Here is a 90,119-nt window from a genome sequence, read left to right as displayed (position 1 = left end):
GCCTACCCGCAGCAGGACAAAAAGACCCCGTGGAGCTTTACTGCATCCTGGCATTGAGTTTGGGCATCGTCTGTGTAGGATAGGTGGGAGTCTGAGAAGCTGGGGCGCCAGCCTCGGTGGAGACGCCGGTGAAATACCACCCTGATGATGTTTAGACCCTAACCCCACACCGTGATCCGGGTGGGGGACCGTGCCAGGTGGGCAGTTTGACTGGGGCGGTCGCCTCCTAAAAGGTAACGGAGGCGCCCAAAGGTTCCCTCAGGGTGAATGGAAACCACCCAAAGAGTGCAAAGGCATAAGGGAGCTTGACTGCAAGACCAACGCGTCGAGCAGAGTCGAAAGACGGGCTTAGTGATCCCACGGTACTGAGTGGAAGGGCCGTGGCTTACCGGATAAAAGCTACCCCGGGGATAACAGGCTGGTGAAGTCCAAGAGTTCACATCGACGACTTCGCTCGGCACCTCGATGTCGGCTCATCGCATCCTGGGGCTGGACAAGGTCCCAAGGGTCGGGCTGTTCGCCCGTTAAAGCGGTACGCGAGCTGGGTTCAGACCGTCGTGAGACAGGTCGGTCTCTATCCGCTGTGGGCGTAAGGGACTTGAGAGGAGCTGCCCCTAGTACGAGAGGACCGGGGTGGACAGACCTCTGGTGTGCCAGTTGTCGTGCCAACGGCATCGCTGGGTAGCCATGTCTGGCAGGGATAACCGCTGAAAGCATCTAAGCGGGAAGCTCGCCTCAAGATTAGGTCCCTGTGTTCCCGTAAAGGGAGTAAGGTCGCAGGTAGACTACCTGCTTGATAGGCGGCGTGTGTAAGCGCAGTAATGCGTTGAGCTAAGCCGTACTAATGACCGAGGGCTTTGCACGTGGTGCGGAGAACTCAGCACTCATTTCCGAAATAAACACCTGCATACTATTCCGTTGAAACTTAACAGTGTAAAAAAAGTCTCTTGGTGATTTGAGCGACAGTGGTACACCCGGTCACATCCCGAACCCGGTCGTTAAGGCTGTCAGCGCCGATGGTACTTGGGGGGCGACCCCCTGGGAGAGTAGGTCATTGCCAAGAGACTTTTTTGATTTAAAGGCGATTTATTTGCGTGTTATAATCTCAACTTGGTGATCCCCGAAATAACTGGAGTTTTTCCATGGATGATGTAATTGAGATTGATTTGCGAAAAATTTTTCTGACCCTCTTTCAATTTCGGTTCTGGATTATTGGGTTTGGGTTGTTGGCGGGTTTGGCTACTTTTTTCTTCTTTATCTTGCAACCTCGTATGTACGAAGCAACCGCTGTGGTGGCTTTGACCAAACCTCGCTATCTTCCCAATTTTGACCCCCGCTATCAGACGGTTTCTACTACAACCCTTACCAATAAAGTGGCAATGGATATCGCCAAAAGTGATGAAATTGCCATTTATATTTTTGATTCCTGGAATGATCCCGATAAAAAGTTAGACCAGCGCCGCGCTTTTCGCGAAAAGAATATGCTGGTTAAAGCAGGCGGGGATAGTTCTGTAATAACCCTCACAATTCGCCTGGAATCACCCGAGGAGGCGGCCCGGCTGGCAAACCTTTGGGCACAGCGTGTGGTAGAACGACTCAATACGGTGTACAGCGGTCAGGATCAAACCCAGTTGACTTTTTTCGAAACTCAGATTGCTGTTGCTCAACAAAACCTGCGCAAATCCGAATCCGCACTGGCCGAATTTGAAAACCGCAACCCTGTCAGAGCATTACAAAACCAACTGGATGCTTTGATCCTGCACCAGCAGGAACTGCTTTGGAGAAAACAGCAAATTGAGCTCCTTCAACGGGAGGGTCAGGCTTTGTTGGCTGAAGTTGATAATCAGTCTGGTACTGTGGCCGCAGAATTACAAACCCGTCTACTGGTGCTTCAGTTACGTCAATATGATTATCCGACGTTTGCTGAAAATAATGCTGCTTCACCCTCGTATCAACTGGCATTACCGATTGCATCTTCTTCCCAAACTGTGGGTGAATTTCGCAGTCTAGTGCAAGAATGGTTGAGAACGCTCGAAAATCAGGTTAACGATATTAATATCCTTTTAGCGGAATATCCGCAAAATCTAACCCAATTACAGACACAAATCGAGGCTCTCAATCAGGAAAGGCAGCGGCTTGAACTGGAACGGCAGGTAGCCGCAGACACCTATACCACCCTGAACCGCAAGTACCAGGAAGTTCGCATCACAATGGACGATAGTGCGGGTGATGCGAAGATCGCTTCACGGGCTTTGCCGCCTATTCGCCCTGCCCCGCGCGGCACGGTGACCTATACACTGGTAGCGGCGGTGGCAGGAGTTGTGCTTGCGGCTGCTTTCGTACTCATTCGGGATTGGTGGCTGCAAGGGGCTTCTTCGGGAGAGGTTTCCTGAATCCTGAGGGGGGAATGGTGAATCTCACCCAATTACCGCGCAAATGGTTGGTTATCGGTTTGATTTTGTTGGCCGTGGAGGTAGGCTTGATGCTGGGTTTTCGTCCGCTTTCGGCTTTCTGGCTGCAACAGCAGGGCGGCGCCGCCGTAGTTGATTTGAGTCGCAATTTGCCTGCTGATAGCGGCGGTTTTGCCTGTCTTGCCGAACCGTTGCAGAATGCTGAGGTACAAGCCCGGCTGGGTAAAGCCATAAACCAGTTGGAACAAGCCAGCCGCTTGCTGCCCAAACAGGCCCACCTGTATTACCTGCTTGGCAGAGCATATTGCATGGCAGGCAAGTACGATCTGGCAGTGCAAGTCCTGCCCATCTTCAGCGAGTTGCGCCCAAAAAACCCGCAGGCCGATTTGGAGCTGGGCTTTGCGCTGGAAAAACTTTGCCCGCCAAGAGGTGAGTGCGAGAAGATTACCACGAAGCAGGTGTGGCAGCGGGCAGGCGTTCTGCCGGAGCATTTGATTGCCAACGGCGAAGCGGCGAGGAAAAAGGAAGATTTTTCCCAGGCTATTGATTGGTACCGGCGCGCCGAAGCGATGGGCGCCGACCTGCGGAGTACGATTGCTTTTGTGCGCTATCAGGCTGCGCTGAAAGAAGGGCGAGAAGAAGAAGCCTACACTGCGCTCGAAGAAGCGGTTAGAACGGATACCGGCTGGGCAAATGCCGACCTGCGCTTTTTTGGGTGGTACCGGTACGGGCAGTGGTGGTATGAAAAACTTGGAAACTTTGAGATTTCATCAGAGATAATGCATCAAGTGATTAGGATGTTTCCTGAAACTCCGTCTTCTAAGTTTATATTATCAGAAGCCTATCGTTACATTGGTTATTCTAATTATTACAAAGGCAATTTTTATGATGCAATATTTTACTTCAATAGAGCTTTAGAAATTGAATCAAAAAATGGATGGGCAAAAATTGGATTGGGAAAAGCTTTATACGAAAAGGGTAATCCGAATGTTAATGAAATTGAAAGAATTTTTTTAGAAGCTTTAGAGTTCCACTCCCAAAATTTATCCCTTTGGAGAGATGTTATTTATTTTTGGAAACAAAAAAATCAAAATGATTTCTTCGAATTAACATGTGAAAAGGCAGCTCAAAAAGAAATAGTAATTGATTTATGCAACGGATGACTCAATTATGAAAAAAGTAATAAGGCGTATTAATTTAATTAGAAAACGATTTCTTTCGGTGGGAAAAATCTTATCTTTATTGAGATTTAGATTAACTAATTATTTACTTCAGGGTCTCTTAAGGTTAGTCGATTTACTTAAGACAAGTTATTCATCTGCAGATATTGAGAATATAAATCATCATACTTCTGGTCTTCGAAATAGAAATATTAATTTACCTGATTTAGGAATTGATGCCTTAGCGCAGATATCAAATTATTACCTAAAGCATTGTTTTGATATTCTAGGTTCAGGTTGGGCTCGGGTTTATTATGGTGCAAGGGGGCGAGCCTGGGAAAAAAAGGTTTATTCAATGAGCCAAACATTGAAACATGATTTACAAGGGAATTGGTTAAGAGGTCGTATAAATGCAAGTAACTTATCAGAAAGTAACAAAATTTGGCGACTGATACAAGATGAAAACTATACTCCGATTGACTGGCAATTGGATTTTAAGTCAGGCTATAGATGGAGTGAACGGACTTGGTATAAAGATATTAGGTATGGAAATTTACCCGGCGTTGATATTAAAGTGCCGTGGGAATTGGCACGAATGCAACATTTGCCTCAACTGGCAATAGCTTATTTTATGGCGATTAACCATATAACTGGTTTTATGTCTCCCGAAATTTACAGACTGGAGTTTCGAAACCAAGTATTAGATTTTATCGCTACTAATCCGCCGCGATGGGGTGTCAATTGGTCGTGCTCTATGGAAGTTGCAATTAGAGTCTGTAATTGGCTTATTGCATTTGACCTGTTTCACGAATTTGGGGCTAAGTTTGATAAAGACTTTGAAAAAGTGTTTTTCCGAAGTATTTACGAACATGGTTTACATATTCTGAATAATCTGGAATGGTCACCTTTTTTTCGAAATAATCATTACTTGGCAAATATCGTTGGCTTAGTTTTTTCAGCGGCATACTTACCATCAAAGCCGGAAATAAATCGTATGCTTGTATTTGCAATTCGTGAACTTATACATGAGGTAAAAAATCAATTCAATGATGATGGAACTCACTTTGAAGCGTCTACGTGTTATCATCATCTCACAGCCGAGATGGTTATTTATGCCACAGCGTTAATATTGGGTTTGACTTCAGAAAAAATAGAAAGCATAAAAAATTCTTCTCGTGGCATAACATTTTACACACCATTATCATCAGGCCACGACAATCCATTTCCAAAATGGTACTTTCCCTTGTTGAAAAAAATGATAAATTTTTCAATTTGCATAAAGAGATCAGATGGAACATTTCCCCAGATTGGTGATAATGACAGCGGAAGATTTTTTAAGATATTTCCAAAATACAGGAAAGTTAGTAATCACATGGCAGGAAAATTATTTCTAAATTTGAAGGAATTCGATGAGTATTGTGATTGTGAAGATCTTTGGTTTGAGTACTTTCTGGATAACGGTCATATTATTACCGCTTTTCAGGGATTACTTAATTTTCAAGATTTTCCACAGGAGAATAATTTAGTATTAAACGAGGCTGCCCTTGTTAAAGCATTAAGTAACCTTGCAATAATCAATACTAATTATCATAACCTTCTAAGTTCTGTTTCAAATGAGATTGGTGATGTTGAAGAATGGGTAAATTTTCAAAAAAGAATTGAAAATTCACCTTTCGACCCTGTGATTTTTTGTTTTCATTCTTCTAGAAATTTAAGGCAGAAAATGACTTGTTATGCTTTTCCGGATTTTGGGCTATTTATCATAAAGTCACCCTGTCTTTATATGGCCATTCGATGTGGTTCAAAAGGACAAAATGGTTTAGGGGGACATGCTCACAATGATCAATTATCTGTTGAATTGACGATTGGTGATGTAGATATATACCGAGATCCTGGTTCTTATCTTTATACACCTTTTCCCGAAATTCGAAATCGTTATCGCTCAGTTAAAGCTCACTTTGCCCCACGCTACGGTGATGCTGAGCCAGGTGATTTGTATTCTGATTTGTTTAGTATTGGTGGTGACCCCCAATCAAAGGTTCTATATTTTGGAAGGTATGGATTTTTAGGCAGACATGACGGTTTTGGGTTCCCAGTATTTCGCCATATAGAGATTTTAGAAACTCAAGTGGTTATAACGGATTTTTCTCCTCATGTTCAGCTTAGTAAAATTTTTCCAGAGAAAGTTCCTTTTTCTCCGGCTTATGGGGTGATCCTAAACCCATCTATCTCCATTATGGAAAATCAAAATGTCATTACGTAATCAAATTATTCGAGGAGGTACTACCCTTATATTCAGGCAAGGCGCTGGCACTTTTTTGAGTGTAGTTAGTGTGCTATTTGTTACTCGAATCATTGGCCCTGGCAATTATGGTGTTTTTTCTGCTGCATTAGGTATTGAAAATTTACTTTACAGCATTGGTCAGTTAGGGATTGGTGTCTATCTTATTCGCAGTGAAAATGACTTGAAAGAAAATTTTGACCAAGCATTTTCACTACTGGTTATTCTTGCTACTATTGGCTTGCTCATCTCGGTAAGTTTTCTCCCTTTATTAGACCGGTGGTTAAGAATGGAGGGTTTCAAGGAAGCCGCTGTAGTGTTATTTTTTGGCGTTCCTTTCCGATTGTTAACACTAGTCCCTTTAGCCAGACTGGAAAAGTCCCTTGCTTATGGTAAAGTTGCCAGCATTGAATTAATTGGCCAGGTTATGTATATTCTAGTTGCAACCACATTAGCGCTATTGAAACTTGGCGTGTTGGCCCCTGTTATAGGATGGATATCACAAAATACTGTTGTATGTGTTTTATCTTTTGTGCGATGTGGTTATACACCGAAATTCATTTGGAGAGCCTATATTATTCGATCAATCCTAAATTACAGCCTTGGTTATTCTCTTTCAACATGGATTTGGCAACTACGCACCTTGGTCAATCCGCTTGTGGTTGGGCGTTTTGTTGGTGCAGAAGGTGTCGGTATTGTAGCTTTATCCATTCGTCTTGTTGAAGTGTTAAGTTTTGCAAAAAATGCAACCTACCGCCTATCTCTTTCAGCTCTGGCAAAGTTGCAAAATGACAAAAAACTGCTTCTAAAAGCAATAGAAGAAGGTATTCAAATCCAAGTTCTTCTTGTTGGGCCGTTCTTACTCGGTATGGCAGTAATCGGTTCCTTCTTATTACCGCAAATACTAGGGGAAAGATGGAGCAATGTTGTCCATATCTTTCCATTTATCGCGTTTAGTTATACAGTCAATAGCCTATTCAATTTGTATTCCTCTGCGTTGTATGTCCTAAGGCATAATTGGATAGTTGCGCTATTTCACTTAATTCATATAATTCTTTTTTTTGGTGCATCTTTCGTGTTTGTGCCATATTTTGGGGTTTATGGTTATGGCTGGGCAGAGGTGGTTGGCTTTATCGCTTACTTTTATCTCCACTGGTATTTTGTAAGGCGGATGGGAAAGCTAAAAATCGGTCTCGGCGTTCTGCTGGGAATGTCTTTTGGGGTATCCTACTTCTGGGCTCAACTAGGGTGGATTGCTGCACTTCCTTTATTGCTTGTGTTCATGTTGCCAATGACCCGGCAAATGTTGCAACAAAACTGGAGAATTCTGAAAGCTGCAGGTTTATGGAAAATCCATTAGTGAGTATCATAATTAATAATTACAACTATGGGGCTTATTTACGCTCCTCGATTGAGAGTGTTCTCAATCAAACCTATCAGAATATAGAGCTGATCATTGTCGATGATGGCTCAACTGATAATTCACGAGAAATCTTGCCTGATTATGCTAATCACGCCCGAATCAAAGTAATTCTCAAGGACAACAATGGCCAAGCTTCCGCGTTGAACGCTGGTTTCTTTGCCTCGACAGGTGATTTAGTATGTTTTTTAGATAGTGATGATTATTTTTATCACCAAAAAACCAATCGGATAGTTCAATTGTTTTCGGAATTTTCTCAAGCAGGTTGGCTTACTCATCCGCTTGAATGGATGTTTCCTGATGGAATGAGCTGTCCAAATTTTCAATACATAAATTCAATTGAGTTGAAGGACTTACGTAAAAATTTCAAAGTTGGCAGGATTGATATCCCACTATCAGCAACCTCTGCATTATGTTTTCGCAGAAAATTACTTGAAAGAATTTTTCCACTCCCTGAAGAAATTCGAATAACTGTGGATAATTACATAAAATATTTTGCGGCCGGATTAGAGCCGGTTATCCTATTAAATGAGAATCTCGCTGTTCAACGTATCCATATCTCAAATGCCTATACAATGAACCCCGCAAGATTTGAGCAAGCAGTAGAAATTCACTTTGCCATTGCTAAAAATATTAAGAAAAGAATGCCCGAAGCAAGGATGTTAAGTTTTCGCCTGGGAGGGCATTACCTTGGACTCGTATTGCAAAAATTTGGTTGGAGGAAAGCTTTTCAATACGCGCATCGTCTAGCCACTGATTTAGACTTGCCAATGAGTTTACCATTGACCTGGGCTATATTGGGTGTGCTTAAGCGTAAAATTTTCTCAGATTAAAAATCCGATAAACTAGAAGATGGTCAATAATCCCGATGAAAGTAAAAATCCAGTATAAACGCAATAAAATCCCAAAGCTGATTGAATACGTATTTCATTTTGTTCTAATATCGTTCCTGTCCGGAGCATTTTATGCTTTATGGAGAGAAAAACAAGGCTTCTTAATTGATCCAATCGAGGGGGATCCATACTCAAGAATTGTGCTTGCAATTGGTTATATTCTTTCTTTTCTTTATCTAATATTTTTTCCCAAGAGATCTTTAAGATATGCAATTAAAGCGCCATTGCTATGGTTATTAATCTTATGGGGTGTAATTTCCGTATTCTGGTCAGATTTGCCATCGTTAACACTACGCCGATCGATAGCCATAATTCTCACAACATTGTATGGTTTGGTTTTGGTAGTCCGATTTGACCTTAAAGAGATGCTTCACTTATTGGGATATAGTGTGTGGTTTTTTTTGATGATAAGTTTTTTATTGGTTGTGTTATTCCCCGATTGGGGAACCACAACGTACGGTCATGAGGTCGCTTGGCGAGGAGTGTTTCAGCACAAAAATAGACTTGGAAACATATCCGCCCTTGGTTTATTGTTATTTCTTTTCTTATGGAGGGAGGATCAAAAAATTGGGCGAGCCATTTGGTCAATTGGCATTGGATTAGCGATCTTGATGGTTATCGGTTCTCAGTCGTTTACCGGAATTGTTCTGGCACTTCTGATGTTTGTTGGTTTCCTAATTTTAACATTACTTTTGAAATCTCATCGTGATTGGCAATTGTTGTATCCATTGTTTCTGGTGGTTGGTGGTTTTGGATTGTACTTAATTGGATTTTATTTTGAGGAAGTTTTACTTGCTTTTGGGAGAGATATAACTTTCACGGGACGTCTTCCACTTTGGAAGGCACTCATTCAAGCTGGAATGCAGAATTTTTGGATAGGTTTTGGATATCGCTCCTTTTGGAGGGGCTGGGATTGGCCTTCGGCAGAGATTTGGGAGCAAATTACATGGTTGCCCAATCAGGCACATAATGGTTATATTGAAATCTGGTTAGATTTAGGTGTGATCGGCTTGGTATTAATGCTCTTAATTCTTATTGGGTTATTCATTCGTTCAATAATTTATTTTAATAAAACCAGATATGAGTCAATATTATGGGTGCTATTATCTTTATTCCTGATTTTCTTGAGTTTTTCGGAAAGTGTCTTAATGCGGCCAAATGATGTGTATTGGGTATTGATGGTTTATTTGTCCTTGAACAGATACAACCAATATGACCAATCTCGATTAGAAAGGAGTGCAAGTTTTTAATGAACGTATGTCATATAGGTTGTGGTTTTCATGGTTGGGGTGGGATCGCTCGTATGGTTATGGATTTCTTTAATCACCCACAAAATGCTCCTTTTGTATACCACCTTGTCACAACCTCAAGTAGCGAAAACTTCAAAAGATGGGCCAAGAATGCTGGCACCAAGTGGTTTGAACCCGAACGCGATCAATTCATCTTAAGCAGGGTACGGAACATTTCAAATTACATTAAGCAAAATAATATTCAAATTATTCATTCTTACAATGCAGAGGCTGGGATTTGGGCATTGTTTTCTGAGTTATTGATAAAAAAGCCCTTGCTTTTAATAGCCCATGAGCACGGCAGCATGTGGTATCTACGACCAAATCTTAGATGGCTAGACTTTATTGCAAAGAAACGAAGCAAATATATTATTGCCAATTCAAGAGCATCCGTCTTTTTACTTCAGAAGCTTTATAATCTTCCTCCCCAAAAAATTAAACTGGTTTACAATTTCATTACTGTAACAAAAAAATATTCGAGAGAAGAAGCACGTCAACGGCTGGGATTAACTGCAGAGGCCGAAGTGGTTGGAAGTGTGGGGCGATTGGATACTCCTAAAGATTACTGGACATTGATTGATGCAGCTCGATTGGTTATTCCACACAGAAAAAAAGTTAACTTTGTACTTATAGGGGGGGGGCCTCAAGAAATGTTTTTGAAAGGTTTAATTCAAGACTATGGATTGACAGAGCAGTTTCATCTCTTGGGCAGCAGAGATGATGCGCCTGAACTTATTGCTGGCTTTGATCTTTTTGTAAGCACCTCTTTTCGTGAATCATTTGGAAATGTTCTAATCGAAGCTGCTTTACAGGAAAAGGCTGTGATTGCCCCCGCGGTGGATGGTATTCCCGAAGCAGTTGAGGATGGAGTAACGGGAGTGCTTTTGCAGCCATCCCTTAGGGCGCGTAGAGTTCGTGTCAAGGGGGCAACACCAATGCCAAAATGGGTGGTGCTGGAAAGTTCCTTACATTCTCCTCGCTCGCTTGATCCAAAGTTATTAGCAGAAACGATAATACAACTATTGGATGATCCTGACAAACGAAACTGGATGGGAGTGCAGGGGCGTGCCCGTGCGGAAAAGGTTTTCAATATTCATCGATATATTTCTGATTTGGAAAAGATTTATCTGGAATCATTCGAGTAATGAACTATCTAACAAAGGATTAGTTTTACCAAATGGATAAAAAAACTCTAGCCTATCTCTCTGGAGCTCCGCGGGTTTCCACACATCCTGATGCAGCAACTTCCGGCCCACGTGCCCATATTCTTGGTGTTATGCGGGGTTTTGAGGAAAACGGATGGAAGGTAGAGTCCTTTATTGCCGGTAATTATGTTCCAGAAAAATGGGTGATTGGTGAAGAGAGTGAACGCGCGTTGCGATCCAGCCCGATCAAACGGCTAGCCGCAGACCTCGTTCGGTTATGGTTGGGATTTTACAATCGGCCAAGAGTCGTTCGGCGGTTTTTCGATGTAGACTGGGCTTATGAACGCTATGGAGTTTTTCAGGCTTTGGGCAGAGGGTTGCAAAGAAGAGGTGTTCCCTGGATCATTGAAAGTAATGGCTTAATGTATATCGAATCGGTTAAGGATCGCTCTTCAGTTGCTTTGCAATCACTGGCTGAAGTATGGGAAAAAAAGGTCTATCAACAATGCGATGTACTGGTGTGCATCAGCAAGGCGTTAGGGGATTTGGTGGCGGAAAAACTTGAAGTAGATCGTCAGAAAACAATCGTTGTCCCGGTAGCCGTAGATACGCAAAGATTTAACCCCCAAAAGGTTCAAGCAAAAAATATATGGCGATCCCCTACAATTGGTTTTGTGGGTACGTTTGTTGGTTGGCAGGCTGTTGATACACTGATAGAAGCTGTTGCGGAATTACTTGAAGAAGGCATCGAATATTCTGTTGTGTTGGTTGGTGATGGGGCGTTTCGTTCAACCTGGGAAGGGCTGGCAGAAAAACTGGGGGTTTCAGGTCGCGTTTCTTTTACCGGCAGAGTTCCGTTTTCTGAAGTTCCTTCGTATATTCAGGGATTTGACCTGACTTTTTCAGGTCAGAAGCCGCTGGGTGCAGGCGTGATGTATGGCTCACCCTCCAAGATTTACGAATATATGGCCATGGCAAAACCTGTAATTGCCTCGGATTCTTTTGAGGACTCTGCTTTTTTGATTCGAGATGGTGAAACAGGATTTCTTTTTGAGTCTGGAAACAAAGAAAGCCTCAAAAACGCCTTAAGAAGCGCTTATCAAGTGAGAGAAAACTGGCAGAAAATAGGCGAAACGGCGCGGGAACTTGTTGTATCTCATCATAGCTGGCAGTCGCGAATTAAGGATATACTTCCAAAGATTGAAGAAATACTGCGGAGAAAATATGGAACGGCTTACCCTGCTCGGCGTAAAAGTTGATACATTAAGCATCGGAGAATTGAATCATCTGGTGAGTGGGGCAATAAATAATGGGGAGAATATTTTGGTTGCGAATCATAATCTCCACAGTATTTATCTTTATCATCGTGATGATAAGATGAAGGTTTTTTATCAAAAAGCCGATTACATTCATATAGATGGAATGCCGTTGGTGATATGGGGTAGATTGTTGGGTCACCCGTTGAAACCTGATCAGCGGGTGACCTATGTGGATTGGATTCACCCGTTGATGGCCCTTGCGGAAAGCAAGAGCTTTCGTGTTTTTTACTTGGGCGGTAAACCGGGCGTGGCAGAACAGGCTGTCGTAATTCTTCGATCTCATTACCCCAATTTGCAAATCCAAACCCACCATGGGTATTTTATGGAAGAAGAAGAAAACAAGGCCGTGTTGAATAAAATTCGTGACTTCCAGCCAAATATTCTCATGGTGGGGATGGGGATGCCAAAGCAGGAACACTGGGTGGTGGATAATTTGGAAAAGGTTTCTGCCAATGTTATTCTAACTGCGGGAGCTTGTTTTGATTACATTGCCGGGGTTGTACCTACACCGCCGCGTTGGATGGGGCGAGTAGGTTTGGAGTGGTTGTACCGGCTGCTCAGCGAACCGCGCCGGCTAGCCAAACGCTATCTGGTCGAACCGTGGGCGCTGTTGCCATTAGCTATAAATGATATATCTAAAAAGTTAAGATTGTAAAACCAAAAAAGAATGGTATAAGAGATAAAACCGAAAATAAACATAATTTTTCGTTTGAGGTAATCAATGAACATTAGCAAGAATCTTGCAAAAAAAATTTCTAATTATGACAATCCTAATTCTATAGGTTCCAGATTCAGGAAAAGACGCAGTGAAATCCTTAAAAATTTAATTGCGAATAATTTGAAAACAGCCTCACACATCACTATTTTAGATGTGGGTGGAAGAAGGAGTTATTGGAATATAATCCCGTTAGAATGGCTTAGAGAGAAATGTGTAAAGATTACCTTACTAAATATAGAAGCATCAAATGAAAAATTAGAGAGTGATGTATTTGTGCAGGTTCGAGGTGATGGCCGTTTTCTCCAATTTCCAGATAAAACCTTTGATATTTGTCATTCTAATAGTGTGATTGAGCATGTCGGTGATTTTGAGGACATGAAACTTTTTGCACGAGAAATTGCAAGGGTAGGGCAGAAATATTTTGTCCAGACCCCTAGCTTTTATTTTCCAATAGAACCACATGCAATGTTCCCATTTTTTCATTGGTTTCCTATTTGGCTTCGAGTTAGAATTATCATGAGCTATTCAATTGGTCATTGGAGAAAGGCTACAAATAGGAAAGAGGCACTAGAAATTGTTAAGAGTGCTCAATTATTGAAAAAGTCCGATTTATATAAGCTTTTTCCAGATGCAACACGAATATATACGGAGCGCTTTATTTTTCCAAAGTCATATATTGTTGTCAAGGAGTAGTAAAGTATGCTGCGCCGATTTTCAGTGGACTTTGCCATCTTTTCCATGCTGGTGGATGCTGGCCTGGTCATGCTGGCATTGCGGCTGGCTGTCATCCTGCGCCCCTTCATGGACGAGTGGTTTTCATTTGCGCGTCCCCTGCCCCGGGCTCCACAAATCGAGGTTCTTCTTTACCCCGTTTTTGCCGTGGTGTGGGTTTTGATGCTGCTGTTGTTCTCCGTATATGACGGACGGCGCAACTTTCGGGTAGTGGATGAACTCACCAGCCTGACCAGCGCTTCCGTACTGGCGACGGTTGCGTTAGCCGGCTTTTTGTATCTCAGTTTCCGTGAGTATTCGCGGGTGCTGTTTCTCACATTTGCGGTGGTTTCTTTTGGGTTGCTGGTGGGTGTGCGCCTTTTCTACCGGCTCTTGTTTCGTCTGCGGGCTCATGAAAATGGTGCTGCTCGCCGGCGGGTACTGATTCTGGGAGCAGGGCCGGTAGGGCGAAAAATTGCCGAACAAATCCGCAAGTTTGAAGAAAATGGTCTCGAATTGGCTGGTTTTTTGGATGATGATCCCCTTAAACTGAAATTGCCGTTGGTGTTGGACAAAATTGATCAGGCAGTTTCGGTGATTCGGCGAGAAAACATTGAGGATGTAATCATTGCCTTGCCGTCGCGGGTGTGGAGTCGAATCAATGCTCTGGTGAGTCAGCTGCACGAGCTGCCGGTGCGGGTGTGGGTAGCGCCGGATTACTACACCCTTGCATTGCACCGCGCCCGGGTTGAGGAAATGGCCGGGATTCCCCTGATTGATTTACGCGCGCCGGCGCTGGATGATTATCAACGTTTAGTTAAGCGCATTTTCGATCTGACGGTAACTTTTTTGCTTTTACCGTTTGTACTGCCTGTGATGGGGGTTATTGCCATTGCCATTAAACTGGACAGTCCCGGCCCGGTTATTTTTCATCAAACGCGGGTTGGAGAAAATGGCAAACTGTTTCAAATGCTCAAGTTCCGCAGCATGGTGCAAAATGCAGATCAGATGCGGCATGTGATTGAAACAGTGGATGAAAAGGGACGAATTATCCAGGATAAACGAAAACCGGACCCGCGAGTGACGAAGGTTGGGCGCTTTCTGCGGCGCACCAGCCTGGATGAATTGCCGCAATTATTCAATGTTCTCAAGGGCGAGATGAGCCTGGTCGGTCCTCGACCCGAATTACCGCATTTGGTCGAGCAATATGAATTATGGCAGCGACGGCGGTTTGCTGTACCGCAGGGCATTACCGGCTGGTGGCAGGTCAACGGGCGCAGCGACAAACCCATGCATCAGCACACCGAAGATGATTTATACTATGTCCAAAATTACTCGCTTTGGCTGGATATACTAATTCTGTTTAAAACCTTACTGGCGGTCCTTCGGCGTAAGGGAGCGTATTGAAAAGTGAACCAAATTGAGCAAGATGTAAAAAAGAACGTATTTACAATTGAGCGGTTTTTGGTTTTAACTCTTTTAGTTGGGTTGGTTTATCTTTTTTTACTGCCCCCGTGGCAGCAAAATGATGAGCCCACGCAATTTGAATATGTTTGGCTGGGGGCAAATCTTGAACACTGGCCGGAAAAGGGGGATTTTAATCCGGAAATTCGTAGAGAAATTTTGGCTTCAATGGTTGAATCCCGTTTTTTTATATCTTCCGGCATTTTGCCGGATTTAATGACGATTTCGCCCCCGGCGGACATCGGAGTTTCTCAACTGGGGGCACCGCCATTATATTATTTTTGGGCGTCCTTGCCTTTGCGCCTGTTGAAAGGGACTGATCTTCTTACGCAATTTTATATTGCTCGCTTTATGTCCTTATTGTTGTTGGTTGGAACTGTTTATTTCACTTACCGGGCAAGTCAACTTCTTTTTGGGAAACATCTCCTCACCTGGATGTTAACAGCCTTCGTCGCACTCCTTCCTCAACTTGTTTATCGAATGACAGCCATCAATGATGACTCGGCAGCGGTAGTATCAATGACTTTTTTTATCTGGATGGCAATCAGAGGTATTATTAGGGGTGCCGATTGGAAAAACTGGTTAGGCTTGCCTTTTGCAATAGTCTTGTGTGTGTTGTCGAAAACAACTGCCTGGCTGGCATTACCTTTTGGAATTCTTGCGCTATTTTTGAGCACATTTCACCGTCGTCAAAAATGGGTATGGGGAGGATTGCTCATCGTTTTGGCTGCGAGTATTTTTTTTGTTTTTGATGTTTCCAAATCTATCCCTGCCTTTTACTATCAGAAAAGAAGGGATGTTCAACATGCTTTAATGGAAAAGGCGGTGGATGGAAATTATGTCTTGGTAACTGACAGAGAAAATCGGGGATTCTATCAGGTTATTGATAAAAATCAATTGCTTGAGGAGACCCATTTGGCTACACAGAAAATTACAGCAGGAGTATGGATATGGGCCAATGAAATTACAGAGATTCCATTTTTCCGCCTCGAATTTAATGGCGAGAATTTACTGCCTGTAGAAAAAGTTACAATTTCCCAGAAGCCCGTTTTCCTGGCTGTTTCAACATCCGCTCCACAAGATTTCAGAACCGCAGTTTTGAGAGTGGATATAGGCGATGTAAATGACAACATCAAGATATATTGGGACTGTTTTGTCCTAATTCCGGGGGATCATCGTGTCTCCAATCCACCCAGCACTAAGGATAACTGTCAGCGGGTCAATTGGGATGGTTTTGAATCGGAAAACCTCATTCGTAATCCGTCTGGAGAAGAAAAGTGGTTTCCATTTCGATATTGGTTCCAAAAACTACTTTCTCAAACTTTTCGCTTCACTTCAGCAGATATCTTTGCAATAGTTGATCCTCCGACAAGCTACGTTTATTTTCGAGATGCTATGTTCTATTTGTATCGAACTTTCTGGGGGCGATTCAATTGGGGAACACTGCCATTGGCTGGCGAAAGACCTTATCGGATTTTTGTCGTTCCTGTTTTTCTAGCATTTTTGGGTAATGGGATTGCACTTTTTACTTATTGGCATCGGAAAAATTGGAGTGCAGTCCTTTACTTGTTAATGCTTATCATTGCAGGGCTTTTGTATACTCTGTATCGTTTTGCGGGAGACTGGCACAATTATTATTTGCTCTTACCCCAAGCAAGGTATTTTTTTCCAAATATCTTCACGGCTGGTTTTTTCCTTTGCACAGGTTGGGCGGTTTTAATGGAGAGGATACTTAAACGTTCAAAAAACAGTGGGTATTTGTTAGTGGGGTTTGTTGCGGTTTTTCTTGGTTATAATTTTTGGGCTTGGTTTACTATTTGGAAATATTGGTATCGTTAACCCGAGATAAGGAGGTCTTAAAAAATGAACAAATTGCGATCTCTAATTTGGATTTTTGTGATCACCTTAACCTTAACTACTTGTTCGGCGACCATTGGAAGTAATGCTACCTCTCAATTTTCTACACCCACTCTCTATTTACCTGTTGTAACCAACAATTATCCTGATAGGTCCATTATTGGAGTTGATGGCAATTCTTATCTACAGCAAATTGCGAACACGGGAGTTAGATTTCTCCGTCTCAATACACAATTATGGTGGTCTGATATTGAATCAACTAAGGGTCGCTATGATTGGGATAAAGCAGCAAGAGTCGAAGAATTGATTATGGAGGCATCCGCCAATAGATTAGATGTGATTTTATTGATGCAGACTGCTCCAGTTTGGGCTAGAGAGTATCCGGGCTCACTTTGTGGTCCAATCAAAGATGAGGAACTTGATGCATTTGCAGCATTTGTCGGTGAGGCTGTGCGCCGTTATAGTGTTCCACCATTTAATGTGAAGTATTACCAAATTTGGAATGAACCAGATCAATTTGTTAAGGAAACAGATAGCGGAAATAATAATGGCTGTTGGGCAGAGAGCACCAACGATTATTCGGGGAACCGTTATGGCGAGATGTTAACCAAAGTTTATCCCATACTAAAGAATATCAATCCAAATGCTCAATTGTTGATTGGTTCTTTGATGATGACCTGTGATCCTCGCGATCCAAACCCTCAGGATTACTGTGCCGAAACAAATTGGAGATCATCCGCCAATTTCTTTGAAGGAATCTTGCAAGAGGCAAAAGAATCTTTTGATATAGTAATGTTTAATTCTGGCCCATCCTTCGTAGCCGGGCAGAACCCTGTCTGGACTGAAATGAATAATTGGCGTTGGAAAGTCGAGCGGGGTGGATTGGTAAATGGCAAAATTAACTATCTTCGAGACTTAATGCTGAAATACGGAGTTAATAAACCCATTATTCATTCTGAAGCATATTTGTTGGATCGCCCTGAAGCCCCAGATGATTATGAAAGTTTTGAGGACTATAAAGCAGATTATCTGGTATGGGTATATGCGAATGGATGGTCTCAAGATCTGAAAGCAGTTACCTGGTATTCAATTGAGGGCTGGAAAGGTTCTGAATTAATTCGCCGTGATGGAAGTGAAACGAAGGCACTCCAGGCACTTAAGACAATGACAGGATTCCTGCATCAAGCACAATTCCTTTCCCGAGATGATAACATTGGTTACACGAGGTTCATCTTTCGCAAAGGTAACGAACTAACCTGGCTGCTTATACCGACTGGTCAACAATACGGAATGGAATATTCGATACCAATTCCGTCAAAGTTTAAGAAAGCAATTGACTTGTTCGGTAATGAGCAAGCGGTTACAGATACGATAAGATTCAGCCGACCGACTTATGTTTTTTTGAACCAATAGTTGTTTTTAGATAAGAAATAAGAGCTGGAAATTAAGAGTACAATCCAGCTCTTATTTCTTGATATACTATTGATGTGAACATACTCCATGTCCTCCGAGAATGGTTTCTTCGAATAATTTCTCCACCTTCTTTGCCAGTTCCTCCTCAACCGCAAGGCGTTTTACCCCAACCAATTACTCGCAGAGTGATGCTGATCGGTTTCGATCCACTTGTACCGGACGTTGGCAACCAACGTTTGAGCCGCTTTTTGAACTGGTATGATTGGGATGCGCTGACCAATCAGTATATCCAGGACCTGCAAACCTGTTCTCATGGTTATCTCTCTTATCAGATCGTTGAAAAAATCCTGGTAGATGGTTTTCCGAACAAGAAAGATGGTTTTGTATATTCGCTAAATGATTACTTGCAAGCCTGGCAGACCCAATCGGGTTTCCATCAGCCAGACCTTGCCGATTACACGAAAATTATCATTGATTTCAATATTGCTGGCAAAATTAACACCGGCGTTATAGATGAAGTGTGGCTATTCGGTATGCCCTATGCCGGCTTTTACGAGTCGGTCATGGTTGGACCGGCTGCTTTCTTTGTCAATGCGCCGCCCTTGCCGATGACCGGCATCCAGCGTTCGTTCATCATCATGGGTTTTAATTATCAGCGCGGGGTAGGTGAAATGCTGGAAGCCTTTGGTCACCGGGCGGAGTTTGTGCTTGGCCGTGTTTTTCGATACACCAGCGGTAATGCCAATTTATGGGAGCGGTTTACCCGCTATGACAAACTTTATCCCGGTCAGGCCGAGTGCGGTACGGTTCACTTTGCACCCAATTCTCAGACCGATTACGACTGGGGAAATACGGCTTTTGTCCCTTGTCGCTGCCGAAACTGGCTCAAATTCCCCGACCTTTCCGATCCGCCGGTAATGATCAACTGTGCCGAGTGGGGCAACGGGGAGATTCGCCAGCACCATATCTGGTGGCTGAGCCTGTTTCCCCATCTCAGCGGCCAGTCCAATGGCATTTCGTGGAACTGGTGGGAGTATGTGGCTGATCCGAGCCGCGTGCAATAGCCATAATCAGACCATTTTGGAGAGTTGCTATGAGCAATCGTCTGGATGAATTTCAAGCCTATCGTCAGCGGATGAATGAGCGTATTTTGAGTATAGATCATTTAGGCATCAAGCGGTTTTTTAATCTGGATACGGCGGCGTATCATGATGGTGCGCTGGATGGTAAAACCAAAGAATTACTCGGTTTGGTGGCTTCGATGGTACTGCGTTGCAACGATTGCATTGATTATCACATCCTGCAATGCGTTCGGGCTGGGTGGAAGGATGAAGAATTATATGAGGCTTTCAATGTTGCCCTGATTGTCGGGGGCAGTATTGTCATCCCACATCTGCGTCATGCAGTTGAAACGCTGGACCTGGCGAGAGATGAAAATTCCATTCGTTGATATCAAGGTTTAGGTGTTCCAACTATCTTGTTTCTCGAGAAAAATGCTTTCAAAAGACTGAATATTAACTTTCCACCCATGGCGAGATACATAAACCAATTAATCAGAAAGAAATAATCTTTTGCAAGATGTTTTCTGTAATACAAAAAGTAACTTCGATGCCATTCATAGATAGCGCGGTAGGGTTGAGTTTTTGATCCCCCATGTCCGCCAAAATGGGTAATTTCTGCAGTTGGGACGTAATAGATTTTCCATCCAGCTCGGCGAGCCCTGAAACAAAAGTCGGCATCTTCTTGATAAGCAAAAAATTGTTCATCCAAGTATCCGATTTGATCAATAACTTCTCTCCGAATGAACATGCAAGAGCCGGATACGGCTTCAACTTCGGCTATCTTATCATCGGCCAGATAGGTCATCAGGTATTTGGAAAAGAAAGGGCTTTTCGGGAAAAGGCGTGATAAACCGCTAAAGTAGGTAATGGTGTCCCATGGACGGGCAGCGCTGCGACGGCATTGATATTGAAGGCTTCCATCTCGATTGAGTACTTTGGGAGTACAAATTCCCGCTTGTAGGTTATTCTCCATAAAATTGAAAAGGTGTAAAAAAGCGCCTGGTTTAGGAATCGTGTCTGGATTAAGTTGTACCAGGTATCTACCTCTCGCGCTCTGCAAGGCTTGATTCATTGGACGAGTGTATCCTAAGTTCTCGGGATTGGCGATTAACAAAATATGCGGAAATTCTTGACGAATCATCAAGACCGAACCATCAGTTGAGCCGTTATCAACTACGATGGTTTCCCAAGTTAATCTTTCAGCAGCCTGGGGAATGTTCTTAAGGCAGTTTCTCAGGTAATCCTTTGCATTAAGATTGACGATACAAATTGAGATATCTGGGACACTCATCAAAAAGTTTTACCTGAATGGAAAAATTGGTGATAATAAGCGCCTGAAGAAAACCCACATTTCTTGTGCCAACACAAGAACTCCTTTAACTCGAATTGAATAAAGACCTCTCTCAAACAGGGTGGGGTGTTTTTCAAGATTGGAGGGAACAAAAAATCTGGTTGGGTTTTTTGTAACCTCCTCAGAGATGTTGGAGGAGAAGAAACCGATATCGGGATTAAGTTGTTGGACACAGGAATTTAGAATTGCCACAATTTGCACAGCCCGTTTTGTGGGTGAATAATTTTCTAACACATAGTTTCTTGCTGATTGACCAATGACATTGCGAGTTTCAGCATTATTGATCAGATTTTCGAGGATTTCTTCCCATTCCTCTAAAGAACTGGCGAGAAAACCATTTAATCCAGATGTGATGGCATGTTGATATGCCTGCGTAGGGCTTGCAATAGTGGGAACTCCTAAAAGGGCGGCTTCGATGAACTTGATTTCGCTTTTAGATTGAGAGAATGGGTTATCCAATCGAAGAGGAGCAAGGTTGATCGAAAAAGTAGAAAGTACTTCGGGTAATTTTTGCCATGGAACAAAAGGAATTCGTTGAACTTGTTCAGCGGTATCATCCCAATCGTACTGATTGTTCAGATATCCGGCAAGGTGCAGGCGAACTGTAGGATGACGTTTAAGGAGTTTGCGCAAAATTGGTTGAATGATTGCAAAATCCTGGTCGTGTGTGGGCGTTCCACTAGCATAACCGAGAATTATCCGTTTATCAATGGTCTTTGTTCCTATCCGAGCCTTATCGGAAAAGTGTGCCATTTCAAGACTAAAACCATTGCGATGTACCCAAACAGGTTTTTGAATTTGTCTAACTTGCTCTGCAAGAAATTCGGTGGATGTCAGCACGCCATCACAATGTTCAAGTGTAATTCGATTTCTGGACAGAGTCTGCTGGTATAACCGCAAGCGGATGGAATCTGAAAAATCGGGTGAGTCAATCCACCGGTAAGAATCTGGCAGAAAGACTAGGTCATCAACATCAGCAAGTACGAGGATTTTTCTTTGTTTTGCTGTTTTTATTATTTTTTCTACAAAAGAGTCCCAGCTTACTCGCTGTAAAATCAAAATGTTTGATTGTTCGAAAATTGAGATAGCCGTCTCTAAATTCAGGTGCGATATGGTTGCGTTTAACCCCGCAATTCTTAATTGCTGCCATAGATGAAAGGCGCGATATCGTCGTGTATCACCCTGGACACCGGATATTATTCCAATGAGAGGTTGGAAGCTCATGGTGATTAATTGATGTGTTGGTTTTCGCGATAGGACTTTACTACTTCACTGGCAGTGCCGATGGCTTGAAGTTGACCATGGGCTAACCATGCTGCCCTCTGGCACATTTGCTCAATTTGATGGGTGTTATGGGATACAAGAACAATGGTTGCCCCTTGTTTTCGAAATTCTTCAATTCGAGCCAAGCATTTGCGCTGGAAGGCTTCATCTCCCACGGAAAGAATTTCATCCAGGATTAATATATCCGGTTCGGCATCAATTGCAACCGCAAAACCTAACCTTGCCCACATCCCGGAGGAGTAGGTGCGCAATGGAGCTTCTATGAATTCATGAAGTTCAGAGAATTCCACAATGCGCTGAAATTTTGCTTCCATCTCTTTTCTGGTAAACCCTAAAATTGACCCATTCAGGAAAATGTTTTCCCTTCCGGTCAATTCCGGGTGAAAACCTGCTCCTAATTCCAGCAGAGGAACGACACGCCCAATAACAATTACCCTTCCCTCGGTCGGTCGCATGACTCGCGAAACAAGTTTTAATAATGTACTTTTTCCGGCACCATTTTGACCAATGATCCCAAAAACTTCTCCTTTATGGATCTCAAATGAAACATTTCGCAATGCCCAAAATGAATTGCTGCGAACTTTGCCCTGAAGCCAGCGGATGGCGAACTCTTTAAATGTGCTGTACCGTTCGGCAGGGGTACGGTAACGAACTGAAACATGTTCTAACTTAATAACTGGTAAATCATTGTTCATAGTACAGAAAGGAAACTCATATTCGGTAAGAAAATTCATCTGATTTATTGGTAAAAACTATCCAGCCAACCAGTAGAGTAACTAAAGCAATAATTATCGCTGGGATCAAAAGGTCTAGAGTTGGAAGTCTCCCATAGTATATTGGTGCTCGGTAAATTTCTAAAAAATAATACATCGGATTGAGAAGAGTAATCCAGAATCGGATTGATTCGGGCAGAATATTTACGGGGTAAATCACGGGAGTCAGGTACATCCATCCATACAAAGCAATGCCATACATCTCTGCAACGTCTGGATAATAAACGGCAAAAGTTGAGATCAATAATCCAACTCCCAATGCGAAAGCAGCAATCAATAACATGGGAATTGGTAAGAATAAAATAGCTGCTCGAATTGGGACACCGGTTATCAAATTAATGAATACAAGCGGAATGAGAGCTAATGTCAAATTGACCAGGCCCGTTGCAATGGCTGCAAGTGCAAATGAGGTGCGCGGGATGTAAATTCGATGGAGTAGTCCACCTCCCCAAACCAGATTAACCATCGCGGCCGTAGTGGTTTGTGAGAAAAAGTTCCAGGCGAGTAAACCACTCAATACATAAGCGGGGTAGCCATATTCGGTTTCAAAGCGAAAAATGTGCGAAAAAGCAATCGTCAGAACAACCATCATGCCCAAAGGATTGAGCATTGTCCATGCTATGCCCAACACCGAGCGTTTATAACGTGTCATTACATCGCGACGGGTAAGTTGTAATATAAGGTTTCGATAATGAATTACTTCGCGCAGTTCTTCCAACGGTGGAGAACCGCGAGAGGCACTGTCGTAGTATAATTCGAGTGCACTTGTGGCTTTCATAAACCTAAAAAAATATTATAAACGATAAATGACGAAAGTCATTAATTCCCGAGCGCAATTTTGGAGGATATCATATAATGTTGTCTAAATATTTTGATCAATATTATTATCAACATGATTGTGGAATACCCTACGAACGTAATGATCATTGGTTGAATTTTTTTGGAAAAATTGCTCAAATAATCAAGACAGATTTAAATCCATCCTCTGTCTTAGATGCGGGTTGTGCAATGGGATTTTTGGTGGAAAAGCTCAGAGGGTACGGGATTGAAGCATATGGAATCGACATTTCTGAATTTGCTATTTCTCAGGTTCACGAAAGTATAAGACCTTATTGTTGGGTTGGGTCTGTTTCTGAGGAATTCAACCGTGATTACGACCTAATTGCATGCATTGAGGTGTTAGAACATTTACCTAAAAATGAAGCTTTAAGAGCTATTGAAAATTTTTGTAGACATACTCAAATGGTTTTGTTTTCATCCAGTCCATTTGATTATTCAGAATCTACTCATTTGAACGTAAATCCAGTTGATTATTGGTCCGAACAATTTGCAAAACATGGTTTTGTTCGTGACTGGGATTTTGACGCAACTATTATTACTCCTTGGGCAGTGTTATACCGCAAAAACGACCTGACACTTCCATATATTGTAAAAAATTATGAAAAAAAGTATTTCTTATATTTACAGGAAAACATTGCCCAACGTGAACAATTATTGAAATATAAAGAAGAATTGTCTCGTTTGTCAAATCAATTGTTTGATCTTAATTCGCAAATTGAGAAGTTAGAAACGATATTAAGAGAAAGGGATAATGCTTATAACAACATTGTTAATAGTACCTCTTGGAAAGTGTTGATGCTTCTGGGACGCATCAGGTTAAGATTATTTCCAAATAATAGCAAGATGGGTCGCTTGTACGATAAAATCATTAAGAGATAAAAGATTTTTCTATAAAGAGTTGCTCTGTTGCAAAGATTGAAAAAACCTGGCACAGTTAGAGATGGATATTGTAGACCAACCCTTTGATGATCGGCTCCCGCCGCTGCAGGCTGCGCTTCCGAAAACGGATGGTGTCACCAAACTTGCGTTTGATCACCGAGTTGACCGTTTCGGTCTTCCAACGTTGACCAAACAGACCATCCAAGCGGGCTTGAGAAACCAGATCGGCGCGCGCCTTGCGCTCAGGGTTCAGCAGGTTACCGCCACGTCGAACGGGCGGGATCAAATCGTCATCTCGAACGGTTTGGCCATCAAAGCCCGCATCCGCCATCATCACCCAGGCTTTGCGCTTGCCTTGACAACGTCCATACCGGCGGGCATCTCGCCGCAACCCAGTCAGATACGCCGCGTCGCTACCTGGCCCCCAGCCCGAACGCCAGGCAAGGATGAACTGAGAAGCCGTGCCGACCGCATACACCCCTTTGACCCATCGCTGATAGAGGCGTCCCATGCGGGTTTGGTAATACAGGCTGGCCTGTCCCGGCGAAAAGCCAGTACTGTCCGCAGCCACACTATCTTCATTCACCCCGTTTTCATCCAGCAACCGGTTCTTCATCTTCTCAAAGTCCAGCATGTGCAGCTTCTTGTAGGTACGCTGCAAGGTAGTGTGATCGGAGACTCGCGGCAGCTCCAGCACCTGGCAGATTTGATCACTGGCCAACAACCACTCTTCCATGTCCCGGTAGCTCAAGTCCAGGTAGTACATCAGCAACACACAGGCTGCCAATTGAGGGAATGTAAAATGATGTGGGCTTTTCGGGTGCGAGTACCGAGGCAGCACCTCTTGGGTCAAGTGATAAGCAATCCGGGCAACCTTGACGTAACGGCTTTCTCGAGTTTTCATGACCTATGTTTACCACATTCAATCAATCTTTGCAACTGAGCAGAAGAAAAAGGATACACTGCACCAGAAGTTGTTGACGAACTGAGACAAAGAGGGATAGAATTCGCTTATATCGGTCAAAAACGTGGAAGGGTTAATTACCCCGGAAATGTTGTGATGAACCCTTCAGAAATGATAGCAAGTGGGCTTTACGAGCCTGTTTATCACCAAGATGGTGTGTGGGTGTTGAAAATAAAAAATTATTTTGAGGAGGAATCCTAAATTGAAAGTAGGATTTTTTACTGCTGATAAATGGGAGCATGTATGTCCAACCATTCGGGTTGAGGCACCCTTACAAAAAATTGGTATTGAAGTTTTGCGAGGCAATCATTGGGCGGCGGATAAAATTGTAGTAAAGGATGAGATAATTGAACAAGTTGATTTAGTGGTCATTCAAAGAGATTTCCCGGCTCATTATAAAGATTATTGTAAGGTTTTTGAGAAGGCAAAAAAATTTAATAAACCTGTAATTTATGAAATTGATGATCTATTGCTGGATTTACCCGAATTTCATCCTGATTTAAAACGTTATAAACCAGCTAGATATCGAATTCTTGAGGCTATTATTAATTCTGATGCCATTATTTGTAGTAATCCTATGCTGAAATCCTATCTTCAAGGATTCTCGGAAAATATTTTTATTTTGCCAAATTATATAATTCCAGAAATTTGGGAATTTAGATTTCCCCCGCAAATTATAAAAAATGAATATCCTGTAAAAATAACATTTATGGGATCTGCTTCTCATTTTGCAGATCTAGAAATGATAAAACCAGTTCTATACAAGATTAGCCAAAAATATGCATCTAAGGTAGAGCTTTCTTTTTGGGGATGTAGACCACCCGGAGATTTAGAAAAAGCTCGTAATTCAATCTATATTGACGTCGCGCTCTCCGACTATAAATTGTTTGTTAAGTGGTTCTTGTCTCAATCTACTGATTTGTTTATTGCCCCACTTGTTGATTGTGACTTTAACCGATCTAAAAGTTCTCTAAAATATCTTGAATATAGTACTCTAGGTGTGCCTGGTGTTTATACCAACTTGCCACCTTACTCTTGCGTAACAAATGAGGTAAATGGATTTTTAGCGAGCTCCTTGGATGAATGGGAATATTACATCAGAAAGTTAATTGAAAACCCGATTATTCGGTATGAGATTGGAATAAATGCATTAAGGTTTGTTAAGGATAATTATGTGCTTACTGAAGAGCGAGCTAAAGCATGGGAAGATGCCTTTGAGAAGATTTTACAAAACAAAAAAAGCGATCAGCTAGAGAAAAAAATTTTAGAAGTTATAAAGATTACAGAGTTTTGGTATAAAAAAGATGAACAATCTCTTGAGAACGAAAAAAGGAAAAAATCAGAATTAATCAAGTTGATTGAAAATAAAGACCTATTGATTAAAGAAAAAGAATCACAAATACAATCGATAAAGAACTCAATCACTTGGAGGATCCTGGAAAGATTGTCAATTATGCGCTTTAAGATATTTCCTCAAGGGAGTATTTTTGATAAAATCTTTGCTAAAACTAAAAGTTTCTTGCTTAAGAAAAGGAGACAGATATTGTTTTCTGGAAAAAAAGAGCAAAATGTATCGGTTCAAATAATTCCAAAAATAAAAGATGACGAAAATTTTGTTACCATTCTTGTTCCTGCAAATGATAAAATTCCTTTTCCTAATATTGAGCAGGTAAAAGAGTGGTTATCTAGGCAAACCGTTGTTGCAGATGTTGTTCTGTGGGATAAAAAACTCGCAATTTTAGAATACTTTGGATCAAATAATATTCTAATCGAGAATGTTAATTCTTGGAAAGATGTTCTGAAATCTATAAAGACAAAATATGTAGTGATAGGTTATTTTGATCTTCTTTCAATGCCTCCAACTTTTTTAGAAACTAATTTGATCGCGTTAGAGGTTGAGAATTTACCCTATACGATTAATCAATTGGGTTATACAAGTTTATTTTCAGAAAAACTTGAGAGGGGTTTATTTCCAGGTAGTCCTGAATTGCCATACTTTCGTATGGTTCTTAATAAAGAGGTAATTGAAGAAATAACAAAAACTCAAGACCAAAATTTAACAATGACGTTTCAAGGAGTAGGAAAATTAATTATTCAACCAGTGAATATACCTGATACAGAGGCGAATGTTCCATTTGATGTAATAGTAAATGAGGCAAGCATTCATTATGAACCTATCACGAAGTATATTATTGGGCAGTTCAATAATCTTGAGAGACTCAAAAAAGTTCGTGATAAAAATACTGTCTACATCTCATCTTCAATAAATAATAGTGAAAAACCTGTTGTATTAATGATTCAACCTTTTCTTGCAGTAGGAGGGGTTGAAAGAATTTCCCTTGAGATGATGAGTCATCTTAAGGACGATTTTATTTTTGTTATTGCAACCCAAGAGTTTCACAAAGCTGAGTTGGGAACAACAATAGATGAATTTCGTCAAATTACACCATTTATTTATACCTTTCCAGATTTTATTGATCAATCCTTGTATCTCCAGGTTTTAAATTACCTTATTGAGAAATTTCATGTTAATATACTTTATATAGCAAATGGTAGTATTTGGATTTATGAAAACATCATATCGATTTCAAAAAAACATCCAAAATTAAGAATCATAAATCAAGTTTATGATCATGAGGCTGGTTGGATAAATTGGTATTCTAAGGAGATAGTTAGGGCACTTGATTCACACATTGCAATTAATAAAAAAATCGTTGATGCGTATATAGAGAAGGGTGTTCTACCTCACTCAATTTACTATATTGAGAATGGAGTAAATACTGATTTTTATAATCCAGCCTATTACAATAAAGAAAAGTTAAAGGAAATAAAAACACGATTAGGCATTCCTTTAGATTTGAAAGTGGTAACTTTTATCGGGAGGATTCATCCTCAAAAACGGCCGCTGGATTTTGTCGAATTATCAAGAAGAGCTAATCTAAAGGGACTCAATTATTATTTTCTAATGGTTGGGGATGGTGTTTTATCTGAATCAGTTAATGGGGAAATCATAATGAAAGGGTTAAAAAATATCCATCATAGAACTTTCTATTCGCCCAGTCGGGACATTTTTGCTATATCTGATGTAATTGTCTTGACATCAGAGTATGAGGGAATGCCAATGGTTGTTCTAGAATCGCTATCTATGGGTGTTCCCGTTGTGTCTACAGATGTTGGGAATATAAAAGAGGTGCTGTTAGCAACTGGTGGGGGGATTGCAGAAGCTGAACCCGGGCAAATAGATAAATTACTAGAAGGGATTCAGCGAGTAATAGATAATCCACCTAATAAAGAAAAACTCAGGGAAGCGGTTAAGCAGAATTACTCGATAAAATTAATGGCTGAAAAGTATAAAAAAGCGTTTTTGGGAGAGAAATGACTGAGTTTTCTGTCATTATTCCCTCTTACAATCATTCAAGTTATATTATTGAGGCTGTGAATAGTGTATTATTTGGTCAAGATGTTGACCTTGAGTTAATTGTTGTCGATGACGGCTCAACAGATAACTCTGTTGAATTGTTAAGAAAAATAAACGATAAGCGAATGACTTTATACACACAACAAAATAAAGGGGCTCATGCGGCGCTTAATATTGGTCTAAGTTTAGCTAAAGGAAAATATATTGCTATCTTAAACTCGGATGATTTATATTGTTCAGGAAGGTTAAACGTAGCTAAAGAAGTATTCTTGCAAGATAAAAGCATTGGGTTATTTTGTAGCTACATTGAGGTTATTGATAAAAAGGGAAAAACATTAGGCATTAAGGAGGGACACCACAACTTAGAACCATGGTCTCTTGAACATCCTGAGTATTCATTTCGTGCACAAGATAACATTTACCTGCCGTTGTTGACAGAAAATTATGTAAGTACTACCTCAAATTTTATTTTCACCAGATCTGTTCTTGAAAAAGTCGGTTTCTTTACTAATCTGAAATTCACCCACGATTGGGATTATTTACTCCGGACTATAAAATATTTTGACTTATTTTTATATCCACATCCATTACTAAAATATCGGATACATTCGTCAAATACTATTCGCACGAATATAGCTGAGATGTATTATGAGATATGTTGGACTCTTGCCCGTCATTTACCCAGTTTATCTCATCTAGAAAAAACTAACCTGATTGAGGGTTCAAGAATTAATAATCTTATTCATTCAATTTATGTGGGTGGGGCAGATAAAGCACTAATTGCACTATTGAGTTTGGGAATCTCAACAAATGATAATTTAGCTGAGCTCTTGTTGCACCCTGAAAATGATGTGAGAAAAACAATTATCAAATATATTACTAAAACAATTGTAGATGAGGAAAAGCAGAGTAAGGTAACTGACGGAAAAAGGCTATTTCAATCCTTAATCAATAAGATTCTCCAAAAATCAAGAATTAATAACGATGAATAAAATTAGTGTAATTATGCCCTGCTATAACAGAGCGCATGATCTTAATCGAGTTCTATCCGCTTATGATAATCAGGAATTTAATTCCAGGTTTGAAGTTATAGCCATAGATGATGCCTCGTCTGATAATACATTTGATTTGTTAATGAGCTACAAACCGAAAAATTATGACCTAAAGGTTTTTAGACATCAATCCAATATGGGCCCTGCTGCAGCTCGAAATACTGGAATAAGCATGGCCGACTCGCCAATTTTGATCTTTGTGGGAGACGATATATTACCTTTGAGAAACTTTGTAAGTGGCCACTATATCGCTCATCAGAAGTATAGAAACGAAACAACAGCTGTTCTTGGTAAAGTTACTTGGCCGCCTGATATGCCCTCAAATAACCTAATGAGACATATTGATGGAAATGGAGCTCAACAATTCAGTTATTATTACATGAAAGAGGGTGATACTTATGATTTTAGACACTTTTATACCTGTAATATTTCCGTTAAGCGGGATTTTTTGTTTTATGAAACAAAATGGTTTGATACAGACTTTATTTATGCAGCCTTTGAAGATGTAGAGCTTGGATACCGTTTATCTAAGAAAGGGCTAGAGATTGTCTATCAACCACAAATTTTGGGTTATCATTATCATTATCATACTTCATGGAGCTTTTCAAAACGACAATATAAAAGTGGAGTAATGTCATATTTATTGATCAAAAAACATCCCGGTACAATTTGTGTCTTGAATGCCCAAGTAAAAAGATTGTTTAATTTACTGTTGCATTTACCGTTTGCTCAAAAATCCTATTCTGTGGATTTTGAAGAACGAATGTGGAAAAACGCTATTCGCCTGATTAGTTATTTTGAATCTTACCCTAACAAAACTGTAGATTATCTATTCTTGAAAGTGTTAGATTATTCTTATTATAATGGTTTTATTGATGCGCTATTCAAAGAAAAATCGATTCATTCAAAAATTAGATACATTCATTACAAACAATACTTAAGACCAGCCATAAAGTATTTTTATCGGGAAATAGCAAATGAAGATGATAAAAAAATTCTTTTACAACATGGTTTCGGGGATGCGATCGTTTAGTATCGTATTTTCATTATCTTTGTTATTTGCAAATATAAGTTCTATTCCAGGATTTTCCAATAAAAACTTAAGAATGGAAGACCAAAATTCCTTGGTAGTGATGGTGCCAGGTCCCCAAAATATTACTATCAATCAAGCCATTCAACAAGTAGTGGATGGGGGTATTATTGAAATCTCGGATGGAGTTTATCGTGAATTTATTGAGATAAAGAATTCCACAAAACACTTTATAATTAAGTCTTCAAGCGGAAATGTGTTGATTGAGCCACCTATAGGGGGCAATAAAGGAATTCTTTATATACATAATAATTCGGGATTGGTGATTTTTGAAGGACTGACTTTCCAAAATAGTTATTCCATGATTGATGGTTATGGTGGTGCAGGTACAGTTGATGGTGCAAAAGTTACTTTCGTTAATTGTGCTTTTATTAACAATCGGGGAGAACAACCCTCTGCAGGTGGAGGGGCTTTGTTTATTACCAATAACTCAAAAGTTTATATCTTAAACTCGCGTTTTACAAATAATATAGACAAAAACTATGGCGGAGCAATCGCAATTGTAAGTGGTTCGAAGGGGTGGATTGTCAACTCAGAATTTAATGGGAATAGGACAAATATTGCCGGCCATCGAAATATAGCATCTGGAGGAGCTATTCATGTGGGGGACGCGAAGATCCGTGTTGCTGATTCGGTATTTCTTTCGAATGAATCGGGTTTTGCAGGAGGGGCGATTTATTCGATTGGTAGATGGGATTATCCATTAACGGATGTTATAGTTGTAAATTCAAGGTTTGAATTAAATAAAGCCAAGAAAGCAACAAACATAAACACGCCGTCACCTAATGAAGGGGGAGCAATTCACACAGAAGACAATGCGAAAACAAGCATTTATTATTCTGTATTTACAAATAATCAAGCAGAAATAGGCGGCGCAATATCATTATATAGATCAGAAACAGAAGTGTATACTTCTGTCTTTGAGTCAAATCAAGCAAGCTTAAGTTACTTTGGAGGCTCTATTTCAGCAACATCGAATGATACTTCACTCGATGCCCAGATTAACCGTCCGTCGGCAAGACTGATTATCAAAGATAGTATCTTTAAGGGGGATAATAAAAGTTTTTTTGCAAAGGACGCAGGTGGAGTTTATGTGGCTGGTGATGCGAATAGATTGTTTGGGAATAACAATGTCTCTAGAATGGGAACATCCGATGAAAATCGGGCCCACGTAGTTATTGAGAATACTGCCTTTTTAGGTTTGTTTTCACGAGATGATGGTGGGCATGGGGGGGCGGTGATGTTAGATTTGGCGAATTTTCAAATAAACGACAGTCTATTTTTTGGAAACTCATCTGCAAATGGAGGGGCAATATCAGTTATTCAAAATTCATATGGAACAATAACTTTCTCGAAATTCATTAAGAACAAATCAAAATTTGGGGGAGCGATTTATGGCTCGGGTTCTGTTATTGACATTCTTGACAATATTTTTAGCAGTAATGAGCTATTTACTATTGGTGCTGACCCTAACGTGTCGTATGGGGCAGCATTATTTATGGCAGTTATGGATGAACGTTTTTTGGATGCGAAGGGTGAGGTGAGATCGAATATTTTTAGTGAGAATAAGGGTTTACCAATTTACGACAGAGATAATAAAAGTTATCCAATCAATCATGTAATATATTACAATAATCAGTTTTACACAAATACCTTCCAAAATTTATCAGTTTACACAAATAGCAATCCTAATTATTGCTGTAATGATGTTTCAAAACTAAACACTATAACAATTTATAGAAATGTTGGGGTGGAGTACACGAAAAAGGGATTCTCGAATACATCTCTTGCGTCCCCTCATGTATATGGACTGATAAGGCAATTTCCGCCTGTAGTTCGCATTGATCGGTCATCTATAGTTCCGTATATTCTGTATGGTTCAGGGGGTAGTAATGCATTTCTAAATAATCAAACTGTAGGAGAATGGGGTTTTATTTATGATCCTTCTCAACAAAATTACACATTAAGGATAGGTGAGCATTCTTATTCGGTAACTCAACAAACGATCAATTCTCCCTTTATTAAATTTAATAAATTTTCTAATCCAGCCAGAGTGGAATGGTCAATTTCGAATATCCAATCTTCGGATTTGATAGATTTGGATATTGACATGGTTGATTATATTTCGATTAGTCTGTTTGGAGAGGTGAGTTTGGCAAATTTATATGACAAATTAGAATATAGATTATTTGTAATTACAAAGTATGGGGGATATGTGATCGAAAATGAAAAGTCTCCACTATTGGAGGCACCAAGCAATTTCCTTGCATTATTTGATGTCAATGATCAGGATAAAGTAGGATTTATTACTATTTATAATGCTGGTGGAGGAGTCTTGAATTGTCAAATTTCTTCAAAAAATAGTCAAAATGTTTTAGTTGAGACACCTGAATTAAATTTTGAAAGGGTTGCGAATATTAAGTTTGTTGTTCAACAATTTCTTAACAGAAATTTTGAGGCTACACTCAGCGTTAATTGCGGGATAGGGGGGGATAAGAATATATTATTGCGTGTTCTCATTGTTGATCAACTATTCAAGGAATTTTTACCTATCATAAGCAGATAAAAGATGTTAAATTATCTTTTTTGGCTGTTTCGTATTTTTATTGAAAAATTAATAATAAGTTGCAAAATACGCCCTTTTTTCTCCGAAATCATTGAGGAAAACATTTATACTAATTATACAAATTCAAATTCAGAAAACTTGACGATAACCTTTGTTTTAATTTATGAGCCAAAACAAGAATATACACAATCAACTGTTGATTCAATAGTTTTCCAGACTTCTCAAAAATGGATTTGCTTATTTGACAAAAGGTTGCATCAGATAGTCGAATCCGAAAAATTTATTCCATTTGACTTAAGAGACCTAAATATTTATAGCAAAGATTTCTTCAGTAAAATATCTACTAGTCACATAATGTATCTTCGGCCGGGGGATCGTCTCTCTAAATGTTTTATTGAAACTCTAGAAAATCACGTATGCTCGGATGTTTTGTATTTTGACTTGATAATTTCTTCCTTTGGAAATAAGTATTTTTTGAAGCCGGAATGGTCACCGGAGTTATGTCTCTCAATAAATATCCTTGAAAAAGCGGTTTATCGGGTTGAATTTCTGAAACAATTAAATTTATTTGACCACAATGAATTACTTAGTAAAGTAATGGAATGTTCAAAAGACGTTACTCATGTTCAAAATTCAATAATTGAAGTAGAAGAATCATCATGGCAAAATGATATTTTAATAAACCAGCACATTCAATCTGTTTCGTGTATTATGAAAAATTGGGGTATAAACGCCATTTTTCACATGAGGGAAAACGGTAGTGTTTCTATTAAATTTTCTGATATAGGAACGAAGATTTCTATAATTATTCCTTCTCGTAATAATTATAAGTTTATTAGTAAAAGTCTTGGTTCATTGTTCACCTTGACTAATTATTCTAATTATGAAGTAATTATCGTTGATAATCAAAGCGAAAAATTAGACGTTGTGAATCTATACTCGTTTTATGAGTCGAGATATGAGAATTTCCTTGTGATAAAAGAAAACCTTCCCTTCAACTTTTCTCGCGCATGTAATCAGGGAGCTGCAATAGCGACGGGAGATCTGTTACTGTTTCTAAATAACGACACAGAAATTATTGATCCGGACTGGCTAACCAATTTAGCTGGTGTGTTACAAATCCCGGGTGTTGGAGCGGTAGGTCCTAAATTGCTCTATCCTGATGGTTCGGTCCAACATGCAGGCATTGTAATTGGGCTTGAAGGACACGCTTCACATGTGTTTATGGGAGTGAAATCGGATATTTACACACCTTACGGATATGTTGATTGGATGCGCAATGTGTCAGCAGTCACGGGAGCTTGCATGATGGTCCGACGAGATGTTTTTGAACAAGTGGGTGGTTTTGATGAATCCCTCACGCTTGCTTTTGGAGATGTTGATCTATGCCTTAGAATCATAGATGCTGGTTATAGAATCGTTTATACTCCAGATGTTCAGTTGATCCATTATGAGGGAAAAACAAGAGGAAAATATATTCCGAAACAAGACTTTTTAGCTAAAAGGGAGTATTTTCGAGAGAAAATAAAAAAAGGGGATCCTTATTATAATCCCAATCTCTCCAGGGCCTGGCGAATTCCAACAATTCGTCAACCCTGGGAAATGGATCCTGTATACCGTTACGATAAAATTATTGAGTATAAGACCAGATAACTCTATCCCCCTTACCTCCCCAACACCTGTTCCCTGACGTTCAGTACCTGCCGGCGGAGGCGGTCGTCGCGTTCGATCTGGTCGGCAATTTTTTCGCAGGCATACAGCACGGTGGTGTGGTCGCGTCCGCCCAGGGCCTCTCCAATCTGCGGCAGGGAAAGTCCGCCAATTTCGCGCATCAGGTACATGGCTACCTGACGCGGCAGAGCCACTTCGCGGGAGCGATCCCGCCCGACTAACTTTTCACGGCTAACGCCAAATACCCGCCCCACCGCGGTAATAATCGCTCCCGGTTCCACTGTGCTTTGTTGAGGCAACAGATCGGCCAGCGCAATTTCGACCAGTTTAGCGGTGATGGGCTGGTTGCTCAGGTCGGAATACGCCAGAATGCGGGTAAGCGCGCCTTCCAATTCGCGAATGTTGGATTGAATCTGCCTCGCAATCAGCGTCAAGATGTCCATCGGGACTTCACGCCCGGCCCGCATGGCTTTGGAACGTAAAATGGCGATGCGCGTTTCCAGGTCGGGCGGTTGAATGTCCACGGTCAAGCCCCACTCAAAGCGCGAGCGCAGCCGCTCTTCCAACGTGACCATCGCCTTGGGCGGTCGGTCGGAGGAGAGCACAATCTGCTTTTCCTGATTATGAAGGGTGTTGAAGGTGTGGAAAAATTCTTCCTGGGTAGATTCTTTGCCGGCAATGAATTGAATATCGTCTATCAGCAGCACATCCATCGAGCGGTAGCGTTCACGGAAAGCCAGCGTGTTTTGCGTGCGGATGGCGTTGATCAGCTCATTGGTGAAATCTTCCGACGAGACATACAACACCTGCAATCCCTTTTCGGTGGCTGCGTTGCCAATCGCGTGCAGCAGATGGGTTTTCCCCAACCCCACCCCGCCATAAAGGAACAATGGGTTATAGGCATGAGCCGGTTTTTCAGCCACGGCCACACAAGCCGCGTGCGCCATACGGTTGCTGGCGCCCACCACAAAATTATCAAAACGATAGCGGTCAATCAAGCAGCGATTGCCATTGCCGTTCCCGTTCCCATTGGAATGGGAGACGATTTCGGAAGGTGCAGCGGATTCGTGTTCGGCATCGCGGTGCCAGACAACGAACTCCACCTCTACCGGTGAGTCGAGGTATCCGGTCAACAAGCGGGCAAATGTGCCGGCCAGGCGGCTTTCCAGCCAGTCTCGGGCATAGGCATTTTGGACACCAATGCGGGCTTTGTTGTTTTCCACGCGGATCAATTCAGCATTACGAACCCAGGTATCGAAAGAGGCTTTGGGCATTTCCATTTGCAGTTGTCCGAGGGCTGCCTGCCAGGCTTGTTGAGCATTCATACGTCGTCCTCCGCATACAGGATTGGGTGCAAAGCCAAAGAACAGGCGGGATAGGAACGACAATCCCACCGTCGGGTGTGGCTTAATGAATGATGATTTTGCCCGTGCTTTGCACAGGGTTTAGCGGGTGGTAGAGAAGACCCGCTGACAATCGGGCTGTCCCCGTATTGCTGATTGCTTGTTCATTCTAACAGAAGCAGGCCTGCCCGACAAGACGCTTACCCTACGCTACTCTAAAAAACCGTTAATCTTTAAGGATTCTCATGTTAAGGACATTTCCAAAATTTCTTGGGTTAATTCGCGATAGTTTAGTTGAACGGTAACACCATAAACGGGGGTTAGCTTCACCAATAAACCCCCATATATGGGGGTATTGTGACTGTTGTTGATCTGATGTTCTATCTATGGTGCTTAATTGCAAAAACGCCATAAAAATTTTAACCCCTAAAAAAATTCCACAAGACACCCAGACGAGAGTCTTCTCAAGGTATAAATTTTTAACATTCAATTTCTTTTGGTAAGGTCTTCCAGCATCATTTTTGCCGCACGGCGGGCAATTTGTACGGCAAAATTTGTACCGCGATCCCACGGGTACACCTGACTCATGCTGGCAAAGTACAGACCCGGCAGCGGGGTGCGGATGGCCGGGATATTCTGGGAGTGGTTGACGAGCGGCACCGGTTGTGCGTAGGTGGTGCGGAACAGCCAGGTCTTACGCACCCAGCCCGGCTCGAAACGCGGGTTAAAACGCGGCAGCACCGGCAGAAACCGCTCCAGCAATTCTTCTTTACTCAAACGGAAGTGCTCGTGATCGGCATCGAGATAATCGCCAATATACACAATGTGATCGCCACCAAAGTAGCGGCTGGGCAGGAAGTTAGTGTGTTCCACCAACGCCAGAAACGGATAACCGGCGCTTTTAGGGATGTTGAACCAGTAATAACCCTCTTCCGAGAGCGGATGGCGTAAGGCCAGCACCATCACCACCGCTCCCATGCTTTTCAAGGTTAATAGACCGCGCAGGTAATCCTCCGGCAGCCCTGGAGCCAGTTTCGCCAGCAACCCCGGCCCAACTGTGACCAGACACTGGTCAAAAGAGACCTGCTCACCTTCTTTCAGCAGGATATTTACCTGCCCGTTTGTACCGCTTTCGATCCGCTCAACAGGTGTGTTGAGATGAATTTCAACCCCGCGTTTGCGCAGAATTTCGGCAAAGGTATCCGAAAAAGCCTGAAAGCCTCCCTGAAAAGTGCCCAACCGGGTGGTGCGCACCTTAAAGCGCGCCCAAAACCACGCCATGTTGACCGATTTGTAATGCTGGCCAAACTTGCCTTGCAGCAGCGGCTCAAACAGCACACTGTACAACCGCTCACCATAGGCTTTGCGCATCCACTCATCGGCGGTGACTTTCTCCAGCGGTTTCCAATCGGCCAGGTAGCGCAGGTAAGCCGTCACCAGCCCAAAGCGAATCATATCCGGCAGGGTAAAGCCGGGAAAAGTCAGCGCCGCCAGCGGCGAATCCAGCGGGTAGAACTTCTCTTTATAGTACACCACCGTCTTGGGACGGGGAAAAACAACTTTGTCCTGCAAGCCCAGCTCGCGAATCAGGCCAAGCATATCGCGGTCGGATTGAAACCAGTGATGATAAAAATGCTCCACCGACCACTCCCAGCCTTCGTCCTTAAAACCGGCCGCCAGACCGCCGACATACGGGGCGGATTCATAAATCACTACCTGATGACCGGCGTTGATGAAATCGAAGGCGGCGCTCATTCCGCCGATTCCTGCTCCAATGACAGCGATACGCATAGTCAATCCTCTGTGTTAGTCTGTTGCAGCGCTTTCTGTCTGACGGATTTGCTGCAAATCTTTTCCCCAGCGCAGTGGCTGTTTGAAGTAATAAAACGCGCCCAGGGCGGTAATCGGCAGCCAGAGCGCGGCATGTAAAACCAGAGTGTAGGCAGCCGCGGTTGCCTGCGGAACGCCGTAAGCCACCAGCACGGCGATACCCGGAGCGTCGAACGTCCCCACGTAACCCGGTGCGGAGGGCAGGGTGGTGGCAATGTTGACGATGCCGTTCATCAGCATCAGCGCAAAGAAACTCACTTCAAAGCCAAAACCGTGCATGATGAACCAGTACTTGCCGGTTTCCAGCAGCCAGATGATCACCGTGGTCAAAAAGACCATCAAGGCTTCGCGCGGCGAACGCAGGGACTCCAGACCGGTTAAGAAGCGCAGGACAACCCCGCTGATTTTGGGGCGAAAGCGAGCCGGCACCACCTTTTTCAAAATCCCCATCGTCAACCGTTCGGTAACGCGCGGGAACATGGCCGCCAGCAGGAAGACAATTAACGCGCCGATGAAAATCAGGGCGCTCCAAATGGAAAGCTGTTGAATGTTGCCCACAAACCCCGAATCGTGGGTCAGGCGGCTCAACTCGCCAAGGTTGAAGAAAACAAATCCCAGCATTACCACCGCATCGAAGATGCGTTCCACAACCACCGTTGCCAGTGAAGCGGAAATGGCCACCCCCTCACGATCTTTAAGAATGGCAGCGCGGAGCACCTCTCCGGCGCGGGCCGGGTAAATGTTGTTGCCCATGTAGCCGATGGTCACAATCGGGAACATGGTGCGGGTGGAAATTTTCTTCAGCGGGCGCAGCAGGTAGTGCCAGCGCCACGCTCGTGCCCAAACCCCGATAAAATACACCGCCACGCCCGGCAGTAGCCACCAGAACTGAGCCGATTGTAAGGAGTTCCAGACTTCCCCCAAATGCAGCCCGCGCAGGGCAAGGTAGAGAAAAAAGGCACTGATTGCAATGCCAACCCAGAATTGCCAGCGTTTCAGCATAGGTGCAATTGTAACATGCTGCACAAATTAAGGGGACGGTAACTCAATGATAAAGGTTGTGCCTTTCCCCGGCTGGCTTTCCACATTAATCCTGCCGCGATGTGCTTCGACGATCGAGCGGGCAATTGCCAGACCCAATCCCGATTCCTGAGTGGAATGACGCGCTTTATCGGCACGGTAGAAACGCTCGAAGATGTACGGCAAGTCCTCGGCGGCAATACCGCTGCCGTTATCCTGCACTTTCAGGCGTAACCCGCCAGAAGGCAGCCATTCGGCGCTCAGCCGAATCCAGCCGCCCGCCGGTGTGTATCGGAAAGCATTCAGAATCAGGTTATCCAGTACCTGAGCAATCCGGTCGGGGTCGAGGGGATATCTGGGCAGGCCAGGTGGGATAGCAGCCTGTAAGTCAATTTGCTTTTGCTGAGCCGTGACCTGGTGGCGGGTGATGACCTGATTCAACAGGCCGCTAATGTCGGTGGGTTGTATCAGCAAACTCAATTCGCCGGCATCCGCCAGCGAGAGGAGGCGCAGGTCGTCCACCAGCCGGCTCAGCTGGCGCGTTTCCTGATGAAGAACATTGAAAATTTCGGGACTTCCTTTAAGCTTACCGTCACTGAGCGCTTCGGCATAACCGGAAAGCACGGTCAGCGGTGAGCGCAGTTCGTGGGCAATATCGGCGGTCATCTGACGGCGCAGTCGAACGGCATTGGCCAGTTCCCGGCTCATTTTGTTGAATGCCTGAGCCAGCGTCCCCAGTTCATCTTTGGAACGAACGGCAACCTCTTTGCCGTAATTTCCGCGCGCAATTTCCTCGGTTGCGTGGGTCAACTCCCGCAGTGAGCGGGTCAGCCCATATGCCAGAAAACCGCCCAAGGTTAGCGCCAGCAGCGAGGCAATCGCTGCGCTAATCAAGGCAGCTTGATTGACCCCCCGTAAAAAGACCGCTTCGGGGGTGTCGGCAAGCAGAGCGCGGCGCTTGGCGTTCAGAATCACCCAGCCGATGGTCTGGTTATCCACCTTGAGCTCGACAGCCCGGTTCAATTCACTGTCGGGGATCAAGGTGCCGCTCGGTTCAGCTGCCGAGATACTGAACAAAACCCGCCGGTTGGCATCTACCAGCGTCAGGCGTGCCCAGGTTGCTTCCAGGGTGCGCATCATTCCGCCCATCCCCTGCATCATCATGCGCGGCCGGCGCAGCAAGGCATTGTCAATCCCTTCCCATGAACCGTTGATTTGGTAATACTCCAATAAGGCCGAGATCATGGTTTGCTCTTCGCGGGTCAACAGAAAGCGGTCAAAAGCCGACTGAATGCGCCGGTTGATGAAGACCGCTACCAGCAAAGCGCCGGTCACACCCACAATCAGAAAGGCCAGAGTAAGTTTGAGGGTTAAAGAACGCATGGGTTATCTACACAAGCATGTCTCAGTCCCGCACGGTAAACCGATAGCCGGCCCCGTAGACGGTTTCAATGTAATGGGGGTTGGCCGGGTCAGGTTCGATTTTGAGGCGCAAATTACGGATGTGCACATCAATCGTCCGCTCGTAGCCTTCATAGGCATCCCCCTGAATGCGCTCCAGCAGTTCCAGTCGCGAAAAGACCTTACCGGGCGTTTCCAGGAAGGCTGCCAGAATTTCAAATTCTGAGGGGGTCAGTTCCACTTCCTGACCGTTGACCCAGACCAGCCGGCTGGTGCGGTCCAGCTCAATGTTACCGCGGCGCAGCCGCTCCGGCGCTGCAACGGCTTTATCCATCCGGCGCAGAACAGCGCGGATACGAGCGGTCAGTTCGCGCATGCTGAAGGGTTTGGTGACATAGTCATCTGCACCCAATTCCAGCCCTACCACTTTGTCGTTTTCCTCCAGCCGGGCGGTTAACACAATCACCGGCGTTTCGGATTCGCGCCGGAAAGCGCGTAAAAATTCAAAACCACTCATTTCCGGCATCATCAGGTCCAGGATAATCAAATCGGGCTTGTGTTGGCGGGCAGTAAACAGGGCTTCCTGACCGTTGCTGGCGGTGAACACCTCAAAGCCTTCCTCGACAAGGTAGGAACGCAGCAGTTGACGCAGCTCCAGTTTGTCATCTACGATGAGCAGTTTTTTTGCCATACCTATCCATTATACTCCGGTCAGAATCAAAGGGTGAGGATGCCGGGGATCTTACGCTGCATCCTCACCCGTAAAGCGGTATTTTTGAAGGAGGAGAAAAGTTACCGTACCGCCAGCCGGTTAGATGGATTACCAGCCCCGGCCAAAGCCGCCGCGTCCACCACCCTGGCAGCCGCCAAATCCCATGAAGCCACCGCGCATTCCAAATCCGCCTTGCTGGAGGATGAGATCCGCCTGTGCCTGGGTGATGACTCCATTGGTCACGGCTTCTTTTACGGCGTTTTCAAAAGCGGCCTGCATGGAGTTCTGGAAGGTTTCGTTGTTGAACAACGCATGGCGGGCGCGGAGCAGGTTGGCTTCTTCTTCGGTGATGCGTCCGTCAGCCACGGCCTGTTCCAGCCGAATCTCGGCAGCCTTGGTGTAAGCCGCCTGTAACTCATCCACCGAAATGCCCAGCGCTTTGGCAAGATGTGCTTCGAAATCTACCCCGTTTTGGAATAGCCAGCCGAGCATGCCTCTGCCGCCAAAGCGGCCGGTTCCGTTGAGGATAGCGTCGGCTTGCGCCTGGGTGATCAAGCCCTTGTCCAGCCCTTCCTGCACAGCGGATTGGACGGCTTGCTGATAGGCGTTGTTCAGATCATCGGTGGTAATACCCAGGGCCTGCGCCAGGGCTTCACCCGCGTTTGGCCCCATCATGCCCCGTCCGCCGCCAAACGGGCCACCAATTTGCGGCAGTGCGGACGCGCTGACACTCTGAACGGCCTGGGTTGCTAAGCCGATAGCCAGCATCAGGGCAAGAGCGCCTATTGAGATCCCAATCCATACTTTTTTGTTCTTCATAACCTTACTCCTTTCTGTCAAAATAAATTCGGGAATTTCCCGTTTGTTGCTGTGCTTAAGATAACAAACGATTGTTCAGAAATTATTAAGAGCCGATTGGGAAATTATTGGATTTGGGAGGGCGGTGCGCTATGGTAAAATCGTTGGCATTCCGACAAGATTAAGGATGTGCATGCTATGCCGTACGAAACGGTCATCGGATTAGAGGTTCACGCCGAGCTGCAAACCCGCTCGAAGATGTTTTGTGCCTGTCCGGTGGTGGATTCCACCCGTGCTGAACCGAACACGGCCGTATGTCCGGTGTGTGCCGGCATGCCGGGCACGCTTCCGGTGGTCAACCGCAAGGCGGTGGAACTGGCTTTGCGGGTGGCGCTGGCGCTGGAATGTGAAATTGCGCCGTTGAGTTTGTTCGCCCGCAAGAATTATTTTTATCCCGATTTACCCAAAGGCTACCAGATCTCGCAGTATGAATACCCCCTGGCGCAGCGCGGGGTACTGCGCATTGAAACCGCACGGGGGGAAAAGACGGTGCGCATCCGCCGGGTTCATCTGGAAGAAGATACCGGAAAACTGATCCACATGCAGGATCCAGACGGGCAATCCTTCTCGCTGGTTGATCTAAACCGCGCCGGTGTGCCTTTGCTTGAAATTGTCAGCGAACCGGATATGCACTCGTTAGAAGAAGTGCGCGCCTATGCCACCACTTTGCGGGCAATTTTGAGGCGGGTTGGTGCGAATAGCGGTGATATGGAAAAGGGCGTGATCCGCTTTGAAGCCAATGTTTCCCTGCGCCCCTCAGGCAGCCAGACCCTCGGCACGCGGGTAGAAATTAAGAACCTGAACAGCTTCCGGGCAATGGAGCGGGCAATTGCCTACGAAATTGAACGCCAGACGGATTTGCTGCAAAACGGTCAGGCTGTCCAGCAGGAAACGTTGGGATGGGATGAGGCCGCTCAGGTAACCGTAAGCCAGCGCAGCAAAGAAGAGGCGCATGATTACCGTTACTTTCCCGAACCGGATTTGCCACCGCTGGTGATTGAGCCGGAGTGGATTGAGCAGGTGCGCGCCAATTTGCCGGAGCTACCGCAGGCGATGAAGAAGCGTTTTATCCACAACTACGGACTGAGCGCAGGCGAAGCGGTTTTACTGAGCGAGGAAGAGGCGGTTGCCCGTTATTTTGAGGCCTGCCTCGAACAGGCCGGCGATTCGATAGCCCCGCGCACGATAGCCCTGTGGATCACCGGAGAAATTTTTGGGTGGCTCAACCAGAGCGGAGAAAAGTTTGAAAATTTACGCGTGCCGCCCGCCGGGCTGGTTGACCTGTTGCGCCTGACGGCCAAAGGGATCATCAACCTGAACACGGCCAAGCTGGTTCTGAATGAAATGCTTGCCAGCGGTAAGCCGGCACATGCAATCATCGAAGAGCGCGGTTTAATCCAGTTGGACGATGCCGGCCAGATTGCCGACATTGTTGCGAAGGTGCTGGCCGAATTCCCGCGCGAGGTAGCTTCTTACCATCAGGGGAAAACGACCGTGTTCAACTGGCTGCTGGGGCAGGTGATGCGCCAGACGGCCGGGCGTGCCAGCCCCGCTGTGGCGCGCGCCGAGCTGGAGCGCCAGCTGGCCGGATCGAAAGGTAATTGAAACGATACTGGAATGTGACGAATTGCGCCGAACGATGCCGGGAATCACCGGAGAGAGGCGATTTTCATCATATTGACGAACGGCTTCAGGTTTGCTACCCTATATCAGGATCATCATCACCTTCCGCGAGGTCAATTGAACTGATGAGCTGCCAGCAGCAATTCCAAACCCAGTCCTGAGCGGGCACAGCGCCGTTGTGCCCGTTTATTTTTTAATTGTCGGCTGAATTGACCAAATCTTTCATTCACAGGAGAAAAAAACAATGGCAGAAACCACCAATGCGTTTGAAATGGCACAACGCCAATTCGATCATGTGGCAGAACTGCTCAAACTTGACCCACAGGTACGCGAGATTCTGCGCTGGCCGCTGCGCGAATTCCACTTCCGCATCCCGGTGCGAATGGATGACGGCACGATCAAGGTCTTTCAGGGTTTCCGCGTTCAGCATAACGATGCCCGTGGCCCCAGCAAAGGCGGCATTCGGTTTCACCCGGCCGAAACGATTGACACCGTGCGCGCGCTGGCCACCTGGATGACCTGGAAATGCGCGGTTGTGGATATTCCGCTGGGTGGCGGCAAGGGCGGTGTAGTTGTTGATCCGGCTACCCTCTCCACCAGCGAAAAAGAACGCCTGGCACGCGGCTGGGTGCAGCAAATGTGGAAGAACATCGGCCCGCGTCAGGATGTGCCGGCCCCGGATGTCGGTACCACTCCGCAAATGATGGGCTGGATGATGGACGAGTACTCCAAACTGGTTGGTGAATATACTCCCGGCGTGATCACGGGTAAACCGGTTGGGGGCGGCGGCTCGCTCGGCCGCACCGAAGCCACCGGCTTTGGCGTGATTTACACCGTGCGCGAAGCAATGAAGCATCTCAAAATGGATCCCACCCAGTGTCTGGCAGCCATTCAGGGCTTTGGCAATGTGGCGCAATACGCGGCGATTGGCTTCACCGAGTTACTGGGCGGCAAGGTGGTGTGTGTTTCTTACTGGGACCGCGAAGACCGCACTCCCTACACGGTCAGCAAGGCGGATGGGATTGACCCGCGCTTCCTGATGAGCATCACCGATCAATACGGCACGATTGACAAAAACAAAGCCAGAGAAGCCGGTTATGCCATTGAACCGGCGGATGCCTGGTTGAGCAAAGAGGTGGATGTGCTGATTCCGGCAGCATTGGAAGGTCAGATCAATGCCGAATCGGTGCACAAGATTTCGCCGCGCGTGAAAATTATTGCCGAAGGCGCAAACGGCCCCACGACCCCCGAAGCCGACGAGGTTATCCGCCAGCGGGGTATCTTCCTCATCCCGGACTTCCTGTGCAACGCTGGGGGTGTGACGGTTTCTTACTTTGAAAGCGTCCAGAACGATATGAATTTCTACTGGCCAAAAGAGGAAGTCCTTTCCAAACTTGACCAAAAGATGACCGCGGCTTTTGAAGCCGTGTTGGAACTGGCAGAAAAAGAGAAGGTGTATATGCGGGACGCGGCTTACATGGTAGCGATTAACCGCGTCGTGAAGGCGATGGAACTGCGCGGCTGGATTTAATCTCAGGGAACCAGCCAATCAACAGCCGCCTCTCCCGGCCGGGAGAGGCGGCTGCATGTTGAAGTCATAGGGTCGGATCAATACCGTGCGAGGGTGGTAATGGCGGGTGTCTGGTCAAACATCCAGAAGGCAAGCGGTAACCCCAGTCCAAGACTGACACCGGTCAACAGCCAGGCCAGCGCCAGCCACAACGCGCTGAACCACCAGCCAACCAGCACAAAATACAGGGCGCGCAGCAGGAAAGGCGGCTGCGGCAGGCTGGACTCGCGATAGATCACCTTCCCGTCCACGACCATCACCCGCGCCTGCCGTTTGACCGGTTTGAGGGTCATGATTTGGGGCAGCCGATTGAGCAGCCAGAGACCCAGCGGCAGCCCGATGATGGTCACGTTCAGCACCCAGGCAACGACCGTGACGATGCCGCCCAGCCAGAGGCCGACCAGCAAAAAGTACAGGATGCGAATCAGGCAGCCGGGACCTTGTTCCTGCGGTTGGACGATAACGGGAGTGGGGGTGGATTGTGTCATTTGTTTTACCTCTTTCGCGGTTGTGTAATTGAATTACGGATTACATGCAACACTATTTACGCAAAAGAGGAAAGAAAGTTGCACAAAACCGACTCAGCACTCAATGCAGTGACCAATATCCTCGTACCACAGATCGGGTTTTTCGGCGATAAAATCCTTCATCATCTGAATCAATTGCGGGTCATTCAAAACAACCAGTTCCACCCCGCGTGATTTGAGCAATTCTTCTGCCCCCAGAAAGGTCTGATTTTCACCGATCACCACACGCGGAATTTTGTAAAGCAAAATAGCGCCGCTGCACATATCACAGGGAGAGAGCGTGGTATAGATGGTTGCCCGGCGGTATTCTTCCGGAGCCAGCCGGCCGGCATTTTCAAGCGCATCCATTTCGGCGTGCAGCACCGGGCTGCCGCGCTGCACCCGGCGGTTGTGTCCCCGTCCGATGATTTTTCCATCCAAGACCAGCACCGAACCAATCGGAATACCCCCTTCGCGGTAGCCTTGCATGGCTTCCTCATAGGCGGCTTGCATGAATTCATCCATAAATGACTTCCTCCTCAGTGGTTAAGGTGGAATAATTTGGATGTATCTTATCACAAATGGGCGTAGATTCAAGCCGTCTGACTATCTTCTTCAAAGGGCTGTTGACCCGGTGAGGTTTTTTGGGGCATCGTTTTAGTTTGCCAGAAGGTGATGGTCACCCCGGCTGTCACCAGCATTAACAACACCCAGCGCAGCCAGAAGGGAGGCTGGATGAAAGTGAGGATAAACAGGACGATGATGACTTCTATACCCACACCAAGGGCATGATAGCCGCGCGGAAGACGGATAAAATTAACCGCTGCAATCACGCCGCCAAGAAAGACCAGCAGCCAGATGAGCGCCCCGACGGATTCGGTGAGCGGGGAGGGAATGCGTCCTTCAGCCCGTTCGCGGATACCCAGCATCATTCCTCTTTCCATCACATACCCGCTGTTCATGATCAGGTTGAAGATCCCCATCGGGACATCTTGCGGTGTATCAATACGATGGCGGACTACCAAACGGGATGTATTCTCGCCAATGGGATAGACATACCACAACCATGTCCATTGTAACGGCAGGGCGGTGGAGTTTCTCGCCAGCACAAATTCATCCGGTTGATAATCCTGAATCACCAGATAATTGATAATAATGCCCTGTTCGCCGCGGGTGGGGTTTTGCCATTCCTCGTGAATTCGATCGGCGTTTTTATAATGGCATTCCCCGGTGGTCATGCAAAACAGATTCTCGATGAATGTGATTGAATAGAAGGCGGCGCGTGAATCGCCGATTTGAACCAGCCACGGGTATATCTGTTGCGGGAGCGCCTGAACGGTGATGGCGTGATTCCAGATCAGTTCTGGCGAGGGGATCAGTTCATCACCCGGCAGGGCAAGGTTGATCTCTTGGGCGGAGCTTCCCCAAGTTGGAATTTGACGACTCGCCCAGTAAAAGCCGGCGCTCAGGAAAATCACCACCGTGACCACGCCGATCAAGATGCGCTTTCGTTTGTTGGATTGATTCATTGCTTACTCCCCCTACCGATTTGTAACCGGATTGGGAAAAGAAAATTAAGTGGTTTTCTTCCATTCTAGCACGAGAATGGAATGCGGAAATGTGTGGATGAGGTAAATCGAAGGTGTCGAATGTCATGCTGGAAAGATGAGTACGGCATGTTGCCGAACGGAAAATCCGGTTGTATAATACTCATCGAGTGAGTTTATGAAGCTTTCCGAGAAAACTGCTCCCCAATCTCGTTCAGCCACGCCCGAAAATCTGCTGCTGTCCCTCTTGCTGGAAGGGGCGCGGGACGGTTATCAGCTAAACCGCACCCTTCAGCAGGATTTGAACCAGATCTGGCGGTTGAGTCAGAGCCAGTTATATGCCACTCTCAAGCGGTTAGAGGCGCGCGGGTGGGTTGCTGGCACACAAACGCCTTCCAGACGGGGCCTGCCACGCCGGGTATTTGAACTGACCGAAGCCGGCCGCAAACAGGCTGAGGAGTGGCTGATCCAGCCATCTCCGTGCAGTGTTCAGGTGGTGCGTTTGGACCTGCCTGCCCGCCTGTATGTGTTGAGACGAATCCGGCCCGAAGCCATCGAGCCGATTCTCGCCGATCAGCGGCGGGTTCTGATGGAAGGATTGCAGCGTTTACAAAATCAACTCGATCGCATCCCTGAAAGTCAACCGTTCAACCGGATGGCCTGTGAAATTCGTGTCAATCAGGTGCAGGCTTTATTGAAATGGTTTGACCAAAAATTCTTGAATTTGGAGATATAGTGTTATGATGAAACGAACGATTTGGGTATTGTGGATGATCATTCTCATGATCCTTCTGGCTGCCTGTCAGCCGCAGGCTGCTACCGAAAATCCTGAGACCCAGCCAACTCCCACTTCTTCTCCGTCTGAACCGAGCCCAACGCCACAGCGGGCTACCGAGACGGCTACACCCACTTCAACACCGGTTGATTCATCCCTTACGGTAACGGATGCGCTGGGGCGAAGGGTTACATTGCAGAATTTACCGCAGCGGATTGTCGTGGCGGGGCGGGGGGTTGCCTTGCTGGCCGATGCCGTTTATGTCTTCCCCGAATCCTTCGAGCGGGTGGTCGCCGTTTCACGCACGTCCCAATCGCCGGATGGGGATTTTCTGGCCCTGGTAGATGAGCGTTTACCGGAGAAAATTGCCTTTGAGACCAATGTGGGCGCCGAGCAGGTGGTTACAGCCCGCCCGGATGTGGTCATCCTCAAACCCTATATGCAGGAAACGCTGGGTAATCCGTTAGAGGCGTTGGGCATACCGGTTGTTTACCTTTCGATGGAAAACCCGGCAGAATATCAGCGCGATTTACAAACGTTGGGCGTTCTTTTCGGCAATCCCCAGCGGGCAGAAGAGGTGTGGGGGTTCTATCAGCAGCATCTCGAGGAGGTCAGTAGTGCCCTGGCCGGTTTAACCGATGAACAAAAACCCCGCACGCTGCTGTTGTACTACTCCGACCGGGATGGGCAGGTGGCTTTCAATGTGGCTCCAAAAAACTGGCTGCAAACCATCATAACCGAATTGGCCGGGGGTGTGCCGGTCTGGACGGATATTGAACTGGGCAGCGGCTGGACCAAGGTCAACTTTGAACAAATAGCCCAGTGGGATGCCGATCGCATCTTTATCATCGCCTACACCGCAAACCCGGAACAGGTGGTTGAAAACCTGAAACAGGACGGCCAGTGGCAGGCGCTGCGCGCTGTACAGGAAGGTCATTTGTATCCTTTTCCCAAAGATTTTTACTCGTGGGACCAGCCGGATACGCGCTGGATTCTTGGCCTGCGTTTTCTGGCGGCTCAGTTACACCCGCAGGCCTTTCCTGAACTGGATATGATTGGAGAAACCCGGCAGTTTTTCGCCCAATTGTACGGGCTGGATGCGGTTGAATTTGAAGGGAAAATTTTACCGATTTTGAAGGGTATTCAACCGTGAATCTGGCTCGCCCGGTCAGCAGTCAGCCCGTTGTTTCGAAGGCAGCTTTGAAGTCCGCCAGCCGTTCTCAGAGCCGCCGCCGGTTACTGGGCATGTTGATCTTGCTGCTGGTTGTGTTTGGACTTTCCCTGTTCCTTGGACGTTACCCGCACGTGGGTTTGATCTCCCCCGCGCAACTGACGGAAGATCCGCTGGCGCAACGTTTGATTCTCAACCTGCGCCTGCCGCGCCTGATTGCTTCTGTGTTAATTGGCATGAGCCTGGCAGGCGCCGGTATGGTGATGCAGATGGTATTTGCCAACCCGCTGGTAGAGCCGGGTTTTTTGGGCGTTTCACAGGCGGCTGCCTTTGGAGCAGCCCTGACGATTCTTGCCTCAGGCGGGGTGGGCTGGCAGGTGCAGTTCAGCGCCGTGATTTTTGGGCTGGCTGGCTTGTTCCTTTCTTATCTGCTGGCACGGCGGGTGCGCTACGGCGGCTGGGTACTGCGTTTGTTGCTGGCGGGGATTGCCGTTTCGGCTCTGTTTGCTTCGGGGGTCGGGTTGATCAAGTATCTGGCCGACCCCTTGCGCCAACTGCCGGATATTACCTTCTGGCTGTTGGGCGGCTTGTGGAGTATTACCTGGCGGTCGGTACTTTCAGTGCTGCCGTTGATCAGCCTGGGGCTGCTGGTGCTGTGGTTGATGCGCTGGCGGTTGAACCTGCTGGCGCTGGATGATGAGGTGGTTTTTTCACTGGGGGTGGCTGCCAACCGTGAACGCCTGCTGGTGTTGCTGGCGGCGGTGGCGGTAACGGCTGCTTCCATCTCGATTAGCGGATTGATTGGCTGGGTGGGTCTGCTGGTGCCGCAGCTGGCCCGCCGGCTGAGCGGTGCCGACGCGCGGGATGGATTGCCGACCGCTTTTCTGTCGGGCGGCATTTTCATGATGATTTGCGACAATCTGGCGCGCACAATCAGCGCTGGCGAGATCCCCTTGGGCATCTTGACCTCCCTGCTGGGCGCGCTGGGCTTTGTGATCTTGATGACCCGTCGTACCTACAAGGTTTGAGTATGAACGAAGCCGTTTTGCGTTTTGAGCAAGTGGTTTACCGTGACCCGGATGCAGCCGAAAGAGCCTTGCAGGGCCTTTCACTGGATGTACCGCGCGGCCGGGTGACGGCTATTCTGGGGCCAAACGGGGCCGGTAAAACCACCCTGCTGCGACTGGCTTACGGCCGTTTTCAACCTCAGGCCGGGCGTATCTGGTTGGAGGGCCGTCTGCTGAGTTCCTATACCCGTCAGGAATTGGGGCGCAAGGTGGCTCTGTGCCGCAACGCGAAACCAATCCATTTTCTTATTCGCTTCTGGAATATGTATTGCTGGGCAGAGCGCCGCACCTCTCGCCGTTGCAAATGCCGACGGCTGAGGATGTGGAAATTGCCCTGTATGCTCTGGAAACCACCGGCTTGCTGCCAATGACCCGGCGGACAGTCCAATCCCTGAGCGGCGGGGAGTTTCAGCTGCTGCTGGTGGCGCGGGCACTGGCTCAACAGGCCGACCTGCTTTTACTGGACGAACCGACCTCCCATCTCGATTTGGGCAACAAGAAACGGCTGGTGACCTGCTTGCAGAATCTGGTTGCCGGTGGTACGACGATTTTATTCACCTCTCATGAGCCGGAAGTTGTCGCCGCCCTCGCCGATCAAGTAGTGTTGATGCGCGGCGGGCAGGTGCTTTCCAGCGGGGCGCTGGAGGACATCTGGCAAGCCGATCGGCTCAGCGAAGTCTACGGTATTCCGGTCCAGGTGCATCGTTTTGACGGTCACCGTTATTTGACCTGGGTGTGAGGCAGATTGTGGCGGGTGACTTATGGATTATCACCGGGGAAATCGGTACGGGTAAAACCCGCTGGTGCCAGCAGTTTTTGGATCTGGCGCGGCAAGCCGGGTGGGATGTGGCCGGCTTGATCAGTCCGGCGGTGTTTGAGAACGGGCAAAAAACAGCGATTGATGCGGTGGATGTGCGCAGCGGTGAGCGCCGCCGGCTGGCTACCCGCCGTTCAGTGAAAGACGCCGCCCTTATTCACACCCGTGAATGGCTTTTTGAGACGGATACGGTTGGGTGGGGCAATGCGGTTTTTCGGCGTGCGCTGCCGTGCGATTTATTGATCGTGGATGAAATGGGTCCCTTAGAGTTGTTGCAGGGCCAGGGCTGGGTAAATGCGCTGGAAGCGATTGCCACGCGGGCTTACCGGCTGGCGGTGGTGGTGGTGCGCCCTTCTTTGCTGTCCATCGCTGAGCAGTGGCAGCCCCAAGCGGTGATTACGCTGCGGAATGCGATACAATAACTGATATAAACAACGCCTTTACGCACAAGGAGAGCCGTGAAACTGGCAAAAATCGAAGCGGCCTTGCGGGTGGTGCTGGCTTTTAATGAGGCCTTCAACCGGCATGACGTGCCGGCAATGATGCAGTGGATGAGCGAGGATTGCCTGTTTGAAAACACCTATCCACCTCCGGATGGTACTCCCTACAGGGGGAAAGAAGTGCTGCACCGCTTTTGGGAACAATTCTTCAAACAGTCTCCACAAGCGCGGATTGAGGTGGAAGAAGTCTTCGGGATGGGCGAGCGCTGCGTGATGCGATGGAAATACTCTTGGGTGGACGAGGAGGGAAACAGCGGTCACGTGCGCGGGGTGGATGTGTACCGTGTGAGGGACGGCTTGATTTGTGAGAAACTTTCTTATGTTAAGGGGTGAGAGAAACAAGAGCTATGGAACTGTTTTATCATTTCTTTCGTATATACGTTAACCAAGTTTTCACCTTTTCCCATTCTTCTTTTGGCGAAACTCATGCTCAAAAGCCGGCTGATATGGGTGATTTTGCAGGTGTTCTGGATGGCAAGTTGCCAATCCTTACCTGATGCGACCCCCACTCCGAAAGTCGTCGTTGTGGACTATCCGCCGTTTGACTGGTCAGTCAATGTTGAAAGACTCACAGAAACGGGATGTAGTGGTGTGCTGGGGGAAAATTGTACCGAACTGATTCGGCTGGGTTGTGACGAGATCAGGCCGCCACACTTTTATACAGGCGGTTTAGAACCGCCTTTTCCGGTTGGGGAATGTATCCACCAGGGGGATAATCCACCCAACAAGGCTTATTTTCGCCAACCAAATGGCCTTGATTCAAGATACCGCAGTTTTGTGGTCTTTCTTGATGACGAAACCCGCTTGATGATCAAGCAATCTGAATTCCGCGAGGTTTTTGCGCCAGTCGAATCAGCCGAAGAGGCTTTAAGTTACGCCATGGCGATGACCTCTTTATCGGCTGAGTATTCTTTTGATCCAAACGGCAAGGTAAAGTATTTAGTGGATAAGATAGAGGAAACTCATGTGGAGGAAACCCCGCAGGGGTATGTGGTCTTCTTGTTCGACTCGGATCACCGTATGGGTTGTGAACCCCATGAGTTCTTCGCAGTTAATGTGCTGGTTACACCAGCAGGGGAGGTTATTGAACAGAGCCGCCGGGTAATTTACGAGACGTACGCATGTTTTGATTTTGATGAGTTAAGGCTGGATGATCACTAAGGCTGAAGAATCTCATCTGACCGGTGTGCAACTCCAATTGCCTGAGATGGAATTAAACCAGGTTTTTTTCTCTTTCGGGTTGTTCCAAATAAACATTCAACCTGTAAATTGGATTTACAGAGATATCTTTGGAGGTCAGAATGAATGGCGAGGGGTCTCAATTAACGACGTGGATTGCTTTGCTCGTGATTGGTGCAGGGGTCGTTTTGTTTCTGGTGTTTTCCAGAAGGTTTATCAAAAATAGGCAGGAAGGACAGGCACTCCTTAAAGGTCTTGGATTTGTACCCGCATCTCCTGACCGCGCTCTTGAAGAGCGGTTTAGTAATTTGTATCGTAATCGGTATGCTTTTTTTCGCGAACTTTACCAGCGGAGATTGCCGGACGGCATCCTGTATATTTTTAGCCTGTATAATCCCGACGGGGTTATCGTGTCAAGAGGCATTGCAATCATTTCCGGGAATCTATCTTTGCCCTCACTCAAAATCTTTCCGAAAATTGACCCAAACCAGTTTGGACTGGGCAGCCTGGCCAATCAAATTATCGAGCGGGTAGTTTCCACAGTGGATGAAAAAGTTGAACTTCCGGAATTCCCGGAATTTAACAAAAAGTACCAGCTCTTTTCCGGTGATCAGGAGGGTGTCCGCCGATTTTTCAATGATCGAATAGCGGATTATTTTTCCAGAACCGCGTTTTTCACCATTCTGGCAGAGGGAGATATGTTCGTCATTGAGGATTACAGTCCCTCCTCCGATAAGAACGATCTTTCATTGCTAAGCCAGAACATTCGCCAGGCTATAGAAATTCTTAATTTATTCCAGAGGAAATGAAATTGCTTTGCTGAGTATTTCAACATTATCTCCTCTGGGAAGAGGGGCTTTGACAGTACCCTTTTGGTTACAAGGAATTTTAATCGTCCGAAGGGGTGTAAAATCAGGGGTGTTAGCAATCCGAACCATCTGAAAGAGGTGAAGCATGAGAAAAATCAAATTGGGTTCGAGCAATCTGGAAGTACCGGTGGTGGCGGTTGGCTGTATGCGGATCAATCAATTACAGCCTGAGCAAGCCGAGAAGTTCATCCAAACCGCTCTGGAGCTCGGCGCAAATTTTTTTGATCACGCCGATATTTACGGAGGTGGCGCCTGCGAGGAGATTTTCGCTCAGGCCATTCACATGAATGATAATGTGCGCGAAAAGGTCATCTTACAATCCAAGTGCGGCATCCGTGAGGGGCGGTACGATTTCTCGAAGGAACATATCCTGAATTCGGTGGACGGCATCCTCAGGCGTTTGCGTACCGATTACCTGGATGTTTTATTGCTGCACCGTCCGGATGCACTGGTAGAACCGGAAGAAGTGGCCGAAGCATTTGACATTTTGCAATCCACCGGAAAAGTCAGGCATTTCGGCGTTTCCAATCACAAACCGATGCAGATCGAGCTGTTGAAAAAATATGTCAGGCAGCCGATTCTGGCCAATCAGCTGCAGTTGAGCATCATGCACGCCTTCATGATTTCCCAGGGGATAAATGTCAATATGGATGTGCCAGCAGCTTATGATCGGGATGGCAGTGTGCTGGACTACTGCCGGCTGCACGACATTACCATCCAGCCTTGGTCGCCATTCCTGTATGGTTTCTTCGAGGGTGTTTTTGTGGGAAACGAAAAATTCCCGGCTCTAAACGCTAAAATGAATGAAATTGCCGCACGCTACGGTGTCTCGAACACTACGATTGCAATTGCGTGGCTGCTGCGTCACCCGGCTAAAATGCAGCCGGTCATCGGAACGACCAACCTCCAGCGTTTGGAGGACAGCCTGAAAGCCGCCGAGGTGAATCTCACCCGTGAAGAGTGGTATGAGATTTATCTGGCAGCCGGAAACGCCTTACCATAAAAAAGCACAGGGAAGATACAACTTTGCGCCTGACTTTTATCAGCCGCTGGATGCGCAGCGGTGGAAGATTTGGGGGGCTGCCTGGATCAGGCATTAAAATTTGGCGGAGCTTTTCCCGTTCCTGAACCTTACCTCATTGGTTTCAGGAACACAATTTGATTGCCGGATGGGTCTCGCAGGGCAAGGCCGTCTGCCCGCAGATCGAAGGAGACAGCCTGGGTGGTCAGGTGTTGATGTAATCGCTCGAATTCGGCTGGTTCGGGCAATTCAAAGGCGAAGTGCAGCATTCCCAGGGCATCGGGCGGGGCAGGGGGCGCGCCTTCACCCTGCCAGGTGTTGAAACCAATGTGATGATGATAGCCGCCGGCTGAAACCATTCCCATGCGAAAGGAACGGGCGATTCCCATATTATCAAAACCGAGTAAATCATGGTAAAAAGCCAGGCTGTCTTTCAGGCTGCCGACGTAAAGGTGAAAGTGCCCAAGACGGGTTTCCTCCGGCAACGGCTCGTCCAGCCGGTCATCCGGCGAGAGGTGGGCAAACAACGCTTCCAGGTCGAGCGGCTCTCTCCCGTCGCTGGGAGTGCCGTCCTGGCGGATGGCGATGAATTCTCCATTGACCATTCCAAACAGGCCGTCCTCGGGCGATTCGCAATAGAGTTCAATGTGATTACCCTCCGGATCGTCCAGATAAGTGGTTTTGGTCATAATGTGATCGGTGGGATAATTGATCCATTTGTAGGCGAACAGACGCGCAATCGCGCGGGCCAGTTCGCGGCGATTGGGGAAGAGGATGGCAAAATGGTATAGTCCGCTCACCCCGCGGTAACGCTTGCCGTTGGTAATTTGAGACAGCCGGACGATATCGCGCCCGCCGATACCAAGCCCGGCGCTTTGCTGGTTTTTCCAATTGAGACGCAAGCCGATCAGACGTTCGTAAAAGTCAATCTCTCGGCTTAAATTGGCCACTTTGAGATGTACGTAAGCCGGCCGGGTTTGCGGATGGATGCGGTGGGGGACAATTGCCACCGGCTCAAGGACTGGGATCATACGGTTTTCCTCTCAATTGAACGATTGGGTTCTGGCAAAATCCCTTTCAGCGGTTGTAACTTTGATGACGGATTAAGCAAGTATTATCGTTGACTTACTTTACCAGAATAATCCAATTACTTCTTTGTGTCAATGCTTTAAAAGCGTCCGAGGGTGTGCATCATCCCCTGGCATCTTAAAGCGGTATGCCGAACGATCGCCCGCCGGTTGGTCTGTGATGGGTGGTAAGTTCAACTGCTGATGCTCGATGGGGTCGGCGACCTTATAAATACAGAGTGCCCCCGGCAGGGCTCGAATTTGCAACCTTCTGCTCCGCAAGCAAACGCAGAAATCCACCGGGGGCTTCAATGAAGTAGGTGCCTTTTTAGTGCGAGGCAAACGATATAACATTCAGGTTTAACCGATCAACGGGGCTTGCATTTTTTGTGCATTCTGAAGGTCGTCACTTAATAACTGAATGTATCTGCGGGTTGTCTCTATGCTGGCATGCCCCATCAGCATTTGAAGGCTGACCATGTCCATTCCAAATTTCAAAGATAATGTTGCAAATGACCGTCGTAGCATGTGAGGAGTAACTTTGATTCCCGATTGTTTTGAAAGACGGAGAAACATTTTTTGCATACGGTCTCCGTTGAAAGGCTTGCCGTTTTTGGTTTTGAAAAGGGGACTTTCTTTGTCCCGATAATTGAAATCGGGTAAATAATCTAAAATTGCATTGATCGTAGCCTGACCAATAAACACTATCCTGTCCTTATTTCCCTTGCTCAGAACAACACGAATCATTCCGTTTTCAATTTGTACATCTCCGATTTTCAAGTTGCAAACTTCTTGTCGCCTTGAACCGCTATCCACGATCAAGAGAACAATCGTTTTTTCTTGGACATCACAAACTTCCAATAATTGTGTGATTTGAGAGGAATTCAAAAAAGGAAGGTTTTACCTGGGCGATGGTGGGACTTTTATATAGATTTTATGATCAACCAGTTCTTCTTGACTCAGGAAATTTATGAAAGTCCTAATAGCACGGCCATAACCATTTAAAGCCATTGAGTACCCGAAATTTGAGACATAAATCTGCGAACATGCCGGGAAGTCATTTGGTTTGCCGTTTGAACCCCCTCTTTTTCTAACCATTGGGTAAATCGTCCCAAGATGCTTTGGTATGTTCGAAGGGTTTTTGAGGAACAGCGCATCGCCTGACGTGAAAGGAGGAATTCCTCGAGGGCATCTTTGATACAGATGGTGTTTTGTGGGCTCATTCCAACCTCCTTTTAGAGTAAGATTTTGGTAATAAGTTTGTGAGATTGGATTCTGCCACCTCAAAACGGTATTGGAAACGAAAACTTTGCTATACTATTGAGAAAGACAAATTCAGCCCCACCGCTGGTATCGGCGAGGCTGAGACGGCAACGCGGTGAAGGCGCGTTGCGGCAAAAACAAGCATAGCAAACTTTTGCCGCCCGCGCAAGCGCCCCGAATGGGGTGCAAGTGAACCGCAATGCGTGGGCGGTTTGATTTATGGATCTCGGGGTAAGCGCTATGGCAAAAAAGAGAAATGTACATATTGTTCCAAATGACAATCAAGGGGTAGTGAAAAAAAGAAGAAAACCAACGTCCAACATCTATCCATTATCAAAAGGATGAGGCTATTAAACGCAGACGTCAATTGGCTGAAAAAAAAGGTTCAGAGTTGATTATTCACAAGAAGGACGGCATAATTCAAGATAAAGAAAGTGATGGTCACGATCCTAATCCACCCAAGGATAAAAAGCGGTAAGTATGCCCCTTAACGAATCCGACACGCGAGCACAACTGATTGACCCCCAACTCAACCGCGCTGGCTGGACTCAAAGCCAGGTTACTCGTGAATTTTATTACCGTAAGGATTGGGAGTATGCGCCCGGACGAATTATCCTGCGCGGGGGAAAAGTTGAGCGGGAAAAACCCCGCCGGGTAGATTATCTTCTGCGCTATACCGACGCCTTCCCCATTGCAGTGGTGGAAGCCAAAGCTGAAGCCGAACCCGCTGCGCTTGGCTTAGAGCAGGCCAAACAATACGCCCGCGATAATCACTTGATGTTTGCCTATGCCACCAACGGGCATCAAATCATCGAATGGGACGGTTTTACCAATACCACCCGCGAAATCGCGGAGTTCCCCTCGCCGGATGAACTGTGGAATCGCTGGAAACTCAACACCGGCTTGAACATTGAGGAAGAGGTTCACCAGACGAGGGAATTGCGCCCGGTTTACAACGCCGCACTGGCGCGTGCCCGTGCCCACAACCCCATTCTTCACCCCTACGCACCGCCCGAAGCCACGCGCGGGAGCATGCCCCGCTACTTTCAGGAAGTCGCCATTCGCGAGGTTCTGGTTCGCATCATGCGCGGGCAAAAGCGGATTCTACTGACCATGGCAACTGGAACGGGCAAAACCTTCACTGCCATGCAAATTGTCTGGAAGCTGATCAAATCGGAGTGGCTGTTTCAAAATCGAGGCCGCACCGGACGCGTGCTTTTTCTGGCTGACCGGGTTGTGTTACGCAATCAGGCTTACAATGCTTTCAGTCCTTTTGCTGGCAGCCATGGCGATCCGCGCCACATGATTGACAACCCCAACCGTCTGAGCCTGCAGCATGATCTCTACTTCGGGATTTACCAGACCCTGTGGAGCCAGGACGAAAAGGGGAAGCGGTTGTTTGAAAAGTTTCCTCGGGATTTCTTTGATGTCGTGATTATTGATGAGGCGCACCGTTCGGGATTTGGCACGTGGAAAGAAATTCTTGACCACTTCGAATCCGCCATCCACCTGGGTATGACGGCTACCCCCAAACAAGATGAAAATGTGGATACCTACGCCTACTTTTGCTCCGAAGAACCGGCCATTCCGCTTGATCCTCACCACCCGGAAAAGGGCAGCATTCATCCGCCCGCTTACTCATACAGTCTTGCACAGGGCATCGAAGACGGCTTTCTGGCAACCTACAAAGTTCATCGTGTCCGCACCAACATAGACCGCGATGGACTGCACATTTCCGAAGTCATCGAACAGGGCGCCGAAGTCATCGCGCCCGAAGATGCTGACGTTCGGGAGGAGTATTTCACTCCCCAATTCGAGCGTGAAATCCGCTTGCCCGACCGTACACAAACTTTAGTGCGCCATCTGGCAAGGCTGCTGCGTGAGTTCGGCCCCACCCACAAGACAATGGTCTTTTGTGTGGATATGGATCACGCGCAGGAAGTTGCCCGCCTGTTGAACAACGAATTTGCCGACCTCGGTTATGACGAAGATTATGCCGTCCCCATCGTCAGCGAAGAGGGCGAACAAGCCCACCGCTGGCTGGCGAATTTTCAGGATAGTGACCGCAAGTTCCCGGTGGTTGCGGTGACCGCTGAACTGCTCTCCACGGGAGTGGATGTACCATCCTGCCGTAACATTGTCTTCATGAAAACCATCCAATCCCCCATCCTCTTCAAGCAGATCATCGGGCGCGGCAGCCGTGTTGACCCGGTTACCGGCAAGTACTGGTTCCGCATCATTGACTACACCAATGCCACCCGCCTGCTGGATAAAACCTGGGACTGTCCGCCCACACCCATTGACCAGCCCGTTCCCCTCCGGGAGCAGACCGCGAGTATTTCCGGCACGGTGCGTCTGGCCGAAAGCGGAGAGGTCATTGTCGGCGCCAGCGTGGCAGTGATGGCCGCCCCGAACGACCAGCGCGGGCCGATCCTCACGGATCAAAACGGCGCTTTCCGATTCGACTATCTGCCTGCCGGTGAAGTGACCCTGATTGCCTATGGGCTCAGACTCAATCGCCGCCAAATCAAGGTGCAAACGCAGGCTTATCAAACCGTCACGGTGGACATCGAATTAAAACCTGTCCGCGAGGACGAAGTCAAAGTAATTACGGTTCGCAACCTCGAAGTGACCATCGCTGAGGAAGCCACCTTTGTTGTCGCCGGGCTGGACGAACCGCTTACCCTTGAACAGTACATTGACTACTCCCGCCAGCGCATTATGGCCATTGCGCCAGACTGGCAAGCCATGCTGGCAAAATGGCAGGAGCAAACCAGCCGCGATGAGGTACAACAGCAGTTGGAACGTGAAAATGTTCACGCCGATGTGCTGGCTGAGGTGCTGAAAGTCCAGGATGCCGACCCGCTGGATGTGATCGGTTATGTGGCTTTCCAGCGGCAACCCATCCCCACCCGCCGCCAGCGCGTGCAGCAGTTTTTGCGAAAACAAAACGGCTGGCTGGCCGCCTTTCCCCCAGAGCGCCGTGTGGTGATTGAAACGCTGCTGGAAAAATACGGCGAGGGAGGCCTGCGCCAGTTGACCGATCCGCTCGTCTATCGTTTGCCGCCATTCCGATCCATGGGGGAGTTAAGAGGCGTTGCCAAACGCTTTGGCAGCGTTGAGGCTTTGCGCGAAACCATCAGTGAACTGCAACGGAGACTGTATTTAGAATGAACATCGCCACTCGACCCATCAACGAAAACCTGAGTAATGAGATGTGGCGTGCCTGCGATATTCTGCGGCGCGACAACAATGTGGGCGGGGTAATGGCCTACACCGAGCACATTGCCTGGCTGCTCTTCCTCAAATTTCTCGACCTGGAAGAAAAGAAACGCGCCGAAGAAGCCGCATTCCGCGGCCAATCCTACACCCCGGTTTTGCAGGGCGACCTGGCCTGGGACGCCTGGGCAAGCCCGGAAGCGCTCGAAAAGTGGAATTCCAGCCGCGGTGAACTGGTGGCTTTTGTGCGCGGACGTTTACTGCCCGGACTGGCTTCGCTTTCCGGCTCGCCGCTGGCGAACACGGTTGCCAAACTCTTTTCGGATGAGAGTGTCGGCGATCAAACGGTGGTGCGCAATGTGCCGGTCTGCGCTTCGGATTACAACCTCAAAGAGGTTATTGACATTATTAACCGGATTGATTTTCAACGCGAGGATGATTTCTTCACCATTACCCGCTTTTATGAAGACCTGCTGGCGCGCATGGGGCAGGAAAACCAGATCGCCGGCGAGTTCCACACTCCCCGCCCGGTGATTCGCTTCATGGTTGAGGTGATTGACCCCCAAATCGGCGAGACAGTTTATGACCCGGCTTGCGGTTCGGCGGGTTTTCTGGCGCAGGCTTACCTGCACATGGAAAAACAGGTGCGCACGGTGGAACAGGAGGAAACCCTCCAGCAGAGCACCTTTTACGGGCAGGAGAAGAAGGGCCTGGCTGCCTTGCTGGGTACGATGAATCTGGTGCTGCACGGCGTAACCGCCCCCAACATTTACCGGCGCAACACGCTGGAAGAAGATGTCAAAACCAGCGTCAGCGAGCGCTTCGATATCATCCTCACCAACCCGCCTTTTGGCGGCAAGGAAGGCGCCCACATTCAAAACAATTTTAACATCCAGAGCAATGCCACCGAACTGCTTTTTTTACAGCACGTTCTGAAGAAACTCAAAAACACCCCCAACGCCCGCGCCGCAATGGTTGTGCCGGAAGGCACGCTCTTCCGCGGCGGGGCGTTTGCCGAGGTCAAGAAAATTCTTCTGGACGATTTTCACCTTTTTGCGGTGGTGAGTTTGCCGCCGGGCGTCTTTTCGCCTTATTCGGACGTCAAGACCGCTCTGCTCTTCTTCCAGCGGGTGGATCGCATTCTGGAAAAGAATCCGCTGGCGCGCGATGAAGTGTGGTACTACGAACTGCCCCTGCCCGAAGGGCTGAAGAAGTTCAGCAAGGGCAGCCCGATTGCCGACCAGCATTTTGACGAAGCCCGCGCCCTCTGGCAGGAATGGAAAGCCTACCTTCAGGGTAAGCGCGAGCGCCCCTTTGCCTTTGCCGGTGAGATTCGCGATCAGTGGCAGGCTCATTGGGACTGGCAGGCTTACCGCGAGAAACTGGAAAGAGGGGAACAAGCCGATCCCCCGCTTTGCCCACCCGATGCCAGCCCGGATTACCGGCGCGCCTTCGAGGCGCAGGGCCCGCGCCCAGCCCCGCCATATACCTGCTGGGTGGAACGCCTGGACGATCTGCGCGCCCGCGGTTACGACCTGAGCGCCCGCAACCCGCACCAGAGCGAACGGGTTGCCCTGCCCCGCCCGGCGGAGATCACCGCCAGTTTGCTGGAGCGCCAGCGCGAACTGGCTGCCCTGCTGGAGCGCCTGCACCAGATGGTCAGCAACGGGGAGGAGTAGTGATGGAACAGCGTTTACCGCGAGAAAAATGGAATTCCGAATGGGAGATAACTTCATTAGGATCTATTTGTAACATTCAAATTGGCAGTACTCCCCCTACTAAAAGGTCAGAGTATTGGGGGGGGACTCACACTTGGATTTCAATATCAGATATGAATTCTCGAGTTGTAACAGAGTCTCAACGAACTGTGACTGATAAAGCTATAGCCGATGGTAAAGTACGTTTAGTAAGAAAAGGAACATTACTCATGAGTTTTAAACTTACCATCGGGAAATTAGCCTTTGCAGGAAAAGACTTGTTTACAAACGAGGCTATTGCATCTCTTGAAATCAAGGAGGAATATCGTAACAATGTTATTCCAGAATATCTTTTTTGGGTACTACAGGTTGTTCCGCTCGAAACAGAAGCTTCACAGGCGGTAAAAGGTAAAACGATCAATCAAAAAACGATAAAAAAAATTACATTACCATTACCCCCACCGGAAGAGCAGCGGCGCATAGTGGCGCGGCTGGAAGCCCTGCTGGGGGAAGTCAAAGCCATGCGCCAGCAGGTCGAGACCATGCAGCAAGACATCAACCGCCTGATGGAATCAGCCCTGGCGGAGGTGTTCCCCTCTCAGGAACAGCCAATGCCGGAGGGGTGGCAGTGGAAAAGATTAGGGGATGAATGTAAAACAACAAGTGGCGGAACTCCCAGAAGAAGTACCTCTGATTATTTTGGTGGCTCGATACCCTGGGTGAAATCTGGCGAATTGAATGACGGCATAATTACGTCAAGTGAAGAAACGATAACAGAGCAGGGATTAGAAAATTCTAACGCTAAAATCTTCCCTGAAGGCACTCTTTTGATGGCTATGTATGGCGCAACCGTTGGAAAACTAGGTATTTTGGGTATCAAAGCCGCAACTAATCAGGCTATTTGTGCTATTTTTACACCAGAACATATACTAAACAAATTTTTATTTTGGTATTTACGATTTGCCCGCAACTTGATAATTGTGCAAAGTTTTGGGGGAGCACAACCCAACATCAGCCAGGTAGTAATAAAAAACTTGTTTGTCCCTTTACCTTACCTACATGATCATGACCGTTCACTGGCTGAGCAGCGGCGCATCGTCGCTTATCTGGAGAGCATCCAGCAAGAGGTGCAGGAAGCGCAGAAGTTGATCGAAGCTGACCTGCACGCCATCGAGCAGTTGGAGCAGTCCATCTTAGCGGCGGCGTTCCGGGGGGAGTTGTAGGACACGCGAGGTCAAAAATGTACTTATCAAAAGTTTGCATCAAAAACTTCCGCAATCTGGAAGATGTTACCGTTGAATTCGGCGAAAAAATTGTGCTGTTAGGCGAAAACGGTGCCGGTAAGAGCAACTTCATTGAAGCCTTGCGAATCCTGCTGGACTCGAACTATCGCCCATCGTTGGGAGAAAGTGATTTCTCACGGGGCAGCGGCAAAAAGCCATTTGGGGGACGAACAATCGAAATTCATGCCTGGTTTTCAGGGCTCGACTGGGAAAATGAACAGGATTTACTGCCGTCTTTCCATGATTGTCATGGAAAAGACAACGGTACGTATCAAATATCTGCCATTTACCGCCCCAAGAAGGATACGAATCCCCAAAATGCAATAACCGAAGATGATTACGAATTTATTCGATACTGTGGTGGTAACGAGAACAATACAGAGGGAGCAAAACGGCTTCGCCAATATGTGCGCCTGGTCGTGATACCGGCAGTGCGTGACATGGAACGCGATATGCAAAGCTGGCGTACTTCGCCGCTGCGCCGTTTGGTTGAAATGATTTCCCTGACCAATGACGCGAACTTCAAATTGGTCGCCCAGAGCGTTCAAAACGCATCCAAAAAACTGGGGCAAATCCCATACATTCAAGATTTACAAAAAGACATTAGCGATTTTCTAGGGACTCTGGTCGAAGGGCAATCTATTCAACCAACCATCAACATTGCCGGTTCGAATCCCGAAGATTTATTGCGACTGCTCAACATTTTTGCAGAGTCGGATTTACCGCTTGAGCGCAGCAGTCTGGGCATCTCAAATATTCTATACCTGATAACCTGGCTGATTTATGCCAAACGTCTGCGCACTATGCCTGTCAAAGGTGACCAAAAGCCCGAATACGTCTTGCTCGCTATCGAAGAGCCTGAATCTCACCTGCACCCGCATTTTCAACGGCTGGTTTTTGAAAACGTATTCAAGCAAGAGCATCTTTTGCTCACCTCAACCCATTCTCCGACCATCGTCAGTATCGCCGACCCGCGTCATTTTGTTGTGTTGAAACGCACTTCTAATGGCACAGCAGCTCGCTCAACGGCGAATTTCGCTCAAAAAGATGAAAAGATGCGCCAGGATATCAGCCGCTATCTGGATGCTACACGCGGAGAAATGGTCTTTGCGCGCGGCGTCTTACTGGTTGAGGGCGACGCCGAGATGTTCTTAATCCCTGCGTTTGCAAGGAAAATGAAAGAGGCTGGAAAAATATCTCACACCCTGGACGGGGCAGGAATCAGCGTGTGCAATGTGTATGGCACGGATTTCCGACCTTATGTTGAGTTTCTATCAGGGTTAGATATTCCATTTGCAGTTTTGACCGATGGAGATCCTGACACTCAAAACCCTGGGCTAAAACGTGGACTGGAATTGGTGCAAAAAATAAACGCGCCAAAGCACGCAGAAATAGAAGTTCGTTTTAACAAAAAAGAATGGGGTGCTGTTAAAACCGGTTTGGAAGAAGTTGGTATTTTCGTTAATCAGCGCACGCTTGAGGGGGAATTGATACAGGCAGGGTATGGAGATGAATTGTGCGAGGTTTACCAAGAACTCGGCGCCAGCGACAGGCAAGTGAAAAACTTGGAAGAAGAAATTGCCAATAATGATTTTAAAGCGATTATTGATCGTATTCAGACAACCGGCATGGGCAAAGGGCGTTTTGCCCAACGCCTGGCAGAAAAAGTAGATGCTGACCGCGTGCCTCCTTACATCGAGAAAGCCATCAAATACCTTTTGGCGAAAATGCCCCAACCTTCCACCGACCTGCAATTACCGCCGGAATCGGTAGAAAGGCCCCAAAACCCTAAAGACGAGATTTCCTTCTAACCTATGTCTGAATACCTGAAACGACTTGGCAAAATAGAGCAAGACAACAACCAGCGCGCCGCTTTCTATTCGGAAGGCAGCCAAGTTGTCATTGCAGGACCGGGGTCAGGCAAGACGTATTTGCTAACGATGAAAATGGCGAAGGCGCTTTTGGAAGAGAAAGTGCGCTATCCGCAGAAAATTGCCTGTATTACGTTTTCGCGGCAGTTGGCCGAAAAGTTGGTCAAAGAGTTGCGCGAGTTGGGCGTGTATGACTCTGAGCGCATGTATGTTGGCACGATTCACGCTTTTTGCATTGCAGAAATCATTCTGCCAGCAGTTAACTTGCTACCACCGGGGAGCATTCCAGAACCGTTTCGGATTGCTTCCGAAAAAGAAAGAAAAGATGCCTTATCCCAGGCATTACAAAAACAGGGGAAATCACTTCCCAAAAAAGACGGGGCAATAAGAGACATAGAGAGCGATTTGGACAAGTTCCGACGCAGGTGTTTTCAACCAGAGAAGAAGGATTTTTCCAGCAACTCTCTCGCAAAAGTAAGTGACTACAGCCAAAGAGCTTTACAGGGTTTAGACTGGTCGCAATTAGCGGGCGATTATCATGCTTACCTTGAGCGACAAGTCCATGGCATGGATTTCGTTCAAATCGAAATGCTTGCTTTACACATCCTCAAAACGAAGCCTGCACTGGCAAGAACGCTTACGGCGCGCTACCCCTGGTGGTTCGTGGATGAATTCCAGGACCTCAGCCCGTTGTTTCACCAGATGGTCATGCACCTTGTAGAGCAACAACTTATATCCGTCTTTGCGATTGGCGACCCCAATCAATGTATTTACGAAGACTTGCAGGGTAGCAAACCGGAAACTATCCACGAATTATCTGATACAGTAGAACGACTTTGTCAAAATCATCCAATTACCTTGCAGAAAAATTATCGTTCTTCGCAGAATTTGATTGAGTTCAGCAATCTGGTATTGGATAGCCCAACCCCATATCAATCTAATCAAAAGCACCTTGCCGAAATTCATTACATTCAAATCAAAGACTGTCCATACCCCCAATCAGTCTCCCAAATCTTAATGGAGCAGGGAAATGATAAGCATATAGCAGTACTGATGTCACAAAGAAGAAAATCACAAAAAGTAAAAAGTATTGAGGATTTGTTGCCAGAATTAGAGCGTCTTGGTATGGATTTGAGACCTGACAAAGATCCTGATTATGGCTCGAATACCGAGTTAATCGAATGGCTCGAAAAAGTGGCACAATGGTGTTCGGGTGATGAAGTCTATTTCTACGACTTACTGCCGTTTTGGAATAGCTTTTGTCAATTAGAGGGAGAAAGCGATAACGCGAAACGGCTTGAAATAGAACGGGAACTGTTTCATGCACTCTGGACACTTCGAAACGGCGAAATGCTGCTCAAAGATTGGTTAGAACAACTCTGTCAGGCAGTATTGACAAGTTCTAGGTTAGAGGAATACAGAAGACTTCGCCCTGATGACGTTGAAGAATTTGAAAAATTGATGGCAGCGGTTTCTACAAAGGAACGATTACAAAACAAGGCTCTACACTCGTTCGGCAAACAAAAATCCCAAATTTTGCTGACTACCTTTTACAGCAGCAAAGGACTAGAGTTTGATACCGCGATTGTGATTGACTTGGATAGTATTCGAAAAAGTCAATCTGCGCCTGACCTGCACAAGCGCCTGGCTTATGTTGCCCTTTCGCGGGCTAAATCGAAACTGTATGTTTTAGATTCAAAGCAAGGCAACTTGCAAGGCGACTTTGCAAAAATATTACAAGGTGCATCTGTGGAGCAATTAGAATTCTGGACTTGCGACAGCCAGGGCAAATCTACCCGACGTAATGAGTAAAAATAGCCCACCTTCCGCCCTTGATGACCGCTTCCGCCCATTGTGGCTGTCCTTCCTTGCCACCTACGGCAGCCTGCGCCTGTTCAGCGAGCAACTCCCTGCACGCGCTGACCGGCTGGACGAGCAAATCATCACCAACGACCGCGTCCATCAGATTCTTGGCAATAGTGTGCCGCAGGACGTGGGCTGAGAGACCGGACAACCCTACCTGATCCCCCGGCGTGGCCAGCCGCCGGTGCATCGCGGAAACGGTCAACGCCCCACCGCAGCGGGACGTGAAAAGCATCTCTACGTTTGCTGCGGTCGCTCTGGGCAGAGCTTTGCCGTCCCAACGCGCTACGCAGGATAAAGAACGAGCCGGACTGGGTAGTCCGGCTCTGTTCCCGCAGGGGTTAGCCCGCATAGGCGGATTGCAGGCTGAGGAATGCCCGCGCCATGCGCTGCAAGTGGATGCCTTCGGGCTTGCCTTGTGGGTCATAGCCCTTGCCATCCGTGCTTGCAGCCCAGCGCACCCATCCCTGACCGGCAGGGCCGGTCTTCCAGACCTCAGCAATCTTTTTGTCTTTCATCTTGCCAAAGTGGATGACCGTCTGACCCGGATCGGCCAGTTCCGCTTCCCGTACACATCCCTCAGGATAGAGGGACGCCTGTTCATACTGCCCTGCCAAAACCGCCCTGCCGGAGTTGCACCGGCGGGACTGCGAGGGCGGTTTGGCAAAGATTTGTTTTTGAAGGTACTGCGCCCCTTCGGGCAGGTCAGTCCTGCGGGATTTGCACCCAGAAGGCGGCTTATCCGCCAGCCGATAACCAAGAACCCGTTGGCAAATGCTTTCGCATTCGTCCAACGGGCTTTGTAAGCCGCTCCTGACCGTATTCTAGCAAACTTCAATGCAAAGCGCATGCGACTTTGCCAAATTGTAATCTTGTTTGGCGCTTGACGCCATGTGAGATACGCTATACAATAAGATCGTGATCAAGAGCTTCAACGACGAAGAAACGCGCAAGGTTTATCACCGCGAGCCTTCCCGTAAGCTGCCTGCGGAGATCCAACAAGTTGCGCTGCGAAAATTGCGTATGCTGAACAATGCCACTTCTTTGAATGATTTGCGCGTGCCTCCCGGCAACCGTCTGGAAAAACTCAGTGGTGATCGCGATGGGCAATGGAGCATTCGCATCAACGATCAGTGGCGCATTTGTTTTGTCTGGCAGGAAGATCACGCTTATCAGGTTGAAATCGTGGATTATCACCGATAGAGAGGACGACCATGACCGAAAAATTACCCCCCATTCATCCCGGCGAGGTTCTTCTGGAAGAGTTCCTCAAGCCAATGAATTTGAGCCAGCACCGTTTGGCCATTGAGATCGGTGTGGACCCGCGCCGCATCAATGAAATCGTGCTGGGAGAACGCAGCATCACTGCCGATACCGCTCTGCGGCTGGGGCGTTACTTTGGTGTCTCACCCCAATTCTGGATGGGGCTGCAAGCCGAATACGACCTGGACGTGGCTTTGGATCATTTGGGAGAACGTCTGGAGCGAGAGGTCAGGCCACGCCGCAGCGCCCCTACTGCCGTTTGAACCGAAAAATTCATATTCCCTCCACCGCCTCCTGTATTCGCTCGGCGGTCGGGTGCAGATAGCGCCCGGTCGTCTCCAACCGGGAATGTCCCAAAATCGCCGCAAGAGTGGCCACATCCACACCCTTCTCGATGGCACGGGTGGCAAAGGTGTGGCGCAAGGTGTGCGGAGTGGCTTCGACAGCGGCGATTCGGGCATACTCCGCCACCATGCGCTGGACATCCCGCTCCGATAGCGGCTTACCCGTGCGGGAGAGGAACAGGTCATCGCCTGCTCCCTGGGGGCGTTCGTCCAGCCAGGCTTTCAACGCCTGACGCACCTCGCCGTTCAGCGGTACATGGCGGGTCTTGTTGCCCTTGCCGCCTCTTACCGTCAGCCACCCTGATCGCCCGTTCATTTCGACATCACCCACCCGCAGGTGGACTACCTCACCCACCCGCAAGCCTGTCCGTGCCAGCAGGTTGAGGATGGCGGTATCCCGTGTACTGCCTTCGGCGGCAGCCAACAGCCTGCCCAACTCACGGTCAGAGAGAGCCTTGACCGGCGGGGTGACCTGCTTGGGGCCTTTCACCTTCAAGGTGCGCCCCAGGTGGCGCAGGAACGAACGGAGGGCTGCCAACCGCAGATTGACGCTCGCCGGTGAGAGCCTGCGGACGGTTTGCAAGTAGGCGGTGTAGTCCTTGACCTCAACGGTGGTGAGCAGGTTCCAGTCCACGCTTGCGCCGGTGGTTTGGGTGTACCAGTCGGCAAATTCGCTCAGTGCCGCCCGGTAACGCTCTGCCGTGCGGGGACTGGTGAGGGTTGCAAGATACTCGTCTATGGGGTTTATCCTTCCTCCCACGGATTGAACACTCGGACACCGGCAGGCTCAAAATCCACCGTGTTTCGGGTGACAATCGCCAGGTCGTGAGCCAGCGCTGTGGCGGCAATCAACCCATCGAAAGCAGGCAGTTTTCGTCCTTCCCGCTCCAGCTTGCCAATCAGTTCTCCCCACACCAAGAGGGTAGGGACGTCCAACGGCAATATGCGTTTATCGAAACGCAGGATCAAATCATTTTCCAGCCAGTGACGCAAATCTTCTTTGCGTGGTGAATTTTCCAACCGCTCAATCCCATGTTGAATCTCACCAATCGAAAGGACACTCAGATAAAGTGTGTCTTCATCGGCTTCGGACAACCAGCGCACCACTCGCTCGTTCGGCTGGCGGCGGGTGAACTCCGAAATGACGCAGGTATCCAGCAGGTAAGTCATGGCTGTAAATCCACCTCACGCGGCAGGCTTTGATCCCGCTCAATTTTGAGTTCCGATCCTGCCAGTGGCGATTGGAGCAGAAATTGCGCCAGGTTGCGCTGGGGGTTAGTCAGGCGGCGGTATTCCTCGTAAGACAGCACCACTACAACCTTCTTTCCTCGCCGGGTGACGATCTGCGCGCCGTTGCGCAGAGTTCGCTCAACCAGTTCACTGAAGCGGCTTTTCGCTTCCTGCAACTGCCAGAGATTCATCGCGCACCTCCACAAATAACTAGTCTGACCAGTTATATTATAACCGTCTCCCCTCCCAAAAAACAATCCCTTATCAATCAGAAAGCATCCTTTGTGGCGCGTAAAAAAATTGTGCGACGCAGTTCAGGGCGGTTTTAAGCCCGAAAAACGGGGGTTTTGGATCTGTTTTTGGGTGTTTTACATCTTTAATGACCATTGTAAGACTGTGTTGTACGATACGCAAACACAACCGAAAACTGCCTGCAGGAGTTAGGTTGGTATTTTTCGGCTTACCTACAGCGAGTATTTTTTCCCATTGAGCGAAAGATTACTCCTGGCTGAAAGAAGGCTTAGCCGTGAAGACCCTCAAACAAGTGGGGGAGCATCAGTACGCTATTGAACCTGGGCTGATTTGATGTGGAAACTGGCAACTTCAAATGGACAGCCAAGCGGAACTGATAGCGCAGATCAGATTTGATTCGAAAACCTGTTTAGCCCGTGTGGTTCGTACTTACCTCTCAAAGACCGGAACCACTGGTCGAAGTTTGGTTATAGCACTTGAAGTTCACTCCCAGCCACTTCAGATGACATAAGATAGGTAGCAGAAATTCACCTTGAAGTATCTTTCCAGCGAATGGAGCTGGATAGAGTGCTCACCTTTCCAGGCCATTCGCAGCAGTGATTTCTGTCGCGCTTGGCATGCAAGTCAAACAAAGAAGCACTTGTAAATGAGCAATTAGGATGGAAGCGAACCTTGAACGGATAAGCAGGTGGTTCAAGGAGATTCCGCTATCTTCAATTCTCCCTTCTTGTTTTACATTCCCCTGCTCTCCGTTTGAGGTTTGCCATCAGTAGAGAACTCACGATATTTTTCTGACAATCTAAACATCTCCGCTAAGTACTATCATTCCGCTGCTCACTCTCTACCGGCAATCTCCGGTTGGTCTGCCAAACTGGGTAAGTTCAATGAATATGGCTGATTGATTGCCATAGCCTTAATATTTGTATCTTTTTAGTTCTTGCCTTTGTCTTACAAGGCTCCACGAGGCAAGTTGGCCAGTTCGGCCAATTGCTGCCCAATCTGTCTGCATCGGTGAGCGTCCAGCCAAGCTTCGCGAGAGGTAACATAAGTCAACGCATCTGGAAACGTAAAAACCTTAACCTCTTCGTGAACAGGTTGGTAGTGTTTGGTATGGCGGCTGAATGCCAAAATGGGTTTAACTGGCACTCCAAGCCGCTTTTCCAGCATCTGACTGCCCGTTAAGAGCGGAACGGCCGGATCGCGAAAATCCTTGGAGCGGGGGTCTTGATAATTAACCCGCAGGGCAAACACCCCGCCAGGCCCGAGCAGGACCATCGGCAGTACCTGCGTGGGATCATCCGCAAAAATGTCCGGAAAAAGCCACCAGTCATCGCTCAAACTTCCGAAAGCCGCTGCTATCTGCTTGCGGCTGGCCTTGAACTCGTCCGGCGGAGTTTCAACTTCATTGCGCAGAATAGACATTAGTTTGGGGTAGGTCAATCCGCGTGTACTGATACCCAGGTGGCGGCAAGCCAGCGTAAAAATTACCCATGCGATAAACACAACCAGTATAGCGGTGGCCTGAGCCTGCCGGTAGGGCAGCCCTATCCGATTAAGCACCGTCTGGTAGAAGAAAGCCAGAAAGAAACCTATTACTCCTACTACACCCAGTACAAAAGAAAAGCGCACCAGCCGGAAAGGCAAACTGGCTTCTTTGTCGCGAGAGATGAGTTTTTTGCGTTCCTGTTCGGGGCGTTCAAAAGCACGCATGGTTTTGCTGTTTGCAATGGGTGTGTCAGATGTAGTTTTCAATAAACGGAAAGGCTGATTTAACCAAGGCGATCACTTCTTCGGGAGTTTCCAGTTCCAGTGCCTGCTGGCTAACAAGGCGGGCATCCTTCAGCGAAATCTGGCGGATGATTTGTTTGGCGGCCGGAATTTCACCTGCGTTCATGCTCAACTCGTCCATTCCCATACCCACAAGCAGTGGAATGGCTAACGGGTCACCGCCCAATTCGCCACAGATGCCAGTTTTTTTGCCCTGAGTATGCGCTCCATTAATCACCGCCTGAATCAAGTTCAGCACAGCCGGGTCAAAGCCGCTTGCCAGATCGGTGAGAGCAGAATTGGTGCGGTCAACTGCAAGGGTATACTGGGTCAAATCGTTGGTACCGATCGAGAAGAAGTCCACTTCACGCGCCAGATGACGAGCCATCAGGGCAGCGGCGGGAATCTCAATCATTATGCCAATCGGAATACGGGGAGGAATACTACACCCTTCGGCTTCCAGCTCAGCCCGGCATTCGGCAATCACGGCTTTGGCAGCCTGAATCTCGGCGCCTTTGGTGACCATTGGGAACATCAGATACAGATTCCCGTAAGAGGCGGCGCGTAATGCGGCTCGAATCTGAGCTTTGAAGAGCGCTAAATTCCGCAGACACAATCGCAGTCCGCGCACACCTAGAAATGGATTCAGTTCATATGGCAGGTCAAGGTAGGGTAGCTGCTTGTCGCCGCCAATATCCAGCGTACGCAGGATAACCGGCCGGTTGCCAAAAGCCTCCAGCACGGATTTATATTTATAAAATTGAACTTCTTCGTCTGGTAGGGTTTCGCAGTCCAGATAGATGAATTCTGTCCGCAGCAAACCAACCCCTTCGGCTCCGTTTTGAACGGCTTCTTTCAGGTCTTGGGGATTATCGTTGGCAATATTTGCAAATACTTCAACCACGTGCCCATCCAGCGTCAGAGCCGGGCGGTGGGTTTCGCGCAAAGCGGTCTCGAAAATTTGCTGCCTGCGAGACTGCATTCCTTGATAATGCTGGATCGTCTCTTGATCGGGTTTCAGGATAATTTTGCCTTCATAACCATCCAAGATCGCCAGCATCCCATCTGGGACGCTTAGAAGGCGTTCGGGAATGCCAACCACAGCGGGGATGCCCAAACTGCGCGAGAGAATGGCTGTATGAGAAGTGGTGCCACCTTCAATGGTGCAAAAGCCACGTACCAACCGGCGGTCCAACAAAAGACACTCTGAGGGGGTCAGTTCACGAGCAACTACAATCGCCGGTGAAGTGAGTTTAATATGATGACCATCTACATGCAGTAAAATGCGCAACACGCCATCACGCACATCGCGCAGGTCGGTGGTACGGGCGCGGATGTACTCATCGTTGATCTCTTCCAACATGCGGCAATACTCTTCACTGACCTCATATAGCGCACTTTCGGCATTGATCTTTTCGCCGTAGATACGGTCTTTTACGCTGTCATTCAGGTCTGGGTCTTGCAAAATGGAAATGTGGGCGTGAAAAATGCCCGCTTCATCCGTCCCGACCTCAGCAACCGCCTGGTGGTAAATCTGTTCCAGGCGATTCAAGCTTTCCTGCACGGCCTGACGATAGCGTTCCCACTCTACCAAGGGATTTTCAATCAGGCGGCGTTCGTAGACCAGCGGCGTGTTGCGAAATTGGAAGATGGGTGCAATGCTGATGCCGCGTGAAACCGAAATAACCGGTAAACTCTCCATGGCTGCCGCCTTATTCCTGAAAATTTGATCGGATCAAGTCGGTTAGAGCCTCGATGGCCTGTGCGCCATCTTCCCCCTCAGCAACAATCTTGATCAAATCCCCTTTACGCACTCCCAGAGAAAGTACCCCCAAAATTCCCTTGGCGTTGGCTTTCTTATCACTGTTGCGGGTCAGGTTGTACAGATAAATTGAAGCGGAAAATTGATTGGAACACCTCACAAACAAGTCCGCAGGACGAGCATGCAAACCGTGTTCGTGTTCAACCTCTATGATTTGTTCAAACACCTGTTGTTCCACCATTTCCATGTTTCTTTCCTTCCCGTTGAATTATGATTGACTTTGTGAAAAACCGAACGTTACAGAACTACCCTGCATTGATTATAGATAGTTGCGAGTTCAATCGTTTGTTGGGTTTTGTTCAACAATGGTTGTGACAAATTTAAATTAATTGGGACTGGCAGGGTTTTCCTCCTGGTTGAGATTCATCAGAGAGGACCAGAAAATTCGAATGACCTCGGCAGACGATTTTGCCTGCCCCAGTTTTTCGCGGAAGTTTTGCTGGTGAAGCAGTTGATTGAGCGCCAGCAGAGCTTTGAGGTGGGCATGATCATCCACTGCCCCCAGCACCAGACAAATTCGCGCCTGTTGTTCGGTTCCCTGTCCAAAAGCGACTGGCTGTCTTAGGATAAGAATACTCAGGCACAGCCGCAGAACACCATCCACTGGCCGGGCATGCAGGATCAGGACTTCCGGGGCGAGCCACATATAAGCGCCATGCTGCTTGATGATCGACGTCATTGCCTGCACATAATCTGGCAGGATATAGCCGTTTGCCAGCAACGGCTGGCTGGCCTTTTGAACGGCCGTATGCCAGTCAAGTTTTTCCTCGCAAATCAATATGTGATCTGGACGCAGTAAGTCAATTAATTCCGGTTTTTCGGCATCGCTAAGCACATACCGCTGTGCCTGACCCTCGCGTTCCACCAGCCAGTTTTGAATCATCTTTTTTTCTGCCGGATGGAGGAAGGGGCTGACATTTAGGATGGGATAGTCGGGCATTTCAATCGGGTCGGTGGAAAGAATAAGATCGGCCTGGTTGAGTATCTCATTTTCACTACTGAAACCGTTGACGATTCCAATTACTTTCAGAGCCGGAAATTCACGTTCAAGACGGGCGCGCAGCAAAGATACTTTTGCCCGGATGCCATCCCCTACCAGGGCTACGGTGGTTTTACTGCGGTCTTTGATGTTGAGACGGTTCAACGCCGAGAGGAGGTACATGGCAATATAGGCAATTTCTTCAGGCGGAAAGGTCAAATAGAGGTCTTCTTCAATTTCCCGCAGGCTTTGCTGGGCAGTCTGATAAATTTCCGGGTACAAGCGGCGTATTTCCGGCAGGTTTTCGTTTAAGATGGGCAGCTGGTAGCGAATGCGATAAATCACTGGTTCAAGGTGGCGTGCGAGTTCGGCAAATAATTCCTCATCCAGCAAAAGTAGCGGATGAAGCTGACGGGCACAGACTGAGGTGATCTGGCTGGCATAGGCCGTTCCACTGGGGTAAAGCGTTTCCAATTCGGCACGGCTGGCCTGATCTCTCAAATCCAGCGAGGGGGATTCCCACTTTGCACCGCACAGGGTAGCCGCCAGTAAGGCTGTTTCGGCGGGTGTAACGGGAAGATGGTAACGAGTGCGCAAATCACCAAACACTGCGACAGCCACCTCGTAATACAAATTGTGCTCAACAATAATAGTTTGATCGGGTGGGATGGCTTTGCCCCCTTGCAGACATTCAATGCTGATTGCCAGGTAAACCAGCGTTTCCACCCTGGAATATAACGACATTGTCCGTCCAATCATGTTTTCGATGCGGACAACCTCCATGTGGGCAATCTTCAACGGCAGGCCGCGAAGGAATTTTTCCAGTCTTGGCGGGATGGACTTGTCACCCGCAAAACCGACTCCCGGTTGTTTCCAAAGCAGGTACCATTTGCGATCGCCGAGTTCTTCGCGAATCAGATTCAATAGGGCGAAGCGACGATTCGCCTCACCAGATTGGACAAATACACCCCGGTTTGGTAACCGCTTGAGCCGGATAGAAAACAGCGCCAGCCACTTTTCCATTTCTTCAATGTCATTGATGACGGTTGAACGGGAAACTCCCCCGATTTCGGCCAGTTGTTTATAGGTTAGTGGCAGCTGTGAAGAAAGTAATTCAAATAGTAAAAGGTGATGGCGTTGGGTCCTGGAAAAGACCAGATGATCTTCTTCGGGTTGGTCAATGAGCGCAAGCAGGCGTTTGCGCTGCACCCGGCTGGCTTCAATCTCCATCCCAAAGCCCGGGCGGATACGCAAGGGAACGCCTTCATTGCGTAGCCAGGCGCGCACCGTATCGAGATTGTAGCGGATGACCCGCCCGGTGACTCCGCAGCGTTTGGCCAGTTGCTCAATCGTCAATCGGCCATCGCTTTCTAATAGGGCAAAAATGATTGTTCGCTGACGGGGGTTGATGTTGATTTTTAGACCGGGCATGGCTGGTTGGAATAATTAAAACAATTTTGTATTAACTGGCTTTTTGCGAATTTCAGCGCATTATAGCCCACACCGCCCCCGCTGGCAAGCAAAGGCCATGACTTGCTTTTTGTTTTCATATTACCGATAGGCCTTCGGGAAAAGTTCAAAGGATCGCAAAACTATAATCCGTAAATCTCCTTACGTTTGAGGAAATTATTGTCCTGTTACCTCAAACGTTGTTGCGCTAGATAAAGTGTCATGCTCGCGATTTATATACCCGATTTACTTGTCGAAATGATCTAATTTTGTCATAAGTTGTATTTGCAAAAACCAATGAAACAAACCAAACCGCTTTTTTCTATAATCAAAAACAGCAATTCCAGAAAGTCCGAACGCTCTCGGAACTGATACCCCACTTTTCCTGTATTTTCACAAAATTGAAACCTTGAGGTGAACGATTGTTATCTGTCTTGAATTCCCTGCAAATCATCCGTTTTGAGCAAGTTCTCGACCGCCGCGAGTTACTCACCAAACTGGCGGATACTGCCCTTCAGAATGGCTGGGTTAAGGAAGGTTTTACTCAAGTATTGCTGGAACGCGAAGAAAAGTATCCCACAGGTATCCATGCCCCCGGCAGTGGAATTGCAATTCCCCATGCAGATGCCGAGTGGACACTGGTACCAGGAATGATTGTAGCGATCCTGCAACAGCCGGTGGCGTTTGAACCGATGGGCGGTCAGGGAGGCGAGGTGCAGGCACATCTGGTGTTCTTGCTATTGATCTCCGATCCGGATGATCATGTCGCCTTTTTATCGGCACTGGCAGATTTTATTTCGGATGCGGAGAAGATTCATCAACTCCGTCAGGACAATGAGGTGAGTTTGCTTCTGAATCACCTGAAGCAGGCTGGCGCCTAATCTTTTCATTCTAACTTTGATTTTCATTTGCAAAGGATCGAACAACATGGAACTCTCAAGATTTTTCAGTAAAGCCGCTAAAGTTGGAGAAATTTACAACCTGCATCACTTTCGGCTGGGTTGGCAAAAGCCTGAATACCGCCGGCTGATGGGCAATGAACTGGTTTACCCACCGTCGCCGAAGGTGGTTGAGGCAGTGCGCCAGATTGCCGACCGACTCAATTACTACCCAGAAGACCCCTATACTGATGTGGAACTGCGTGCCAAGCTGGCCGAATATGTTGGTCTGCCTGGCAGGGCGGATTGGATCACCTGCGGCAATGGCTCTATGGAAGTGATTGACCTTTTGTACAAAGCATTTTTGGATGAAGGTGATGAGATCCTCATTTCTACACCGGATTATTCCCCATACACTCGACGGGTACCCCTCTATGGCGGAACCGTAGTCAGCGTTTTACCGGTGGATGCAGACTTCAACTATACCCTGGAAAGCTTTACATCGAAAATCACCTCAAAGACCAAAATGGCGCTGGTCTCCCGTCCCAACAACCCGGATGGTCATCAAATCAGCCGAGACCTGGTGCGTGGATTATGCGATACAGGCATTTTGGTGGCAATTGACGAAGCTTATTTCGAATTCGGTGACAGTCCGGTGGAAGATTTGCTGGATGAATATCCCAATCTGATCATCAGCCATACTTTTTCCAAGGCGATGGGGCTTGCGGGGATTCGGCTTGGCTGGATTATTGCCCGGCCCGAATTGATTGAAGCAATCAACCGTGTACGCACACCGCTGAACATTGGGTTGGTAACCAAAGTGGCGGCAATGGCAGCTATTGATGATGCCGACTACATTCGCGAAAATGTGCGGCGCGTCAAAGAAGATCGTGAATTTCTTTATAACGAGCTTACAAAATTCCCCGGCTTCTATCCAATTCCCTCACAGGCCAATTTTGTGATGATTCGGGTCGAAAACGGCTTGAAAGCCAGTCAAATTTATGAGTACCTGCTCGGCAAGGGTTATATCACCCGCAGTTTTGTCAACGCACGCGGCTTGCCCGGTGATCAATATTTCCGCATAACAATTGGCACGCATGAGGATGTGCTGGGTGTGCTAAAAGAGTTGCGGAATTACTTTGAAGAAAATTCACTGCCACTTCAATCTACCTCTGTTTCAGAAAGGATGTAATCAAGAATGAATCGAGCAGCTGTCATTTTAGTGATGTGCGGATCTTCGATTGCCACTTCTACCCTGGCGGCAGTCAAAATCGAAGAAGAAGCCAAGCGGCGCAATGTGTCGGTTGTAGTCAAAAAAGGCAAGGTTGCTGATGCTGATGTCCTTCTGCAATCCACCAAGGCCGATATCATCGTAGCAACCGCTGTCCTTCCGCCGCGTGATGATGTGCCGGTGTTCAATGGCGTACCGCTGCTGACGGGCATTGGCCAGAAGGAATTGTTTGATCAGATTTTTGAGGCAATTGCCAAGATCAAAGATTAACCGCATCCCCGTAAAAGATTCGGAAGGAGGAGGAACTGACCCACAAAATAACAAAATAATGGAATTTTTCCTGTGCGGCCTATAAGTCATAATACCAATTTCCAAAAACAAAGGAAGGATTCAAGATGGACGGATTTTTTAATACCATTCAGGCTTTGCTAGAGCCGGTCGTTAATCTTGGCGCGTTGTTTATGATTTTTGTGGTCTTCACCCTGATCGGCTTGATTGTGCGGCTGGGGCCGGTACGTGCCATTCGTAACGGCTTGATGATCGCAGTGGGTTTCCAGGGTGTATATATCATCGTGGACTTTTTCCTTGCCGGGGTTGGTCCCGCAGCCACCGCGCTAACCGAGCGATTTGGAGGTGTCTTCACATATACAGACATCGGCTGGGGAGCTTATGCGGCGTTTGCCTTTGGCCACCCAATTGCCTATGCGGTCATCGCCATCAGTCTGGCTGTCAACCTGCTGTTGATCGTCACCAACCTGACCGACACCCTCAACCTGAACATCTGGGATACATGGGAAGCCACCATCTGTGCATTGATTATGCTGGCGTTGACCAACAATGTGCTGGCATCCCTGATTGTGGCAGCGGGTTGGTGCTGGGTTAACCTGATGGTGACCGACTGGTATGCCAACAAGGGCTACCCGGAAAAGTTCTACGGTTTTAAGAACATTGCCTTTTATCAGGGCTTCAATGTGTGGTGGGGCATGTTCGCCCATGCAGTTTCATCCCTTCTGGATAAACTGCCTTTCACATCTTCCGCCAAATTCACGCCGGAATATGTGCAAAAGCGGTTTGGGGCAATCGGTGAACCGGCTGTACTGGGTGGTATCATCGGCCTGTTGATGGGAATTGGAGCCGGTTTCTGGTGGGGTGATATCGTCATGCTGATGATCAAACTGGCTACCGCTCTTGTGTTGCTGCCCATGATGTCGGGAATTGTCATGCAGGCTCTGGTACCGGTTTCCGAAGCAGCGGCTGCCTTTATGCAGGCCCGAACCAAGGGCAAGCAGCTATTCATCGGTGTTGACCCGGCAATTGCAGTGGGGCATACATCGGTGCTGGCAACAACCGCGCTGATGGTACCGGTGATGATTCTGTGGGCTTTCATCATCCCGGGCACCTTGAGCGTACCGTTGGCTGACCTACCGGCTCTGTTGTTCTTCTGGGTATTTGCAGCAGCACCCAATAAGGGTGATATGCTGCGTACTTTCATCACCACCATTCTGATGGGTGGTTTGGCAACTGTAACCGGTATTTTTGTGGCGCCTTGGGCTGATGCGGTTGCTAAACTGCAGGGTGTAGAGGGCGTTACCGGTGCAACCTCCACCTTCCTGTATTTCTGTCAAGATATGCTGGTTACTGGCTTCCTGGGTGAAAACTTCCAGACCATTGGAATTGGCGGTGTTTTGGCAGCAATGGTCGTGATTGCAGCCATCGGAACAGCTTTCCGTCTTCGCTACAATGTACAAAAGCGTCGCAGCGCGGCGTTGGCGGCAACGGCTGATTAAGACCCGTGTCTACTTGATTATCGGTTGCCAGAATCGGGTCTCTCCTTTCCTGACAGGCTCACCCACTTGTGTGGGTGAGCCTGTGGGATTTTATAGCCTTTCTAGCCTTTATCATCGCCACTCCGAATACTCTGTTGTCTGAATATCATTCAGCCGTGAGCTCGCCCGTGCCATCAGGTTCAGGATGGCGGTGTCCCGTGTACTGCCTTCGGCGGCGGCAAACAGCCTGCCCAACTCACGGGCAGAGAGAGCCTTGACCGGCGGCGTGACCTGCTTGGGGCCTTTTACCTTCAAGGTACGCCCCAGGTGGCGCAGGAACGAACGGATGGCTGCCAAACGCAGATTGACGCTCGCCGGTGAGAGCCTGCGGACGGTTTGCAGGTAGGCGGTGTAGTCCTTGACCTCAACGGTGGTGAGCAGGTTCCAGTCCACGCTTGCGCCGGTGGTTTGGGTGTACCAGTCGGCAAATTCGCTCAGTGCCGCCCGGTAACGCTCTGCGGTGCGGGGACTGGTGAGGGTTGCAAGATACTCGTCCATGGGGTTCATGGGTGCGTTTTCCTCCCGCTAAAAACATTGTGCGACGCAGTTTAGGGCGGTTTTAAGCCCGAAAAATGGGGGTTTTGGGGCTATTTTTAGGATTTCTGCGTCTCACAATGTGTATTGTACGACTGTATTGTGCGATGCGCGAATCTGTAAAAAATTGACCGGCGGCGGGAGGAGAGCAGGCATTCTTCGGTACATATTGATATACCTCATAATGGTCATTTTATCCATGATCTGAGTCTTCGGTCAACAACGTACTTCCCGCTGCCGACATCTACTGCTATCCCTACCAAATTTATAGAGAACACTGATACGGCCGGGACTTTTTTCGAGGGTCGGTCTACTTCACAAAGCGCTGAATGTGTTTATAAGTGCCATTACTGCTAACGGGTACTATTCCACAATTTCCGAAAAATGCAACGAGTGAACTATCAGGATTGCTAAACCACCTTCTACGGCTTTGTCGGCGATCCTTTGATCATTTCGTAGAAGCACACATAGACGAACAAAAGTGAAATTTTTACGATGGAAACTTCTGTTTGTTTGAGTATTTATAAATTCAGATTATTGGTTTCGAATCTCCTTTTTTATTGTGGAGTCCCCAACTCATTTCTAAAGATTGAATGATTGCTTGTTGACAAACAATCAAAAATTTTGTATTATTTGAAAGTAATCGAAACAATTTAATTTTCCCCGATATATGAATTCCCACAAGAGACATCAAATAATCCTAGAATTAATCAACCAAAATGAATCGGTTCAGGTAACCGAACTGGTTTCGATGTTTGGTGTGTCTGAAGTAACCATCCGTAGAGACCTCGATATTTTGGAGCGGAAAGGGTTGTTGCGGAGGGTGCATGGCGGGGCCATCAGTGGAAGTGGCAGAAGTTATGAACCGCCGTTTTTATCGCGAAGCGTCAAATGCAGCGAAGAAAAGCAGAGAATTGGCAAGGCAGCTGCAGAAATGATCCAGAATGGCGATTCGATCATGCTTGATGTGGGCACAACTACCCTTGAAATTGCCAAGAACATATACGATCGCCAAAATCTCACTGTCATCACTCCCTCATTTCATATTGCACTGGCTTTAGTGGATCATCCAGGCATCCGTTTGATTTTGACTGGTGGAATTCTCCGGCGAGGCGAATTATCGTTGGTAGGTCATCTGGCTGAAAGAACCATCGAAGGTTTCAATGTTGACAAGTTATTCATGGGGGCAGGTGGAATTGACCCGGAAATTGGCTTTACCGAATTTAACTTAGAGGATGCTCTCGTAAAACAAGCGATGTTGAAGAGAGCCAAAGAAATCATAGTCGTTGCTGATTCCTCAAAGTTTGGACAAATCGCTTTGAACTCAATCGCGCCTGTGATGGTTGCTGATCGCATTCTAACGGATACCAAAGCCCCGCTGGAGATTGTTGAACAAATCGAAAAAATGGGCGTTGAGGTTCTACGCGTATAGTTCAATTTCAATTTTTTGGAGGAGGTGAAGAGGAAGAAGGTGAGGAAGTTTGTCGTATATCGCTGACTATAAAGCCAATTGATCGTATCCCTTTTCTCAGAAACTATGGAGTAAAAAAATGAAAAAGAGTCTGTTTGTTCTGTCTGTGCTGTTAATCATTGCCTTGGTGGCTGCTTGTGCACCACAGCAGGCCACTAACACCCAACCGCCAGGGGGTACAGAGCCAACCAAAGCCCCGCCTGCTTCAGAACCAACCAAAGTTGTTGAACAGGAAGAATTGGTCTTTGCGACTGTGGTAAAGTCTATCGCTTTCAACTGGTTCCTGAGGATGGAAACCGGCGTCAAGGACTTTGGAAAGGACTATGGCGTCAAGGCGTTTATGGAAGGCCCCTCTCAAGTTGACTCCGCGGCTCAGGTAGCGATTATTGAATCGTTGATAGCTCAGGGGGTTGATGCAATTTGCAATGTGCCGTATGGTGTTCCCGAAAATGAACCTGTCCAGAAGAAAGCCATTGATAGCGGGATTATTGTAGTCGGCCATGAAGCTGCTACGGCTAAAGAAGGCACATTGCACTATGACGTTGAAGCCTTCGATAATTGCTCCTACGGCGAAGAAATGATGAAGGAAATGGCGACCCGCATGGGCGAAGAAGGAAAATACATCCAGTTTGTGGGCTCCTTGACCAATGCATCTCATAATGAGTGGATGGATTGTGCCAAGGCTTACGCTGAGAAAAACTATCCCAAACTGGAATTCATCGCCAAATATGAGTCAAAAGAAGACCAAGAGGTTGCCTACAACACGATGAAGGATGTTTTGAAAACATACCCGGACGTAAAGGGCGTGCTTGGAGCGGCGGCAGGTGATGTTGTTGGTGCCGGCCGTGCAATTGAGGAAGCAAAACTTCAAGATCAAATTGCCGTGGTTGGAACAAGCATCCCATCCTATGCGGGCGAATTGCTCAAAACCGGCGCGGTAGATCTTGCCATGGCCTGGGATCCGGCGACAGCAGGTTATGCCTGTAACGTAGTTGCTTACAAAGTATTGAAGGGTGAGGAAATCACAGACGGTATGGACCTGGGTGTGCCGGGTTACGAAAAGATCAAATTAGTCAAAGGCGTAAATGGCGTGCCTGTAATTTATGGTGCAGCTTGGATCAAGATTGACGCCAACAACATGGATGATTATCCATTCTAAATAGAAAAGTTCATTGTATAGTTGGGGCGGTGTAAATACCGCCCCAACTTACCAAAGGCTTGCATATGTCTGAACCGATTATCCGCGTCGAAAATATCAGTAAGCGATTTGGTGGTGTAATTGCGCTAAATGAAGTTAGCCTTTCGATTTTCCCCGGTGAAATCTGTTGTTTAGTGGGTGAAAATGGCTCTGGTAAGTCAACCTTAATCAAAATCATTTCTGGTGTTTATGCTCCCGATGAAGGCGATATCTACTTAAACAATAAGCTTTACAAGAAATTAACCCCAATTGATTCGATCCGAGAAGGTATCCAGGTCATTTATCAGGACTTTTCTTTGTTTCCGAATTTGACGGTTGCTGAAAATATTGCAATAAATCATCAACTCGCTCATCGCAAAAACCTTGTCAACTGGCAAGAAGTAGAAAAAATTGCACGAGAGGGTTTGCAACGAATCAATATCGAGTTGCCCCTAGATGAGTTGGTTGAAAATCTATCCACTGCAGATAGACAATTGATCGCTATTGCCAAAGCAATCCTGGCGGATGCCCGTCTCATTATCATGGATGAGCCAACCACAGCCTTGACTCAAAAAGAGGTGATTGCACTTTTTAAGGTAATTATTGACCTGAAAGAAAGGGGAATTTCAACCTTATTTGTCAGTCACAAATTGAATGAGGTTAGAGAGATTGCGGAAAGAACTGTGATCATTCGAAATGGAAAAAAGGTATTAGATCAAGACGCGAGAGGTATTGATATCGCCACGATGGAATATCACATGACCGGTCGTAGACTTGACAGCAGCAACATTGCCTTTTCTCCTCCCGGCGATATGCATACTCCGCTTCTGAAAGTGGAGAATCTGAGCTTACGACACGGTTTTGTAGATGTTTCTTTTGCTTTAAGAAAAAATGAGGTACTCGGCATTACTGGTCTTCTGGGTTCTGGGCGCACAGAATTGGCATTGGCGCTATTTGGTGAGCTGCCAGCGGACTCTGGGCGAATTTTTGTTCAAGGGAAGGAAGTCCATATCAATAGTATTCAACAGGCGGTAAAGAATCAAATTGGATATGTGCCTGATGACCGTATTCAACAAGGACTATTTTTAGATCAATCTATTAACGACAATATCATTATTAGCGTAATCGACCGATTGGTCACAAGAATCGGTTTAATCAAGTCGAAAACGAAAAATGAAGTATCCAATCAATGGATTCAAAGGATGGCAATCAAAACACCCTCCGGTAAGTTGCCCGTAAAAACCCTCTCCGGTGGGAATCAACAGAGAGTGGTTTTAGCCAAATGGCTGGCAACCATGCCAAAAATCTTAATTCTTAATGGTCCAACTGTCGGAGTTGATGTGGGTTCAAAAGCAGAAATCCATGAGCTGATCAGACAACTGGCTAATGAGGGAATCGGGATTATCTTAATTTCGGATGATATTCCGGAGTTGTTTCAAACCTGCCATCGTATTTTATTAATGCGAACGGGCAGAATTGTTGAAGAATATCAACGGAATGATATAGATGAACAATATTTATATCAACGCTTGATCTTTTCGGAGAATCAAGCAAAGGCAGTGAGTGAGGATTAACAAATGTTTGGTCGATTCCGAGTTAAAAAATTAATTCGCTCAAATGAGTTTGTAATATTTTTAATTCTGCTTTTTCTTTCGTTGACAATAGGCGCCATCAATCCGGCCTTTTTCACAATATCCACCTTGTTTGACACTTTGCGATCTTCGATCGTATTCTTGATCCTCGCGTATGGATTACTGCCAATCGTAATAGCCGGTGGTATTGACATCTCTTTTGTAGCCATTGCAGCAACCACCTCATACGCGACTCACATGTTCCTCTTGAAGCAGGGTTATGATGGGGGCATACTGTTGTATTATCTAATTGCAGGAGGAGCGGGCATTCTAGCCGGACTTTTAAACGCATTTTTAGTTACGCAGTTTAAGTTGCCAATCTTTGATGTTTCATTGGCAATGTTTACAATGTGGTATGGTTTTAATCTGTTTTTTGTTGGGGCAACGGCAAATTTCTCGCTCCCCAAAGGCACAGTTGGTTTTTACAATATTTTTGTCTTCACAGCTCAAGACCCTAATGTGGGTGAAACAGGGCTGCACATAACCGTTTTACTGGCGTTGGGTTTAGGTTTAATTATCTGGTGGTTTCTGAAATATACAACCTTAGGGAGAGGGGTTTATGCAATTGGAGGGAATCGCGAAGTAGCCGTCCGCTCTGGTTTCAATGTGCGCTTAATTTTCTTCGTAATTTTCGGCATCATGGGATTGTTCTCGGCAATTGCCGGTGTTACACAGGCATTTCTAAGCCGATACTTTAACCCGGTGATTTTCATTACCCAACCACTGGATGTTTTAGCAGCGATCATATTGGGAGGAGCAGCAATAACCGGCGGTAGCGGCTCTATTATTGGAACCACGCTGGGGGTGCTGGTTATTCAAGTTATCAACCGGGCGTTGATTCTCACCGGTATTCCGGTTGAGTGGCAGAGATTCGTTGTTGGTGTAATCTTGATTTTATTCACCTCTATTCCTGCTTTGAGGAATTTGAGGGCTAAACGTATGGGGCATACCAGTCAATTAACTCAATCAGATTAATTATTTATTCGAGAGAAAAAATGACAGAAGAATCGACACCCAAAGTAACAAAAAATTCACAAGTAACCATCTTTTTGAAACATCTTCATATTGATGGTCAGACTCTTCTTCTTACCGGTGTTTTCATCACTTTGACATTGTTTTTTACTTTTACTGTTCAAAAATTCTTTACACCAAGAAGTATCACTTCAATGGCTTTTCAATTGCCAGAGCTGGGCATACTATCGCTGGCAATGATGATCACCATTTTATGTGGTGGTATTAACTTATCCGTCAATGCTACTTCAAATTTAGCTGCTGTGGTTGCTGGTTTGTTTTTGACCCGCATGATTCCTACTGAGGTAGATCCGAATCTGTTGGGATGGTACGTGATTGGGGCTTTTATCATTGCAATTTTAGTTGGATTTTTATGCGGCGTACTGAATGGGGTAATGATCGGCTATATCGGTGTTCCTCCCATTCTCGCAACCCTGGCTACCTTCACATTTTTTACGGGCATTTCTACCGGCTTGACCAAAGGAGTTACTGTAACCGGTTTCCCTGAGAGCGTTTCAATCATTGGAAGCAAAACTATTGCTGGAATTCCTATTCCGTTCATTATCTTTGTTGTTTTCACCCTCCTGACTTATATCATTCTCAACGGCACACCCTTTGGATTCAAGACCCGCATGATCGGTACCAATCCCACTGCTGCCGAATTTTCTGCTGTAGAAAATCGGAAAGTGTTGCTTGGAGTATATGTTTTGAGTGGGATTCTCTCTGCAGTTACTGGTATTTTAGTGATGAGCCGAACAATGTCTGCTGCTTATGAATATGGAACCACTACTTATGTACTATTAACTATCCTAATTTCTGTGCTGGCGGGGGTAATTCCTGGTTTTGGTAAAGTGATTGATATTTTTATCGCAGTGTTGATATTACAGGTTCTCTCAACGGGTTTTCATATGTTGCTGACGGGGGTACGTGGGAGTTCATTTTTCAGGGATTTTGCGTGGGGGATCCTCCTCATAATAATATTCATTGTGAATTACTTTGTTCGGGGCCGAACACAAAACGACTGAGTTAAGTTAAAGGAGCATGATTATGGATAAACGATGGCAACAATTAGGGGATTTATTGGTCAATTATTCTACCCGCGTTCAAACCGGCGAACGAGTTATGATTGCCTTTATCGAGCTGGAGACATATCCTTTAGTCGAGGCGGTGTATCGGGCTTGTATTAAGGCGGGGGCTTATCCGCAGGTTCAATTCTTGTCGGATGGGTTGAACCGCCAACTTTTAAAATACGGATCGGTAGAACAAATTGGCTGGGTCCCGGAAATTGAATCTTTTGGAATGGAATGGGCTGATGTATATTTTGGTTTGAGGGGGGCCTATAATTTGGAGGTGTTCTGGGATATCCCTTCTGATAAACTTGCTCTCCTGCGAAAATCAATGGGGGCAATTTCGACCTTACGATGGCAAAAGACACGCTGGTGTCTGGTCAGAGTGCCCAACGCTTCTCTTGCTCAACAAGCCGGAATGGATGAGGAAACCCTTACAGATATGTTCTTCAACGCTTGTTTTCTGGATTGGGAGAAAGTTGGAGAACAGTGGAGACAGTGGGCAGGGAAATTGAGTCGGGGTAAACATGTCCGACTGGTCGGTAATGAAACCGACCTGAGCTTCTCGATTGAAGGCAGAACCTGGGAAGCTGCGCTTGGCATGAGCAATATGCCCGATGGAGAAATTGCAACTTCACCAGTAGAGTCAAGTGTGGATGGATATATTTATTTTGAATTTCCGGGTGTGTTGGGGGGGCGCTTAATGAACGACATTCGTCTCCGGTGGGAAAAAGGCCACTTAATAGAAGCAACCTCATCCAGTAATCAGGATTTCCTTCATTCGATTATTAACACTGATGCGGGGGCTAGTAAGATTGGTGAATTTGCAATTGGAACAAACCCAGAAGTAAAGTACTTTTCAAAGGACATATTGTTAGACGAAAAAATTGGAGGAACAATCCATATCGCGTTAGGCCGAGCTTATCCCCAAACAGGCGGGACAAATCAATCTGCAATTCACTGGGATATTGTGAAAGATACCCGGCAATTTGGGGAAATTTATTTAGATGGTCAATTGATATTCAAAAATGGTCAGTTCTTGTTTTAAAGACGCAAAAAGGGGTGAATGATGACCAATCTCTACTTGTTGGGCGTGGATATTGGAACATACTCTTCAAAAGGAGTCTTGGTTAAGCCTGATGGCAGCCTAGTAGCCACCCATGTGGTACCCCATGGAATGGCAAATCCCAAACCGGGCTACTTTGAGCATGATGCTGAACAAGTCTGGTGGCGTGATTTTGTAGAAATCGTCAAGGAATTACTGAATAAATCCGGGATCAAACCCGGTGAAATTGTGGGAATTGGCATCAGTGCTATTGGTTCCTGTGTGCTGCCTATTGACGAAGAAGGCAAACCGTTGCGTCCCGCTATTTTGTACGGGATTGACACCCGGGCGACGAAGGAAATTCGGCAATTAGAACGAAAACTCCGCAAAGATTTTATTTTTCAAACCAGTGGTGCTCATCTTACCTCTCAAGCTTCTGGTCCAAAGATTTTGTGGATACGGAATAATGAACCGGGTGTTTTTCAAAGAGCGCGCTGGTTTCTGACCAGTCAGGCTTACCTTGTTTATAAATTAACCGGCCAACCCTCGATTGATATTTATACCGCCAGTGGTTATGCACCCTTATTCGGTACTCAAGAACAACGTTGGTTAGTAGAACTCGGTGATGTGATAACTTCCTTTGACCGGCTTCCCCCCCTGTATTGGAGCCATGAAGTGGTTGGCAAAGTGACCAGAGAAGCAGCTCAGATTACGGGGCTGGCAGAAGGAACTCCGGTGGTGTGTGGAACTACCGATGCAGCTGCGGAAGCGATTGCGGCAGGGGTTGCGGCGTTTGGTGACATGATGTTGATGTTCGGAAGCAGTGTCTTTTTTATAATGAAAACGGAACAATTGATAAGGACTCAACATTTTTGGAGTGCCAATTTTTTGGAAAGCGGATCTTTTGCATTTCTGGGCGGAATGTCAACTGCAGGAAGCCTGACTACCTGGTTTCGAGATCAATTCGCTCAGCAGGAAGTAGCAAATGCTGGGACAGATGGTGCTTATGCGTTGCTGGCGGCTATGGCTGCAAACTCACCGCTTGGAGCTAATGGCTTAATTTGTCTCCCTTATTTTGAAGGGGAACGAACTCCTATACATGACCCGAACGCACGCGGAGTTCTGTTCGGTCTGCGGTTAGCACACACCAAAGCTGATGTGTATCGAGCGATTTTAGAAGGGGTGGCTTATGGAATTCGACACAATTTTGAAGAAATGAGCCATGAAGGGGTTTCTCCGATAAATTTGTTTGCTATTGGCGGTGGAAGTAAGAATCCTTTATGGATGCAAATTGTCTCGGATATTTGTGGCTTACAGATTTCAATTCCTGAACAACAAATTGGGGCAAGTTATGGAGATGCTTTCTTAGCAGCAGTTGGAATAGGTCTTTACAAAAATCTGGCTGAAATTAAGCAGTGGGTAAAGGTAAAGGATGTAATTGAGCCAGATTTCGATAACCACAAGAGATACGAAGAACCATATTGGATATTCAGAGAGATTTATCCTCGCACAAAATCTTTAATGCATCAGCTGGCAAGGTACATCGAAATACACTAAGAATAGAAATTAAACCAGAAAAACGACAAGGATAATGATTATGAACAATTGGATTGAAGAAACTTTTGGAGTAAGAAAGCCGATTATTGCTATGTGTCACCTTTTACCCCTGCCGGGCGATCCCTATTACGATGAAGAAAAAGGGATGAAAGAAGTGATCGCTTGGGCGCGAAAAGATCTACTCGCTTTACAAGAGGGCGGTGTTGATGCTGTCATGTTTTCCAATGAATTCAGTATGCCTTATCTGACCAAGGTCCATGCTATAACAGTTGCCAGCATGGCCCGGGTGATTGGTGAAATTATGCATGAAATCAAAGTGCCGTTTGGGGTTAATGTCCTTTGGGACCCTGAAGCATCACTTGATTTAGCCGCAGCAACGGGAGCCGCATTCGTTCGAGAAATCTTTTCTGGTGTTTACGCGAGTGATTTTGGTCTTTGGAATCCGAACGCGGGTGAGGCTGTCCGTCACCGCCAAATGATAAG

The 90,119-nt window shown here is 46.9% G+C and carries 80 protein-coding genes, 2 rRNA genes and 1 pseudogene (2 of these 83 only partly in view); 56 read left to right on the top strand and 27 right to left on the bottom strand.

Translation table 11 applies throughout. The features are described from left to right. The 3 genes from AC812_RS03565 to AC812_RS03555 form a co-directional block, all read left to right on the top strand. A 23S ribosomal RNA gene (locus AC812_RS03565) occupies window positions 1-864 on the top strand; it begins 2,748 nt to the left of the window's first position. 82 nt (window positions 865-946) lie between these two features. Further along, a 5S ribosomal RNA gene (gene rrf / locus AC812_RS03560) occupies window positions 947-1,063 on the top strand. Between the two features lie 79 nt (window positions 1,064-1,142). Beyond that, window positions 1,143-2,393, top strand: a complete 1,251-nt coding sequence (locus AC812_RS03555) for a GumC family protein (RefSeq protein WP_061913566.1) — start codon at window positions 1,143-1,145, stop codon at window positions 2,391-2,393. Window positions 2,394-2,425: 32 nt separating this feature from the next. Here AC812_RS03555 and AC812_RS17770 read toward each other — a convergent pair whose 3' ends face one another. Further along, complete coding sequence (locus AC812_RS17770) at window positions 2,426-2,689, bottom strand: hypothetical protein (protein WP_169787253.1); 264 nt, start codon at window positions 2,687-2,689, stop codon at window positions 2,426-2,428. On the opposite strand from AC812_RS17770, the gene AC812_RS03550 reads away from it, so the two are divergent. The 14 genes from AC812_RS03550 to AC812_RS03485 all read left to right on the top strand — a co-directional run bounded on the left by AC812_RS03550 (window position 2,603) and on the right by AC812_RS03485 (window position 19,531). Beyond that, window positions 2,603-3,574: a tetratricopeptide repeat protein gene (locus AC812_RS03550; protein WP_428839428.1), complete on the top strand. Its 972-nt coding sequence runs from the start codon at window positions 2,603-2,605 to the stop codon at window positions 3,572-3,574. The two genes, AC812_RS17770 and AC812_RS03550, sit on opposite strands and share 87 nt — an antisense overlap. 7 nt (window positions 3,575-3,581) lie before the next feature. Further along, window positions 3,582-5,834 carry a heparinase II/III family protein gene (locus AC812_RS03545; RefSeq protein WP_082148922.1) on the top strand — a complete coding sequence of 751 codons (2,253 nt, stop codon included), beginning with the start codon at window positions 3,582-3,584 and terminating at the stop codon, window positions 5,832-5,834. Beyond that, on the top strand, window positions 5,821-7,212 hold the full coding sequence (locus tag AC812_RS03540; RefSeq protein ID WP_061913572.1) for an oligosaccharide flippase family protein: 1,392 nt from the start codon (window positions 5,821-5,823) through the stop codon (window positions 7,210-7,212). Before AC812_RS03545 ends, AC812_RS03540 begins: the two co-directional genes overlap by 14 nt. Next, entirely contained in the window at window positions 7,197-8,105 is a 909-nt protein-coding gene (locus AC812_RS03535) for a glycosyltransferase (RefSeq protein WP_061913574.1), read from the top strand. Before AC812_RS03540 ends, AC812_RS03535 begins: the two co-directional genes overlap by 16 nt. A gap of 35 nt (window positions 8,106-8,140) precedes the next feature. Beyond that, complete coding sequence (locus AC812_RS03530) at window positions 8,141-9,415, top strand: O-antigen ligase family protein (RefSeq protein ID WP_062158790.1); 1,275 nt, start codon at window positions 8,141-8,143, stop codon at window positions 9,413-9,415. After that, window positions 9,415-10,599 carry a glycosyltransferase family 4 protein gene (locus AC812_RS03525; protein WP_061913578.1) on the top strand — a complete coding sequence of 395 codons (1,185 nt, stop codon included), beginning with the start codon at window positions 9,415-9,417 and terminating at the stop codon, window positions 10,597-10,599. The genes AC812_RS03530 and AC812_RS03525 overlap by 1 nt, the downstream gene beginning before the upstream one ends. Window positions 10,600-10,631: 32 nt before the next feature. After that, window positions 10,632-11,858 carry a glycosyltransferase gene (locus tag AC812_RS03520; protein ID WP_061913580.1) on the top strand — a complete coding sequence of 409 codons (1,227 nt, stop codon included), beginning with the start codon at window positions 10,632-10,634 and terminating at the stop codon, window positions 11,856-11,858. Then, complete coding sequence (locus tag AC812_RS03515; RefSeq protein WP_061913582.1) at window positions 11,824-12,573, top strand: WecB/TagA/CpsF family glycosyltransferase; 750 nt, start codon at window positions 11,824-11,826, stop codon at window positions 12,571-12,573. Before AC812_RS03520 ends, AC812_RS03515 begins: the two co-directional genes overlap by 35 nt. Window positions 12,574-12,639: 66 nt before the next feature. Continuing rightward, entirely contained in the window at window positions 12,640-13,329 is a 690-nt protein-coding gene (locus AC812_RS03510; RefSeq protein ID WP_061913584.1) for a class I SAM-dependent methyltransferase, read from the top strand. Window positions 13,330-13,335: 6 nt separating this feature from the next. Beyond that, window positions 13,336-14,754 (top strand): sugar transferase, encoded by a 1,419-nt coding sequence (locus AC812_RS03505; protein WP_061913586.1) that lies wholly within the window; start codon window positions 13,336-13,338, stop codon window positions 14,752-14,754. Window positions 14,755-14,757: 3 nt separating this feature from the next. After that, window positions 14,758-16,650 (top strand): ArnT family glycosyltransferase, encoded by a 1,893-nt coding sequence (locus tag AC812_RS03500; RefSeq protein WP_061913588.1) that lies wholly within the window; start codon window positions 14,758-14,760, stop codon window positions 16,648-16,650. Window positions 16,651-16,674: 24 nt separating this feature from the next. Continuing rightward, window positions 16,675-18,081 carry a glycoside hydrolase family protein gene (locus tag AC812_RS03495; RefSeq protein ID WP_061913590.1) on the top strand — a complete coding sequence of 469 codons (1,407 nt, stop codon included), beginning with the start codon at window positions 16,675-16,677 and terminating at the stop codon, window positions 18,079-18,081. 188 nt (window positions 18,082-18,269) lie between these two features. Continuing rightward, complete coding sequence (locus AC812_RS03490; RefSeq protein ID WP_061913592.1) at window positions 18,270-19,145, top strand: hypothetical protein; 876 nt, start codon at window positions 18,270-18,272, stop codon at window positions 19,143-19,145. A 29-nt stretch (window positions 19,146-19,174) separates the two neighbouring features. After that, window positions 19,175-19,531 (top strand): carboxymuconolactone decarboxylase family protein, encoded by a 357-nt coding sequence (locus AC812_RS03485; RefSeq protein WP_061913594.1) that lies wholly within the window; start codon window positions 19,175-19,177, stop codon window positions 19,529-19,531. 2 nt (window positions 19,532-19,533) lie between these two features. On the opposite strand, the gene AC812_RS03480 is transcribed toward AC812_RS03485, so the two are convergent. From AC812_RS03480 to AC812_RS03465, 4 genes are read right to left on the bottom strand one after another with little or no spacing between them, the layout of a single operon-like run. After that, window positions 19,534-20,433 carry a glycosyltransferase family 2 protein gene (locus AC812_RS03480; RefSeq protein ID WP_061913596.1) on the bottom strand — a complete coding sequence of 300 codons (900 nt, stop codon included), beginning with the start codon at window positions 20,431-20,433 and terminating at the stop codon, window positions 19,534-19,536. A gap of 9 nt (window positions 20,434-20,442) precedes the next feature. Then, entirely contained in the window at window positions 20,443-21,717 is a 1,275-nt protein-coding gene (locus AC812_RS03475; protein ID WP_082148923.1) for a glycosyltransferase family 4 protein, read from the bottom strand. A gap of 5 nt (window positions 21,718-21,722) precedes the next feature. Further along, window positions 21,723-22,472, bottom strand: coding sequence for an ABC transporter ATP-binding protein (locus AC812_RS03470; RefSeq protein WP_061913600.1), 750 nt, complete (start codon window positions 22,470-22,472; stop codon window positions 21,723-21,725). A 16-nt stretch (window positions 22,473-22,488) separates the two neighbouring features. After that, entirely contained in the window at window positions 22,489-23,328 is an 840-nt protein-coding gene (locus AC812_RS03465; protein WP_082148924.1) for an ABC transporter permease, read from the bottom strand. A gap of 77 nt (window positions 23,329-23,405) precedes the next feature. Between AC812_RS03465 and AC812_RS03460 the strand changes: the two genes are divergently transcribed. Then, window positions 23,406-24,269: a class I SAM-dependent methyltransferase gene (locus tag AC812_RS03460; protein ID WP_061913604.1), complete on the top strand. Its 864-nt coding sequence runs from the start codon at window positions 23,406-23,408 to the stop codon at window positions 24,267-24,269. 55 nt (window positions 24,270-24,324) lie between these two features. Here AC812_RS03460 and AC812_RS03455 read toward each other — a convergent pair whose 3' ends face one another. Further along, complete coding sequence (locus AC812_RS03455) at window positions 24,325-25,173, bottom strand: hypothetical protein (protein WP_061913606.1); 849 nt, start codon at window positions 25,171-25,173, stop codon at window positions 24,325-24,327. Window positions 25,174-25,435: 262 nt separating this feature from the next. Here AC812_RS03455 and AC812_RS03450 point away from each other — a divergent pair, with 262 nt between their 5' ends. The 5 genes from AC812_RS03450 to AC812_RS03430 are packed head-to-tail and all read left to right on the top strand — an operon-like array spanning window position 25,436 to window position 35,012. Then, window positions 25,436-28,612: a glycosyltransferase gene (locus tag AC812_RS03450; RefSeq protein WP_061913608.1), complete on the top strand. Its 3,177-nt coding sequence runs from the start codon at window positions 25,436-25,438 to the stop codon at window positions 28,610-28,612. Then, on the top strand, window positions 28,609-29,643 hold the full coding sequence (locus tag AC812_RS03445; protein WP_061913609.1) for a glycosyltransferase: 1,035 nt from the start codon (window positions 28,609-28,611) through the stop codon (window positions 29,641-29,643). The genes AC812_RS03450 and AC812_RS03445 overlap by 4 nt, the downstream gene beginning before the upstream one ends. Further along, window positions 29,636-30,736 (top strand): glycosyltransferase family 2 protein, encoded by a 1,101-nt coding sequence (locus AC812_RS17075; protein ID WP_082148925.1) that lies wholly within the window; start codon window positions 29,636-29,638, stop codon window positions 30,734-30,736. Before AC812_RS03445 ends, AC812_RS17075 begins: the two co-directional genes overlap by 8 nt. Next, window positions 30,681-33,359, top strand: a complete 2,679-nt coding sequence (locus AC812_RS03435; RefSeq protein WP_145962499.1) for a hypothetical protein — start codon at window positions 30,681-30,683, stop codon at window positions 33,357-33,359. The genes AC812_RS17075 and AC812_RS03435 overlap by 56 nt, the downstream gene beginning before the upstream one ends. Window positions 33,360-33,362: 3 nt before the next feature. Continuing rightward, on the top strand, window positions 33,363-35,012 hold the full coding sequence (locus AC812_RS03430; RefSeq protein WP_061913615.1) for a glycosyltransferase family 2 protein: 1,650 nt from the start codon (window positions 33,363-33,365) through the stop codon (window positions 35,010-35,012). 11 nt (window positions 35,013-35,023) lie between these two features. Here AC812_RS03430 and dnaA read toward each other — a convergent pair whose 3' ends face one another. From dnaA to AC812_RS03400, 6 genes are all read right to left on the bottom strand, one after another. Beyond that, window positions 35,024-36,355: a chromosomal replication initiator protein DnaA gene (gene dnaA, locus AC812_RS03425; protein ID WP_061913617.1), complete on the bottom strand. Its 1,332-nt coding sequence runs from the start codon at window positions 36,353-36,355 to the stop codon at window positions 35,024-35,026. Between the two features lie 504 nt (window positions 36,356-36,859). After that, a complete protein-coding gene (locus AC812_RS03420) occupies window positions 36,860-38,164 on the bottom strand; it encodes an NAD(P)/FAD-dependent oxidoreductase (protein ID WP_061913619.1) in 1,305 nt (434 codons plus the stop codon). A 15-nt stretch (window positions 38,165-38,179) separates the two neighbouring features. Then, complete coding sequence (locus AC812_RS03415) at window positions 38,180-39,205, bottom strand: lysylphosphatidylglycerol synthase transmembrane domain-containing protein (RefSeq protein ID WP_236839233.1); 1,026 nt, start codon at window positions 39,203-39,205, stop codon at window positions 38,180-38,182. A 27-nt stretch (window positions 39,206-39,232) separates the two neighbouring features. Then, entirely contained in the window at window positions 39,233-40,606 is a 1,374-nt protein-coding gene (locus AC812_RS03410; RefSeq protein WP_061913621.1) for a sensor histidine kinase, read from the bottom strand. A 22-nt stretch (window positions 40,607-40,628) separates the two neighbouring features. After that, on the bottom strand, window positions 40,629-41,315 hold the full coding sequence (locus tag AC812_RS03405) for a response regulator transcription factor (RefSeq protein WP_061913623.1): 687 nt from the start codon (window positions 41,313-41,315) through the stop codon (window positions 40,629-40,631). A 129-nt stretch (window positions 41,316-41,444) separates the two neighbouring features. Further along, entirely contained in the window at window positions 41,445-42,155 is a 711-nt protein-coding gene (locus tag AC812_RS03400) for a hypothetical protein (RefSeq protein WP_061913625.1), read from the bottom strand. A gap of 177 nt (window positions 42,156-42,332) precedes the next feature. Here AC812_RS03400 and gatB point away from each other — a divergent pair, with 177 nt between their 5' ends. Together gatB and AC812_RS03390 are read left to right on the top strand one after the other, a co-directional pair. Continuing rightward, window positions 42,333-43,799 carry an Asp-tRNA(Asn)/Glu-tRNA(Gln) amidotransferase subunit GatB gene (gatB, locus tag AC812_RS03395; RefSeq protein ID WP_061913627.1) on the top strand — a complete coding sequence of 489 codons (1,467 nt, stop codon included), beginning with the start codon at window positions 42,333-42,335 and terminating at the stop codon, window positions 43,797-43,799. Between the two features lie 262 nt (window positions 43,800-44,061). After that, window positions 44,062-45,348, top strand: a complete 1,287-nt coding sequence (locus AC812_RS03390) for a Glu/Leu/Phe/Val family dehydrogenase (RefSeq protein ID WP_061913629.1) — start codon at window positions 44,062-44,064, stop codon at window positions 45,346-45,348. Window positions 45,349-45,425: 77 nt separating this feature from the next. Here AC812_RS03390 and AC812_RS03385 read toward each other — a convergent pair whose 3' ends face one another. From AC812_RS03385 to AC812_RS03375, 3 genes are all read right to left on the bottom strand, one after another. After that, entirely contained in the window at window positions 45,426-45,875 is a 450-nt protein-coding gene (locus AC812_RS03385) for a hypothetical protein (protein WP_061913631.1), read from the bottom strand. A 93-nt stretch (window positions 45,876-45,968) separates the two neighbouring features. Next, window positions 45,969-46,418, bottom strand: a complete 450-nt coding sequence (locus tag AC812_RS03380) for a nucleoside deaminase (RefSeq protein WP_061913633.1) — start codon at window positions 46,416-46,418, stop codon at window positions 45,969-45,971. A 68-nt stretch (window positions 46,419-46,486) separates the two neighbouring features. Further along, entirely contained in the window at window positions 46,487-47,422 is a 936-nt protein-coding gene (locus tag AC812_RS03375; protein ID WP_061913635.1) for a hypothetical protein, read from the bottom strand. A 196-nt stretch (window positions 47,423-47,618) separates the two neighbouring features. Between AC812_RS03375 and AC812_RS03370 the strand changes: the two genes are divergently transcribed. The 10 genes from AC812_RS03370 to AC812_RS03325 all read left to right on the top strand — a co-directional run bounded on the left by AC812_RS03370 (window position 47,619) and on the right by AC812_RS03325 (window position 54,821). Then, the gene (locus tag AC812_RS03370; protein ID WP_061913637.1) at window positions 47,619-48,176 is read left to right on the top strand and encodes a PadR family transcriptional regulator; all 558 of its coding nucleotides are present in this window, start codon (window positions 47,619-47,621) and stop codon (window positions 48,174-48,176) included. A gap of 7 nt (window positions 48,177-48,183) precedes the next feature. After that, window positions 48,184-49,368 (top strand): ABC transporter substrate-binding protein, encoded by a 1,185-nt coding sequence (locus tag AC812_RS03365; RefSeq protein WP_169787251.1) that lies wholly within the window; start codon window positions 48,184-48,186, stop codon window positions 49,366-49,368. Beyond that, window positions 49,365-50,414, top strand: a complete 1,050-nt coding sequence (locus tag AC812_RS03360; protein ID WP_201797693.1) for a FecCD family ABC transporter permease — start codon at window positions 49,365-49,367, stop codon at window positions 50,412-50,414. Before AC812_RS03365 ends, AC812_RS03360 begins: the two co-directional genes overlap by 4 nt. 2 nt (window positions 50,415-50,416) lie before the next feature. Next, complete coding sequence (locus AC812_RS03355) at window positions 50,417-50,824, top strand: ATP-binding cassette domain-containing protein (RefSeq protein ID WP_061913640.1); 408 nt, start codon at window positions 50,417-50,419, stop codon at window positions 50,822-50,824. After that, window positions 50,758-51,192 (top strand): AAA family ATPase, encoded by a 435-nt coding sequence (locus AC812_RS03350; RefSeq protein WP_082148926.1) that lies wholly within the window; start codon window positions 50,758-50,760, stop codon window positions 51,190-51,192. Before AC812_RS03355 ends, AC812_RS03350 begins: the two co-directional genes overlap by 67 nt. Window positions 51,193-51,200: 8 nt before the next feature. Next, window positions 51,201-51,692, top strand: coding sequence for a nucleoside-triphosphatase (locus AC812_RS03345; RefSeq protein WP_061913644.1), 492 nt, complete (start codon window positions 51,201-51,203; stop codon window positions 51,690-51,692). Between the two features lie 36 nt (window positions 51,693-51,728). Further along, window positions 51,729-52,103, top strand: coding sequence for a nuclear transport factor 2 family protein (locus tag AC812_RS03340; RefSeq protein ID WP_061913646.1), 375 nt, complete (start codon window positions 51,729-51,731; stop codon window positions 52,101-52,103). Between the two features lie 93 nt (window positions 52,104-52,196). Then, window positions 52,197-52,931 (top strand): hypothetical protein, encoded by a 735-nt coding sequence (locus AC812_RS03335; RefSeq protein WP_145962500.1) that lies wholly within the window; start codon window positions 52,197-52,199, stop codon window positions 52,929-52,931. A 140-nt stretch (window positions 52,932-53,071) separates the two neighbouring features. Then, window positions 53,072-53,758, top strand: a complete 687-nt coding sequence (locus AC812_RS03330) for a hypothetical protein (protein ID WP_061913650.1) — start codon at window positions 53,072-53,074, stop codon at window positions 53,756-53,758. Between the two features lie 145 nt (window positions 53,759-53,903). Next, a complete protein-coding gene (locus tag AC812_RS03325; protein ID WP_061913652.1) occupies window positions 53,904-54,821 on the top strand; it encodes an aldo/keto reductase in 918 nt (305 codons plus the stop codon). A gap of 128 nt (window positions 54,822-54,949) precedes the next feature. Here the strand turns inward: AC812_RS03325 and AC812_RS03320 are convergent, their stop codons facing one another. The 3 genes from AC812_RS03320 to AC812_RS03310 all read right to left on the bottom strand — a co-directional run bounded on the left by AC812_RS03320 (window position 54,950) and on the right by AC812_RS03310 (window position 57,129). After that, complete coding sequence (locus AC812_RS03320) at window positions 54,950-55,870, bottom strand: VOC family protein (RefSeq protein WP_061913654.1); 921 nt, start codon at window positions 55,868-55,870, stop codon at window positions 54,950-54,952. 396 nt (window positions 55,871-56,266) lie between these two features. Then, a complete protein-coding gene (locus AC812_RS03315; protein WP_061913656.1) occupies window positions 56,267-56,794 on the bottom strand; it encodes a tyrosine-type recombinase/integrase in 528 nt (175 codons plus the stop codon). Between the two features lie 113 nt (window positions 56,795-56,907). Next, window positions 56,908-57,129 (bottom strand): site-specific integrase, encoded by a 222-nt coding sequence (locus tag AC812_RS03310; protein ID WP_061913658.1) that lies wholly within the window; start codon window positions 57,127-57,129, stop codon window positions 56,908-56,910. A gap of 347 nt (window positions 57,130-57,476) precedes the next feature. Between AC812_RS03310 and AC812_RS18345 the strand changes: the two are divergent. The 7 genes and pseudogenes from AC812_RS18345 to AC812_RS17455 form a co-directional block, all read left to right on the top strand. Next, window positions 57,477-57,647, top strand: a pseudogene (locus tag AC812_RS18345) (DUF2188 domain-containing protein); the annotation flags it as partial. Window positions 57,648-57,649: 2 nt separating this feature from the next. Then, the gene (hsdR, locus tag AC812_RS03305) at window positions 57,650-60,343 is read left to right on the top strand and encodes an EcoAI/FtnUII family type I restriction enzme subunit R (RefSeq protein ID WP_061913660.1); all 2,694 of its coding nucleotides are present in this window, start codon (window positions 57,650-57,652) and stop codon (window positions 60,341-60,343) included. Beyond that, window positions 60,340-62,067, top strand: a complete 1,728-nt coding sequence (locus AC812_RS03300; RefSeq protein ID WP_061913662.1) for a type I restriction-modification system subunit M — start codon at window positions 60,340-60,342, stop codon at window positions 62,065-62,067. The genes hsdR and AC812_RS03300 overlap by 4 nt, the downstream gene beginning before the upstream one ends. A gap of 2 nt (window positions 62,068-62,069) precedes the next feature. After that, complete coding sequence (locus AC812_RS03295) at window positions 62,070-63,308, top strand: restriction endonuclease subunit S (protein WP_061913664.1); 1,239 nt, start codon at window positions 62,070-62,072, stop codon at window positions 63,306-63,308. A gap of 17 nt (window positions 63,309-63,325) precedes the next feature. Next, window positions 63,326-65,179, top strand: coding sequence for an ATP-dependent nuclease (locus tag AC812_RS03290; RefSeq protein WP_061913666.1), 1,854 nt, complete (start codon window positions 63,326-63,328; stop codon window positions 65,177-65,179). 3 nt (window positions 65,180-65,182) lie between these two features. Continuing rightward, complete coding sequence (locus AC812_RS03285; RefSeq protein ID WP_061913668.1) at window positions 65,183-67,051, top strand: UvrD-helicase domain-containing protein; 1,869 nt, start codon at window positions 65,183-65,185, stop codon at window positions 67,049-67,051. Further along, entirely contained in the window at window positions 67,044-67,241 is a 198-nt protein-coding gene (locus AC812_RS17455) for a hypothetical protein (RefSeq protein ID WP_145962502.1), read from the top strand. The genes AC812_RS03285 and AC812_RS17455 overlap by 8 nt, the downstream gene beginning before the upstream one ends. 202 nt (window positions 67,242-67,443) lie before the next feature. On the opposite strand, the gene AC812_RS03275 is transcribed toward AC812_RS17455, so the two are convergent. After that, window positions 67,444-67,896 (bottom strand): hypothetical protein, encoded by a 453-nt coding sequence (locus AC812_RS03275; protein WP_061913672.1) that lies wholly within the window; start codon window positions 67,894-67,896, stop codon window positions 67,444-67,446. 124 nt (window positions 67,897-68,020) lie between these two features. On the opposite strand from AC812_RS03275, the gene AC812_RS03270 reads away from it, so the two are divergent. Together AC812_RS03270 and AC812_RS03265 are read left to right on the top strand one after the other, a co-directional pair. Further along, window positions 68,021-68,305 (top strand): type II toxin-antitoxin system RelE/ParE family toxin, encoded by a 285-nt coding sequence (locus tag AC812_RS03270; RefSeq protein WP_061913674.1) that lies wholly within the window; start codon window positions 68,021-68,023, stop codon window positions 68,303-68,305. 11 nt (window positions 68,306-68,316) lie between these two features. Continuing rightward, window positions 68,317-68,628 carry a HigA family addiction module antitoxin gene (locus AC812_RS03265; protein WP_061913676.1) on the top strand — a complete coding sequence of 104 codons (312 nt, stop codon included), beginning with the start codon at window positions 68,317-68,319 and terminating at the stop codon, window positions 68,626-68,628. Window positions 68,629-68,638: 10 nt separating this feature from the next. Here AC812_RS03265 and AC812_RS03260 read toward each other — a convergent pair whose 3' ends face one another. From AC812_RS03260 to AC812_RS03230, 7 genes are all read right to left on the bottom strand, one after another. Further along, entirely contained in the window at window positions 68,639-69,469 is an 831-nt protein-coding gene (locus AC812_RS03260; RefSeq protein WP_061913678.1) for a tyrosine-type recombinase/integrase, read from the bottom strand. Then, on the bottom strand, window positions 69,454-69,879 hold the full coding sequence (locus AC812_RS03255; RefSeq protein ID WP_061913680.1) for a type II toxin-antitoxin system VapC family toxin: 426 nt from the start codon (window positions 69,877-69,879) through the stop codon (window positions 69,454-69,456). The genes AC812_RS03260 and AC812_RS03255 overlap by 16 nt, the downstream gene beginning before the upstream one ends. Next, window positions 69,876-70,130 (bottom strand): type II toxin-antitoxin system Phd/YefM family antitoxin, encoded by a 255-nt coding sequence (locus AC812_RS03250; RefSeq protein ID WP_061913682.1) that lies wholly within the window; start codon window positions 70,128-70,130, stop codon window positions 69,876-69,878. The genes AC812_RS03255 and AC812_RS03250 overlap by 4 nt, the downstream gene beginning before the upstream one ends. A 1,009-nt stretch (window positions 70,131-71,139) precedes the next feature. Beyond that, complete coding sequence (locus tag AC812_RS03245; protein WP_061913684.1) at window positions 71,140-71,901, bottom strand: hypothetical protein; 762 nt, start codon at window positions 71,899-71,901, stop codon at window positions 71,140-71,142. Window positions 71,902-71,926: 25 nt separating this feature from the next. Beyond that, complete coding sequence (gene ptsP, locus AC812_RS03240) at window positions 71,927-73,660, bottom strand: phosphoenolpyruvate--protein phosphotransferase (RefSeq protein ID WP_061913686.1); 1,734 nt, start codon at window positions 73,658-73,660, stop codon at window positions 71,927-71,929. Between the two features lie 10 nt (window positions 73,661-73,670). Further along, entirely contained in the window at window positions 73,671-73,967 is a 297-nt protein-coding gene (locus AC812_RS03235; protein WP_061913688.1) for an HPr family phosphocarrier protein, read from the bottom strand. 138 nt (window positions 73,968-74,105) lie between these two features. Further along, the gene (locus AC812_RS03230; protein WP_061913690.1) at window positions 74,106-76,190 is read right to left on the bottom strand and encodes a BglG family transcription antiterminator; all 2,085 of its coding nucleotides are present in this window, start codon (window positions 76,188-76,190) and stop codon (window positions 74,106-74,108) included. Window positions 76,191-76,630: 440 nt separating this feature from the next. Between AC812_RS03230 and AC812_RS03225 the strand changes: the two genes are divergently transcribed. From AC812_RS03225 to AC812_RS03210, 4 genes are all read left to right on the top strand, one after another. Continuing rightward, a complete protein-coding gene (locus tag AC812_RS03225) occupies window positions 76,631-77,089 on the top strand; it encodes a PTS sugar transporter subunit IIA (protein WP_061913692.1) in 459 nt (152 codons plus the stop codon). A 46-nt stretch (window positions 77,090-77,135) separates the two neighbouring features. After that, the gene (locus AC812_RS03220; RefSeq protein WP_061913694.1) at window positions 77,136-78,278 is read left to right on the top strand and encodes a pyridoxal phosphate-dependent aminotransferase; all 1,143 of its coding nucleotides are present in this window, start codon (window positions 77,136-77,138) and stop codon (window positions 78,276-78,278) included. Between the two features lie 6 nt (window positions 78,279-78,284). After that, entirely contained in the window at window positions 78,285-78,587 is a 303-nt protein-coding gene (locus AC812_RS03215; RefSeq protein WP_061913696.1) for a PTS sugar transporter subunit IIB, read from the top strand. A gap of 125 nt (window positions 78,588-78,712) precedes the next feature. After that, on the top strand, window positions 78,713-80,104 hold the full coding sequence (locus tag AC812_RS03210) for a PTS transporter subunit IIC (RefSeq protein ID WP_061913697.1): 1,392 nt from the start codon (window positions 78,713-78,715) through the stop codon (window positions 80,102-80,104). Between the two features lie 111 nt (window positions 80,105-80,215). Here the strand turns inward: AC812_RS03210 and AC812_RS03205 are convergent, their stop codons facing one another. Beyond that, complete coding sequence (locus AC812_RS03205; RefSeq protein ID WP_061913699.1) at window positions 80,216-80,650, bottom strand: phage integrase N-terminal SAM-like domain-containing protein; 435 nt, start codon at window positions 80,648-80,650, stop codon at window positions 80,216-80,218. Window positions 80,651-81,347: 697 nt separating this feature from the next. Between AC812_RS03205 and AC812_RS03200 the strand changes: the two genes are divergently transcribed. The 8 genes from AC812_RS03200 to AC812_RS03165 all read left to right on the top strand — a co-directional run. Next, window positions 81,348-82,109 (top strand): DeoR/GlpR family DNA-binding transcription regulator, encoded by a 762-nt coding sequence (locus AC812_RS03200; RefSeq protein WP_061913701.1) that lies wholly within the window; start codon window positions 81,348-81,350, stop codon window positions 82,107-82,109. A gap of 118 nt (window positions 82,110-82,227) precedes the next feature. Beyond that, window positions 82,228-83,307 (top strand): autoinducer 2 ABC transporter substrate-binding protein, encoded by a 1,080-nt coding sequence (locus AC812_RS03195; RefSeq protein ID WP_061913703.1) that lies wholly within the window; start codon window positions 82,228-82,230, stop codon window positions 83,305-83,307. Between the two features lie 65 nt (window positions 83,308-83,372). Beyond that, window positions 83,373-84,899, top strand: a complete 1,527-nt coding sequence (locus tag AC812_RS03190; RefSeq protein ID WP_061913705.1) for a sugar ABC transporter ATP-binding protein — start codon at window positions 83,373-83,375, stop codon at window positions 84,897-84,899. A gap of 3 nt (window positions 84,900-84,902) precedes the next feature. After that, a complete protein-coding gene (locus tag AC812_RS03185; protein ID WP_061913707.1) occupies window positions 84,903-85,931 on the top strand; it encodes an ABC transporter permease in 1,029 nt (342 codons plus the stop codon). Between the two features lie 20 nt (window positions 85,932-85,951). Then, a complete protein-coding gene (locus AC812_RS03180) occupies window positions 85,952-86,992 on the top strand; it encodes an ABC transporter permease (protein WP_061913709.1) in 1,041 nt (346 codons plus the stop codon). A gap of 22 nt (window positions 86,993-87,014) precedes the next feature. After that, the gene (locus AC812_RS03175; RefSeq protein ID WP_061913710.1) at window positions 87,015-88,082 is read left to right on the top strand and encodes an aminopeptidase; all 1,068 of its coding nucleotides are present in this window, start codon (window positions 87,015-87,017) and stop codon (window positions 88,080-88,082) included. A gap of 18 nt (window positions 88,083-88,100) precedes the next feature. Beyond that, on the top strand, window positions 88,101-89,636 hold the full coding sequence (locus tag AC812_RS03170; RefSeq protein WP_211261457.1) for an FGGY-family carbohydrate kinase: 1,536 nt from the start codon (window positions 88,101-88,103) through the stop codon (window positions 89,634-89,636). Window positions 89,637-89,676: 40 nt separating this feature from the next. Beyond that, a protein-coding gene (locus AC812_RS03165) for a BtpA/SgcQ family protein (RefSeq protein WP_061913714.1) crosses the window boundary here: on the top strand, window positions 89,677-90,119 show its 5' portion. The gene runs 373 nt beyond the window's last position; only the first 443 of its 816 coding nucleotides appear in the window; the start codon lies at window positions 89,677-89,679; its stop codon lies beyond the right edge, outside the window.

Origin of the sequence: Bellilinea caldifistulae, from assembly GCF_001306055.1 — a bacterium.
GTDB classification, from domain to species: domain Bacteria; phylum Chloroflexota; class Anaerolineae; order Anaerolineales; family Anaerolineaceae; genus Bellilinea; species Bellilinea caldifistulae.
This window is presented reverse-complemented; position numbering and strand designations above follow the sequence as displayed.

Coding starts and splice junctions, on each gene's coding strand:
- AC812_RS03555 (WP_061913566.1), top strand. CDS start 1,143: ATGGATGATGTAATTGAGATTGATTTGCGAAAAATTTTTCTGACCCTC.
- gatB (WP_061913627.1), top strand. CDS start 42,333: ATGCCGTACGAAACGGTCATCGGATTAGAGGTTCACGCCGAGCTGCAA.
- AC812_RS03490 (WP_061913592.1), top strand. CDS start 18,270: ATGCTGATCGGTTTCGATCCACTTGTACCGGACGTTGGCAACCAACGT.
- AC812_RS03390 (WP_061913629.1), top strand. CDS start 44,062: ATGGCAGAAACCACCAATGCGTTTGAAATGGCACAACGCCAATTCGAT.
- AC812_RS03190 (WP_061913705.1), top strand. CDS start 83,373: ATGTCTGAACCGATTATCCGCGTCGAAAATATCAGTAAGCGATTTGGT.
- AC812_RS03415 (WP_236839233.1), bottom strand. CDS start 39,205: ATGCTGAAACGCTGGCAATTCTGGGTTGGCATTGCAATCAGTGCCTTT.
- AC812_RS03300 (WP_061913662.1), top strand. CDS start 60,340: ATGAACATCGCCACTCGACCCATCAACGAAAACCTGAGTAATGAGATG.
- AC812_RS03350 (WP_082148926.1), top strand. CDS start 50,758: ATGCCGACGGCTGAGGATGTGGAAATTGCCCTGTATGCTCTGGAAACC.
- AC812_RS03475 (WP_082148923.1), bottom strand. CDS start 21,717: ATGAGCTTCCAACCTCTCATTGGAATAATATCCGGTGTCCAGGGTGAT.
- AC812_RS03210 (WP_061913697.1), top strand. CDS start 78,713: ATGGACGGATTTTTTAATACCATTCAGGCTTTGCTAGAGCCGGTCGTT.
- AC812_RS03410 (WP_061913621.1), bottom strand. CDS start 40,606: ATGCGTTCTTTAACCCTCAAACTTACTCTGGCCTTTCTGATTGTGGGT.
- hsdR (WP_061913660.1), top strand. CDS start 57,650: ATGCCCCTTAACGAATCCGACACGCGAGCACAACTGATTGACCCCCAA.
- AC812_RS03380 (WP_061913633.1), bottom strand. CDS start 46,418: ATGGATGAATTCATGCAAGCCGCCTATGAGGAAGCCATGCAAGGCTAC.
- AC812_RS03265 (WP_061913676.1), top strand. CDS start 68,317: ATGACCGAAAAATTACCCCCCATTCATCCCGGCGAGGTTCTTCTGGAA.
- AC812_RS03325 (WP_061913652.1), top strand. CDS start 53,904: ATGAGAAAAATCAAATTGGGTTCGAGCAATCTGGAAGTACCGGTGGTG.
- AC812_RS03335 (WP_145962500.1), top strand. CDS start 52,197: ATGCTCAAAAGCCGGCTGATATGGGTGATTTTGCAGGTGTTCTGGATG.
- AC812_RS03455 (WP_061913606.1), bottom strand. CDS start 25,173: ATGAAAACTCGAGAAAGCCGTTACGTCAAGGTTGCCCGGATTGCTTAT.
- AC812_RS03195 (WP_061913703.1), top strand. CDS start 82,228: ATGAAAAAGAGTCTGTTTGTTCTGTCTGTGCTGTTAATCATTGCCTTG.
- AC812_RS03480 (WP_061913596.1), bottom strand. CDS start 20,433: ATGAGTGTCCCAGATATCTCAATTTGTATCGTCAATCTTAATGCAAAG.
- AC812_RS03420 (WP_061913619.1), bottom strand. CDS start 38,164: ATGCGTATCGCTGTCATTGGAGCAGGAATCGGCGGAATGAGCGCCGCC.
- AC812_RS03290 (WP_061913666.1), top strand. CDS start 63,326: ATGTACTTATCAAAAGTTTGCATCAAAAACTTCCGCAATCTGGAAGAT.
- AC812_RS03245 (WP_061913684.1), bottom strand. CDS start 71,901: ATGCGTGCTTTTGAACGCCCCGAACAGGAACGCAAAAAACTCATCTCT.
- AC812_RS03255 (WP_061913680.1), bottom strand. CDS start 69,879: ATGACTTACCTGCTGGATACCTGCGTCATTTCGGAGTTCACCCGCCGC.
- AC812_RS03370 (WP_061913637.1), top strand. CDS start 47,619: ATGAAGCTTTCCGAGAAAACTGCTCCCCAATCTCGTTCAGCCACGCCC.
- AC812_RS03400 (WP_061913625.1), bottom strand. CDS start 42,155: ATGAAGAACAAAAAAGTATGGATTGGGATCTCAATAGGCGCTCTTGCC.
- AC812_RS03515 (WP_061913582.1), top strand. CDS start 11,824: ATGGAACGGCTTACCCTGCTCGGCGTAAAAGTTGATACATTAAGCATC.
- AC812_RS03485 (WP_061913594.1), top strand. CDS start 19,175: ATGAGCAATCGTCTGGATGAATTTCAAGCCTATCGTCAGCGGATGAAT.
- AC812_RS03525 (WP_061913578.1), top strand. CDS start 9,415: ATGAACGTATGTCATATAGGTTGTGGTTTTCATGGTTGGGGTGGGATC.
- AC812_RS03320 (WP_061913654.1), bottom strand. CDS start 55,870: ATGATCCCAGTCCTTGAGCCGGTGGCAATTGTCCCCCACCGCATCCAT.
- AC812_RS03235 (WP_061913688.1), bottom strand. CDS start 73,967: ATGGAAATGGTGGAACAACAGGTGTTTGAACAAATCATAGAGGTTGAA.
- AC812_RS03215 (WP_061913696.1), top strand. CDS start 78,285: ATGAATCGAGCAGCTGTCATTTTAGTGATGTGCGGATCTTCGATTGCC.
- dnaA (WP_061913617.1), bottom strand. CDS start 36,355: ATGAATGCTCAACAAGCCTGGCAGGCAGCCCTCGGACAACTGCAAATG.
- AC812_RS03535 (WP_061913574.1), top strand. CDS start 7,197: ATGGAAAATCCATTAGTGAGTATCATAATTAATAATTACAACTATGGG.
- AC812_RS03175 (WP_061913710.1), top strand. CDS start 87,015: ATGGATAAACGATGGCAACAATTAGGGGATTTATTGGTCAATTATTCT.
- AC812_RS03365 (WP_169787251.1), top strand. CDS start 48,184: ATGAAACGAACGATTTGGGTATTGTGGATGATCATTCTCATGATCCTT.
- AC812_RS03545 (WP_082148922.1), top strand. CDS start 3,582: ATGAAAAAAGTAATAAGGCGTATTAATTTAATTAGAAAACGATTTCTT.
- AC812_RS17075 (WP_082148925.1), top strand. CDS start 29,636: ATGAATAAAATTAGTGTAATTATGCCCTGCTATAACAGAGCGCATGAT.
- AC812_RS03200 (WP_061913701.1), top strand. CDS start 81,348: ATGAATTCCCACAAGAGACATCAAATAATCCTAGAATTAATCAACCAA.
- AC812_RS03355 (WP_061913640.1), top strand. CDS start 50,417: ATGAACGAAGCCGTTTTGCGTTTTGAGCAAGTGGTTTACCGTGACCCG.
- ptsP (WP_061913686.1), bottom strand. CDS start 73,660: ATGGAGAGTTTACCGGTTATTTCGGTTTCACGCGGCATCAGCATTGCA.
- AC812_RS03540 (WP_061913572.1), top strand. CDS start 5,821: ATGTCATTACGTAATCAAATTATTCGAGGAGGTACTACCCTTATATTC.
- AC812_RS03430 (WP_061913615.1), top strand. CDS start 33,363: ATGTTAAATTATCTTTTTTGGCTGTTTCGTATTTTTATTGAAAAATTA.
- AC812_RS03520 (WP_061913580.1), top strand. CDS start 10,632: ATGGATAAAAAAACTCTAGCCTATCTCTCTGGAGCTCCGCGGGTTTCC.
- AC812_RS03405 (WP_061913623.1), bottom strand. CDS start 41,315: ATGGCAAAAAAACTGCTCATCGTAGATGACAAACTGGAGCTGCGTCAA.
- AC812_RS03460 (WP_061913604.1), top strand. CDS start 23,406: ATGTTGTCTAAATATTTTGATCAATATTATTATCAACATGATTGTGGA.
- AC812_RS03220 (WP_061913694.1), top strand. CDS start 77,136: ATGGAACTCTCAAGATTTTTCAGTAAAGCCGCTAAAGTTGGAGAAATT.
- AC812_RS03180 (WP_061913709.1), top strand. CDS start 85,952: ATGACAGAAGAATCGACACCCAAAGTAACAAAAAATTCACAAGTAACC.
- AC812_RS03505 (WP_061913586.1), top strand. CDS start 13,336: ATGCTGCGCCGATTTTCAGTGGACTTTGCCATCTTTTCCATGCTGGTG.
- AC812_RS03295 (WP_061913664.1), top strand. CDS start 62,070: ATGGAACAGCGTTTACCGCGAGAAAAATGGAATTCCGAATGGGAGATA.
- AC812_RS03230 (WP_061913690.1), bottom strand. CDS start 76,190: ATGCCCGGTCTAAAAATCAACATCAACCCCCGTCAGCGAACAATCATT.
- AC812_RS03385 (WP_061913631.1), bottom strand. CDS start 45,875: ATGACACAATCCACCCCCACTCCCGTTATCGTCCAACCGCAGGAACAA.
- AC812_RS03185 (WP_061913707.1), top strand. CDS start 84,903: ATGTTTGGTCGATTCCGAGTTAAAAAATTAATTCGCTCAAATGAGTTT.
- AC812_RS03285 (WP_061913668.1), top strand. CDS start 65,183: ATGTCTGAATACCTGAAACGACTTGGCAAAATAGAGCAAGACAACAAC.
- AC812_RS03170 (WP_211261457.1), top strand. CDS start 88,101: ATGATGACCAATCTCTACTTGTTGGGCGTGGATATTGGAACATACTCT.
- AC812_RS03435 (WP_145962499.1), top strand. CDS start 30,681: ATGAAGATGATAAAAAAATTCTTTTACAACATGGTTTCGGGGATGCGA.
- AC812_RS03250 (WP_061913682.1), bottom strand. CDS start 70,130: ATGAATCTCTGGCAGTTGCAGGAAGCGAAAAGCCGCTTCAGTGAACTG.
- AC812_RS03530 (WP_062158790.1), top strand. CDS start 8,141: ATGAAAGTAAAAATCCAGTATAAACGCAATAAAATCCCAAAGCTGATT.
- AC812_RS17455 (WP_145962502.1), top strand. CDS start 67,044: ATGAGTAAAAATAGCCCACCTTCCGCCCTTGATGACCGCTTCCGCCCA.
- AC812_RS03310 (WP_061913658.1), bottom strand. CDS start 57,129: ATGAGCCCACAAAACACCATCTGTATCAAAGATGCCCTCGAGGAATTC.
- AC812_RS03465 (WP_082148924.1), bottom strand. CDS start 23,328: ATGAAAGCCACAAGTGCACTCGAATTATACTACGACAGTGCCTCTCGC.
- AC812_RS03495 (WP_061913590.1), top strand. CDS start 16,675: ATGAACAAATTGCGATCTCTAATTTGGATTTTTGTGATCACCTTAACC.
- AC812_RS03510 (WP_061913584.1), top strand. CDS start 12,640: ATGAACATTAGCAAGAATCTTGCAAAAAAAATTTCTAATTATGACAAT.
- AC812_RS03205 (WP_061913699.1), bottom strand. CDS start 80,650: ATGAACCCCATGGACGAGTATCTTGCAACCCTCACCAGTCCCCGCACC.
- AC812_RS03375 (WP_061913635.1), bottom strand. CDS start 47,422: ATGAATCAATCCAACAAACGAAAGCGCATCTTGATCGGCGTGGTCACG.
- AC812_RS03470 (WP_061913600.1), bottom strand. CDS start 22,472: ATGAACAATGATTTACCAGTTATTAAGTTAGAACATGTTTCAGTTCGT.
- AC812_RS03445 (WP_061913609.1), top strand. CDS start 28,609: ATGACTGAGTTTTCTGTCATTATTCCCTCTTACAATCATTCAAGTTAT.
- AC812_RS03330 (WP_061913650.1), top strand. CDS start 53,072: ATGAATGGCGAGGGGTCTCAATTAACGACGTGGATTGCTTTGCTCGTG.